The sequence below is a fragment of the Pseudonocardia sp. Ae717_Ps2 genome (assembly GCF_001932475.1).
Classification (GTDB): Bacteria; Actinomycetota; Actinomycetes; order Mycobacteriales; family Pseudonocardiaceae; genus Pseudonocardia.
Map to the genome: position 1 here is coordinate 1,797,349 of NZ_MCIS01000001.1, position 112,167 is coordinate 1,909,515.

The window sequence follows — 112,167 nt, forward strand, 5'->3', positions numbered from 1 at the left end:
GGACCGGATGCAGCGGGACCGGATGCGGCGTGGCCGGTTGTGGAGCGGCCGGATGCGGCGGGCCCGGGCTCGGAGCGGCCGGATGCGCCGGGCCCGAGGTGCGGGCCGAACTCGTCGAGGAACTCGGAGTAGGCCCGCTCCACGACGTCGAGGTCCCAGGCCTGGGCGACGATGTCGTCGGCGCGGCCGATGCCGCCGTAGTGCCCGACGAAGGAGTACCCGGACCCGGTGAGATCGAGTTCGTCGAGCACCGCCGCGACCCGGGCCTCCTTGCCGGGGTCGGGGCTGACCCACACCCCGGGGGCGGGGGAGCCCAGCCCGGCCCAGGCGAGCCGGGTGCGCAGCCGGTGCCGCAGGCGTCGCCGCGACTCCGGGACCGAGGCGAGCAGCACCAGCCAGCGACCGTCCCAGCCGGTCGTCGGGCGGCCGAATCCGTAGATGCGGGCGGCGCCGTCGGACAGCAGCTCCGACCCGGCGGGGGTGAGCGACCAGCGGACCCGGCGGCCGTCGCGGTCGGAGGTGAGCAGGCCCTCGCCCGCGGTGCGGGCCAGTGCCTGGCGGGCCGACTTGGCCTCCACGCCGAGCGCGCCCAGCACGTCGAGCAGGGCCCGGGTCCATACCGGCTCGCCGGCCGGGAGGACGAACTCGCCCAGCACGGTGAGCAGCAGAGATCGGGCGGAGGTCTGCCCGAGCTCGCGACGGCGCAGGGCCGACCCGTCGGGCCCCTCCGGCTCGTACACGGAGTCGGGCGTGGCCATGGTCGGGCCAGCGTAGAGGGTCGGCACTAGCGTGGCCGTTCGTGACCACCGCAGGCCCCGGGCGTGTCCCGGACCCGACCCTCCCCGGATCCGCGTCCGACACGGCGGCGCTGCTCGCCACCGACCGGGACCACGTCTGGCACCCCTACGCGCCGATGCCGGCCACCCGGGCGCCGATCGTCGTGGAGTCGGCGCAGGGAGTGCGGCTGACGCTGCCCGACGGCCGTGAGCTCGTCGACGGGATGTCGTCGTGGTGGTCGGCGATCCACGGCTACCGCCACCCGCGGCTCGACGCGGCGGTGCGCGACCAGCTCGGCCGGATGAGCCACGTGATGTTCGGCGGCCTGACCCACGGCCCGGCGGTCGACCTGGCCCGGCTGCTCGTGGACGTCGGACCGGAGGGGCTGGAGCACGTGTTCCTCGCCGACTCCGGCTCGGTGTCGGTCGAGGTCGCCATCAAGATGTGCCTGCAGTACTGGCGGTCCCGCGGCCGCCCCGGCAAGCACCGGCTGATGACCTGGCGGCGCGGTTACCACGGCGACACCTTCGGCGCGATGAGCGTCTGCGACCCCGACGGCGGCATGCACTCGCTCTGGTCCGACGTGCTCCCGCAGCGGGTGTTCGCCGACGCCCCGCCGGAGGACTTCTCCCACGACTACGTCGCCCACCTCGCCGAGCTCGTCGAGACCCACGCCGACGAGCTGGCCGCGGTCGTCGTCGAGCCGGTGGTGCAGGGTGCCGGGGGGATGCGCTTCCACGACCCCCGCTACCTGCACGTGCTGCGCGAGCTGTGCCACGCCCACGACGTGCTGCTCGTGTTCGACGAGATCGCCACCGGCTTCGGCCGCACCGGTGAGCTGTTCGCCGCCGACCACGCGTCCGTCGCCCCGGACGTCATGTGCGTCGGCAAGGCGCTCACCGGCGGCTACCTGACGATGGCGGCGACCCTGTGCACCACCCGGGTCGCCCGCGGCATCACCGACGGCGAGGCCGGCGTGCTCATGCACGGGCCGACGTTCATGGGCAACCCGCTCGCCGCCGCCGTCGCCCACGCCTCGGTGTCGCTGCTGCTCGAACGGGACTGGCGGCGCGAGGTGAGCGACATCGCCGCCGGGCTGCGCGCCGGGCTGGCCCCCGTCCGGTCGCTGCCGGGGGTGCGGGAGGTCCGGGTCCTGGGCGCGATCGGCGTCGTCGAGCTGGACGAGGAGGTCGACGTCGCGGCCGCGACCGCCGCCGCGGTGCTCGCCGGGGTCTGGCTGCGGCCCTTCCGGAACCTCGTCTACGCGATGCCGCCGTTCGTCAGCACCCGCGACGACATCGCGCTGATCACCGCCGGGATGCGGGCCGCAGCGCTTGCGGGGCAGCGGGATCCCCACGGCGACGGGCACCGCGACCAGCGCTGAGCGCCTGATCGGACCACCGATCCGGTGGATCTTTCCGTGTTCCACATCACGTTACACAGAGATGTACGGCGCTGACCGGGCGTTTCGTCGCAGACGTCCGAAACGATGAGAAGCGCTCTCATCAGGATCCGATTCCCTGGTCGGGGTGAAACGGTGTCGGCCGATCGCATTCGTCCGGTCGGCCGCACCCGCTCCGCCGGTCGCGCACCGCACGACCCGCCCCAGTCGACCGCACCGTTGCGGTCCGGCACCCCCCCACGGACCGATACGGAGGATCCGGTGTCCGCGCACAGTCACTCCAGCACCACCCGCCCCACTGGCAACACCAGCAACACCGAGCACGGCATGCAGGACCACGAGCACGCCCCGGCCGAGTCCGGCCGTGGCGAGCACTCGCCGCCCGGCGGCTCCTGGTTCGGGCGCACGTTCCCGCACGCCCGGGCGGACCTGTCCGCCTCGATCGTCGTGTTCCTCGTGGCGGTGCCCCTCTCGCTGGGCATCGCCGTCGCCTCCGGCGCCCCGATCCTGGCCGGCCTCATCGCCGCCGTCGTCGGTGCCGTCGTCGCCGGTCTGCTCGGCGGCTCGAAGCTCCAGGTCTCCGGCCCCGCCGCGGGTCTGACCGTGATCGTCGCCGAGCTGGTCAACACCTTCGGCTGGCAGGTCACCACCCTCATCACCGCGGGCGCCGGTGTCCTGCAGATCGTGTTCGGGCTGACCCGGCTGTCCCGGTTCGCCCAGGCCATCCCGCCGGCCGTCGTGCACGGCATGCTCGCGGGCATCGGCGCCACCATCGCCCTCGGCCAGCTGAACGTCGTGCTCGGTGGCCAGGCGCAGACCGGCGGTGTCAACTCGATCACCGCGCTGCCCGGCGCGATCGCGAACCTGTCCTGGCCCGCGCTGCTCCTCGGCGGCATCGTCATCGCGATCATGCTGACCTGGAACCGGCTGCCCGCGAAGCTGACCGTCGTCCCGGCCGCGCTGGTCGCGATCGTCACGGCCACCGTCGTCTCCCTCGCGTTCACCGACGTCGTCCGGGTGCAGCTGGGGGGCTCGCTCCTGGACGCGCTGTCGCTGCCCACGCTGCCGGAGTCGAACTGGGGCGGCGTGCTGTTCGGCATGCTGACGATCGCGCTGATCGCGAGCGTCGAGTCGTTGCTGTCCGCCGTCGCGGTGGAGCGCATGAAGCCCGGCACGAGCACCGACACCGACCGGGAGCTGCTCGGCCAGGGTGCAGCCAACACCGTGTCCGGCATGATCGGCGGCCTGCCCATCAGCGGTGTGATCGTCCGGTCCGCCGCGAACGTCAAGGCCGGTGCCGAGACCCGCGCGTCGGCGGTGCTGCACGGTGTCTGGATCGCGCTGTTCGCGATCGTGCTGATCGGCGTCATCGAGCTCATCCCGATGGCCGCACTGGCCGGTCTGCTGGTCATGATGGGTGTCGGGCTGATCAAGCCGTCCGAGATCCGCACCGCACGTCAGCACGGCGAGCTGGCCATCTACGCCGCCACCCTGCTCGGCGTCGTGTTCCTGAACCTGCTCGAGGGCGTCCTGATCGGGCTGGTCCTGGCCGGGCTGATGCTGCTCTGGCGTGCCGTCCGGTCCCGCCCGCACCTGGAGCAGGCCGACGACGGCAGCTGCGAGCTCGTCGTCGAGGGCTCGCTGAGCTTCCTGGCCGTGCCGCGGCTGTCCCGCGAGCTGAACGCCGTCCCGCGCGGCTGCGACGTCACCGTCCGGCTGGTCACCGACTACCTCGACCACGCCGCCTACGACCACCTGCTCGCCTGGAAGGCGCGGCACGAGGGCACCGGCGCCACCGTGACCGTGATCGAGCCCGAGCAGGCCCGTCGCGCCACCGCGCCTGGCGCCGGGTTCCTGACCTGGGGCGAGTGGCAGGGCATGCGGACCGAGGGGCACGCGTCGGGGACGCTGATGGCCGGCGTCGCCGCCTACCACGACAACACCTCCGAGGCGATCCGCCCGACCATGACCGGGCTCGCCGACGGGCAGTCCCCATCCGCGATGATGATCACCTGCGCGGACTCCCGGGTGCTGCCGCACGTCATCACCCACAGCGGCCCGGGTGACGTGTTCACCGTGCAGAACGTCGGCAACCTCGTCGTCGGTCCCGGCACCGCGGCCGCTGTCGAGTTCGCCACCGGCACCCTCGACGTCCCGATCGTCGCGGTCTGCGGCCACTCCGGCTGCGGCGCGATGCAGGGACTGCTCGCCGGCGGCGCGAGCGGGGACTCCGCGCTCGGCCAATGGCTGCGCGAGGCACGGCCGGTGCTGCGGGCCTACGAGACCGGCCACCCGGTCGCCGTCGCCGCCGCGGAGGACGGCTTCGGCGAGGCCGACCAGCTGGCGATGGTGAACGTCGCGATGCAGCTGGAGATGCTGCGGGCGCAGGACTCCGGCGCCGAGGTGCTGGGCCTGTTCTACGACATCCGCAGCGCCCGTGTGCTCGTCCTCGACGAGGCGGCGGGCCGGTTCGTCGAGCCCCGCGCCGACATCGGGACCGACGGCTCGGACCTCGACCGGATCGCCGCCGGACACGGGCACGGGGCCACCGCCGCGGCCCGCCGGCTGCTGAAGGTCTGAGACCGCGCACCCGGGAACAATCCGCACCCACGACGTCGTTGAGGACCGTATGGCCACCGTGGAACTGACCACCGACAACTTCGACGACGTCGTGGGCGCGCCCGGGACGACCGTGCTCATCGACTTCTGGGCGTCCTGGTGCGGGCCGTGCACCCAGTTCGCCCCCGTGTACGACGCCGCCTCCGAGAAGCACCAGGACGTGACCTTCGGCAAGGTCGACACCGAGGCCCAGCAGGCGCTGGCCGGGGCGTTCGGGATCTCCTCGATCCCGACCGTGATGGCCGTCCGCGACGGTGTGGTGCTCTACTCCGAGCCGGGCGCGCTGCCCGCCGAGGCCCTCGAGGACCTCATCGGCCAGGTGAAGGCGGTCGACATGGACGAGGTCCGTGCCGCCGTCGCCGAGCAGGAGAAGCAGCAGGGCGAGGCGCCGCAGGCCTGACCGGCGACGCCCGACCCCGGAGCCCCGCACACCTACCGGTGGGCGGGGCTCCGCTCTGCCTAGGGTGTGGACGTGACCGGCCACCTCCCGACGACGCCAGGATCCGGCCCGCTGGCCTGGCTCGACCAGCACGCCCGCGCCCGTACCGAGGCCGGTCTGCGCCGCAGGCTGTCCCCGCGACCGGCCGACCCCGCGAGCGGGCCGTGGCTCGACCTCGCCGGCAACGACTACCTCGGGCTGTCCACCGATCCGCGTGTCCTCGACGGGGCCGCGGCCGCCTTGCGCACCTGGGGCGCGGGCGCCACCGGATCGCGCCTGGTCACCGGCTCGACCGCGCTGCACGCCGAGCTGGAGACCGAGCTCGCCGCGTTCTGCGGGTTCGCCGACGCGCTGGTGTTCTCCTCGGGGTACACCGCCAACCTCGGCGTCGTCACCGCCCTCACCGGGCCCGGCTCCCTGATCGTCTCCGACGCCGCGGCACACGCCTCGCTGGTCGACGCGTGCCGGCTCTCCCGGGCCCGGGTGGTCGTCGTGCCGCACGGCGACGTCGACGCGGTCGACGCCGCGCTGGCGGCCCGCACCGAGACCCGCGCGCTCGTCGTCACCGACTCCGTCGGGTCCGCCGACGGCGACCTCGCCCCGCTCACGGCGCTGCACCGGGTCTGCCGGGCCCGCGGCGCGGTGCTGCTCGCAGACGAGGCGCACGCCCTCGGCGTGCGCGGTCCCGGCGGGCGCGGGCTGCTCGCCGAGACCGGGCTCGCCGGGGCCGACGACGTCGTCGCCACCGTCACGCTGTCCAAGGCGCTCGGCAGCCAGGGCGGCGCGGTCCTCGGCCCGGCCGCGGTCACCGCCCATCTGGTGGACTCCGCGCGCAGCTTCATCTTCGACACCGGTCTCGCCCCGGCCGCGGCCGGCGCGGCGCTCGCCGCGCTGCGGGTGCTCGCCGCCGAGCCCGGCCGGCCGGCCGAGGTGCTGCACGTCGCCGGGGTGCTGGCCGGGGCCTGCGACGCCCCGGTGCCGGTGTCCGCGGTCGTCCCGGTCGTGCTGGGCGAGCCCGGCCCCGCCGTCGAGGCCGCCGCGGCCTGTCTGCGCCGCGGGCTGCGGGTGGGGTGCTTCCGCCCGCCGTCGGTCCCGCCGGGCACCTCCCGGTTGCGCCTGACCGCCCGCGCCGGACTCACCGACGCCGAGCTGTCCTTCGCGGCCGGGGTACTCACCGAGGTGCTGGCCGCGGCGCGGACGGGGGTCCCGGCATGACCGGGCGCCACCTGGTCGTCACCGGGACCGGCACCGAGGTCGGCAAGACCGTCGCCACCGCCGCGCTGGCCGCGGTCGCGGTCGCGGCGGGGGAGCGGGTGGCGGTGCTCAAGCCCGCCCAGACCGGGGTCGGACCGGACGAGCCGGGGGACGCCGCCGTCGTCGCGCGGCTGGTGCCGCAGGCGCACACCGCCGAGCTCGCCCGCTATCCCGAGCCGCTCGCACCCGGGACCGCCGCACGGCGGGCCGGGCTCGCCCCGGTCACCCCCGTCGCGGCCGCCGACGCCGCCCGCGACCTGGCCCGCACCCACGACCTGGTGCTCGTCGAGGGCGCGGGCGGGCTGCTCGTGCACCTCGACGACGACGGCGGCACCGTCGCCGACGTCGCCCGCCTGCTCGACGCGCCGGTGGTCGTCGTCGCCGCGGCCGGGCTCGGCACGCTCAACCACACCGCGCTGACCGTCGAGGCAGTGCGGGCGCGTGACCTGGTCTGCGCCGGGGTCGTCGTCGGGGCCTGGCCGGACACGCCCGACCTCGCCGCCCGGTGCAACCTCGACGACCTGCCCGCGACCAGCGGGGTGCCGCTGCTCGGTGTGCTCCCGGCCGGGCTCGGCGGTGCCGCTCCCGAGTGGTTCCGCGACGTTGCGTGCCGCACATTCGGACCGCGCCCGGTCGGCCGCTGGCAGGATGCCTGATCATGACGACCGCCAGGACCGACGTTCTCACCGTCGCGCGCGACCAGGTCCTCGACCAGGGCCGCGGCCTCACCGTCAGCCAGGTGCGCGAGGTGCTCGACCTTCCCGACGACCGCCTCGACGACCTGCTGGAGCTGGCCCACGAGGTGCGGATGCGCTGGTGCGGGCCCGACGTCGAGGTCGAGGGGATCATCTCGCTCAAGACCGGCGGGTGCCCCGAGGACTGCCACTTCTGCTCGCAGTCGGGCCTGTTCGCCTCGCCGGTGCGCTCGGCCTGGCTGGACATCCCGATGCTCGTCGAGGCCGCCAAGCAGACCGCGAAGACCGGGGCCACCGAGTTCTGCATCGTCGCGGCCGTCCGTGGGCCCGACGAGCGGCTCATGTCCCAGGTCGCCGCCGGCATCGCGGCGATCCGGGACGAGGTCGACATCAACATCGCCTGCTCGCTGGGGATGCTCACGGCCGAGCAGGTCGACGAGCTCGCCGGCATGGGCGTGCACCGCTACAACCACAACCTGGAGACCGCCCGCAGCCACTTCCCCAACGTGGTCACCACCCACACCTGGGAGGAGCGCTGGGACACCCTGCGCATGGTCCGTGCGGCCGGCATGGAGGTGTGCTGCGGCGGGATCGTCGGGATGGGGGAGAGCCTGGACCAGCGCGCCGAGTTCGCCGGGCAGCTCGCCGAGCTGGAGCCCGACGAGGTGCCGCTGAACTTCCTCAACCCGCGCCCGGGCACCCCGTTCGGGGACCTGGAGCCGATGTCCGGGCCGGACGCGCTGCGCACCGTCGCCGCGTTCCGCCTGGCGCTGCCGCGCACGATCCTGCGCTTCGCCGGTGGCCGCGAGATCACCCTCGGCGACCTGGGCGCCCGCAAGGGCCTGCTCGGCGGGATCAACGCGGTGATCGTCGGGAACTACCTGACCACGCTGGGACGTCCGGCCGAGTCCGACATCGACCTGCTCGGCGAGCTGGAGATGCCGATCAAGGCCCTCAACGAGACGCTGTGACGGCGCCGGTGCAGGTCTCCACCCGGGAGGACGGGGGCCCGTACTGCGACCAGTGCGGGAACCCCGACGCGACGGCGGGCCACGACCGGTGCGCCGCGCGACGTGAGCTGGAGCCGCCGCGCTTCTGCCCGGACTGCGCGCGGCGGATGGTGGTCCAGGTCGACCCGGTGGGCTGGACCGCCCGGTGCAGCAGGCACGGCGAGCGGTCCAGCCGGTAGCGGGCCCGGTCCCGGTCAGGGCTTGATCAGGACCTTGAGGGCCTCGCGGTCGTTCATGGCGCGGTAGCCGTCGGGGACCTCGTCGAGGCCGACCGTGCGGTCGAAGACCTTGCCCGGCCGGACCGTGCCGTCCAGCACGTCGGGCAGCAGCTCCTCGATGTAGGCCCGCGCCGGTGCGACGCCGCCGTGCACGCCGACGTTGCGCATGAACGAGCCCACGCCCAGCGGGATGTCGGAGTACTGCGAGACGCCGACCCGGCCGACGAGCTTGCCGTCCTTGGTGACCTCGACGGCGGTGCGGACGGCCTCGACGTAGCCGACGCACTCCAACGCGGCGTCGACGCCGTCGCCGCCGGTGAGCTCGCGGACCTTCTCGATCGCCTCGTCGCCGCGCTCGGGGACGACGTCCGTGGCGCCGAACTCGCGGCCCAGGTCGGTCCGGGCGGTGTGCCGGCCGAGCAGGATGATGCGCTCGGCACCGAGCCGCTTCGCCGCGAGCACCGCGCAGAGCCCGACCGCTCCGTCGCCGACGACGGCCACGGTGTCCCCGCGCTGCACCCGCGCCGAGACGGCGGCGTGGTGGCCGGTGGGGAACACGTCGGACAGGGTCAGCATCGAGGCGAGCAGCGCGTCGTCCGGCTCGCCGGGCATCGGGACCAGGGTGCCGTCGGCGAACGGCACACGGACGGCCTCGCCCTGGCCGCCGTCGGTGCCGTCGGAGCCCCAGCCGCCGCCGTGCCGGCAGGAGGTCTGCAGGCCCGCGGCGCAGAAGTCACAGGTGTTGTCGGCCCACACGAACGGTGCGACGACGAGCTGGCCCTTCGTGCGGTTCCGGACGCCGGACCCGACCTCCTCGACCACACCGAGGAACTCGTGGCCGATGCGGTGGCCCTCGGTGGAGTCCTCCGCCGAGTTGTACGGCCACAGGTCGCTGCCGCAGATGCAGGAGCGCAGGACCCGCACGATCGCATCGGTGTCGTCACGGATGACCGGGTCCGGTATGTCGGACGAGATCCGGATGTCGTGCTTGCCGTGGATCAGAGTCGCCTTCATACCGATGGGTGCCCACATGCGGAACCGTTCATGCGCGCCCGGTCGCGGTGACGCGCCGCACATGCGGCAGGCTGGCCGGCATGGCGATCAACTGGGGCTCGGTCCTGCGCAAGGCCGCGGACGTGGCGGTGCAGTTCCTCAAGGACTCGCAGAAGGACGCGCAGAGGTCCGGTCGGACGGCACCGCGGGGTGCGCGGCCGGGCGGCGGTGCCCGGCCCGGTCCGCCGCCCACGGCCGGGCGGGTGCGGACCGCGCCGACCGGCGACCGTGCCCGGCAGATCGCCTACGCCCCCGAGCCCGACGGCGCCGCGGACCCCGGCGAGATCGTCTGGACCTGGGTGCCCTACGAGGAGGACGCGAGCCAGGGCAAGGACCGGCCGCTGCTCGTCGTCGGGCGCTCGGGTGGGGACCTGCTCGGGCTGATGCTGTCCAGCCAGGACAAGCGGGCCCACGACCCGGACTGGGTCGGGATCGGCTCCGGCGCCTGGGACCGCGAGGGGCGCGACTCCTACATCCGGCTGGACCGGGTGCTGGAGGTGGAGGAGCACGGGATCCGCCGGGAGGGCGCGGTGCTCGACCGGGCGCGGTTCGACCGGGTCGCCACCGAGCTGCGCTCGCGCTACGGCTGGCACTGAGAAACCTGCGCTGAGAAACCGGGGTGCGCCGCACCGGCGCGCCCGCTAGTCTCCTGCTCATCATGAGGCACTGACGACCCCACCGACCGCGGACGCGGCACACGCCCCCGCGGTCCTCCTCCGTCTCCACCGGAGCCGTCGTCATGTCATCGACCGAGCAGATCCGTGCCGTCACCGCCCGCGGGCTGGTCCGTTCCTACGCCACCCACGCCGGCCGCCCCCCGGTGCTCGACGGCGTCGACCTCGTCGCCGCACCGGGCACGCGGGTCGGCCTGATCGGGGAGAACGGCTCGGGCAAGTCCACGCTGCTGAGGCTGCTCGCCGGCGTCGACACCCCGGACGGTGGGACGCTCACGGTGCCCGCGGACCGGGTGTACCTGCCGCAGGAGCCGGACCTGGGCGACGGGGGGACCGTCGGCGACCTGCTGGACGCGGCGCTGCGCCCGCTGCACGACGCCGTCGCCGAGCTGGAGCGCCTGGCAGGCCGGCTCGCCGACGGCACCGGCGCCGCCGCCTACGACCGGGTGCTGGCCTGGGCGATCGCCCACGACGCGTGGGACGCCGACCGGCGCGCCGAGGTCACCGCGGGCACGCTCGGCGTCGCCGACCTGGAGCGGGACCGGCCGGTCGCGACCCTGTCCGGCGGCGAGCGCACCCGGCTCGCGATGGCCGCCGCGCTGGTCCGCCGCCCCGCGGTGCTGCTGCTCGACGAGCCCACCAACCACCTCGACGACGACGCCCTGGACCTGCTGGAACGCTCACTCGTGGAGCTGCCCGGCGTCGTCGTCGCGGCGAGCCACGACCGCACCTTCCTCGACCGGGTCTGCACCGAGCTGCTCGACCTCGACGCCGGTGAGCTCGGCACCGACGGGCACGGCGGACGCCGGTTCGGCGGCTCGTTCACCGAGTACCTCGATGCCGCCGCGGCGAGCCGCCGTCGCTGGGAGGAGCGCTTCGCCGCGGAGCAGGAGGAGATCGCCGCGCTGCGCGAGCGGAGCCGGGCCGGGCTCTCGACGATCGCCCCCGGCCGCGGCCCGCGCGACAACGACAAGTTCATCCACGCCTTCAAGGAGGCCGGCGTCGAACGCACCCGGGCCCGCCGGGTGCACGACGCCCAGCGCCGGCTGGAGACCGCCGAGCGCGAGGCGGTCCGCAAGCCGCCCCGGCCGCTGGAGTTCACCGGGCGCCTGACCGGCGAGGCCCCGGCCGACGGGCTCGCCGTGAGCATCCGGGACCTGCGGGTCGACGGCCGGCTGCGGCTCGACCTGCTCGACCTGCCGGTGGGGGAGAAGCTGCTGGTCACCGGCCCGAACGGGGCCGGGAAGTCGACCCTGCTGGCGGTCCTGCACTCCGACCTGGCCCCGAGCGCGGGCACCGTGGACGTGCGGGCGCGCCGGGTCGGGCTGCTGGCCCAGGACCCCGACGTCGGCCCGCCCGACCGCAGCGCCGCGGCCGCCTACGCCGACGCCGTCGGCGTCGAGCCGGCCGAGGCCGTCCCGCTGCGCGAGCTGGGGCTGCTGCACCCGCGCGAGCACGGCACCGCGGTCGGCGAGCTCAGCCTGGGCCAGCGACGGCGGCTGGCACTGGCCGTCGCCGTCGCCGACGCCCCGGACCTGCTGCTGCTCGACGAGCCGACCAACCACGTCTCGCTGCGGCTGGCCGGGGAACTGGAGGAGGCGCTCGGGACCGCGCCGGGGACCGTCGTCGTCACCTCGCACGACCGGTGGCTGCGCCGGCGCTGGGACGGGCCGCACCTCGCGATCGGCGGGTGAGCTCAGTTCGGGCTGTGCTCGTCGGTGAACGACCCGAGCGGCGCGGGCACCGCCCGCAGGTTCTCCAGCAGGCCGCGCTCGCGGGCGAGCAGCCGGCGGATCTCCCGCAGCCGCTGCACCGGGCTGGTCTGCTCCAGGAGGAGCTGGCGGTCATCGAGGGGGAGCAGACAGTCCCCGGCGAGCAGGTGCGCGAGCTCGGCAGTGGGGGTGTCGTCGGCGGGTTCGGACCAGTCACCGGTCCGCCACGCGGTGTCGCAGTACTCGCGGTGGGCCGCGCGGGCGGACCGCTCCAGCATCGCCACCAGCCGCGGGTCGGCGTCGTCGCCGGTGTCGTCGGGCAGGAACTCGACCTCGCCGCAGAGGTAGGAGTGCGAGGTCGCGTCGAGGTCGAGCAGCCGGAAGCGGCGGGCCCCGCGGGTGACGACGTCGTAGCGGCCGTCGGGCAGCCGGCGGGCGTCGATGAGCACCGCGGTGCAGCCGACGGGGTGCATGCCCGCGGCGCCGGAGCGGTCCGGTGAGTGGCCCTCGCGCACCGCGACGACGCCGAACTCGCGGTCGGGGACGGCCCCGGTGAGCAGGTCGACGGTGAGCTGGCGGTAGCGGGGCTCGAAGATGTGGAGGGGAAGCGCCGCACCCGGCATCAGCACCGTTCCCAACGGGAACAGCGGGAGCATGGCGGACACCGGCTCACGGTAGTACGCCGTCGCGGGCCCCGCCGGGTCGCGCGGGTGGGCGGAGCACGGCGAACGCGTCGGTGACCCGCAGGCCGCGGTCGGTGAACCGGAACACCGCGGCCGGGCGCCCACCCGCGCGCCCGGACGGCGCGACCTCGCCGGTGGGCTCCAGCAGGCCGCGACGGGTGAGGACGCGCTGCAGGTTCGTCGCCGACACCTCGTGTCCCAGCGCGGCGACGTAGTGCTCCCGCAGCGCCGAGATCGTGAACTCCGCGGGGGCGAGCGCGAACCCGAGGTTGGTGTAGGAGAGCTTGGCGCGCAGCCGGTCCCGCGCCGCCGCGACGATCCCGGCGTGGTCGAACGCGGTCGCGGGCAGGTCCTCGACCTCGTGCCACGCGGTGTCCTCGGGCAGCGCCGGGTCCGCGTCGGAGGGGACCAGGCCGAGGAACGCGGTGGCGATGCGGCGCCTGCCGGGCGAGCGGGCCGGGTCGGAGAACACCGAGAGCTGCTCGACGTGGGCGACCTCGCGGACGTCGACCTTCTCGGCGAGTTGCCGGCGCACGGAGGTCTCGACGTCCTCGTCGGGGCCCAGGGTGCCGCCGGGCAGCGCCCAGCGGCCGGCGTCCGGGTCCAGGGCGCGCTGCCAGAGGAGGGCATTGACCCGCCCCTCCCGGATCCTGAGCACGACGGCGAGGACCTCGTGCAGGACCGGTGGAGGTGTCACGGACCCCAGCCTAGGGCGGACCGGCAACCGCACCGGGACGTGACGGTGAGGTGTCCGTCAGGTGAGGTCCCGGTCACGACGGAGGTGCCGGTGGCGGACGAGCGGTGCTACTATCCGCTCAGTTTCCGCCCGCTAGGCGAAAACCCGATTCGGCCCGGGAGGGCGCAATGACCGGAACGCTGACGGCACCCGGCGACACGGGGATCGACCCCGGCTGGGCCGACGAGGTGCGTGCGCTGGCCCGCGAGCGGGACGCGGTCCTGCTGGCGCACAACTACCAGCTGCCCGAGATCCAGGACGTCGCCGACCACGTGGGGGACTCGCTCGCGCTGTCCCGGATCGCGGCCGAGTCCGACGCGTCGACGATCGTGTTCTGCGGCGTGCACTTCATGGCCGAGACCGCCAAGATCCTCAGCCCGGACAAGACCGTGCTGATCCCCGACGCGCGGGCCGGCTGCTCGCTGGCCGACTCGATCACCGCCGACCAGCTCCGGGAGTGGAAGGCCGAGCACCCGGGTGCGGTCGTCGTCTCCTACGTCAACACCACCGCCGCGGTGAAGGCCGAGACCGACATCTGCTGCACCTCCTCCAACGCCGTCGAGGTCGTCGACTCGATCCCGCGCGACCGCGAGGTGCTGTTCCTGCCCGACCAGTTCCTCGGTGCGCACGTGCGCCGCACCCTGCAGCGGGAGAACATGCACGTCTGGGCCGGGGAGTGCCACGTGCACGCCGGCATCAACGGCCGCCAGCTCACCGACCGGGCCGCCGCCCACCCCGGCGCCGACCTGTTCGTGCACCCCGAGTGCGGCTGCGCGACCTCGGCGCTCTACCTGGCGGGCACCGGCGCGGTGCCGGCCGAGCAGGTGAAGATCCTGTCCACCGGCGGGATGATCGACGCCGCCCGCGCGACCGGTGCGACGGAGGTGCTCGTCGCGACCGAGGTCGGGATGCTGCACCAGCTGCGCCTGGCCGCCCCGGAGATCGAGTTCCGCGCGGTGAACGAGCACGCGTCCTGCCCCTACATGAAGATGATCACCGCCGAGGCGCTGCTGCGGTCGGTCCGCGAGGGCACCGACGAGGTCCACGTCGACCCCGACCTCGCCGCGCGCGGCCGCGCCGCCGTGCAGCGGATGATCGAGATCGGCCAGCCGGGAGGTGGGGAGTGACCGCGCGGGGAGCCGGCTGGGAGGCCGGCGCCGACCTGGTCGTCGTCGGGTCCGGGGTGGCCGGGCTGACCGCCGCGCTCGACGCGGCCGCGGCCGGGCTGCGCGTCGTGGTGGTCACCAAGGACGGCATCGGTGAGGGCTCCACGCGCTGGGCACAGGGCGGGGTGGCCGTCGTGCTCGGCGACATCGCCGGGGACACGCCCGACTCCCACGTCGCCGACACCGTCGCCGCGGGCGGCGGGCTGAACGACGTCGCCGCGGTGGAGACGATCGTGCGCGCCGGACCGGACGCGGTGCGCAGGCTCCGCGCGCGCGGCGCCCTGTTCGACCTGAGCGGGGACCGCCCCGCGCGGACCCGGGAGGGCGGCCACTCGGCGTACCGGGTGGTGCACGCCGGGGGCGACGCGACCGGTGCGGAGATCGAGCGCGCGCTGGTCGCGGCGACCCGGTCGGCACAGCTCACCGTGCTCGACGGGCACGTCGCCGCCGACCTGCTGCGCGACGCCGGCCGGGTCACCGGCCTCACGGTGCTCGACGCCGACGGCCGCGCCGGGGTGCTGTCGGCGCCCGCGGTGCTGCTCGCGACCGGCGGCTACGGGCAGCTCTACGCCTCCACCACCAACCCGGCCACCTCCACCGGCGACGGCGTCGCGCTCGCCCTGCGCGCCGGTGCCGTCGCGGCGGACCTGGAGTTCGTGCAGTTCCACCCGACCGTGCTGTGGACCGGCCCCGGCAGCGGCGCCGCCGGGCGTCGCCCGCTGGTGACCGAGGCCGTCCGCGGCGAGGGCGCGGTGCTGCGCGACCGGGCCGGGACCGCGTTCATGGCCGGGGTGCACCCGCGGGCCGACCTCGCCCCGCGCGACGTCGTCGCCGCGGCGATCACCCGCCGGATGGCCGAGACCGGGAGCGAGTGCGCCTGGCTCGACGCCACCGCCCTCGACGGGTTCGCCGCGCGGTTCCCGACCGTCTACGCCTCCTGCCGGGCCGCCGGGATCGACCCGCTGACCGAGCCGATCCCGGTGACTCCGGCCGCGCACTACGCCTGCGGCGGCGTCGTCACCGACACGTCCGGCCGGACCGGTGTCCCGGGCCTCTACGCGGCGGGCGAGGTCGCCAGGACGGGGCTGCACGGGGCGAACCGGCTGGCGTCGAACTCGCTGCTGGAGGGGCTGGTCGTGGGGGAGCGGGTGGTCCGCGCGGTGCTCGCCGACGCGGGCCCGACCGGGGTGCCGGCCCCGGCCGGGACGGTCCCGGCGCTGCCGGTGGCCGACCGCACCGTGGTGCAGCGGGCGATGTCGGGCAGCGCCGGGATCGGCCGCGACGCCGCCGGGCTCGCCGGCGCGTCGGACGCGATCGAGGCCGTCACCACCACCGCGGTCCCGGTCGACCGCGCCGGCGTGGAGGACGCGGCACTGACCCTGATCGCCCAGGCCGTGCTGGTGGCGGCGGGCACCCGCCGGGAGACCCGCGGCTGCCACGTGCGCACGGACTTCCCCGACCGGGACGACACGCACCAGCGGTCGTCGCTGCGGATCCGGGTCGACGCGACCGGGCGGCCGGTGGTCGTGGCGGACGGCTCGCTGGTGGGTGCGGCATGACGGCACGCACCGGGACGGCGCGGGGCGGGGCGCGCGTCGCCGCCGGGGTCGGTGGGGTCAGCGACGTCGGGGTCCCGGACCCCGAGGACCTGCTGCGGGTGGTGCGCACCGCGCTGGGGGAGGACCTGCGGTACGGCCCGGACGCGACGACGGCGGCGACCGTGCCCGCCGACGCCGTGGCGACCGCGTCGGTCACCCCGCGGGTCGACGGCGTGCTCGCCGGGCTCCCGGCGGCCCGCGCCGTCCTCGACGAGGTGCTCGGCGCGGGCGGGTACACCGTCCTCGCCGAGGCGGCCGACGGTGACCGGCTCACCGCCGGGACCCCGGCACTGACGGTGCGGGCACCGGTCCGCGGACTGCTCACCGCAGAGCGCACCGCGCTGAACCTGCTCACGCACCTGTCCGGGATCGCGACGGCCACCCGCGCCTGGGTCGACGCCGTCGACGGGACCGGCGCCCGGATCCGGGACACCCGCAAGACGCTGCCCGGCCTGCGGCTGCTGGAGAAGTACGCCGTGCGGTGCGGCGGCGGGGTGAACCACCGGCTCGGGCTGGGCGACGCGGTGCTGATCAAGGACAACCACGTCGCGGCGGCCGGGTCGGTCTCCGCGGCGCTGGCCGCGGCCCGCGCGCTCGCCCCGGACCTGCCGTGCGAGGTGGAGGTCGACTCGCTCGACCAGCTCGACGAGGTGCTGGAGCTCGCCGCCGAGCTGGTGCTGCTGGACAACTTCACCGTCGCCGAGACGGCCGAGGCGGTCCGGCGGCGCGGGGACCGGGCCACGCTGCTGGAGTCCTCCGGCGGGCTGGCCCTGGCCGGCGCCCGGGACTACGCGGCCACCGGTGTGGACTTCCTCGCCGTCGGCGGGCTGACCCACTCGGTGACCGCGCTGGACCTCGGGCTCGACCTGGAGTGACCGACGCCGAGTGGCACACCGTGTACCCCGTGACGGGTGCCGCGGGTGCATGGTGTGCCACTCGGCGCTCGGCCGGCCGCACCGCGCCCGCCGAGCGCGGCGTGCTCCGATCTGCGCAGTGGCCCGATGTGCGCGGTGTCGCCGGCCCGTCAGGCGAGCAGTCGGGGCTGGGCGGGGGCCGGGAACCGGGTGGAGAACCGCGCGTCGCCGAGGAACTCCCGCAGCCGCTGCGCCGCGTCCCGCACCTGCGCCTGCGCCCGGGCCGTGACCGGCGCGAGCAGCAGGGTCGCGATCTCGCCGTCCGGGCGCTGCACCCAGGTCCCGACGATGCGACCGTCCACCCAGACCGCCGGTCCGCCGTTGCCGTTGCGGTCGAACAGCTCCGGCGCCACCTCGGCGGGCAGGTACCAGCCGCGGGCCTTCCACCCCATCGTCGACGGGTCGAGGCTCGGCAACAGCGCCACCGACGGCCCGGGATCGGGGACGGGGTCCAGGTCGTCGGGGAGCAGGAACCCGGTGTCCCCGCCGTCGAGGGTCACCTCGACCGCACCGACGTCGGCCAGCGCCGTGGTGGTGGTGGCGACGGTCCAGCCCGCCCACCACTTCAGGTCGTCGCGGCGGACCGGGCCGAACGCCCGCAGGTGGGCGCGGGCCAGCCCGGCCGCGGCCGCGCGACGGGCGTCGCCGTCGGGGTCGGGTGCGGGGCCGATCCCGCCGGGGACCCAGGCGTCGGCCGTGGCCCAGCGGTACTGGCCGTTGACCCACGTCCCGAGCGGTCGGGTCCGCAGCACCCGGCCCTCGAACCCGAGCACCAGCAGCACCCGGGTGTGGGCGGGCTGCGGGCCCCCGCCGGGCAGGACGAGCCGTTGCGCGGCGAGCCCGGGCAGGGCCTTCGCGACGTCGCGGGCGGCGGTCGGGCCCCGTTCGGCGAGCACCGCCAGGACCTGGTCGGCGGCGTCGGCGTACCACGCCTCGGGGTCGTCGTGGCCGGCTGCTGCGGCCTGACGCAGCAGGTCACGACGCTGGACGGCGGCGACGTCGACGGTGGCGGCGTGGTGGGCCAGCGCGGCGTGGCCGCGGCCGAACACCCACAGCGTGCGGCGCATCGCGTGGTGGCGCAGCAGGGTGCGGTCGGTGTGCAACGCGGCGTCGACCGGACCGAGTGACGGGGTCACCATCCGTGCGGCCGCCGACAGGTACACCGTCACCGGGTCGGTCGAGTGCAGCCCGACCAGGTCGTCGCTGATCGCGACGACATCGTCGGTGCGGGTGTGCGGGGCGAGCCGGTGGCGGGTCACCAGCCGGGCGCGGCGCTCGTCGTCGGTCACGTGCCGGGTCACGCGCGAAGGGTGCCACGCAGCGCCCTCCGTGGGCGACCTCACTCCGGCGGAGTGGCGGGGCCGTGTCCGGGGCGCTGCGCCACCTGCAATTCTTGCTCCGTGCTCGCCGCGGTCCGCCCGGGACGATCGGCTTCGGAGCCGCGCCCGTGGGGGACGCGCCGGGGCCGCCACCGTGTGCCCGCAGCGCCGCCGCCGCGCTGGTCCGCCGCGGTGCTGCCCGCGGCCGCCGCCCTGCTCGCGGCGGGTGCGTTCGCGCTGGTCCGCGGGGCGCTGATCGACGACGCCTACATCACCCTCGCCTACGTCCGCACGCTCGCGCTGCACGGGGAGTGGGGCGTGTCGCCCGGCCTGCCCGCGAACAGCGCCACCTCCCCGCTGAACGTGCTGCTCCAGGCGGCGGTGACGCTCGTCGTCCGCGACGCGGTGGTCGCCGCCGGGATCGTGCTGGCCGGGCTGATGGCGCTGCTCACCCACTGGAGCGCGGGGACCGCCGCGGCGCTCGGGCTGCCCGGCTGGACGGCCGCGCTCCCGGCGCCGCTGCTGCTGGCGAACCCGCTGCTGCTGTCCACCGTGGGGCTCGAGACGTACCTGGCGGTCGTCCTGCTCGCCGGGCTCGCGCACGCCGCGGTCACCGGCCGCGCGCGCACCGCGGGCGTGCTGTGCGCGCTGCTCGTACTCACCCGGCCGGACCTGGTCGTCGGCGCCGTGCTCGCGGTCGTCGCGGTTCCGGCGCTGCGCCGACGCCGGTGGGCGGTCGTGGCGGCGGCGTTCCTGGTCGCCGCGCCCTGGTACCTGTTCTCGTGGGTCGTGCTGGGCTCGTTCGTGCCGGACACGCTGCTGTGGAAGGTCGGCGACAGCTGGGGGCGTGACCACATCACCTTCGCGAACGGGCTGACGGTCTACGCCAGGGTGTTCCCGGTGGCGACCGTCCTCGCGCTGCTCCCGGCCGTCGCCGGGGTGGTGGGCGGCCTCGCCTGGGTGGCCGTGCGACGCCGGGGTCGGGCCGCGGTGACGATCCTCGGGCTGGGCGCGGCGGTGCACGCGGGGGCATTCGTCGTGATCGGGACGGCGCCCTACCACTGGTACTACGGCCCCGCGGTCGGCGCGCTGACGGTGCTGGCGGCGTGGTCGGTCGGTGCGCTGGTCCGACCGGTCCGGCGCGACGGGCCGGCCCCGCGCGCGGTCACGACCCTCTCGGCGGCGACGGCGACGCTGCTCACCGCCGTGCTGGCGGTGCTGGCGGTGGCGTCCGCCGCCTTCGACATCGGCCACGGGACGCCGTGGCGGCTCGCGCCGATCTCGACCAACCACGCCACGGCCGCCGAGTACGCGCGGGTCGCCTCCGGTCTGCACGGCACCGTGGTCAGCGCCGGCGAGCTGGGCGCACTCGCCTACTTCTGCGACCGGCGCTGCACGATCGACGACCCGCTGTCGGAACGGGCCCCGATGCTGACCCGGATCGCGGCCCGCCGCGCCGAGGCGGGCCCGGTCGCCTCGGCGCTCTACGACGTCAACTACCTGTTCCTGCGCCCCGCCCCGTACGAGCGCGGGACCACCCGGCTGGTGCACCGGGCCGGGCACCATCCGGACGGCGTCGACGTCGGGACGCCGTGGGCGGGCGCGGGGAACCTGCTCGTGGTCCCGGTGGGCTGAGGGGGCCTCGGAGCACCGCCGTACCCTGGGGACCATGCTCCGCCGCCTCGACCTGCGAGCCGAACCGCTGCCCCGTCCGGCCACCCTGCGCGCCGTGATGCCGCGCGCCGAGCTGGACATCGACGCCGCGCTGGAGCGCGCCCGCCCGCTGGTGGAGGACGTGCGCCATCGCGGTGCCGCCGCCGCACTGGACGCCACCGAGCGCTTCGACCGGGTCCGCCCGGAGACCGTGCGGGTGCCGACCGCGGCGATCACCGAGGCGCTGCGCGACCTCGACCCGGACGTGCGCGCGGCGCTGGAGACCTCGATCGAGCGGGCCCGGATCGTGCACGCCGAGCAGCGCAGGCCCGACGTCGTCACCCAGGTCGTCCCCGGCGGCACGGTCACCGAGCGGTTCGTCCCGGTCCGGCGGGTCGGGCTCTACGCCCCGGGCGGGCTGGCGGTCTACCCGTCGAGCGTGGTCATGAACGTGGTCCCGGCACAGGCCGCGGGTGTGGAGTCGCTGGTCGTCGCCTCCCCGGCGCAGGCCGAGTTCGGCGGGCGCCCGCACCCGACGATCCTCGCGGCGGCCGCGCTGCTGGGTGTCGACGAGGTGTGGGCCGTCGGCGGTGCACAGTGCGTGGCGCTGCTGGCCTACGGCGGCACCGACACCGACGGTGCCGAGCTGGAGCCGGTCGACATGGTCACCGGCCCGGGCAACGTCTACGTCACCGCGGCGAAGCGGATGCTGCGCGGGCTGGTCGGGATCGACGCCGAGGCCGGGACCACCGAGATCGCGATCCTGGCCGACGACACCGCCGACCCCGCGCACGTCGCGGCGGACCTCATCTCGCAGGCCGAGCACGACCCGAACGCCGCGTCGGTGCTGGTCACGACGTCCGAGGCGCTGGTGGAGGCGGTCGAGGCGCAGCTCGAGACCCGGGTCGGCGCGACCAAGCACAGCGAGCGCGTGCGCACCGCGCTGACCGGCCCGCAGTCCGGGGTCATCCTGGTGTCCTCGACCGACGACGGGGTCGCCGTCGTCGACGCCTACGCCGCCGAGCACCTGGAGATCCAGACCGCCGACTCCGCGGGCGACGCGGCGAAGGTCCGCAACGCCGGCGCGATCTTCGTCGGGGCTCACTCGCCGGTGTCGCTGGGTGACTACTGCGCCGGGTCGAACCACGTGCTGCCGACCGGAGGCTGCGCGCGGCACTCCGGCGGGCTGTCGACGTCGACGTTCCTGCGCGGCATCCACGTCGTCGACTACGGCCGCGACGCGCTGGCCGAGGTCGCCGACCGGGTCGTGACCCTGGCGAACGCCGAGGACCTGCCCGCGCACGGCGAGGCCGTCACCGCCCGGTTCGAGGCCCGCGCGTGACCGCGGGGGAGGGCGTGCGGCTGTCGGACCTGCCGCTGCGCGAGGACCTGCGCGGGAAGAGCCCGTACGGTGCGCCGCAGCTCGACGTCGCGGTGCGGCTCAACACCAACGAGAACCCGTACCCGCCGCCGCCGGAGCTGGTCGCCGACGTCGCGGCCTCCGTGACCGACGCCGCCCGCGAGCTGCACCGGTACCCCGACCGCGACCTCGTCGCGCTGCGGGGCGACCTCGCCGCCTATCTGTCCCGGCAGACCGGGGTCGAGCTGACCACGGCGAACCTGTGGGCCGCGAACGGGTCCAACGAGATCCTCCAGCAGATCCTGCAGACCTTCGGCGGGCCCGGCCGGACGGCGCTGGGCTTCGTGCCCAGCTACTCGATGCACCCGATCCTCGCCTCGGGCACGCAGACCGAGTTCGTCCCGGTCCCGCGCCGCGAGGACTTCACCCTCGACGTCGACGCAGCCGTCGCCGTCCTGGCGGAGAAGTCCCCGGACATCACGTTCGTGACCAGCCCGAACAACCCGACCGGGCAGTCGATCGCCCCGGCCGACCTGGCCCGGCTGGTCGACGCCGCGCCGGGGATGGTCGTCATCGACGAGGCCTACGCCGAGTTCGCCGAGGCCACCGGCCGGCCGAGCGCCACGACCCTGCTGGCCACGCACGGCCACAAGCTGGTGGTGTCGCGGACGATGAGCAAGGCGTTCGCGTTCGCCGGGGGACGGCTGGGCTACCTCGCCGCCGCGCCCGCGGTGATCGACGCACTCCAGCTCGTGCGGCTGCCGTACCACCTGTCCGTGCTGTCGCAGGCCGCCGCGCGGGCCGCGTTGCGCCACGCCGAGGCCACCCTCGGCTCGGTGGCGCTGCTCGCCGCCGAGCGGGACCGGATCTCCGGCGAACTGGCCGCCGCCGGCTACGACGTCGTGGCCTCCGACGCCAACTTCATCCTCTTCGGGCGCTTCGCCGACGCCGGCCGCGCCTGGAAGGGGTTCCTCGACCAGGGCGTGCTGATCCGCGACGTCGGCATCCCCGAGCGGCTGCGGGTCACCGTGGGCACTCCGGAGGAGAACGACGCGTTCCTCGCCGCCGCCACCGACCTCGCCACCCAGGAGCTGTTGTGAGCCGCATCGGACGCGTCGAGCGCGTCACCAAGGAGACCCGGATCGTCGTCGAGATCGACCTCGACGGCACCGGGCGCACCGACATCGCCACCAAGGTCCCGTTCTTCGACCACATGCTCGACGCGTTCGGCAAGCACGGCAGCTTCGACCTGTCCGTGCACGCCGAGGGCGACATCGAGATCGACTCCCACCACACCGTGGAGGACGTCGCGATCGTGCTGGGCCAGGCGATCCGGCAGGCGCTGGGGGACAAGAAGGGCATCCGCCGGTTCGGCGACGCCTGGATCCCGATGGACGAGGCCCTGGCCCAGGCCGTCGTCGACGTCTCCGGACGGCCCTACACCGTGTGCACCGGCGAGCCGGAGATGATGCGCGGCTTCGTCGTCGGCGGGCACTACCCGACCGTGCTGAACAAGCACGTGTTCGAGTCGCTGGCCTTCCATGGGCACCTCGCGCTGCACGTGCGGGTGCTCGACGGCCGCGACCCCCACCACATCACGGAGGCCGAGTTCAAGGCCGTCGCCCGTGCGCTGCGGGCCGCGACCGAGTCCGACCCGAGGGTGACCGGGGTGCCGTCCACCAAGGGCGCCCTCTAGGGAATGTTGAGCCCTCAACCTTCGTTGCAGAGGGCATGACGAAGATCGGGTTCCTGTCGTTCGGGCACCACGGGGAGGTCCCCGGGTCCCGGACGCCCACCGCGGCCGACGCGCTGCGCCAGACCGTGGAGCTGGCACGCGCCGCGGAGGACATCGGCATCGACGGCGCGTTCGTGCGCGTGCACCACTTCGAGCGCCAGCTGGCCGCGCCGTTCCCGCTGCTCGCGGCGATCGCGGCGACCACCAGCCGGATCGAGATGGGCACCGGCGTGATCGACATGCGCTACGAGAACCCGCTCTACATGGCCGAGGAGGCCGCCGCGACCGACCTGCTGTCCGGCGGGCGGCTGCAGCTCGGTGTGAGCCGGGGGTCGCCCGAGATCGCGCTGAACGGCGCCGAGGCCTTCGGCTACCGGCCCGCCGACGGGCAGACCCACGCCGACGCCGCCCGCGCCAAGGCCGAGGTGTTCCTCGCGGCGATCCGCGGCGCCGGGGTCGCGCCGGCGGACCCGGCCCGCACCCGCGGCCGGCACGTCGCGCTGCCGGTGCAGCCGCAGTCCCCGGGGCTGGCGGACCGGATCTGGTGGGGTGCGGGCACCCGCGCCACCGCCGAGTGGGCGGCGACCCAGGGCATGAACCTGCAGAGCTCGACCCTGCTCACCGAGGACACCGGCGAGTCGTTCGACCGGCTGCAGGCCGAGCAGATCCTGCGCTACCGCGAGGCCTGGTCCGCCGCGGGGCACGAGCGCACCCCGCTGGTGTCGATCTCGCGCAGCGTCATCCCGGTGACGACCGACCTCGACCGCCGCTACTTCGGCGAGCGCGGCGAGGACGACCAGGTAGGCATCCTCGACGGCGCCCGCTCCCGGTTCGGGCGCAGCTACGTCGGCGACCCGGACCGGATCGCCGCCGAGCTCGCCGAGGACGCCGCGGTCCGGGAGGCGGACTACGTGCTGTTCACCGTGCCCAACCAGCTCGGGGTGGAGTACAACGCGCACCTGCTCCGCTCGATCGCCGAGCGGGTCGCTCCGGCGATCGGCTGGGCGCCGGCCGGTCACCAGGTCGCGGCGGCGGTCCCCAGCAGCTGAGGTGGCCCGGGCAGCGGCGCGGGCCGGCCGTCGAACTCCAGCGGGAGCACGGGTTCGACGAGCCGGCCCATCGGCCCGTCGACGACGTGCATGCCGATGGTCGGCCCGCCGGGCCGGGGCAGGTCCGCGACCTGGGCCGCGGTGAACATCCCGAGCTCCCGGACCCAGGTGCAGACCCCGGCGAGGGTGACCCGCACCCGCCACGAGCCGCCCTCGACGGCGCGCCGGCGCAGCGCCGCGAGCACCCCGGCGGCTCCGAGCCAGGCCGCGAGGTAGTCGTTGAGCAGGTGCGTCGGCGGCAACGACGGCGGCCCGCCCGCACCCTCCTCGAGCGCGAACCCGGTCGCCGAGCAGGCCAGCTGGTCGAAGCCGCCACGCGCGGCCCACGGCCCGTCGGCACCCCAGCAGTGCAGGTCCAGCGCGACGATCCCCGGCCGGTGTCCCGCCAGGTCCTGCGGGCCGAAGCCCCGCGCGGCGGTACCCCGGTAGGCGTTGACGAACACGTCGGCCCCGCCGACCAGGTCGCGCAGCGTCGCCGCCTGCGCCGGGTCCCGCAGGTCCAGCCAGGCGTTGCGCTTCCCGCCGCCGGTCAGCGCTACCATCGCGAGCGGGTCGGGCAGGTCCGGGCGCGACACGTGCAGGACGTCCGCACCGAACGTGCCGAGCAGCTTCGCCGCGACCGGCCCCGCGATGACGTGGGTGTCGTCGAGGACCCGCAGCCGGTCCGGTACCGGCTCGGGCGGGGCGTCGCCGATCCGCTCCACCTCGACGACCGGGCGCCCGGCGAGGTGTCGGCCCGCCGGGTGCGCGGCCCACTGCTCCCCGGTCCGGACCGCCGCGGCCACCCCGCCGGCCGCGCACACGGCATCCTCCAGCTCGACGGACCGCCACCGGGCGGCCTCCTGCGCGATCCGATCGCGCAGGGGCGGGCAGTCCAGCACCCGGCACACCGCGTCGCGCTGGTGCGGGTAGGTGGTGATCAGGAAGATCCAGCCGTCGGCGGTCCGGCGGAACCCGTTGTTCGCCAGTGCCGTCGGGTCCTCGGCCACGGTCTGCACGTCGACGCCGCCGAGGGTGGTGAGGAACGGGGCGCGCAGCGTGTCGATCGTGTCGGCCGCGCGCACCGTGATCTCCCGGGGCGCGCCGCCGGAATCCTCGGCGAGCCCGGCGACCTGCAGCCCGAACGCCCCGACCGCCGCCGACATCGCGTCGGCGAGCCGGTGCACCGACGGCACGAGCGGGTCCGCTCCGGTGACCCGCAGCGTCGAGCGGACCGGGGGAGCGTCCGGCAGCAGGGTGGCCGCCGTGTCGGCGGCGGAGGGGAAGCGTGCGGCCGGGGTCGTCGTGGTCATGGCCCCAGCCTGCGACGGAACGGCCGCACTCTCCACAGGCTCCGTATATCCGTAGGATCGGACGGGTGTCGGGATCTGTCGCCTCCGCCCGCGCGGTCGGCCGGGCCGACCGCATCCTGGAGCTGGTCGCGACCGCCGGGACACCTCCGTCGGTGACCGCGGTCGCCCGGGAGCTCGACCTGCCGCTCAGCTCCACCGCGGACCTGCTGCGCGAGCTGCGGGCCACCGGCTGGCTACGGCTGCGGGGCCGCGGCCACGTCCTGGGCCGCCGGCCGTACGTGCTGGGGCTGCTCGCGGGGCTGGGTCCGCCGGCCTCGCTCACGCACTCCGAGCTCGACGCGCTCAGCCGCGTCGCCCGGGCCCCCGTGGCACTCGCGGTGCTGGTCGGCGGGCAGGTCCGCTACGTCGACCACGCCGGTCCCCGCGCCCCCGACCGGCTGCAACGGGTGACCGACGACCACCGGCCCCGACCGCCGCTGCGCACCGCCGCGGGACGGTTGTTGCTCGCCCTGGGCGATCCCGAGGAGTCCGCCCGAGCGCTGGCGGGGGTCGACGACCCGCCCGCGGTCGCGGCCTACCTCACCGAGCGCCCGGAGATCGTCCGTACCCGGCTGGCCCGCAGCGACGGGCTGGCGGACCCGGCGATCCGCGCCGTCGCCGTCCCGGTGGAGGAGGACGGGGAGACGGTTGCGGCGGCGGTGCTCACCGGCACCCGGCGGGGCCGCGCCGACCGCAGCGTCACCCTGGACCGGGCCGCCGCCCGGTTGGTCGCCGCCCTCGCGGACCGGGGGGCGCGGGAGTCGCACGCGGACCCGGGGGCGCGGGAGACCCACGCCGGCCCGTGGCCGGACCGACCGCGCTGAGCAGGTGCCGCGCTGAGCAGGTGCCGCGCTGAGCAGGTGCCGCGCTGAGCAGGTGCCGCGCTGAGCAGGTGACGGGACGGACCCCGGAACCGGCGACGCGCCACCGCCGGGCCCCGCCACGCCGAACCCCGCCGCGGCACCCGCGGAATCCCGCGACCCCCGAACCCCCGCGGCCCCCGCCCCCCCGCCTCATCCGGCGCAGCACGCGGCCTCCGCCGCACATGATCATCAGTACTTCAGCGCTGTCGCGCACTAGTGGGGCAGCGCTGAAGTACTGATGATCATGTGGTCGCGGCGCGCCCGGTGGTGCGCGGCGCGGGCCACCCGTGGGCGGGTGTCAGCCCGCCGACCGCAGCCAGGCCAGCACCGCCAGCACCCGGCGGTGGCCGGGGGCGTCCGCGGGCAGGTCGAGCTTGGTGAACACCGACCGGACGTGCTTGTGCACCGCGGCGTCGGACAGCACCAGCGCCGCGGCGACCTCGGCGTTGGAGCGGCCCTGCGCCATCAGGTCGAGAACCTCGCGCTCGCGCGGGGACAGCCGCGCGACCGGGTCGCGCCGACGGCGCACCAGCCGGGCCACCACCTCGGGATCCAGCACCGTCCCGCCCGCGCCGACCCGTTCGACGGCGGCGACGAACCCGGCCACGTCGGCCACCCGGTCCTTCAGCAGGTAACCGACACCGGTGCCGTCGCCGGTGTCGAGCAGCTCCTCCGCGGCGACCGGTGCGACCACCTGGGACAGCACCAGCACGGGCAGCCCGGGGTCGGCGCGACGCAGCTCCACCGCGGCGCGCAGCCCGCTGTCCGGGCCCGCGGGCATCCGGACGTCGGTCAGGACCAGGTCGGGCCGGTCGGCCCGGACCGCCGCCAGCAGGGCCGGTGCGTCGCCGACCGCGTCGACGACGGTGTGGGAGAACCGCGTCAGCACCCCGACGATCCCGTCGCGGACCAGCACGGAGTCCTCGGCGACGGTCACCCGCACGGCAGCTCCACCCGCAGGAGCGTCGGCCCGCCCGCCGGGCTGGACAGCCGCAGCCGGCCGCCGGCGAGGGCGACCCGCTCGGCGAGCCCGGACAGCCCGGTCCCGCCCGCCGGGTCGGCGCCGCCCCGGCCGTCGTCGCGGACCTCCAGGACGAGCTGGTCGGCGTGCCGGCCCCCGCCGATCGAGGCGGAGGTGGCGCCGCTGTGACGGGCGATGTTGGTCAGCGCCTCGGTGAGCACGAAGTACGCGGTCCCGGCGACGGCCGGCGGCAGCTCGGCCGGCAGGTGCAGGTCCACCTCGACCGGCACCGGGCAGCGCCGGGCCCGGTCCGCGACGGCCACGGCGAGCCCGTTGTCGGCCAGCGTCGCCGGGTCGAGGCCGCGCACCAGGTCACGCAGCTCGGTCAGTGCCAGCCCGAGCTCGTCGCGGGCGCTGTCGAGCCGTGCCGCGCAGGCCGAGCCGTCGACGGCGTCGAGACGGGCGAGGCCGAGGGTCACCCCGAGCGCGACGAGCCGTTGCTGGGCGCCGTCGTGCAGGTCCCGCTCGATCCGGGCCCGTTCGGTCGCGAACGCGCCCAGCAGCCGCCGGGTCGCGACGTCGGACAGGTCGGGGCCCAGCTCGGTGCCGCGCGGTCCGAGCACGGTGCGGGTCAGCGTCGCCCGCGCCCCGGCCCACGCGGTGACCGTCCAGGGGGTGGCGACGAGCAGCAGGACCCCGGGCGCGACCAGTGGCCAGGTGGACGGGTCGTCGGCGGCGGAGGTGAACAGCAGCACCGGCAGGACCAGGGAGAAGCCGAGGACTCCGGCGTCGAGCGCGGCGAGGCCGGTGGCGGCGAGCAGCGCGAATCCGATCTCCCGCCAGACCAGCGGGGTCCGCCACCGCTGCGCCGACCACCACCGGCCGGGCCGAGTGGACGGATCCGGCAGGGGCGCGGTGTCCACCAGCCGCAGCCGCCACCGTTCCAGCGCCGCGATCGGCCGCCCGCCCAGGCACACCGCCGTGACCAGCAGGAGCGCGGTCGCGGTCGCGACCCAGGGGCCGCCCAGCACGAGCCCGGAGGCCCAGATCCCGGCGACGGCGACGAGCCCGGCCCCGAGCATCGTCCCGGTCAGGAGGAAGGCCAGCGACCGCCACGGCCAGGCTGTCGCGAGGAACCGCAGCGGCTGCTGGTCCAGCGCCTGCCAGGCCGTCACGATCCGCACGTCCCGCAACCTAGCCCGCCGTGCGAGCCGGGCGCGGTAACGCAGGCACTACCCCGGAACTCCCGTCGAGGTGACCGCGTGGGGCCGGGCCCGGGCCGTCCACTGGGCCCATGCCGACCACGACCATCGAGCTCCACGACCTGCACCACGTCCACCGGCCCCGCGGTGCGCCCCCGGTCCGCGCGCTCGTCGGGGTGTCGCTCGCCCCGCGACCAGGGACGGTCACCGCGATCATGGGCCCCTCGGGGTCGGGGAAGTCGACCCTGCTGCACTGCGCCGCCGGGCTGCTCGTCCCCGCCTCCGGTCGCGTGCTGCTCGGCGGTGTCGATCTGACGGCGTTGTCCGAGCGGGGACGCACGCTGGCCCGCCGGGAGCGCACCGCCGTCGTGTTCCAGGCGTTCAACCTGGTCGCCGCGCTGACCGCGGCCCAGAACGTCGCACTGCCCGCGCGGCTCGCCGGCCGTCGGGTGGGTACCCGCGCGGTCGTCGCCGCCCTCGACGAGGTCGGCCTGGCCGACCGGGCCGGGCACCGTCCGGCCCAGTTGTCCGGCGGGCCGCAGCAGCGCGTCGCGATCGCGCGCGCCCTGCTCACCCGGCCCGCGGTGCTGTTCGCCGACGAGCCGACCGGCGCGCTCGACTCGGCCGCGTCCACCGGGGTCCTGGGACTGCTCCGCCACTGCGCCGTCGACCGGGGCGCGACGACGCTGATGGTCACCCACGACCCGGCTGCCGCGGCCTGGGCCGACGAGGTGGTGGTGCTGGGCGACGGGCGCCTCGTCGACCGCTTCCCGGTGCCCGGCCCGCCGGGGGACCGGCGGGCCGCCGCCGCCATCGCGCACCGCCTCACCGGACCCGCTGTCCCGGCCCCGGACGGCGTCCGATGATCGCCGTCGCGAGTGTGCGCGGCCGGTGGAGGGAGCTGCTCGCCGCGGTCCTCGCCGTCGCCGTCGGGGTCGGGTTGCTCGGGGCGGTGCTGCTCGCCGCGGCCGCGTCCCGCCCGGTGGTCCAGGAGCGCCTCGCGGCCACCTCGGCGCTGGTCGTCGCCCCGCCGGTCGTGACGTCGACGACCCCGCGCTCGCACGGGCGGATCCCGTGGAGCGGCCCGGTCGCCGACGCCCTCGCCGACCGCCTGGCCGCGTCGCGCGGCGCGACCGCGGTGCCCGACCGACCGTTCCCCGCGGTCGCCCTGCCCGGCGGACGACCGGTCGGTGACCCCGACGACCTGGAGGGCGGTCACGGCGTCGCCTCGCTCGTCCTCGGCGGGTACCGCGTCACGGCGGGGGAGCGTCCGCGGGGCCCTGGCGACGTGCTCGTCCCCCGCACGCTCGGGGTCGGTCCGGGCGACCGGCTCGCGGTGCAGTTCGCCGACACGGTCCGCACGATGCGCGTCTCCGGCACGACGGACGGTCCCGGCCTCTGGGTGGACGACACCGAGGCCGCCCGGCTCGCCCCGGGCGTGCGGACGATCGGCGTGCTCGGTGCGGTCCCGCCGGCGCCGCCGGACACGACCGTCCTGACCGGCGACGACCGCGCGGCCGTCGAGCCGGTCCAGGAGGCCCGCGTGCGCTGGCGCGGCGACCAGCTCCTCGCCGCTCTCGCGCTGCTCACCGCGGTCACGACCGTCGTCGTGGTCGGTGCCGCGCTGTCGACGGCCGTCGCGGGGCGCCGCCGCGAGCTGGGCCTGCTCCGCGCCGCCGGGGCGCTGCCCGGCCGGGTGCGCCGCCTCGTGCTCGCCGAGTCGGCACTGGTCGGGGTCCTCGGTGCGGCGGCGGGCACGGTCCTCGCGGTCGTCTCGGCCGCTCCGCTGCACACCGTCCTCGTCGCCACCGACGCCGCGCGGCCGGCACCGGTGCCCGCCGCCGCCGGGCCGCTCGCCGCTGCGGCCGCCGCCGGCGTGCTGCTCGCGGTCACCGGGGGCCTCGCCGCGGCGCGCCGGGCGGCCCGGGCCGCGCCGCTGGACGTCGTGCACGACACCGGTCCCGGACGCGGGTCGGCGCGGGGCCGCCTCCTCGGCGGGTCGCTCGCGCTCGCCGCCGGGGTGCTGCTCGCGGCCCGGACCGCGGCGGCGACCGGCGACGGCCGGGTCGGGCTCGCCCTCGCGACCGGTGCCGCGCTGGTGGGCGCGGCCGCGCTGCTCGCTCCGGTCCTGGTCGGGCTGCTCGCGCGGGTCGGCCCCGCTCGTCCGGGCGGCCGGGTCACCGCGATGCTGGTGCGCGCCGAGCTCGCGGCGAACCCGGCGCGGGCCGGCGCGGTCGTCGCACCGGTGGTCGTCGCGGTCGGGTTCGCGGTGCTGCTCGGTGGGCTCGTCGCGACCTCCGCCGACGCGTACCCGGCCCAGCGGACCGCACAGCTCGCCGGGCAGGTGACCGTGGAACGCGACGGCACGCCCGGCCTGCCCGACGACGTCGCCCGCACCCTCGCCGTCCCCGGCGCCCGGATCCCGCTGCCGACCGTGCTCGTCGTCCCCGGGGGTGCGGGACCGACCGCCGTCGACGCCGTCGGGACCGCCGACCCCGGCCTGGTCCGGCCGGGTGAGGTGGTCCTGTCCGTCCCGGCGGCCGACGCGCTCGGCCTCGCTCCGGGCGCGACCCTGGACGCCCGCTTCGCCGACGGCACCTTGGTGGGGCTGCGGGTCACCCGGGTCCTGCCGCCCGACGAGCGGCGCGGGGACGTCGTCATCGACCGGTCCCAGGTCCGCGCCCACGATCCGGCCGCGATGACCCGCACCGCGTTCCTGCCCGCCGGAGCGGTGCCCGGCCCGCTCCCGCTCGGGGTCGCGGTGCGCGACGCGGCTGCCTACGCCGCGCAGGAGTACGCGGTGGACGCCCGGTTGACCGACACCCTGGCCGCCCTGCTGGTCACGGTGTCCTCCGGCTACGGCGCGCTCGCGGTCGCCGCGGGGGCGCGGGCGGCGGCACGCACCCGGCGGACGGACCTGGCGGCGCTGGTCGCGGCCGGCGCGACCCGACGCCGGGTCGCCACGACCGTCGCCGCGGAGAACGGTGTGGCGGCGACCCTGGGCGCCGTCCTCGGGGTCGCGGTGTCGCTCCCGCCGCTGGCCGCCGTGGCGTCGGGGCTGTCCGCGGCGACGGGGACGGCGGTCGGTCCGGTGCTCGACACGGCCGTCACCTCGGCCGCGGCCGGTCTCTGCGTGCTGGTCGCCGTCGTCGCGGGTGGGGTGGGCGCCGCCACCACGAGGTGAGGGCACGTCCCGGTGCGGCTCGACCGGGGGCGCCGGGCGGCCGGCGGGCGGCAGAGCACGAGGTCAGCCGAGGAGCCGTCGCGCGTTGGCGGTGGTCAGCTCGCGCCAGCCGCGGCCGTCCGCGGCCGGGGGAGCGGTGTCGAGCGAGGCGACCTGGGCGCGCACGGCCGCGGCCGGTGTCCAGCACGAGTCGCTGCCGTAGACCAGCCGTTCCACCCCGACGGTGCGCTCCAGGGCCGGGACCTGGTGCGGGAACGGGGTCCCGGCGGTGTCGAACCAGAGGGACCGCAGCTGGTCGGGCACCGGGGCGCCCCCGCCGTCGCCGAACGCCGTGCGGAACAGCTCGATCCGGTCGGCGAGGGCGGGCAGCGCACCGCCGCAGTGCGTGGCGATCCACCGGACACCGGGGAACCGGGTGAGGGTTCCGGACAGCATGAGATCGGTGTAGGTCCGGGCGGTGTCGAACACGAACTCCAGCATCGGTCGGGGTCGACCGGCGGTCAGCTCCGCCGCGTGCGGCGGCGAGGTGGGGTGGACGAGCACCACCGCCCGACGCCGGTCCAGCTCCGCCCACAGCGGCGCGAACGCGGGATCCCCGAGATACCTGCCGTGGGCGTTGGTCTCGACGGTCACACCGTCGCTGCCGAGCTCGTCGAGGGCGTGGACGGCCTCGGCCAGCGCTCCGTCCACGTCGGGCAACGGCAACGAGGCGAGGTGCCCGAACCGGTCCGGGTGGTCGGCGCGCAGGGACGCGCTGGCCTCGTTCACCTCGCGGGACAGGCGTCGGGCGGCCCGGTCGTCCCCGAAGTGGGTCCCAGGAGAGGAGACGGACAGCAGGGACGTGGTGATCCCGCACTCGTCCATGAGCGCGAGGTGGCGAGCCGGGTCCCAGTCCGGCCATCCCGGCATGCCGTCGGGGCTGGTGTGCCCGGCCGACCGGGCGGCCTCGACGTAGGACGGGGTGAGGAAGTGGGAGTGCAGGTCGATCAGGGTCATCGGGTCCCTCCGGACGGAGCGGCTGCGGAACGGGCGGTGGGCGGCAGCCGCGCGGCGCGATCGCCCCGCGCCACCGGTCCCGGGCGGGACGGCGACTATCCTGGTCGTCGTGGCACGCATCGTCGTCCTCGACTACGGCTCCGGGAACCTGCGCTCCGCCGAGCGCGCCCTGCAACGCGTCGGCGCGGACGTCACCGTGACGTCCGACTTCGACGCGGCGACCGAGGCCGACGGTCTCGTCGTCCCCGGCGTGGGCGCCTTCGCGGCGTGCATGCGGGGCCTGCACTCCGTCCGCGGCCCGCAGATCATCGGGCGTCGCCTCGCCGGCGGCCGTCCGGTTCTGGGGATCTGCGTCGGCATGCAGGTTCTGTTCGAGCGCGGCGTCGAGTTCGACGAGGACACCGAGGGTTGCGGCGAGTGGCCCGGCACGGTCGAGCGGATCCAGGCCGACGTGCTGCCGCACATGGGCTGGAACACCGTCCGGACCCCGCAGGACAGCGCGCTGTTCGCCGGGCTCGACGCCGACGCCCGCTTCTACTTCGTGCACTCGTTCGGCGTGCGGCGCTGGACCCTGGAGCCCTCGCACGCGATCGCCGTGCCGAAGGTCACCTGGACCCACCACGGGGAGGACGTCGTCGCCGCGGTGGAGAACGGGCCGCTGTCGGCCACCCAGTTCCACCCGGAGAAGTCCGGCGACGCCGGCGCCACGGTCCTGGAGAACTGGCTGCGGTCGGTCACGGCCTGATACCCACCACGACGCCGCCGCCGTCGGGCCGGGCCTCCAGCTCGCCGACGCGGCCGTCGCGGCCGATGCAGGTGACCACGACGGTGGGACCGCTGCCGAGGTCGGCGACGACCAGGCGGATGGTCTCCGGTGCGGGCACACCCACGGCGCCGGGGGCCCGTGCGACCACCTCCGCGACCGGTCCCGGTGCGAGGTCGTCGAGGTCGACGGTGCGCTGTGCCGGGTCCCGGGCGAGCGGTCGGTCGGTCGTGACCACGCCCAACCCGTCGTCGGAGTTCCAGACGTAGGTGCGGGTGTGGGTGGGCCGGCCGGGGTCGGCCGTCTGCACGGTTCCCCCGTCCGCGCCGTACGCCGCGAGGCGGTCGACGACCGTGCTCCCGGTAGCGCGGCGGACGTCGTCGACGAGGCGGGTCAGTCCCGCTGCCGTGCTGATGTCGGTGGCCGGGGCGGCCGGCGCGGAGACGACGGGAGCCGGATCGCGGGCCGGCCCGAAGTCGATCTGCTCGACCTGGACCTGCAGCCAGACCCGTCCGACGACGACGATCACCACGACGGAGATCAGCCCGCTGATCCACGAGGGCGGTCCGTACTTCCGCCTCCGGTACTCGGCGATCTCGCGCCGGTCCGGTGCCCACGGCAGGAACGGCGGTTCGAAACGGGGCGCGGTCCGGTCGGCGCGCGTGCGGGCACGGAGGAGAGCCACGACGGGGAGTGTGGCCGTGCTCGCGCGCTGCCACGGGCGTTCCGCGGAACGCGCCTCGGCCCGGCCCGTACTCCCCGGAACGCATGCTGTCCCCCTCGGCCACTCCCGGGGGCCACGAGTGCCGCGGATACCCTGGCGCGGTGAGCTTCACGTTGCTTCCCGCGGTGGACGTCGTCGACGGGCAGGCCGTCCGGCTGGTGCAGGGCGAGGCCGGCACCGAGACCGGCTACGGCTCGCCCCTGGAGGCGGCCATGACCTGGCAGGCCGGCGGCGCCGAATGGGTCCATCTGGTGGACCTCGACGCCGCGTTCGGCCGTGGCTCGAACGCCGAGCTGCTGGCCGAGGTGGTCGGGAAGCTCGATCTGCGGGTCGAGCTGTCCGGCGGCATCCGCGACGACGAGTCCCTGGACCGCGCCCTGTCCACCGGCGCTGCCCGGCTCAACCTCGGCACCGCGGCGCTGGAGCAGCCCGAGTGGTGCCGGAAGGTCCTCGCCGAGCACGGCGAGAAGATCGCGATCGGCCTCGACGTCAAGGTGATCGACGGCAGGCGCCGGGTCGCCGGCCGCGGCTGGACCTCCGACGGCGGCGACCTCTGGGAGGTCCTCGCCCGCCTCGACGCCGACGGTGCCACCCGCTACATCGTCACCGACGTCTCCAAGGACGGCACCCTCCAGGGCCCGAACGTCGAGCTGCTCACCGAGGTCGCGCAGGCCACCACCGCCCCGGTGATCGCCTCGGGCGGGATCTCCGAGGTCGCCGACCTGACCCGGCTCGCCGAGGTCGCCGCGACCGGGGTGAACATCGAGGGCTCGATCATCGGCAAGGCGCTCTACGCCGGCCGGTTCACCCTGCCCGAGGCCCTGGCGGCCGTGAACGCGGTGAGGGCCTGATGGGCGTCGCGGTCCGTGTCATCCCGTGCCTGGACGTCGACGCCGGGCGGGTGGTGAAGGGCGTCAACTTCAAGGAGCTCCGCGACGCGGGCGACCCGGTCGAGATGGCCCGCGTGTACGACGCCGAGGGCGCCGACGAGCTGACCTTCCTCGACGTCACCGCGTCGTCGTCGGAGCGCGGAACCATGATCGACGTGGTGCGTCGCACCGCCGAGCAGGTGTTCATCCCGCTGACCGTCGGCGGTGGCATCCGCACCCCCGACGACGTCGACCGGATGCTCCGCGCGGGCGCGGACAAGGTCTCGGTGAACACCGCCGCGATCGCCCGGCCCACGCTGCTGCACGAGATGTCGCGGCGTTTCGGCAGCCAGTGCATCGTGCTGTCGGTCGACGCCCGCCGGGTCCCCGAGGGGGAGCAGCCACAGCCGTCGGGCTGGGAGGTCACCACGCACGGCGGGCGTCGCTCCGCCGGTATCGACGCCGTCGAGTGGGCGCAGCGCGGCCAGGAGCTCGGCGTCGGGGAGATCCTGCTCAACTCGATGGATGCCGACGGCACCCGCGCCGGGTTCGACCTGGAGATGCTGACCGCGGTCCGCAAGGTCGTCGACGTCCCGGTGATCGCCTCCGGCGGTGCCGGTGCGGTCGAGCACTTCGCGCCGGCCGTGCGCGCCGGGGCGGACGCCGTGCTCGCCGCCAGCGTGTTCCACTTCGGTCAGCTGCGGATCGGTGAGGTGAAGGACGCGCTGCGCGCGGAGGGGGTCGAGATCCGGTGAGCACCCGTCTCACGGCGGCCGAGTCCGCGCTGGACCCGGGGATCGCCGCCCGCCTCAAGCGCGACGCCGACGGGCTGGTCTGCGCCGTCGTCCAGTCCCGCGCCGGTGAGGTGCTGATGGTCGGCTGGATGGACGACGAGGCGCTGCACCGCACCCTGACCACCGGCCGGGGGACCTACTGGTCGCGCTCGCGCCAGGAGTACTGGGTCAAGGGCGACACCTCGGGGCACGTGCAGCACGTGCACGAGGTGCGGCTCGACTGCGACGGCGACGCGGTGCTGGTCGTCGTCGATCAGGAGGGGCCGGCCTGTCACACGGGAACCCGGACCTGCTTCGACACCGACGTCCTGCTCGCCAGGGACGGCGCATGAGCACCGACGTCCTGCTCGCCAGGGACGGCGCATGAGCACCGACGTCCTGCTCACCAAGGACGGCGGCGGGGTCTGACCGCTCACGGGTGCACCGGCGGCGTCGGTGGCGGCTGGGTGGGTGCCGAGGTGACCCACCGGATCCCGGCGGTGATCGCGTGCCCACCGGCCCGCACCACGGTCGCCTCGGCCACGGGCAGCCACGGCAGCCGCAGCGGCAGCCGCGTCCAGCGTGGCATCAGCCCCACCGACGCGGCGGCCAGCACCGAGTACGGCAGCCGTGCGGAGAGCGGCAGCGGCGGCTCCCACAACAGGAACCGCGCGGCGTCGCGGGCCTCCGGGGTCCCGGCCAGCTCGGGCCGGTAGGCGGCGAGCTGGGCGTGCAGCTCGGCAACGGACTCCGGCGGATCGGGCACCCCCAGCTCACGGGCGACGCGTGCGGTGTCGGCGACGTAGGCGTCGCGTCCGGCGGCGTCGAGCGGGGCGGCGCCGTAGCGGTCGTGCGCGGTGAGGAAGCTGTCGATCTCGGCGATGTGCACCCAGCGCAGCAGGTGCGGATCCGACGCCGAGTACGGGCGCCCGTCCGGCGCGGTCCCGCGGACGTGCACGTGGGCCCGCCTGATCCGCGCGATCACCCGCTCGGCCTCCTCGGCCGGCCCGAACGTCGTCGCGGCCAGGAAGTACGAGGTGCGCTGCAGCCGTCCCCACGGGTCGCCGCGGAACCCGGAGTGCCCGGCGACCCCCGCCATGGCCAGCGGGTGCAGCGACTGCAGCAGCAGCGCACGCAGTCCGCCGACGAACATCGACGAGTCGCCGTGCACGGTGCGGATCGCGGCGTCCTCGGCGAACCAGCGCGGGCCCTCGGCACCGAGGACGCGGGCGCGGCGGCCGGATCCCTCGTCGCCGGCGACCCGGCTGAACACCGCCGACCCGACCCGCGAGCGAAGCGCCTCGAGCCGGTCGGCGACGGCGCCGGGCAGCCGGGCGGACAGATCGACCATGACCCCAGTGTGCGGTCGTGCGGCCCCGGCCGCCCTGCTGGCGAGCTCGTGGCCGGGTTCGCCGCGGGCGACGGCGACCGTCTCGCCGGCGCCGGGCTCACCACCCGCGAGGGCGAGGTGCTGCGGCTGATGGCGCGTGGTCCGTCCGACGCCGAGATCGCCGCCGAGCTGGTGCTCGGGGTGGAGACGGTGACGACCCAGGTGGCGGGCGCGCTCGCGAAGACCGGGTCGCGGAACCGGACCCAGGCCGTCGTCGCCGCCTACTCCTCGGGGTTCGTCGACCCCAGGTTCCCGGTCAGGTAGCGCTGCACGGTCGGCCCGACCGCGGCGAAGATGTCCTCGGGGGGCGCCGAGGCCAGCGGCTCCAGGTGCACCACGTAGCGGATCATGGCGAGCCCGATCAGCTGGGCGGCGACGAGCGCGCCCCGCTCGTCGGGCCGGTCGGGGGAGTGGACGCGGGTGACCGGCACCAGGATCGCCTTGCCGATGAACTCGCGCAGCATCCGGGCCGCGGCCTCGTGTCCCGCGACGCTGCGCAGCACCGCCGCCATCGGGGAGCCGCCGTCGGCGTCCCACACGGTGAGGAAGGTGCGCACGATCCGCTCGCCGACGGTGTCGCCCGGACCGCTCACCAGGTGCTCGCGGACCTGCTCGGGCTCGAGCGGCAGGTCGAGCGCGGCGAGGAACAGCTTCTCCTTGCCGCCGAACCAGTGGTTGACCATCGCCGGGTCGACCCCGGCGCGCTCGGCGATCCGGCGGACCGTGGCGCCGTCGAAGCCGCGGTCGGCGAACTCGACGCGGGCGGCGGCCAGCAGCGCGGCGCGGGTGTCCGCACCGCCGGACCGGCGGCCACGACGCCGGGGCTGCGCCCCCGGGGCCGGGGGTGCGCTGGCGCTCGGTTCGGTCATGCGTCCCATCCTCACCCGCGCGAGGGCAGTCGTCACTGCTCGGGGACAATGAGTCGCATGACCCAGCGGACCCAGAACGCATCCGGTGGCGCGACGACGACGGGCGCCCCCGCCCCCGCGGTTCCCGCAGCCGCAGCCCTGGGCGCGGTGAGCCCCAGCCGCGAGGAGTTCCGGGAGCTGGCGCGTGCGCACCGGGTCATCCCGGTGACCCGGCGGCTGCTGGCCGACGACGAGACCCCGGTCGGGGTGTACCGCAAGCTGGCGGGTGGGCGGTCCGGCACGTTCCTGCTGGAGTCCGCGGAGAACGGCCGGTCCTGGTCGCGGTGGTCGTTCGTCGGGGCGCGCAGCGCCGCGGCGCTCACCGCCGTCGACGGCGAGCTGGTCTGGACCGGAGAGGTCCCCGACGGCCTGCCCACCACCGGTGACCCGCTCGAGGCGCTGCGCACCGTGGTCACCGAGCTGCACTCCGAGCCGCTGCCCGGGCTGCCGCCGCTGACCGGCGGCATGGTCGGCTACCTCGGCTACGACATCGTCCGCCGCGTCGAGCGCATCGCCGACCCGGACGACCCGGCCGTCGACGACCTGGCGCTGCCCGAGCTGGTCATGCTGCTGGCCACCGACCTGGCGGCGCTCGACCACCACGAGGGCACCGTCACCCTGATCGCGAACGCGATCAACTGGGACGCCACCGACGACCGCGTCGACCAGGCCTACGACGACGCGGTCGCCCGGCTGGACCGGATGACCGGCGAGCTCGCGGTCCCGTCGCCGAGCTCGGTCGCGGTGTACACCCCGACCCGCCCGGAGTTCCTCCGCCGGCGCACCCCCGAGCAGCACCACGCCGCGATCGAGGACGCCAAGGAGCAGATCCGCGCCGGTGAGGCCTTCCAGATCGTGCTGTCGCAGCGCTTCGAGATGGAGTGCGACGCCGACCCGCTCGAGGTCTACCGGATCCTGCGCACCACGAACCCGAGCCCGTACATGTACCTGCTGCGCCTCGACGACGCCGCGGGCGGGCCGCCGTTCTCGATCGTCGGGTCCAGCCCGGAGGCGCTGGTCAGCGTGCTCGACGGGCGCGCCACCACGCACCCCATCGCGGGCACCCGCTGGCGCGGCGCGACCGACGAGGAGGACCAGCTCCTGGAGAAGGAGCTGCGCGGCGACGAGAAGGAGCGCGCCGAGCACCTGATGCTCGTCGACCTCGGACGCAACGACCTGGGCCGGGTGTGCGAGCCCGGCACGGTCACCGTGCGGAACTTCTTCGAGATCGAGCGCTACAGCCACGTCATGCACCTGGTGTCGACGGTGTCCGGGCTGCTGCGGCGCGACCGCACCGCGTTCGACGCCGTCGTCGCCTGCTTCCCCGCCGGCACCCTGTCCGGGGCGCCGAAGGTGCGGGCCATGCAGGTCATCGACCGGCTGGAGCCGACCCGACGCGGCCAGTACGGCGGCATCGTCGGCTACCTCGACTTCGCGGGCAACGCCGACACCGCGATCGCCATCCGCACCGCGATGATCCGCAACGGGACCGCCTACGTGCAGGCCGGCGGCGGGATCGTGGCCGACTCCGACCCGGCCGCGGAGGACATGGAGTGCCTGAACAAGGCCCGGGCGGTGCTCTCGGCCGTCGCCGCGGCCGGGTCCCTGTCGGCCCCGCTGACACCCCCGCCCGTCCCGGGCAGCGCGTGACGGCGCCCGGCGACGACGGGGTCGCCGCGCCCGCACCGCACCGCACCGACCGGCGGGCACTCGGCCTGACCGTGCTCGGCCTGCTGCTCGGCGCCGGGGCCCTGTGGGGCGCCGGGTCCGCCGACTGGTTCGTGCTGGAGGTGCCCACCGCCACCCGCGGCACCGTCGAGCTCGGCGCCACCGGCGCGCAGCTGCAACCCGTGGTCACCGCGGTCGCCGCGCTGCTGGTCGCGGCGGTCGCCGCGCTGGTCGCGCTGTCGGGGATCGCCCGCCGGGTGCTCGGTGTGCTGGTCGGGCTCGCCGGGGTGGCTGCGGTGGTGCTCACCCTGCGGCTGGTCGCCGTGCCGCCGTCGGCGGTGGAGCTGGCCTCGGCCCGCTCCGGGCTGACCGCCCCGAACGCCCCCGCGGGCTCCGGCGCGGTCTCGGCGACGCCGTGGCCCTGGCTGGCGGTCGCCGGCGGGGTCGTCGCACTCGCCGCCGCGGTGCTGCTGGTGGTGCGGGAGCCGCGGCTGCCGCGGCTCGGTGCCCGCTACGCCGCACCGGGCACGCAGGCGGCCACGACACCGACCGACCCCGACCGGGCGGCCTGGGAACGGCTCGACGCCGGCGGCGACCCGACCGTCGGTCCGCGTGAGGGGGAGAACTAGCATGACCTCGACGTCCGGGCGACGCGCGAGCGGAGGAGGAGTCGGTCCTGTGAGCACTACGGGCACTGCCGGTACGACCGGACACCCGAACGGGACTCCGGGTCGCGTACCCAGCGTCCTCGAGGCCATCGTGGACGGGGTCCGGGAGGACCTCGCCGTGCGCGAGAGCGTCGTCGATTTCGCCGAGATCAAGCGGCGGGCCGCGGCCGCGCCGCCGCCGCGGGACGCGATGGCGGCCCTGCGCGAGCCGGGCGTCGGCGTCATCGCCGAGGTGAAGCGGGCCAGCCCGTCGAAGGGGTCGCTCGCCGACATCCCCGACCCGGCCGACCTCGCCGAGGCCTACTCCGCCAACGGTGCGCGGGTGATCAGCGTGCTCACCGAGCAGCGCCGCTTCGGCGGTTCCCTGGCCGACCTCGACGCCGTCCGCGCCCGGGTCGACACCCCGCTGCTGCGCAAGGACTTCGTCGTCACGCCGTACCAGGTGCACGAGGCCCGTGCGCACGGCGCGGACGTCGTGCTGCTGATCGTCGCCGCGCTGGAGCAGCCGGTGCTCGCCTCGCTGCTGGACCGCATCGAATCCCTCGGGATGACCCCGCTGGTGGAGGTGCACACCGAGGAGGAGTGCGACCGCGCCCTGGAGGCCGGCGCCACGCTGATCGGTGTCAACGCCCGCAACCTGCACACCCTCGAGGTGAACCGGTCGGTCTTCGGTGAGATCGCGCCCGGCCTGCCGTCGCACGTGCTCAAGGTCGCCGAGTCCGGCGTCCGCGGCCCCGGTGACCTGCTGACCTACGCGGGATGGGGCGCCGACGCGGTGCTGGTCGGCGAGGGCCTGGTGACCAGCGGGGACCCGGCGGCCGCGGTCCGCGGTCTGGTCGCGGCCGGGTTCCACCCGTCCTGCAGCCGGAACGGCGGCTGATCCGTGCTCGTCACGCTCGCCACCGCACTGCCCACCGCACTACCCGGCGCGCTCCCGGCGTCCATCCCCAGCCCGGACCGGGGTGTCTGGCATCTCGGCCCGATCCCGATCCGGGCGTACGCGCTGTGCATCATCGCCGGCATCGCGGTCGCCCTGTGGTGGGGCGAGCGCCGGCTGCAGGCGCGCGGCGGGCGGGCCGGGACGGTGCTCGACGTCGCGGTGTGGGCGGTGCCGTTCGGCCTGCTCGGCGGGCGGCTCTACCACGTCGCCACCGACTGGCGGACCTACTTCGGCCCCGGCGGCAACCCGTGGGGAGCGCTGGAGATCTGGAACGGCGGGCTCGGCATCTGGGGCGCCATCGCGCTCGGCGGGGTCGGGGCCTGGATCGGCTGCCGCCGGCACGGCGTCCCGCTGCCGCTGTTCGCCGACGCGGTCGCCCCCGGCATCATCGTCGCCCAGGCGATCGGGCGACTCGGGAACTGGTTCAACCAGGAGCTCTACGGTGGCCCGACCACCCTGCCCTGGGGGCTGGAGATCTACCGGCGGGTCGACCCCGCGACCGGGCTGGACGACCCGCTCGGCGGTGTGGCACTCGACCCGACGCCGATCGCGGTCGTGCACCCCACCTTCCTCTACGAGCTGCTGTGGAACCTCGTCGTCGCCGCGCTGATCGTGCTGGCCGACCGCCGGTTCCGGCTCGGCCACGGCAGGGTCTTCGGCCTGTACGTCGCGGGCTACACGCTCGGCCGGTTCTTCATCGAGCTCATGCGCACCGACCCGGCGACGCGGGTGTTCGGAGACGTCCGGATCAACGTCGTCGTCGCGTCGGTGGTGTTCATCGGGGCCGTGCTCTACGTCGCGTTCGCCCGTCGCGGCCGCGAGGAGTACGTCGCCCCCGAGCCGGCGGACACCGCCGGGCCCGGGCAGCAGGGCAGACCCCAGGAGCGCGAGGACGCGTGAGCGCGTTCGCGGGCTTCGGCGAGGGCGCCGTCGAGTTCTACGACGGCCTGCTCGCCGACAACTCCCGTGCGTACTGGACCGACCAGCGTGCGGTCTACGAGAACGACGTCCGCGGCCCGATGCTGGCGCTGCTCGCGGACCTCGAACCGGAGTTCGGGGCGGGGAAGGTGTTCCGCCCCTACCGCGACGTGCGCTTCGCCGCGGACAAGACCCCGTACAAGACCCACTGCGGCGGCTTCGCCGAGCCGTTCTACGTCGAGGTGTCCGCGGACGGGATGCTCGCGGCCGGCGGCTACTACCACCTGGCGCCCGACCAGCTGGCCCGCTACCGCGAGAGCGTCGACGACGAGCGCCGCGGCGAGGACCTGCGAGCCCGCCTCGACACCGCCCGCGCCGCCGGACTCACCGTCGACGGCGCGACCCTGAAGACCCGGCCGCGCGGCACCGCCCCGGACCACCCGCGGCTGGACCTGCTGCGGCACACGGGGCTCTACGTGGCGCGGCACTGGCCGCCGGACGACGTGCTGCACGGCCCGCGGGCCCGCGACCGGGTCCGCAGGGTGTGGCGGGCGACCCGCCCGGTCACCGAATGGCTCGACGACCACGTCGGCCCCAGCGAGCTCCCGCGGCGCTGACCCGGCGCCGCGGCCGTGGGGCCCGGCGCGCCCGGAGCAGCGGTGCAGGACCGTCGGAGGAAGGTACCGCTCCGCCTCAGAGCCGCGACGACGTCTCGCGGCCCGGTCGCCGGCGGGCCACCAGCACGGTCAGCCCCAGCCCGAGCGCCGCCCCGGCGACGTCGACGAGCGCGTCGAGGACGTCCCCGCTGCGCCCGATCGGCAGCAGCGCCTGCGCGACCTCCGAGGCCGCCGCGTAGGCGACCAGCCCGCCCAGCAGCGGCCACACCCGGATCCCCGCGGCCCGCCCGGTCCACGCCAGCAGCGCGAACAGCAGCAGGTGGACGAGCTTGTCGGTGCCCGGAGGTGCCGTCGGGACCCCGGATGCCGGGGTGAACAGGATGACCAGGCTCAACAGGACCGACAGGACGAACGGCTGGACGCGCACGCCCCCAGTCTGCTCCACCGCCGATCCTGCGGATGAACACCGTCGAACCGGACACCGACAGGCCGGGTTCCCGTCGTCCTGATCGTTCCAGACACCGCTACCCTGATAGCCGTGACACGTCGAACCAAGATCGTCTGCACCATCGGACCGGCCACGGCGACCCCGGACCGGATCCGTGACCTCGTGGAAGCGGGCATGGACGTGGCCCGGCTCAACTTCAGCCACGGGGACCGCGCCGACCACAAGCGCGTCTACGAGATGGTCCGCGACGCCGCCGACTCGACCGGGCGCGCCGTCGGCATCCTCGCCGACCTGCAGGGCCCGAAGATCCGGCTCGGCCGCTTCACCGACGGGCCCACCGAGTGGGCGACCGGCGAGGAGGTGCGGATCACGGTCGACGACGTGCCCGGCACCCACGACCGGGTCTCCACCACCTACAAGGGCCTCGCCCAGGACGCCCAGGTCGACGACCGGATGCTCGTCGACGACGGCAAGGTCGGACTGCGGGTCGTCGCCATCGACGGCAACGACGTGGTCTGCCGGGTCACCGAGGGCGGCCCCGTCTCGGACAACAAGGGCCTGTCGCTGCCCGGGATGAACATCTCGGTGCCCGCCCTGTCGGACAAGGACGTCGCGGACCTGGAGTTCGCGATGTCGCTGCGGGTCGACGTCGTCGCGCTGTCGTTCGTGCGCAGCCCCGCCGACATCGACCTCGTCCACAAGATCATGGACAACACCGGCGCCGGTCGGGTCCCGGTGATCGCGAAGCTAGAGAAGCCCGAGGCCGTCGACAACCTCGAGGCCGTCGTGCTCGCCTTCGACGGCATCATGGTCGCCCGCGGCGACCTGGGCGTCGAGCTCCCGCTGCAGAACGTGCCGCTGGTGCAGAAGCGCGCCGTGCAGATCGCGCGGGAGAACGCCAAGCCGGTCATCGTCGCCACCCAGATGCTGGACTCGATGATCACCAGCTCGCGCCCGACCCGCGCCGAGGCCTCCGACGTCGCGAACGCCGTCCTGGACGGCACCGACGCCGTGATGCTGTCCGGAGAGACCAGCGTCGGCCGCTACCCGATCAAGACCGTGCGGACGATGGCCGAGATCGTCGAGGCCGTCGAGGCGGGCCCGGCCGACGTGCCGCCGCTCAACCACGTGCCCCGCACCAAGCGCGGCGTGCTGTCCTACGCCGCCCGCGACATCGGCGAGCGGCTCTCCGCCCGCGCGCTGGTCGCGTTCTCCCAGTCCGGGGACACCGTGCGGCGCCTGGCCCGGCTGCACACCCGGCTCCCGCTGCTGGCGTTCACCCCGGAGCCCGCGGTCCGCAGCCAGCTCGCGATGACCTGGGGCGTCGAGACGTTCCTGGTCGACAGGGTCGACTCGACCGACGCGATGATCCGCCAGGTCGACCACGCGATCCTGTCCATCGGCCGGTTCAAGCCGGGTGACCTCGTGGTCGTCGTCGCCGGTTCGCCGCCCTCCACGGTCGGCTCGACCAACCTCATCCGGGTCCACCGGCTGGGCGAGGACGACCACGCCTGACCGGCGCCGGGCATACTCCCGGGCGTGAGTGCCGACCCCGTACACGCACCCGAGACCGTGCCCGAGACCGCAGCCGACGGTGAACCGCGCGGCCAGGCCGTCCTCGACGACCTGGTCGCGCTGCTCGACCTGGAGCGCCTGGAGGACAACCTCTTCCGCGGTGTGAGCCCACCGGTCTCGCTGCCGCGGGTGTTCGGCGGCCAGGTGGCCGGCCAGGCGCTCGTCGCGGCCGGGCGGACCGTGTCCGCCGACCGGCACGTGCACTCGCTGCACGCCTACTTCATCCGCCCCGGGGACCCGAGCATCCCGATCGTCTACGAGACCGAGCGGGTCCGCGACGGCCGGTCGTTCACCACCCGCCGGGTGCTCGCCATCCAGCGCGGCGAGCCGATCTTCTCGCTGTCGGCGTCGTTCCAGCTGCCGCAGAACGGCCTGGAGCACTCCCAGCCGATGCCCTCGGACGTCCCCGCCCCGGAGGCGGTCGACGACCTCGGCACGCGCGCGGCCCGCGGCGACGGCGGCTGGATGGCCGGCCTGCCCCGCCCGCTGGACATCCGGCTGATCGACGAGCCGTCCTGGTCGCAGGACCACACCGGCCCGTCCGACGACCCGATGCGGCTGTGGCTGCGCGCCGACGGCGAGCTGCCCGACGACCCGCTGCTGCACGTCTGCCTGCTCACCTACGCCAGCGACCTGACCCTGCTCGGCTCGGTCGTCGCCCGCCACGACGTACCCCGCACCGGGCTGCAGATGGCGAGCCTGGACCACGCGATGTGGTTCCATGCGCCGTTCCGCGCCGACGAGTGGCTGCTCTACTCGTGCTTCTCGCCGGCCGCCTCCGGTGGGCGCGGCCTGGCCAGCGGCCGCTTCTTCACCGCCGACGGCCGCCTGGTCGCCACCACCATGCAGGAGGGGCTCGTCCGGGTCCCCCGCGACCGGAAGGACCCCCGCCCGTGACCGTCGAGTCCGAGGTCTCACTGACCAGTGTCAACGGCGGGAGGCTCCCCGGTTTCCTGGCCCGCCCCGAGACCGACACGCCCGGCCCCGCCATCGTGATGATCTACGAGATCTTCGGGATGACCCCGGAGATGCGCCGGATCGCCCGCGAGCTGGCCCGCGAGGGCTACACCGTCCTGATCCCGGACCTGTTCGCCCGTGGCCGGGTGAAGCCGCTGTGCATCGCCTCGACGCTGGCGACGATGGCCACCGGCCGCGGTGCCGCGCTCGGCGACTGCGAGTCCGCCCGGCGCTGGCTGGCCGACCAGCCCACCGTCGACGCCGACCGGATCGGTGTCATGGGGTTCTGCATGGGCGGCGGGTTCGCGTTGCTGCTGTCCCAGACCGGTCTGTACCGGGTCGCGGTGCCGTTCTACGGCCGCGCGGGTGTCGCGGTGGAGCCGGTCTGTCCGGTCGTCGCCAGCTTCGGCGGGCGCGACCTGCAGTTCGCCGACGGGTACCCGCAGCGTCTGGAGGCCGACCTGGCGGAGCGGGGGATCCCGCACGACGTCGTCGTCTACCCCGAGGCCGGGCACTCGTTCATGACGCGCACGCCGGGTGCGAAGGGTGCGGTGGCACGCCGGACGCCGCTGCACGCGGAGTACCACGAACCCTCGGCGACGGACGCGACGGAGCGGGTGCGGGCCTTCCTGCACGACCACCTGTAGGCGGGGGAGGATGGGGACGTGAGCGAGCTTGCGAGCGAACCGTCGGGACCGCGCGGCGACCGACCGGATCGGGCCTGGGGCTTCCGCACCCGGGCGGTGCACGCGGGGACGGTGCCGGACGCCGCGACCGGTTCCCGGGCGGTCCCGATCCACCAGACGACCAGCTATGTCTTCCGCGACACCGACGACGCCGCGGCGCTGTTCGCGCTGCAGAAGTACGGGCTGATCTACTCCCGGATCGCCAACCCGACGGTGTCGGCGCTGGAGGAGCGCCTGGCCAGCCTGGACGGTGGCATCGGCGCGGTGTGCACGGCCAGCGGGCAGTCCGCCGAGTTCCTCACCTTCGCCGCCCTCGCCGGGGCGGGGGACCACGCCGTCGCCGCGGCCGGGCTCTACGGCGGCACCATCACCCAGCTCGACGTGACGCTGCGCCGCTTCGGCGTCGACACGACCTTCGTGCCGGGCACCGACCCGGCCGACTATGCCGCCGCGATCCGCGAGAACACCAAGTTCGTCTTCGCCGAGGTCGTGTCCAACCCGGGCGGCGAGGTCGCCGACATCGCCGGGCTCGCCGAGGTCGCGCACGCGGCCGGGCTCCCGCTGATCATCGACGCGACGCTGGCGACGCCGTACCTGTGCCGGCCGCTGGAGCACGGCGCGGACATCGTGATCCACTCGGTGACGAAGTTCCTCGGCGGGCACGGCACCACCCTCGGTGGCGTGGTGATCGAGTCCGGCCGCTTCGACTGGGGCAACGGCCGCTTCCCCGGGATGACCGAGCCGGTCCCGTCCTACGGCGGGCTCACCTGGTGGGGGAACTTCCAGGAGCTCGGATTCCTCACCAAGCTGCGTGCCGAGCAGCTGCGCGACGTCGGCGCCACGCTGTCGGCGCACTCGGCGTTCCTGCTGATGCAGGGCGTCGAGACGCTGCCGCAGCGGATGGAGGCGCACGTGGCGAACGCGCAGAAGGTCGCCGAGTGGCTCGAGGCCGACCCGCGGGTGGAGTACGTGACCTACCCCGGGCTGCCGTCGCACCGCCACCACGAGCGGGCTCGCCGGTATCTGCCCGCGGGGCCGGGCGCGGTGTTCGCGTTCGGGGTGCGCGGCGGCCGGGCCGCCGGGGCGCGGTTCATCGAGGCGGTGCAGCTGTGCAGCCACCTCGCCAACGTCGGCGACGCCCGCACCCTCGTCCTGCACCCCGGGTCCACCACCCACCAGCAGCTCACCACCGAGCAGCTGGAGCAGGCGGGCGTCCCCGAGGACATGATCCGGATCTCGGTCGGTCTGGAGGACCCGGACGACATCGTCTGGGACCTCGACCAGGCGCTGGCCGCCTCGCAGAAGGAGAGCTCGTGACCTGGGAGAACCCGCCCGCGTGGCGGCGCCAGCAGATCCTGCGCGACACCCGCACCGTCGCCGTCGTCGGGGCGAGCCCGAACCCGGCCCGGGCCAGCAACTTCGTCGCCACCTACCTGCTGGCCTCGACCGGCTTCGAGGTGTACTTCGTCAACCCGAACGCACCGGAGATCCTCGGGCGCCCGGTGTACCCCTCGCTCGCGGAGCTGCCGGTGGTGCCGGACCTGGTCGACGTCTTCCGCCGCCCCGAGGACCTCGGCGGGGTGCTCGACGAGGTCCTCGCCCTGGACCCGACGCCGTCGACGTTCTGGCTCCAGTTCGGCCTGTTCGACGAGGAGCTCGCCCGTCGCGCGGAGGCCGCGGGCCTGACCGTGGTGATGGACCGGTGCCTCAAGGTGGAGCACGCGCGCTTCGCCGGCGGCCTGCACCTGGCCGGCTTCGACACCGGTGTGATCACCTCGCGGCGCCGGGACTGATCCCGCCCGGGGGCACGACGGTCAGATCCGCTCGGAGGCCCGCTCGCCGTCGTCCTCGACGACCTCCTCGATCGCCTGCTCCCGCGCGGTCGGGGGGCCGGCCTCCTCCCGGGCCTGTGCCGCCGCGTCCTCGGCCTCGTCCCGGGAGGCGTACTGGGTGAGGAGCCCGCACCCGCAGTCGCAGCGCACCACCCACCGATCCGCGACGTCGGCCATCGGCAGCACCTGCGGGTCGTGATCGGCCACGAGGACCTCCTCCGTGGGGAGTGGATGATCGGCATCATGGCGAGACACAGCGCCCGGCGCCATTCGGGAGAGGGGGTCGCCGGACGACGGTCCGGGAGCGACGAGCTGCGGCCTCTCCCGCGCGCCGGCCGCCGCGCCGGGCGTCGCGTCCGCGTGGTCACGACCACCGGAACGCGACGCCCGACGCGGGGATCGCGGATGAGGCTCGGGACCGGGGTGGGCCGGCCGATCGCCGGCGCCGGTCTCACCAGCCGAGCAGACCGACCAGGACGGCGTGGATCAGCCAGAACGGGGCGAACGCCAGTGCCACGAGCCCGCCGGGGCCGACCCCGCGCCGGGCCGGGAACACCAGCGCGAGGGCGGCGAGCCCCCACGGCACGAGCAGCGCGAGCCCGCGCAGCGGCCACGACCCGACCCCGGTGACCAGGGCCAGCAGCAGCGCCACCGCCACCCAGCCGGCCGCCGCGGCCACACAGCGGGGGAGCACGGCGGCGACGCCCGGGAGCTGCGGGGACCGGTCGGCGACCGCGGCCCGCTCCGGCTCGGTTCCCGGCGGGTACGGCGGCGCCCCCGGCAGCGGGGCGTGCGGCGGGACCTCCACCGGGCCGGACGACACCGGGCCCACCCCGGAGAAGCCCGGGGCGCCCTGCCACGACGGCGTCGCCCCGGCCGCCCCGGGCACGTCCGGCCGCGCCGGCTCGTCCGGTCCGGGCTGGTCGGCGGGGTCGGTGCCGCTCATGTCGGGAGCCTAGACCGCCACCCGCTCGCGGGGCCGCGCCCCACGATGATCGCCGGGAGTGGAGTGCAGAGCGCAGCGGGGTGCCTCCGGCGCTCCACTCCCGGCGATCATGGTCCGGTGGGGTGGTGTGCGGGAGCCGGGGTGCGGCCGTAGGTCAGCCGGCGCAGCAGCACCTCGGCCGGGCCGCGGTGGCCTCGGCGCTCGGCGACCACGGCGACGACGACGGTCACCAGCCACACCCCGGCCCCGCACAGCGTCGCCGCCCACAGCGGCAGGCCCGCGCCGAGCCCGAGCGTCCAGGCCGGGAACAGGGCCACGAACGCCACCGACTGCGCCAGGTACCCGCTCAGCGAGCGCCGCCCCAGCGCGACCAGCGCGCGGGACATCCACCCGCCCGGCACGGGTCCTGTGTCGCCCGGGGACCGGTACACGGCCCCCGGACCGTCCGGTGCCGCTCCGGCGGACCGTGTCCGTCGCGCGACGACCAGCCCGGCCAGCGCCGCGTACCCGGCGCCCGCGGCGTAGCCGGTGACGGCGTGCAGCACCCCGACCACGAGCGCGACCGGCTCCGACGGCGTCCACGCCCCCGCGGCGACCAGCCCCAGCGGCAGGCCGCCCACGACCCCCGCCCCGATCCCCGCGACGGCGACCCGGCGCAGCGCGCGACGGTGCCGGGCCGGGTCGTCGAGCCAGCCGGCCCTGGCGACGAGGACCCCCGCGACCGCGGCCCCCGCCAGCCCGACCGCGCTGATCAGCAGGTTGCCGAACAGCCACTCGCCGAAGCGCTCCACCGCCGCGGACACCACGTCCGGTGCGACCAGCGACGGCGACGCCGACGCCGCGTCGGACCGGGTCAGCGCGACGGGGGCGTAGAGCACCGCCAGCAGCGTCGTCGCGGCCACCCCGGTGAGCACCAGCACCGCGGTCGACCCGCGGACCAGCACCGGCGCGAGAACCACGGCGATCAGCCCGTAGGCGGCGACGAAGTCCCCGTGCCACAGCAGCACCGCGTGCGCGGCGCCGACGGCGAACAGCGCCCCGCCCCGGCGCCGGACCAGGGCCAGCACCTGGTCGGGCCCGGCACCGGCGCGGGCCGCGCGGCGGGCGAGCCCGGCGATGCCGTAGCCGAACAGCAGCGCGAACAGCGGGTAGGCCCGGCCGTCGACCAGGGTCAGCTGCGCCGCGGCGAGCCAGGCGTCGACGCCGGTCGGGTCGAGCGGGTAGGTGCGGACCCCGATGCCCCGGTGGGTGACGAAGGTGTGCACGTTCGCCACGGCGATCAGCAGCAGCGCCGCGCCGCGGGCCAGGTCCGGCGCCGGTGCACGACCGGTCACCGGGACGTCTCGCATCGCCCGCACGCTACCGGCGGTGTGGTTCGTGCCACGCATGGCGGTGGGTGTGCTCCCCGTCGCGGTACGCAGGCGCGAACAGGGCTAGGGTCCGGGGCGTGTCTGCTACCCCCGTTACCGTTACCGTCACCGGAGCCGCTGGCCAGATCGGTTACGCGCTGCTCTTCCGGATCGCCTCCGGGCAGCTGCTGGGGCCCGACACCCCGGTCACGCTGAACCTGCTGGAGATCCCGCAGGCCGTGAAGGCCGCCGAGGGCACCGCGATGGAGCTCGACGACTGCGCCTTCCCGCTGCTGCGCGGCATCAACATCTTCGACGACGCGAACGCCGCGTTCTCCGGCACCAACGTCGCGCTGCTCGTCGGTGCCCGTCCCCGCAGCAAGGGCATGGAGCGCGGCGACCTGCTCGAGGCCAACGGCGGCATCTTCGGCCCGCAGGGCAAGGCGATCAACGCCGGTGCCGCGGACGACGTGCGCGTCCTGGTCGTCGGCAACCCGGCCAACACCAACGCCCTGATCGCCCAGGCCTCCGCCCCGGACGTCCCGGCCGACCGGTTCACCGCGATGACCCGCCTCGACCACAACCGTGCGCTGGCGCAACTGTCGAAGAAGCTTGGCGTGGGCCTGGACGAGATCAGCAAGCTCACGATCTGGGGCAACCACTCGGCGACCCAGTACCCCGACCTGTTCCACGCCGAGGTCGGCGGCAAGATCGCCGCCGAGCAGGTCGAGCGGGAGTGGCTGGAGAACGACTTCATCCCGACCGTCGCCAAGCGCGGTGCCGCGATCATCGAGGCGCGGGGCGCGTCCTCGGCCGCGTCGGCCGCGAACGCCGCCATCGACCACGTCTACGACTGGGTCAACGGCACCCCGGCCGGCGACTGGACCTCCGCCGCGATCCCGTCGGACGGCTCCTACGGCGTCCCCGAGGGCATCATCTCCTCGTTCCCGGTCACCTCCGAGAACGGCGCGTGGAAGATCGTCCAGGGCCTGGAGATCGACGAGTTCTCCCGCGGGAAGATCGACGCGAGCGTCGCGGAGCTGGTCGAGGAGCGCGACACCGTCGCCAAGCTCGGCCTCATCTGAGCCGACCGCACACCGACCGCGGCCCCGCACCCGTCACGGGTGCGGGGCCGCGGTGCGTCCGGAGCCGTCCCCGCCGGCCACCCGGCGCACCGGTGATCGCCGATCCGCGCGGTGATCCGCGCCGCGCGCGCGTCCGGACACGCGCGCCGAACGGATCACCGCGCGAGCAGCGGATCACTGCGCGAGCTGCGGATCACCGCGCGGGAGCGGGGGACCGCAGCGGGTCGGGTCAGCCCAGGCGGGCGCCGGTGTCGCCGTCGAACAGGTGGGTGCGGTCCGGGTCGGGGACCAGGCGCAGGCGGGTCCCGCGCTCCGGCGGGGTGCGGGCGTCGACCCGGGCCACCAGCGTCGTCCCTGCGCCGTCGTGTCCCGCGGCCTCGGTGAGGGTGCCGTAGACGTAGGCGTCGGCCCCCAGCTCCTCGACGACGTCGACGGTCACCTCCAGCCCGTCCCCGGCCCCGGCCGGGCGCAGGTCCTCCGGCCGGATGCCGACCGTGACCGTGTCCGACGACCCGCCGGGCACCGGGATCCGCACCCCGCCGAGGGACACCGACCCGTCGGTGCCGGTGGGCACCGTCACCAGGTTCATCGCCGGTGACCCCACGAACCCGGCGACGAAGGCGTTCACCGGGCGCTCGTACAGCTCGCGCGGGGCGGCGCACTGCTGCAGCACCCCGCCCGACAGCACCGCGACGCGGTCGCCCATCGTCATCGCCTCCACCTGGTCGTGGGTGACGTAGACGGTGGTGACACCCAGGCGCCGCTGCAGGGAGGCGATCTGGGTCCGGGTGGACACCCGCAGCTTCGCGTCCAGGTTGGACAGCGGCTCGTCCATGCAGAACACGGCGGGCTCGCGCACGATCGCGCGGCCCATCGCGACCCGCTGGCGCTGCCCGCCCGACAGGGCACGCGGCTTGCGGTCCAGCAGTCCCTCCAGGTCGAGGATCTTCGCCGCCTCGGCGACGCGGCGGGCGATCTCGTCGCGCGGCCGGCCTGCGTTGGTCAGCGCGAAGCCCATGTTCGCGGCGACCGTCATGTGCGGGTAGAGCGCGTAGTTCTGGAACACCATCGCGATGTCGCGGTCCTTGGGCCGGACGTCGGTGACGTCGCGGTCGCCGATCCGGATGGCGCCGGCGTCGACGTCCTCCAGACCCGCGAGCATCCGCAGCGACGTCGACTTCCCGCAGCCGGACGGCCCGACGAGCACGAGGAACTCGCCGTCGGCGATCTCCAGGTCCAGCCCGTCGACGGCGGGGGTGTCCGAGCCGGGGTAGATCCGCGTCGCCGAGTCGTAGGTGACCGTTGCCATGTCAGCGTCCCGCCGTCAGATGTTGGGCTTCACGTCGGTGTCGAAGATCCGGGTCAGCGTGCCCTTGAGGGTGGTGAGCTCGCTCTGCACGTCGGCCCGCTGGTTGAGGATGTTGGCACAGGTCCGCGCGATCTCCTGGTCGGCACCCGGGAAGAACGCGCGCGCCCGGTCCTGGGTGCGGGTCCGGTCGAGCTGGTCGATCGCGACCTTGCGCAGCGGCGTCTGGGCGAGCAGTGGCCCGGTGTTCGCCGAGGTGCGGATCGGCAGGTAGCCGGTGGCCTGGGAGAACAGCACCGTGTTCTCCGGGCTGGTCAGGAACTTCGCGAAGGCCGCCGCGGCGAGCTGACGCTCCGGCGGGATCGCGGCCGGGATGCCGATGCCCGCGCCACCCGTCGGGCACACCGGGCCGGGGACCGGGCCCGCGGGCAGGAACCCGGCGCCCACGTCGAACTGCGCGGCGTCGAGCACGGTGACCAGCGAACCGGTCGAGCCCACCGTCGCCGACACCGCCCCGGCACCCAGGTCGGTGGTGCCGTCGGTCGCGGCGACGCCCGCCCAGCCCGAGGTCACCGCGTTCTGCAGGGCCGAGATCGCCCGGACGGCCTCGGGGGAGTCGCAGGTGACGTCCCACTCGTTCGACCAGGCGCCGCCCTCGCCCCAGAGGTTGTTCTGGAACGACCAGCCGGCGTAGTCGGCCAGGGCGGGGAGCTGGTACGCCTTCTGCGCGCCGGTGCCCGCGGCCTGCAGCCTCGGCCCCCACTCGGCCATCTCGGCCCAGGTCGCGGGCGCCCGGTCGGGCAGGCCGGCCTTCTGCCAGTGCGCCTTGTTGTAGTAGAAGATTGGCGTCGAACGCGCCCAGGGCAGCGCCCAGAGCTTGCCGTCGTAGCGGTAGTCCTCGATCAGCTGCTGCCGGTAGTCGGCGGTGTCGATGCCCGTCGCGGCGATCAGCGGATCCATCGGCACGATGGAGCGCTGCATGTAGTAGCGGAACCACCAGACGTCGGAGAGCACGACGAGGTCGGGCAGCTGGGAGCCGCCGCCGGCCTGCGCGGTCTGGAAGCGCTGGGCGATCTCCTCGTAGGTCGCGCCCGCGGTCACGAGGTTGACCGTGGTCCCCGGGTTGGCCCGCTGGTAGGCGTCGATGATCTGGCGGGACACCTTCTCCGAGCTGCCCGGGTTGTTCGTCCACCAGGTGACGGTCGTCGCCGGCTGCACCCCGGAGTAGTCGACCTCCGGGGCGTCGGCGGGCCCGCCGCCGCTGGTGGAGGGGCCGCCGCAGGCGGCCAGGGCCGCGGCGGCGCCGGTGATGCCGGCGAACTTCAGGAATCCGCGACGGTCGAGGTGCATGGCAGCTGGCGTCCTTTCGGGGGGAGGGGAGGAGGCGCGGGGGACGGTCTCAGTCCTTGACCGCGCCCTGGGTAAGCCCGGCGATGATGTGGCGCTGGAGGGCGATGAAGACGATCAGGACCGGCACGATCACGGCGACCGACCCGGCCATGAGCTGGCCGTAGGCCGCGGCCCGGTTGTCCACGTTGGCCAGCAGGGTGAGCCCGACGGGCAGCGTCATCATCTCCGGCCTGGAGATGATGACCAGCGGCCAGAGGTAGTCGTTCCACTCGTAGACGATCGTGATCAGCGCGACGGTGGCGACGGTCGGCGCGGACACCGGCAGGACGACCCGGGTGAGCCGGCGCCAGTGCCCGGCCCCGTCGAGCTCGGCGGCCTCCAGCAGGCTCGGCGGCAGCGTGCGGAAGTGCTGGCGCAGCAGGAACGTGCCGAACGCCGTCCCGAGACCGGGCAGGATGATGCCCCAGTACGTGTCCGCGCCGCCGAGCGCGGTGATGAGCGTGTAGTTGGGCAGCAGCGCCACCTGCGGCGGCACCATCAGCGTCACCAGCAGCCCGGCGAAGATCCAGTTCTTGAACGGGAACCGGACGAACACCAGCCCGTAGGCGGTGAACACGGCCAGCGCCACCTTGAGCACGGTACCGACCACGGTGACCAGCACTGAGTTGAGGAACACCCGGCCGAACGGCAGGCGCTCGGCGACGGTGGCGTAGTTCTCCGTCGTCGGCGCCGACGGCAGCAGTGCCGGGGTCTGGGTGATGATCTCGGTCAGTGGCTTGAACGACGACAGCGTCATCCACAGCAGCGGGAACAGCACGACGAGTACGGCCACCAGCAGCGGGACGTAGGCGCTGGTCACGACGTCGAACAGGGCCCGCGGCGACAGCGCGCGCGACGACCGGTGCTCCGGAGCGGTGGTGGTCATGCGTAGTGCACCCGCCGTTCCATCCACCGCAGCTGGACCAGGGTGAAGACCACCAGCACCACGAACAGGACCGTCGACACCGCCGCCGAGTAGCCTGCCCGGTTGCTGGAGCCGAAGGCCTGCAGGTAGGCCTCGTAGATCAACGTCGTCGTCCCCTGCCCGAGCGGGGTCATGATCCGGATCAGGTCGAAGGCCTGCAACGAGTTCAGCGCGCTCGTCACGACCAGGAAGAACGTCACCGGCGACAGGAGCGGCAGCACCACCCGGAAGAACGTGCGGGCCGACGACGCGCCGTCCAGCGCGGCGGCCTCCAGCAGGTCCTTCGGGATCGACTGCAGGCCCGCCAGGTAGATCACCGCGGCGTAGCCCATGTTCTTCCAGACGTAGACGATGCAGATCATCGTCAGCGACATCGACGGGTCGTTGAAGAAGTCCGGTGCGGTGCCGCCGAAGGCTCGCACCACCGCCCCCAGCACCCCGATCGACGGGTCGAACACGAACAGCCACACCAGCCCGACGCCGACCCCGGACAGCACGTAGGGGGAGAACACCGCGGCCCGCGCGACACCGGTACCCGGCACCCGCCGGTTGAGCGCCAGTGCGATCAGCAGACCCAGCACCATCGAGCCGCCGACCGTGACGACGGTGAACACCAGCGTCGTCCCGACGATCCCCGCCGACGACGGCGAGGTCAGGAACGTGACGTAGTTCCCGAGCCCCACGAACGTCGCCGACGGCGACCCGAGGGTCCAGTTCAGCAGCGAGTACCGGACGTTCTCGATCACCGGCCGGTAGGCGAAGGCGACGATCAGCGCCGCGTTGGGCAGCACCAGCGCGAGGAACACCCAGAAGTCGTGCCGGTCCCGGGCGGTGAAGCGGCGCCGTCGCCGCGGCGGGGGGCGCGAGGTCGCACCCGGCGCCGTCGGCGTCGAGGCGGACCGGGTGGGGGTGGACGTCACGTGACCTCACGTCTGTCGCAGGGGCGGCGCGCGGCCGCATCGTCGCGACCTCGCAGACCCTCGCAGTCTCGTGTGGCCCGGCCGCGTCACGTGTCCGGCGAACAGGTGAACGGCGGCACTCGGACGGGTGACGCGCAGGGTCCCCGCTACTCCGCCACGCGGCAGATGGCGAACGCCTCCGCCGGGACGGTGAACGAGGAGCCGTCGCTGGTCGTCGGCTCGGACGCCAGCAGGATGCGGGTGATCTCCGATCCGAGCGACAGCGTCACCGGCTCCGGGCCGAGGTTGACCACGACCCGCATCCGCCCGCGGGCGACGACGAGGGTGCGCGCCTGCTCGTGGACGTCCACACCGATCCGGTCCAGCCACGGGTCCGACAGTTCCGGCCAGGCGCGGCGCAGGGCGATGAGCTCACGGTGCATGCGCAGCAGGGTCGCGTGCGGCTCCTGCTCGGGCTCGGACCAGTCCAGCCGGGAGTCGGCGAAGGTCGACTCGGCGTTGGGGTCGGGCACCTCGGCGGCGTCGTCCCAGCCGTGGTCGGCGAACTCGGCGCGCCGGCCGTCGCGGACGGCCTTCTGCAGGTCCGGGTCGCCGAAGCGGGAGAAGAACTGCCACGGCGTGCGTGCGCCCCACTCCTCACCCATGAACAGCATCGGGGTGAATCCGGAGGTGAACAGCAGCGCCGCACCGCAGGCCAGCAGGCCGGGCGAGAGCGTGTGGGTGAGCCGGTCACCGGTGGCGCGGTTGCCGATCTGGTCGTGGTTCTGCAGGTAGGTGACCAGCCGCGAGCCGGGGATCCGCGCGGTGTCGATCGGGGCGCCGTGGCTGCGCTGCCGGAACGACGACCAGGTCCCCTCGTGCAGGAAGCCGCGGGTGAGCACGTGCGCCAGCCCGTCGAGACCGGCCTCGGCGAAGTCGCCGTAGTAGCCCTGGCCCTCGCCGGTGAGCACCGAGTGCAGGCAGTGGTGGACGTCGTCGGCCCACTGCGCGTCCAGGCCGTACCCGCCGCCCTCCCGCGCAGTGATCATCCGCGGGTCGTTGAGGTCGGACTCGGCGATCAGCGACAGCGGGCGCCCGACGTGCGCCTCCAGCGCGGTCACCTCGACGGCGAGCTGCTCCAGGATGTGCTGGGCCCGGGTGTCGCGCAGCGCGTGCACGGCGTCGATCCGCAGCCCGTCGACGTGGAAGTCGCGCAGCCACATCAGGGCGTTGTCGATCATGTAGCGGCGGACCTCGTCGGAGCCCGCGGCGTCGAGGTTCAGCGACGGACCCCAGATGTTGGAACCGGCGAAGTAGGGGCCGAACCGGTCCAGGTAGGCCCCGGACGGGCCGAGGTGGTTGTAGACGACGTCGAGGACGACACCCAGGCCGCGGGCGTGGCAGGCGTCGACGAAGCGCTTGAACGCGTCCGGGCCGCCGTAGTTCTCGGTGACGGCGTACCAGCCGACGCCGTCGTAGCCCCAGTTGACCGGCCCGTCGACGGCGTTGACCGGCAGCACCTCGACCAGGTCGACCCCGAGCGAGACCAGGTGGTCGAGCCGGCCGATCGCGGCGTCGAACGTGCCCGGCCCGGTGAACGTGCCGATGTGGCACTCGTAGAGCACCGACCCGGCCAGCGCGCGGCCGGTCCAGGTCTCGTCGGTCCACCAGAACGCCTCGTGGTCGTAGACGCGGGAGCGCTCGTGCACCCCCTTCGGCTGCCAGCGGGAACGGGGGTCGGGCAGCGGCGTCGCGTCGTCGTCGAGCAGGAACGCGTAGTCGGTCCCGTGCCCGTGGTCGGGCGCCTCGGTGCGCCACCAGCCCCCCGGGGAGGGATCGAGCGCGATGCGCTGGTCACCCACCAGCACGCTGACGCGGTTCCTGTCGGGGGCCCACACGGCGAACTCCGTCACGGGCGCCGATCCTTCCGCACCCGGTGGGGTCGGCGCGCGCCCGGCGGGGGGTGGGCCGGGTCACGCGCCGCTAGGCTGCCCCGATGAGCGACCCCGACGCCGGCGACGACCTCGACTCCGACGCGCAGCTGCAGCCGGAGGACACCCTGGAGTACGGCGGCGTGACCGACGTGCTCGACGAGGGCTACTCGCCGCCCGAGCGCCCGTGGAACGACCGCGACGACGAGACCCTCGACGAGCGCCTGGCCGACGAGGAGCCCGACACCTGGACGGCCGAGCTGGACGCGACCGCCGACGCGGAGGACCGCGACGACGCCCGCGCCGCCGGGGTCGTCGGCGACCCGGACTCCCGGGACGACTTCTCCGACGTCGACGACGCCACCGGCGACCTGCTCGGGGACGCCCCGGGTGCCGACGGCGAGCTGCTCGCCGACGACGAGGTGGGCGACCGCCGCGCCGGGCGCCTCACGATCGACGACGCGAGCTTCGACGGCAGCGACGGTGGGGAGAAGGACCTGGTGGCCGGCGACGCCGGCATCGACGGTGCCGGCGCCTCGGCCGAGGAGGCCGCGGTGCACGTCGTCGACGAGCCCTGACCCGCCGGACCCGTACGCGTCGCGCCCCGGCCGCCTGCGGGCGACCGGGGCGCGACGGGTGACGGATCAGGCGGGGCGGACCAGCAGCGCGACGGGGTAGCGGGCGAGCAGGTCGGCCAGCGCGGGCGCGGGCCCGTCCACCGGACGGTTCGCGATCATGTCGTGCCAGTCGTCGAAGCCGCCGGGAAGTGGCAGCCGGGTGTCGTCCCAGCCGCCCCGGCGGGCCAGCCCCTCGGGCAGCCGGGTCGCCACGGCGACGAGCGCGCCCCCGCCCCGCGAGAACGCGACGGCGTGCTCCGCCGCCGGGCCCTGGGCGTCGACCCGGCCGTAGCCGCTGAACAGCTCGGGCCGGAACCGCCGCAGCCGCGCCGTCGCCGAGGTGACCAGCAGCTTGGCCGCGCCGGTCGGGTCGACCGGCGGCTGCTCGCCCGCGTCGAGGCGCTCCAGGATCGCCCGCCGGGCGTCCCAGTCGACCGGGCGCCGGTTGTCCGGGTCGACCAGCGAGTACTCGAACAGCTCGGTGCCCTGGTAGACGTCCGGCACGCCGGGCCCGGCCATCTGGAGCAGCTTCTGGGCCAGCGAGTTCGACCGGCCCGGGTCGGCGATCTCCCCGACGAACGCCTCGATCTCGGCGACGAGCTCGGCGTCGGCGAGGACCTGCTCCGGCCAGGCCGCGATCGCCTCGTCGACCTCGGGCACGGCGTCGATGTGCGAGGTCACCAGCTTGGCCTCCTTGGACGCCTTGCCCAGGTAGCCGGCGAGCCGGTCGGCCGGGATCGGCCACGCCCCGACCAGCGACTGCCAGGCCAGCAGCTCCAGCGAGCGGTCGGGCAGCGGGTGGCGCACCGACCACTCGCGGACCTTCGCCGCCCAGTCCGCGGGTCGCTCGGCCAGGACGGCGAGCCGGGCCCGGACGTCCTCGGAGCGCTTCGTGTCGTGGGTGGACAGCGAGGTCATCGTGCGCGACCGGCCGGCCTCGCGGCGGGCCAGCCCGACGTGGAACTCCTCGGGGGTCACCCCGAACCGGGCCGGGTCGCCGCCGACCTCGTTCAGCGCGACGAGCCGGTTGTACCGGTAGAACGCGGTGTCCTCGACGCCCTTGGCGGTGACCATGCCCGAGGTCTGCTGCAACCGGGTCGCGTACTCCGAGCCGGGCTCGCGGACCAGCCCGCTGTGCAACGCGGTGAGCACCGCGCCCAGGTCCGGTCGCCGTGTGCGGGCCACGGCGACGGCGGTGTCGGCGGCCGCGCGGCCCTCGGTGATCCGCGGCGTCAGGTACGAGCGGTAGACCGGGAACCCGCACAGCAGCTCGGCGACCGCGTCGTGCAGGTCCTCCGCGGTGACCTCGGCCAGGTCGAGCCCGGTCGCCGCCGAGTCCGCACCGGGGCCGGCCCGGAAGGCGTTGGCGATCCGGCGGACCTCGGCGACCAGGATCTCGCGGGCGACGAGGTGGCGGCCGTCGTCCTCGACGGCGTGCGCGGAGCGCTTCTCCCCGGTGTGTTCGGCGGCGAACTGGGTGAGCAGCCCGGCACCGTCGGGGTCGACGAGCACCCCGCAGACCTCGCGCAGCGCCTCGTAGCCGGTGGTGCCGTCGACCGGCCAGGAGATCGGCAGCTCCTCGTCGAGGCCCAGGATCTTCTCCACCAGCAGCCACTTGCCGGGGCCGAGCTCGGCGCGCAGCCGCCGCGCGTAGGCACCCGGGTCGGACAGGCCGTCCGGGTGGTCCACCCGCAGCCCGACGACGGTGTCGTCGGAGCGCACGAGGTCGAGCACGGTGCGGTGGGTGTCGGCGAAGACCTCCGGGTCCTCGACCCGGACCGCGGCGAGGTCGCTGACGTCGAAGAACCGCCGGTAGGTCAGCTCGGCGGCGCCGCGTCGCCAGGACACGAGCCGGTAGTGCTGGCGCGCGTGCACCTCCTTGGCGGTGCCCTCGCCGGTGCCGGGGGCGATCGGGAAGCGGTGCTCGTGGTAGCGCAGCTCCCCGTCGAGGACCGACAGCTGCGACAGCGCGGTGTCCTCGTCGGCGTCCAGCACCGGGAGCAGCAGCGCGCCGGCGCCCCAGTCGATGTCGAAGTGCCGGGCCCAGCGCGAGGCCTGGCCGTGCGTGAGCACGTCCCACCACCACGGGTTCTCGGCGGGCTTCGCGACGCCGACGTGGTTGGGCACGATGTCGATCAGCATCGTCAGGCCGTGCTCGCGCAGCGTCGCGAGCAGCGACCGCAGCCCCTGCTCGCCGCCGCGCTCACCCGACACCCGGGTCGGGTCGGTCACGTCGTAGCCGTGGGTGGACCCGGCCGTGGACTCCAGCAGGGGTGAGGCGTAGAGCGCCCCGACCCCCAGCCGGTCCAGGTAGCCGGTCAGCGCGGCGGCGTCGGCGAAGGTCTGCTCCGCCGAGAGCTGCAGCCGGTAGGTCGATCCCGGAAGGCGGGTCACGCCTCAGCCCTTCGATCGCAGGACGAGCAGGGAACGGGCGGGCAGGGTCAGCACCGAGCCCGCGGACACCGGGTCGAGGTCGGTCCCCGTGACGCCGGCGGCGTTCGGCGGGTGCACCTCGCCCGAGTGGGTGTCGACGACGATCTCCCACGCCTGCCCGAACTCGGTGGGCGGGAGCGTGGTGTCGATGTCCTCCCAGAAGGAGTTGAAGCACAGCAGGAACGAGTCGTCGACGATCCGCTGGCCGCGCTGGTCGACGTCGGCGATCTGGCTGCCGTTGAGGAACACGACCACCGAGCGGCCCAGGTCGTTGTCCCAGTCCTCCTCGGTCATCTCCCGCCCGGCGGGGGTGAACCAGCCGATGTCGGCGACGTCCTCGCTGGTGGAGGACCGGCCGATCGGGCGGCCGGCGAAGAACCGGCGCCGGCGGAACACCGGGTGGGCGTGCCGCAGCGCGGCGACGCCCGCGGTGAAGGTGGTCAGGTCGTCGTGCTTGCCCGCGAGCTCCCAGTCCTGCCAGGCGATCTCGTTGTCCTGGCAGTAGACGTTGTTGTTGCCGCCCTGGGTGCGTCCGGCCTCGTCGCCGTGCAGCAGCATCGGGGTGCCCTGGGACAGCAGCAGCGTCGCCAGGAAGTTGCGCTGCTGGCGGGCCCGCAGCTCGACGATGGTCTCGTCGTCGGTGGGACCCTCGACGCCGCAGTTCCAGGACCGGTTGTGGCTCTCGCCGTCGTTGCCGCCCTCGCCGTTGGCCTCGTTGTGCTTCTCGTTGTACGAGACGAGGTCGGCCAGGGTGAACCCGTCGTGCGCGGTCACGAAGTTGATCGAGGCGAACGGGCGGCGGCCGTCGGCCTGGTAGAGGTCCGAGCTGCCGGTGATCCGCGACGCGAACTCGCCCAGGGTGCCCGCCTCACCGCGCCAGAAGTCGCGCACTGTGTCGCGGTACTTGCCGTTCCACTCGGTCCACAGCGGCGGGAAGTTGCCGACCTGGTAGCCGCCGGGGCCGACGTCCCACGGCTCGGCGATCAGCTTGACCTGCGAGATCACCGGGTCCTGCTGGACGAGGTCGAAGAAGGTCGACAGCCGGTCGACGTCGTAGAACTCGCGGGCCAGGGTGGAGGCCAGGTCGAAGCGGAAGCCGTCGACGTGCATCTCGGTCACCCAGTACCGCAGCGAGTCCATGATCAGCTGCAGGGTGTGCGGGTTGCGGACGTTGAGGGAGTTCCCGGTGCCCGTGTAGTCCATGTAGTAGCGGGGGTCGTCGTCGACCAGCCGGTAGTAGGCGTGGTTGTCGATGCCGCGCATGGACAGCGTCGGGCCCATGTCCGAGCCCTCGGCGGTGTGGTTGTAGACCACGTCGAGGATGACCTCGATGCCGGCGTCGTGCAGGTCGCGCACCATCGCCTTGAACTCCGCGACCTGGGTGCCGGACCGGATCGAGCCCGACGAGTACGCGTGGTGCGGGGCCAGGAAGCCGATGGTGTTGTAGCCCCAGTAGTTCGACAGGCCCTTCTCGGTGAGGTGGTGGTCCTGCACGAACTCGTGCACCGGCATGAGCTCGACGGCGGTGATCCCGAGCCGCTTGTAGTGCTCGATCATCGCCGGGTGCGCCACGCCGGAGTAGGTGCCGCGCAGCTCCTCCTCGACGTCCGGGTGCTGGATCGTCAGTCCCTTGACGTGCGCCTCGTAGACGACGGTCTCGTTGTAGGGGATCTTCGGCGGGCGGTCCGAGCCCCAGTCGAAGTACGGGTTGACGACGACCGACTTCGGCACGTGCGGCGCGGAGTCGGTGTCGTTGCGCGAGTCCGGGTCGCCGAAGTTGTAGCCGAACACGGCCTCGTCCCAGTCGACCGGGCCGTCGAGGGCCTTGGCGTAGGGGTCGATGACCAGCTTGTTCGGGTTGCACCGCAGACCCTGGGCCGGGTCGTAGGGACCGTGCACGCGGTAGCCGTAGCGCTGGCCGGGCTCGATGCCGGGCAGGTAGCCGTGCCAGACGAAGCCGTCGACCTCGGTCAGCGGGACCCGGGTCTCGGCGAGTCCGCCGGGCGCGCCCGGGTCGGGGGAGAACAGGCACAGCTCCACGGCGTCGGCGACCTCGGAGAACAGTGCGAAGTTGGTGCCGGTGCCGTCGTAGCTGGCACCCAGCGGATAGGCGTGCCCGGGCCAGGCCTGCATGGTCTGTGTCCTCTCGTCGCGTACCCCCGGCCGCAGGCCGCTGGCACGCTCACACTGTGTAGGGCGGGCTCCGTTGCCGCATGGTGGACGGGGCCGCCGGCGGCCCACGCCACATCACCGTCACGTCCGCAGCTGCTGCGGACGGGGGCGGTCGATCGTCCCAGGGGCGGTCAGGAGTCGGCGAGCCGGGCGGGGAAGCCGCCGGTGGCGACAGGGCTCCACCGGGTCGGGGTGATGCGGATCAAAGCCTTCCCCTGGTCGGCCATGGCCCGGCGGTACTCGTCCCAGTCCGGGTGCTCGCCGGAGACGGCGCGGAAGTAGTCGGCCAGCGGCTCGAGCGCGTCGGGCAGCGTGATGAGCTCGGCGTCGCCCTCGACCTGCACCCAGGCGCCGTCGAACTCCTCGCTCAGCACGACGACCGCGGCCCTGCCGGCCCTCGCGACGTTGGCCGACTTGGCGCGCTCGGGATAGGTGGAGATCACGATGCGCCCCTCGTCGTCGACGCCGCCGGTGACCGGGGAGGCCTGCACGCCGCCGTCGGAACGGGTGGTCATCAGCACCATGTGGTGCCGGGGACGGACGAACTCGAGCAGCTCGTCCCGGTCGACGCGGTCACTGCGGGCGATGGTGCGGGGCATGCCCGGAATCCTAGGGCGGCCGGGGGCCCCGCGCCCGCCGTTCCTCACCCCGCGCCGCGGGCCACTAGGGTCCGGATCCGTGGCCACCGTCTTCACGAAGATCATCAGCGGCGAGATCCCGGGCCGGTTCGTCTGGGCCGACGAGCAGTGCGTGGGGTTCCTGTCGATCAACCCGCTCGGCCCGGGGCACACCCTCGTCGTGCCGCGCGCCGAGATCGACCAGTGGGTCGACGCCGACGCCGGCCTCGTCGCCCACCTCACCGGGGTGGCACGGACCGTCGGACTCGCGGTGCGGGAGATCTGGTCGCCGCCCCGGGTGGGTCTGCTGGTCGCCGGGTTCGAGGTGCCCCACCTGCACGTCCACGTGTTCCCGGCCTGGGACATGCGGGCCTTCGACTTCGCGAACGCGGCCGCCACCGTCGACGGCGCCGAGCAGGACGGGCACGCCGAGGCCCTGCGCGCGGCGCTGCGGGCCGCCGGACACGACGCGCACGTCCCGGGCTGAGCGGGTGCACCTGCTGCTCGTCCGGCACGCGCTGCCCGAGGCCGTCGAGCACGACGACGGCACGCACGCCGACCCGGGCCTCGCGCCGCAGGGCCTGGAGCAGGCCGCCCGGCTGGTCGACGCGCTGGCCGGCACCCCGGTCGACGCGCTGTACACCAGCACGATGCTCCGGGCGGTCCAGACCGCGGAGCCGCTCGCGCGCGAGCGCGGCCTCACCCCGCACACCCGGTCCGACCTGCGCGAGTACGACGCAGAACGCTCGCTCTACGTCCCGGTCGCCCGGATGGCGCAGGCCGACCCGGCGGCATGGGCGCGGATGCGGGCCGGGCACCTGCCCGACCACGTCGACGGCGCCGCGTTCCGGGCCCGGGTGCGTGCCGGGATCGAGGACGTCGTCGCGGCACACCCGGGCCGGGCGACGGTGGTCGTCGTCGCCCACGCGGGCGTGGTCAACGCCTACCTCGCCGAGGTGCTGGGCATCGGACGGGACCTGCCGTTCCCCCTGGACTACGTCGGCCTCTCACGGGTGGTGTGCGCACGCGACGGGATGCGCAAGGTCGCGACGGTGAATGAGACCGCCCACGTCGCGGACCTGCTCTGACCTCCACCGCCGACCGTTGCGCAACGGTCGTCGACCGCTTGCCGTCGACCGTTTGCCGTGGACGGAGGCGCACGTGATGGACGTGTGCCCCCGCTCGTACGCCGTTCGCCGCCGTCGTTACGCCGCCCGGCTTCGGACGGGTGATCCAGGACGCCGAGCGGGCGGGCTGTACCTACGCTCGGCTGCGTCTCCGCCCGACGACGATGCCGAGGTCGTGGGGCCCCGTCCAGGGCGGGTGCCGGATCCCGGCACGGGCCACCTACGGACTCCGAAGGGACCGCACGCCGATGGCCGAGCGCGGAGGCTCCGGGACGCGGGACGACGAACGTCGCGTCCCCACTCCCGCCGGTCCTCCCGTCGCGCGTGGCGCCTTCTCGGTCCGCGACGTCCGCGACGTCCGCGCGGACGTCCGCGCGCTGCGCCTGCTCGCCCTCGGCGCCGTCCGGATGCCCCGTCCGGATGCGCCGCCCGGCGGGTCCGGGGGCGGTCGCATGCCCCCGGCAGGTGTGGTTCCCGGTGGTCACCGGCCTCGGTCGCGCACGACGTCACCGGCGCCGCACGGTCCCGACGGCACGATCGCCCCAGTTCGTTCGGGCAGGCACCGGTGACCGCGATCCGGGGTGAGGACGCCGAACGGCCCCGCTGGCCCTCGCGCGGGCTGCCGGCCCGGGTACTCGCCGTGCTGGTGCTGGTGGAGCTCACCGCGGTGGTGCTCGTCGTGACCGACGTGGCGCGGCTGCCGTGGGACCGCGCCACCGGCATGCTGGCGCTGGGCGCCCTCGGTCTCGCCGCACTCGGCGCGCTGCACACCGAGATGGCGTCCGGCATCGACCGGGTGCGCCGGCGCGGAGCGCAGGTCACCTACTTCGACCTGTCGACGGTCTGGACCTTCGCGGCCGCGCTGCTGCTGCCGCCGGGGGTGGCGGGCCTGGTGGTCGTCGCGGTCTACGGCCACCTGTGGTGGCGGGTCTGGCGCCCGGCCGGGGCGAAGCTGTATCGGCACGTCTACACCACCGCGACCGTCGTGCTCGCCGCGATGGCCGCCTCGGTCCTCGTCTCGTCCGACTCGCTCACCGCGGCGGCGGGGCTCGGCGGTGCGAGCCAGGTGGTCGGCTACCTGTCGCTGCTGCTGGCCATGGCGGTCTACGGGCTGGTCAACCAGGTCCTCGTCGCGACCGCGCTGGCCCTGACCTCGCCGGATCGTCCCGACTGGCGACGCCTGATGGGGGACTGGGACGACCACGTGCTCGAGGGCGCGACGCTCTGCCTGGCGGTGCTGGCCGCGCTCGCGGTGCAGCGCCATGTGCTCCTTGCGCTGCTGGTCCTCCCGCCGCTGTTGGTGCTGCACCGGGCGGTGCTGATCCGGCAGCTGGAGGAGCGGGCGAACACCGACGCCAAGACCAACCTGCTCACCGCGGTCGCGTGGCGGGGCCGGGCGCACCGGGCGCTCACCCGGGCCCGGCGCCAGCGCGGTGCCGTCGCGGTGCTGATCCTCGACCTGGACCACTTCAAGGCCGTCAACGACGGCTACGGCCACCTCGCCGGCGACGAAGTGCTCACCGCTGTCGCCGCGACGCTGAAGGCCCAGGTCCGCGAGGTCGACCCGGTCGGGCGCTTCGGTGGGGAGGAGTTCGTCGTCCTCCTCGCCGGGCTGCCGGTGGGGCCGGAGGGGTGCGCGCTCGCCCACGGCGCGGCCGAGCGCATCCGGCGGACCATCCGGTCGCTGACGGTGCACGTCGACGGCCCGGGCGGCGGCATCACCATCCGCGACCTGTCGGTGTCGGTCGGGGTCGCGGTGACCGGCGGCGACGGCGAGTCCCTCGACGACCTGCTGCAGGTCGCCGACCACGCCCTCTACGCCGCCAAACGTGCCGGACGCGACCAGGTCCGGATCGGGCGCGACGGGAGCGTCCCCGGCTACTGAGCCCCGGCCACTGAGCGCCGGCGGCAGGGCCCCGGTGCCGCGGCGGCGGCAGGACGGGACGGGTCAGGCGTGCTCGGGCTCGGCCGGGAAGGTGTGCCGCCCGATCCGCACGGCGTCGCGCCCGGCGCGTTTGGCGGCGTAGAGGGCGGAGTCCGCGACCTCGAGCAGCCCGGTCAGGGCGTGGCCGTCGTCGGGGAACAGCGCCCCGCCGATCGAGACGGTGATCCCGGTCCGGGACGGAGGGCCGTCGGTCCCGGGGGCGTCCGGGGGCGGTGCGGGCAGCCGCTGGGCGGGGACCCCGTCCACCGGTGCCACCGGGTCGGACTCACCCGCGATCCGCCTGCGCAGGCGCTCGGCGATCTGCCGGACCTCCTCGCGCCCGTCGTGCCCGGACAGCCGGGGGAGCAGCACGACGAACTCCTCCCCGCCGAACCGGCCGACGAGGTCGTGGTCGCGCAGCTCCTCGCGCAGTACCCGGGCGGTGGCGGCGAGGACCTGGTCGCCGTAGAGGTGGCCGTGGGTGTCGTTGATCTCCTTGAAGTGGTCCAGATCGAGGATCAGCAGCGCCGCCGGCCGCCGTTCGCGTTCGGCGATGGCCAGCTCGTGGGTGCCGCGCAGGTGCCAGGCCGCGTGGTTGAGCAGCCCGGTCTTGGAGTCGGTGTCGGCGCGTTCGCGCAGCTTGCGGACCAGGATCGTGCGGTGCAGCGCGAGGATCGGCGGCACCGCGAGCAGCGCGACGAACGGGCCGCTCGCGGCCAGCGCCCCCGCCGTCAGCGCCCCCAGGCAGAGGGTCGCCAGCTCCAGGGTGAGCTCGTCGCCGCCGAACAGGATCCGCACCACCCGGGTGTCCGGGCTGGCCACCGCGACCACACCGAGCACCAGGCAGGTGTTGACGACGGTGTAGGTCAGCAGCGCGAGCAGCAGCGCGACGACGTCGGGCAGGCTGCCGTAGAGCTCACCGGGCCGGGTCGCGGCGAGCACCCCGGCCGCGGCGTGCACGGAGAGGATCACCGTCGCGGTGCTGTAGACCTCGCGGTAGACCGGCCTGCGGTCCGGGGGCGGCACCGGCCGCAGCACCCGGACGTAGAGGTGGGTGTAGACGACCACCACCACCACGAACGCGCCCAGGACCGGTGGCAGCAGCAGGGCCGAGGCGACCGTCCAGACCGAGGTCAGGTTCACGTGATGGGTCTCGGCGGTGTAGCGCCGGACGCGCTCGATGCCGGCCACGACCTCGGTGTGCAGGCTCCCGGCCACGGTCAGGGTGACGAGCAGCACCAGCGTCGGGCGGTCGAGCCGGGGCGGGTGCAGCAGCCCGGCGAGGACCAGGCAGACCGCCAGCAGCTCCACGGCGAGGACCGGGCCGAGCAGCCGACCCGGGATGGACCAGATCGGCCAGCGGGTGACCTGGTGCAACCGGACCGGTTCCGGGGCCATGCGTCCCTCCCTCGGCCGGCGTCGTACCACCCGATCCTGCCCGTCCGCTGCGGCGAACGGGATGCCGCCGCGCCGTGATCCTAGCCGCACCCGTCGCGTTCCGTGATCGATACGACGTCGTGATCGAGTCGTAGCTGCTCGGACGAGTGTCCTCGTCACGCTGGGTGTCACCGGCAGGGCCGGGTCGGTGATGGTCGACGTCGCAATGGTGCTCCCTGGTTTGTTCGTCGGCCGACCGCGGTCCACTCTTTCCGGCGACGGCGTCGAGAAATGGATGAGAGACCATGTCGGTGTGTCCGGCAATTGCTGTCCGTGACGGTGTGGCAGCACCACTACGTGCGGGATGTCGATCAGGAAAGGAGATCATCGTGCGCAACTGGGGTTGGTGAGGGCATCCGCCGCAATGGCCGCGGCCATTGTGTCGACCAACGGTGGTTCGAGTGTGAAAGGAGATCGACAATGCGTAACTGGGGTTGGTGAGAACAGCGCACGTACCGCGTCGCAGCACGGGACGCGGTGGGCACCGTCCGGGTGACGACGCCCACCGCGCCCGGCAGCGCCATCGAGTCCCCTCGGCCACCTGTCCGTAGAGTGGGACCCCGAGTCGATGCCGGTCCTCCCTGCGGTCTCTCCGCCGTGGAGGACTCCCGAACGGGGCCGGCGGCGAGGAGGCAGTACGTGACGACGAACCGGGGACTCTCGGCGATCCGACGCCCGGCCGATCTGCGAGGGCTCGGGCCCGAGGAGCTGGCCTCGCTCGCGGCCGAGATCCGGGGGTTCCTCATCAAGGCGGTGTCCCGCACCGGCGGTCACCTGGGGCCCAACCTAGGCGTGGTGGAGCTGAGCATCGCCCTGCACCGGGTCTTCGAGTCCCCGCAGGACACCCTGATCTGGGACACGGGCCACCAGGCGTACGTGCACAAGCTGCTGACCGGCCGTCAGGAGGGCTGGGACCGGCTGAAGAAGACCGGCGGGTTGTCGGGCTACCCGAGCCGCGCCGAGTCCGAGCACGACCACGTGGAGTCCAGCCACGCGTCGTCGTCGCTGTCCTGGGCCGACGGGATCGCCCGCGCGCACGCGCTGACCGGGGTCGACCGGCACGTCGTCGCGGTGATCGGCGACGGTGCGCTGACCGGCGGCATGGCCTGGGAGGCGCTCAACAACATCGCGGCCGGTGCGGACCGCAACGTCGTGATCGTCGTGAACGACAACGGCCGCTCCTACTCGCCGACCATCGGCGGGCTGGCGGACCGGCTCGCGTCGCTGCGGCTGCAGCCCGGCTACGAGCGCGTGCTCGAGGCCGGCAAGCGCACCGTCCGCGGCACCCCCGTCGTCGGGCCCGCGCTCTACGCGGGCCTGCACGCGTTCAAGGCCGGGGTGAAGGACGCCCTGTCCCCGCAGGAGCTGTTCTCCGACCTGGGGCTCAAGTACTTCGGCCCGGTCGACGGCCACGACATCGGCCAGCTCGAGTCCGCGCTGCGCCGGGCGAAGCGCTTCGGCGGGCCGGTCATCGTGCACACGGTCACCCGCAAGGGCAACGGCTACCCGCCCGCGGAGAACGACGAGGCCGAGCAGATGCACAGCCCGGCCGCGTTCGACCCGGAGACCGGTCTGCCCACCGGCACCCCGGTGACCGGCTGGACCGACGTGTTCGCCGAGGAGATGGTGGCGCTCGGGACACGGCGCACCGACGTCGTCGCGATCACCGCGGCGATGCTCGGCCCGACCGGTCTCGCCCCGTTCGCGGCCGCCCACCCGGACCGCATCGTCGACGTCGGGATCGCCGAGCAGCACGCGCTGACCACCGCCGCCGGGCTGGCGCGGGCCGGGCGGCACCCCGTCGTCGCGCTGTACTCGACGTTCCTCAACCGGGGCTTCGACCAGCTGCTGATGGACGTGGGCCTGCACCGCGAGCGCGTCACGCTGGTGCTGGACCGCTCCGGGGTCACCGGCAGCGACGGCCCGTCGCACAACGGGATGTGGGACCTGTCGCTGCTGGGCATCGTGCCCGGCATGCGGGTCGCCGCCCCGCGCGACGAGACGACCCTGCGCGAGGAGTTCCGGGAGGCCGTCGCGGTCACCGACGGCCCGACCGCGCTGCGCTACCCCAAGGGCTCGGTCATCGGCTCGGTCCCCGCGCTGCGCCGGCTCGACGGCGGGGCCGGGGTCGACGTGCTGCACGAGCCGTCCGACGGGCGCTCCCAGGTGCTGCTGGTCTGCGTCGGGCCGTTCGCCGAGTCCGGCGTCGCCGTCGCCCGGCGGCTCGCCGACCAGGGCGTCGACGTCACCGTCGTCGACCCGCGGTGGGTCCTGCCGGTCCCGCGTGAGCTGCTCACCCTGGCCGCCGACCACCAGCTCGTGGTCACCGTCTCCGACTGCGGCACGCACGGCGGGTTCGGGTCCGCGCTGTCGGACGCGTTGCGCGCCGCCGAGGTCGACGTGCGTCAGCGCGACCTCGCGCTGCCCCAGGAGTACCTGGAGCACGGCAGCCGCGACGACGTGCTCGCCACCTGCGGGCTGACCGAGCAGGACATGGCCCGCCGGATCACCGAGTGGGCGGCCGCGGCGGTTCCCTCGACCCCCGAGGGGGCCGTTCCCGGGCGGGAGCGCACCCGCTGATGCGCGTTATCGTCGTCGAGGACGAGCCGGCGATGGCCGACGCCGTCGTGCGCGGCCTTCGCCGGGACGGGATGGCCGTCGACGTCGCCTACGACGGCGACGAGGGTTCGGAGAAGCTGTCGGTGACCCGCTACGACGTCGCCGTCCTCGACCGGGACCTGCCCGGCCGCAGCGGCGACGACCTGTGCGACGAGCTCGTCGCCGCGGGCGGCCTGACCCGGGTGCTGATGCTGACCGCGTCGGGCACCCCGGCCGACAAGGTCGAGGGCCTGTCCCGCGGCGCCGACGACTACCTGGCCAAGCCGTTCGACTTCCCCGAGCTGGTCGCCCGGGTCCGGGCGCTCGGCCGTCGGGCGACCCCGGCGGTGCCGCCCACGCTGCGGGCCGGTGACGTCGTGCTGGACCCGGCCCGGCGCACCGTGCTGCGCTCCGGGCGCCCGGTCGAGCTGACCCGCAAAGAGTTCGGCGTGCTGGAGGTCCTGCTCGCCGCCGGTGGTGCCGTGGTGTCGTCGGAGGAGCTGCTCGAACGCGTTTGGGACGAGAACGCCGACCCGTTCACGACCACGGTGCGGGTCACCGTCATGACCCTGCGCAAGAAGCTCGGCGCGCCGGGTCTCATCGACACCGTCGTCGGTGCCGGGTACCGGGTGCCCGCCGACGGGACCCCCACGGCGTGACGCGGTGGGCGCCCTCCGGCCGCGGCTGACGCTGCTCGCGACGGCGCTCGTCGCCGCCGTCGCCGCGCTGCTGCTCCTGCTCGGCTGGATGCTGGTGGGCGCGGTCATCGCGGGCACCCCGGCGCTGCCCGGGACGGTGTTCGTGGGCGGGGTCGCGGTGCCCGCCGAGACGGCCCGCGACGCGGTCGCCGCCTCGGCGCGCGCCGAGGTGCTGCGGGCCGGGCTGATCGCGTTCCCCCTGGTCGTGGCGGCCGGTGCGGTCGCGTCCTGGGTGCTGGTCGGGCGGGTGCTGCACCCGCTGCGCCGGGTCGTCGAGACCACGTCACGGCTCTCGGCGAGCTCGCTCGACGAGCGGGTGGCACTCGCCGGGGCCCGCGGCGAGGTCGCCGAGCTGGCCGCCGCCGTCGACGCGATGCTCGACCGGCTGCAGGCCGCGTTCGACGCCCAGTCCCGGTTCGTCGCCAACGCCGGGCACGAGCTGCGCACCCCGCTGGCGGTGCTCCGCACCGAGATCGACGTGACGCTCCAGGACCCCGACGCCGACGCCGCGGAGCTGCGCCGGATGGCCGGGGTGGTCCGTGAGGCGGGCCGTCGCTGCGACGAGTTGGTCAGCGGGCTGCTGCTGCTCGCCCGTACCGAGGCCGGGGGAGCGTTGCAGGACTCGGACCGGGTGCCGGTGGACCTGGCCGCGCTCGTCGCCGCGGAGCTCGCGGCGGTGACCGGGGATGTCGCCGTCCGCGGACTGGTGGTGCGGACCGACCCGCGACCCGCGACGACCCGGGGCAACGAGCCGTTGCTGCGCCGGATGGTGGCGAACCTGCTGGAGAACGCGGTGCGGCACAACCGCGACGGCGGCTGGATCGAGGTCGGCTGCGGCACCCGAACGCCCGGGTCGGAGGTCGTGCTGCGGGTCGCGTCGTCGGGACCGGAGCTGGCCCCGGACAAGGTGGCCGAGCTGTTCGAGCCGTTCCGGCGGGGCCCGGTGGCCCGTACCGCCCACACCCGCGGATCCGGCCTGGGGCTGTCGATCGTGCGGTCGGTCGCGACCGCGCACGGCGGCACCGTGCACGCCGAGGCGGTCCCCGGCGGGGGACTGGCGGTGCACGTCGCGCTGCCCGACGACACGACGGTCCCCGTGCCCTCGGGCGGCGCCCCGGCGCTGGCCCGCTGACCGGCGAGCGGGCCCGGTCCGGGCTCAGCCGGCGCGGGTGGCCAGGGCCGGTTCGAGCACCGGGGTCAGGAGCTCGACCTGCCACGGGCGGGCACCGCCGGCGCGCAGGGCGGCCGGGAGGTCGCCGTCGGTGGGCGGGGTCCAGCAGACCCGGCGCAGCAGGTCGGGCTGCAGGAGGTTCTCCACCGGCACGTCGTGCTGCTCGGAGACCGTGCCCAGTGCCGCGCGGGCGGCGGCGAGCCGGGCGGCGGCGTCGGGGTCCCGGTCGGCCCAGCGCGACACCGGCGGGGGGCCGTCGGTGGTCGCGGCGCCACGCGGCAGCTCGGACTCGGGCAGCTCGGCGGCCCGGCGCAGCGCGTCGAACCAGTACCGGGCCAGCCTGCGCTGGGAGCGTCCGCGGAACACCGGCAGCTCGGCCAGTGCCTGCGGGGAGTCGGGGTTGCGCACCGCGGCGTCGACGATCGCGGCGTCGGGCAGGACCCGGCCGGGGGCGATGTCGCGCTCGGCCGCGAGCGCGTCGCGGGCCAGCCACAGCTCCCGGACCGCGGCGAGCGGCCGGGGGCGGCGGACCTTGTGGATGCCGGAGGTGCGCCGCCAGGGCTCCGCGCGCGGCGCGGGCGGCGGTGCGGTGCGGACCGCCGCGAACTCCTGGCGGGCCCACTCCAGCTTGCCCTGCTCGTCGAGCATCCGGGTCAGGACGTCCCGCAGGTCGATGAGGACCTCGACGTCCAGCGCGGCGTAGACCAGCCAGTCCTCGGGCAGCGGGCGACGCGACCAGTCGGCGGCGCCGTGCCCCTTCTCCAGGCCGAGGCCCAGCAGGTTCTCCACCATCGGGCCGAGCCCGACCCGGGGGAGCCCGGCGAGCCGGCCCGCGAGCTCGGTGTCGAACAGCGACGCCGGGCGCAGCTCCAGCTCGGCCAGGCACGGGAGGTCCTGCGAGGCCGCGTGGAGCACCCACTCCGGCCCGTCGAGGGCCTCGGCGAGCGGCCCCAGCTCGCCGCGCAGCGGGATCGGGTCCACCAGCGCGGACCCGGCCCCGGCACGCCGCAGCTGCACCAGGTAGGCGCGCTGGGAGTACCGGAAGCCGGAGGCACGCTCCGCGTCGACGGCGACCGGACCGCTGCCCCCGGCGATCGCCGCCGCCACGCGGGCGAGGTCGTCGGGGGTCTCGGTGACCGGGGGGAGGCCGTCGGCGGGACGGAGCAGCGGTACCGGATCGGGTGAACCGTCCGGAGTCGCCGAGACCGGCGGCCGGGTCGTGTCCGTACCGCCGGCGGCGCCGGTCCCGGGATTCAGCGAATGACCCCCGCGCGCATGGCGAGCGCGACCATCTGGGCGCGGTCGCCGGTGCCGAGCTTGCGGCCGATCCGGGAGAGGTGGCTCTTCACCGTGAGGGCGGAGAGGTTCAGGGCCTCACCGATCTCCTTGTTGGACTGGCCGTCCGCGACGAGCTGCAGCACCTCGACCTCGCGGGCCGAGAGCTCCCGCGGGGTGTTGTCGGTGCCCGGCACGCGGGACCCGGTGGCCAGCAGCGGGGCGACCGTCGGGTCGGCGTAGACGCCGCCGTCGAGCACCCGCTTGACACCGTCGGTCACGACCGACGGCGACGCCGACTTGAGCAGGTACGCCTGCGCGCCGGCCTGGAACGCCGAGCGGACCGCGTACGGGTCGTCGGAGGAGGCGAGCACGACCAGCCGGTTCCAGCCGAGCGAGCGGAGCTCGCTGACCAGGTCCAGCCCGCTGCCGTCCGGCAGCGTCAGATCGAGGATCGCGAGGTCGCAGGGGCCCGCCGCGTGGGCGCGTGCCCGCGCCTCGGTCACCGAGGCGGCCTCGTGCACGGTGCCCGCTCCCATGGAGCGCAGCCGCCCGGCGATCGCCTCCCGGAGCAGCGGGCGGTCGTCCACGACGAGAACCGTGAACAGCTCCTCCCGCGGCTGCGGGACGATCCCAGGTGAGAGCACTGCTCCACCGATCGGAGCGCCACCTGGGGTGGTGTTGCCGGAGCTCTGCGCCGGCACTTGCTGGCCAAGTACAGCCACGTCGTCAACCTTCCTGGAGTCGGTCGTACGCCCCCGACCAACACCGGAACCCGAGGGACGGAGAGTGGAGCTCGGCCGCCCGGGCGGGTGCCATGGCAGAGATGGTATCCCTCCATGCGGCCTAACGTCTGGTGTGCATTCGTCTTTCCGGCTCGGAAAGTTACATGCGTGTGGGCGCGGTCCCACCCCTCCGGGTGAAAGATGTCCGACACATGCCGCTGACCTGCGACGTTCAGCCGGGCGATCGGCTCAACGGCACTGCGCCGACCGGCGGCAGGCCCGCGGCGGTCGACACGAGGGACGCGAACGCGACGGCGTGTCGGAACAGATCGCCGTCGCTCTCCGTGGGGGACCAGGAGGCGCGCAGCTCGACGTCGTCCTCCCGCGGGGGCGCGTCGCCGGGGCCGCCACCGTCCGCGCTGAGCCCGCCGAAGCGGACCGACGAGGTCTGGGTGACGGTCCCGCCGAGGGCGGTGAAGCCCGCCCCGGCGTGGTCGAGCGCGTCGGTCAGCCAGGACCATCCGATGCGCGGCAGCATGTCGTCGCCGAGCTGGCCGGGCTCCAGCCGGGCCTGCACGAAGCAGACCAGCCGGAAGGTGCCCTCCCAGCGTTCCTGACCCTCGGGGTCGTGGAGCAGGATCAGCCGGCCGGAGGTGTCCGGCTCGTCGAGGTCGTCGGTCCCGTCGCCGCGGTGCCCGATGTCGGCCTCGACGCTGGTCGCCCAGCTGTACGGCGCGAGCCGGGGCGGGGCCTCGAGCGGCCGCACCACGAGCTCGGGGCGCGGTCGGACCGACGCGAGCGAGCGGACCGCGCTGCGGAACGCTGCTGGTGGTGGTGAGTTCGGGTCCGGCACGGCGTCGGACTCTAGGGTGCGATACCGGTCGTACCTGGCAGGCGCGCCGGGGCGCCCGAGTACCGGCCCCGTCCGCGTGGGATCATCCGGGGGTCATGACTGCAGGCATCGTCTCCGCGCCCCCCGCCCGCCGCGACCTCGCGGGCGCTCCGTTCCTCGATGCAGTGCGCGGCGCGACGCCGTCGCGGCTGCCGGTCTGGTTCATGCGTCAGGCGGGTCGCTCGCTGCCGGAGTACCGGGCCCTGCGCCGGGACAACGAGATGCTCGAGGCGTGCCTCACCCCGGATCTGACCTGCGAGATCACCCTGCAGCCGGTCCGCCGTCACGACATGGACGCGGCCATCCTGTTCTCCGACATCGTGGTGCCGCTGCACCTGGCGGGCATCGGGATCGACATCGTTCCGGGCACCGGCCCCGTCGTGGACTCGCCGGTCCGCACCGCCGCCGACGTCGCGGCCCTGCCCGAGCTGGCGCCGGAGCAGGTGACGCGCGTCACCGAGGCGATCGGTCTGCTGCTGCCCGAGCTGGGCCGGGTCCCGCTGATCGGGTTCGCGGGCGCCCCGTTCACCCTCGCCTCCTACCTCATCGAGGGCGGCCCGAGCCGCAACCACGAGCGGACCAAGTCCCTCATGCGCTCCGCCCCCGAGGTCTGGCACTCCCTGCTCGGCAAGCTCGCCGTGCTCACCGGCACGTTCCTGCAGCAGCAGGTCGCCGCCGGGGTGGACGCGGTCCAGCTCTTCGACTCCTGGGCGGGCGCGCTCTCCGAGCGCGACTACCGCGAGTTCGTGCTGCCGCACTCCGCCGCCGTGCTCGGTGCGCTCGCCGGGGCCGGGGTGCCGCGGATCCACTTCGGGGTCGGCACCGCGGAGCTCCTGGGCGCGATGACCGAGGCCGGCGCCGACGTGATCGGCGTCGACTGGCGGACCCCGCTCGACGTCGCGGCTCGCCGTGCCGGGGGAGCGGTGCCCGTGCAGGGCAACCTCGACCCGGCCGTGCTGTTCGCCGGCCAGGACGCCGTCGACGCCGAGGTCGTGCGGATCGCGGCCGAGGGCGCCCGCACCCGCGGGCACGTGTTCAACCTCGGCCACGGTGTGCTGCCGGCGACCGACCCGGACGTGATCACCCGGACCGTCGAGACGGTGCACGCCCAGCCCGTGTCCGGGCCGACGGGCGAGCGTCCGGCGCGATGACCCGCGTCGCCGTCGTCGGCGGCGGTGTCTCCGGGCTGGCGTGCGCGCACCGGCTGCGGACGCTGCTCGGCCCGTCGGCCGAGATCGTCGTGCTGGAGCAGCGTGACCGGCTCGGCGGGGTGCTCCGCACCGTGGACCTCGCGGGCGCGCCGTTCGACGTCGGCGCCGAGGCCTTCCTCGCCCGCCGCCCCGAGGTCCCCGCACTGCTCGCCGAGATCGGGCTGGCGGGCGCGCTCACCCACCCCACCGCGGCGACGGCGACGATCCGCGCCGGGGGCCGCACCGTCGGCCTGCCCCGCGGCACCCTGATGGGCGTACCCGGCCGGGACGCCGACCTCGGGGGAGTGCTGTCCGACGCCGGACGGGCCGCGGTCGCCGCCGAGCCGTCCACGCCGCTGGAGTGGGAGCCCGGCATCGACGTCGCGCTCGGGGCGCTGCTGCGCCGTCGGTTCGGCCCGGAGGTCGTCGACCGGATCGCCGACCCGCTGCTGGGCGGTGTCTACGCCGGCCGGGTCGACCGGCTCGGCCTGCGCGCCACGGTCCCGGCGCTCGCCGCCGCGCTCGACGCGGGGGCCGGCTCGCTCACCGAGGCGGCCAGTACCGGGATGGCCGCGTCCGGCCAGCGCAGCGGCACCCTCGCCGCCGGGACGCCGGCCGCTGGGGGCTCCGGGGCCGACCCCGCCGCGGTGCCACAGCCGGTGGCCGCCGGACCGGTCTTCGGTGCCGTGCGCGGGGGCTACCGCGAGATGACCGCCGCACTCGTCGCCGCGTCGGCGGCCCGGGTGCGGACCGGTGTCACCGTGCGGGAGCTGCAGCGCCGCCCCGGCGGCTGGCGGCTGGCTCTCGGCCCGGTCCCGCAGCCCGAGGCACTCGACGTCGACGCCGTCGTCCTCGCCGTCCCCGCGCCCGCCGCCCGCCGGCTGCTGGAGCCGGTCGTACCGGCCGCGGCCGCGGCGGCCGGGCGGATCGAGCTGGCCTCCTCCGCGGTCGTCGCGCTCGCCTACCGGGCGGCCGACGTCGCCGGACTGCCCGGCACCTCCGGCTGTCTGGTCGCCGCGGACGAGCCGCTGTCGGTCAAGGGCGTCACCCACGCGTCGACGAAGTGGGCCCACCTCGGTGCGGACGGTCTGGTCCGGATCCGGGCCTCGATCGGCCGGTTCGGGGAGGAGGCGAGCCTGCAGGTCGACGACGCCGAGCTCGTCGACCGCGTCCGCGCCGACCTGGCCGTCCTCGACGGCGTCGACGCCGTCCCGGTCGCGTCGTTCGTGCAGCGCTGGGGCGGCGGTCTGCCGCAGTACGGGGTCGGCCACGGCGCGGTCGTCGACGCGCTGGAGTCGGCCGTCGCCGCCGTCGGGGGCCTGGAGGTCGCCGGGTCGATGCTGCACGGGGTCGGTGTCCCCGCCTGTGTGGCGACCGCGCGGTCCGCCGCCGAGCGGGTCGCCGCGGCCCTGCCCCCCGCACCGACCGGTCGCTGAGGGCACCCTCACCGGCCGCGTACCATGCCCGACATGGCCCGCGTGGACGTCAAAGCGATCAACGACACCATCCGCTACACCATGTGGTCGGTCTTCCGGGTCGAGCCCGGCCGCCTCGGCGACGACCGTGCCCCCGCCGCCCGCGAGGCCACCGAGTACCTCGACGCGCTCGCGAACAAGGACGTCGCCGTCCGCGGCGTGTACGACCTCGCCGGTGTGCGGCACGACGCCGACTACATGATCTGGTGGCACGCCTCGGAGATCGAGTCGCTGCAGGCCGCCTACTCCGACCTGCGCCGCACCACCGCGCTCGGCCGGGCCAGCGTGCCGGTCTGGAGCCAGACCGCGCTGCACCGCCCGGCGGAGTTCAACAAGAGCCACGTCCCGGCGTTCATGGCCGGCGAGGACCCGAAGCGCTACGTCTGCGTCTACCCGTTCGTCCGGTCCTACGAGTGGTACCTGCTGCCCGACGCCGAGCGCCGGAAGATGCTGGCCGACCACGGCATGGAGGCCCGCGACTACCCGGACGTGCGCGCCAACACCGTCCCGGCCTTCGCCCTCGGCGACTACGAGTGGATCCTCGCCTTCGAGGCCGACGAGCTGTACCGCATCGTCGACCTCATGCGGCACCTGCGCGGCACCGAGGCCCGCCGCCACGTGCGCGAGGAGATCCCGTTCTACACCGGCCCGCGGGTCGAGGTCGGCGACCTCGTCGCGTCCCTGCCGTGAGCCGGGTGCGGGGCCGTCGCGCGACGGCCCCGCACCGGTGTCAGCCCTCGGTGGGCTCCAGGGTCAGCGACACGGAATTGATGCAGTAGCGCAGGTCGGTCGGGGTGCCGTAGCCCTCGCCCTCGAACACGTGGCCGAGGTGGCCGTGGCAGTTCGCGCACAGCACCTCGGTGCGCGTCATGCCCAGGCTGGAGTCGACCCGCTCGATGACGGCGTCGCCCGCGAGCGGGGTGAAGAACGACGGCCACCCGCAGTGCGACGCGAACTTCGAGTCGCTGCGGAACAGCTCCGCCCCGCAGGCCCGGCAGCGGTAGACGCCGGTGGTGGTCGTGTCGGTGTACTCACCGGTGAACGGGCGCTCGGTCCCGGCCTTGCGGAGCACCTGGTACTCGGCCGGGCTCAGCTGGGCCCGCCACTCCTCGTCGGACTTCTGCACCTTCGGGGCCGGGAGCTCGGACCCGGAGGCGGTGGTGTTGCGGCTGAACAGACCCATGCATCCACGGTAACCCGTTGATCGGTCGTGCGCCGCCGGTCGTCGGACCCGGGTAGCTCGTCAGACCCAGGTGGCGACCACGAACCCGGCCGCGTTCGCGATGACCCACGCCGCGACGAGCAGCAGCAGCACCGTCACCGCGACCGCGGCGGCCCGCCGGGGGCCCCGCAGCCGGTTCGCCGACTCCGCGAAGTCCCCGACACCGCGGATGTAGCCCTCCACCGAGCACGACGGCAGCCGCTGCATGCGGTCCAGGTGCGCGGCGAACTCCCGCGCCTCCGGGTCCTCCGGGTCGAGGCCCAGCAGGTCGTCGTCGAACCGGGGGGACCGGTCGGAACTCATGGGCACACGATAGTCACCGGGGGTAGGTTCGCCGGGTGGCGAGCCGTGAGGTCGTGATGCTGCAGGTCGACGGGCCGGACGGGCCGCGTGAGGTCCGCCTGACCAGCCCGGACAAGGTGGTGTTCGGCGAGCTCGGGATCACCAAGCGCGAGGTGGTCGAGTACTACGTCGCGGTGGGGGAGCCGATGGCGTCCGCGCTGCGCGACCGCCCCACCAACCTGAAGCGGTTCAACTCCGGAGTGGACGGCGAGCCGTTCTTCGTCAAACGCGTCCCGAAGGGCGCCCCGGACTGGGTGCGGACCTGCACGGTGACCTTCCCCAGCGGCCGCACCGCCGAGTCGGTGTCGATCACCGAGCCGGCGACGATCGCCTGGGCGGCCAACCTCAACACCCTCGACTTCCACCCGTGGCCGGTCCGCTGCGCCGACACCGACCACCCCGACGAGCTGCGCATCGACCTCGACCCGCAGCCGGGCACCGACTTCGGCGACGCCGTCGTCGTCGCGCAGACGCTGCGCGAGGTCCTCACCGAGGCCGGACTGACCGGGTGGGCCAAGACCTCCGGTGGGCGGGGCGTGCACGTCGCCTGCCCGATCCGGCCCGAGTGGGACTTCGTGCAGGTCCGGCACGCCGTCATCGCGATCGCCCGGCGCGTCTGTCGGGGGATCCCGGAGCTGGCCACGGTGGACTGGTGGAAGGAGGAACGCGGCGAGCGGGTGTTCCTCGACTACAACCAGGCGGCCCGTGACCGCACCATCGCCTCGGCCTGGTCGGTGCGCGGCCTGCCCGCCGCGACCGTCTCCATGCCGGTCACCTGGGACGACCTCGGCGAGGTCGACCCCGCGGCGTTCACCCTGCGCACCGTGCCCGGTCTGCTGGAACGCCACGGGGACCCGCACGCCGGGATGGCCGACGAGCGGGGGAGCTGCGCGAGGGCGCTGGAGTGGTACGCCGAGGACGAGGCCGAGCGCGGCCTGGGGGACTTGCCCTACCCGCCGGAGTACCCGAAGATGCCCGGCGAGCCGCTGCGGGTGCAGCCCAGCCGGGCACGCAAGCAGTAGCCCACCGCGGCCACGCCGACGACCGTCCAGATCACCGGGGCCGGGTCGGCGCACCGGCCCGGGGGCCGGGCGCGGTGGCAGAATCCCCTGCCATGTACGCGGTCCTGGACGACGGTCCCTACGCGGGCGAGCAGGTGCGCATCGACCCCGACGCCACCGGCCGTCCGCCGCGGACGATCGAGCTGTCCGACCCCGGCGGGGGCCCCAGGGGCTACGTGCTGATCGGACCGCTCGCCGACGCCGACCGCTGGCTCTACCGGAGCGCCCGCGACGACGTCGACGAGTGATCACCCGTCGCGTTCGCGGGCGCGCTTGCGGCGCTTCCCCTCGTGCATGGCCGCGACCCGCGGCACCGGGATCGCCCGGCCCTCGGTGAGCAGCACCTCCGGCAGGGACGCGGGTGCGGGCCGCAGCTCCGACCAGGTCGGGCGCCCGTCGAGCAGACCGGCCACGGTGCCCACCGTGAAGTCGGCGGGCGAGGCCCCGTCCAGCTCGTCCCAGGTGAGGGGGAACGACACGGGCAGGCCGGGGCGGGCCCGCGGGCTGTAGGGCGCGGCGAGGGTGGCCCCGCCCGCCCGGGTCGGGTCGAGGAAGACCCGCCCGCCGCGGTCGTCCCGGATGAACGCGGTCGTCGCGACGTCGGGGGCCAGCGCCGCGGCGCGGGCGCACACCGCGCGGGTCGCGGCGAACGCGTCGTCGATCGGGAGCTGCTCGGACAGCGGGACCACCAGGTGCAGGCCGGTCGCACCGCTGGTCTTGACCGCGGCGGCGAGGCCCAGCTCGGCCAGCGCCGCCCGGACCGGGTGCGCGGCCGCGACGACGCGGTCGAACCCCGCGCCGTCGGGCGGGTCGAGGTCGATCACGAGCTCGCCGGTGGTCGTCGCGCCGTGCGGCACGAGGGTCGGGTGGAACTCGACGGCGCGCTGGTTGCCGAACCACAGCAGCGTGCGGCGGTCGTGGCAGAGCGGGTAGTGCACGGTGCGCTGCGACGACTCCGCCCACACGTCGACGGTCGGGATCCAGTCCGGAGCCCCGCGCGGGAGGTTCTTCTGCATGAAAGGCGCCTGGCCGGGGCGGGCCCGCACCACCGACAGGGGCCGGTCGGCCAGCGCGGGCAGCAGCAGGTCGGCGACGGCGTCGAGGTGGTCGAGCAGGGCCCGCTTGGTGACGCCGGCGCCGTCGAAGGCCTCGGCGTCGAGGCTGGTGAGCTCCACCCCGTCGCGGACCTCGTCGACCTGCCGGCGCGCCACGGCTCAGCTCCCGATGAACCCGCGCTCGGCCAGCCAGGCCCGCGCGACGTCACGGGGGCTCTGCCCGCCTGCGGAGACCCGGCCGTTGAGCTGCTGCACGGTCTGCTGGTCCAGGGCCGCGGTGATCGGGGCGAACAGGTCGGCGACCTGCGGGGCCCGGTCGAACACGTCGGCCCGGAAGACCGGGACCGCGCTGTAGGTGATGTGGTAGCCGCGGTCGTCGGTGAGCACCTTCAGGCCCAGCGCCGGGATGCGGCCGTCGGTGGCGGCGACCTCGCCGAACAGGCAGACGCCGTCGGCCGTCGACTGGAAGATGACGCCCTGGTCGAGGGTCTTGCGCCGCTCGCCGGGCAGCTCGAAACCGTAGGCGCGCTGGAGCCCGGCGAGGCCGTCGGCGCGGGAGGCGTACTCGGTCTCGACGCAGACGTCGCCGGGCTGGCCGGAGCGGACGTAGGCGGCCATGTCGCTGATCGTGTTCAGGTTCAGCCGGGCGGCCGTCGCCCCGTCGACGACGAAGGAGTACGTGTTGTCGAACCGGGCACGGTCCAGCCACACCACGCCGTTCTGCACACGGTCGCGCCGGCGCAGCTCGGCGAGGACCTGGTCGTCGGGCAGGGTGCGGGTCTCGCGCAGGTACGACGCCCATGCCGTGCCGGTGTACTCCCAATAGGTGGAGATGTCCCCGGACAGCAGCGCCTGCCGGGTGGCGTCGGACCCGCCGATGTTGCACCGGTCGGTCACCGAGGCCCCGGCGGACTCCAGCGCCGCGATCGAGATCTGGCACAGGATCTGCTGCTCGTCGAAGTTCTTCGACCCCACGACGTAGGTCCGCCCGGACAGGTCGACGCCGGGGGCGAGCGACCCGGCCGACGCCCGTGGCCCGCCGCCGGCCAGGCCGGTGCAACCGCCCACCAGCAGCGCGACGGCGAGCAGGGCCGGGACCAGCGTCCGCAGCCTGCGGCTGAGGAAGGGGCTCACGGGATCGTCCTGGTTCGCCGGGAGGGCATGGTCCGGTCAGCCGATCACGAACCGTCCCCCGGCGCAACGTTCACGCGCGCACGGTGATCGACCCGCGACACCGCGACACCGGGACACCGGGACACCGCGACCCCGGGACACCGCGACCCCGCACCCGGTGGATCCGGGGCGGGGTCGCGGCGGGCGTACCGGGGGACACCTCAGCCGATGAAGCCCTTCTGGGTCAGCCACTCACGCGCGACGTCGCGTTCGTTCTGGCCGAAGGAGGACACCTTGCCGTTCAGGTCCAGGATGGTGTTGTAGTCCAGGGCCTGGGCGATCGGCGCCAGCACCTGCCGGACGGCGGGGTTGGCGTTGTAGACGTCGGCCCGGATGGTCGGTGCCGCGTTGTAGGTGACGTGGTAGCGCTTGTCGTCGTCGAGGACCTTGAGCTTCAGGCCGGGGATGCGGCCGTCGGTGGTGAAGACCTCGCCGAACAGGCACTTGTTGTCCGCGGTGGCCTGGTAGATCACGCCGGTGGCGAGCACCTGCGGGTTCTGGGCGGTGAAGCCGTAGGTCTTCTCCAGGCCGCGCAGGCCGTCGTCACGGGAGTTGTACTCGGTCTCGACGCACATCGAACCCGCCGGTGCCCGGCCCGACTTGATGTAGTCGGCCATCTGCGACAGCGTCGTGATGCCGAGCTCCTGGGACTTCGCCTCGGTCATGGCGAAGGCGTAGGTGTTGTTGAAGTTGGCCTTGTCCAGCCACTGGATCTTGTTCTGCTCCAGGTCGCGCTGGGCGACGAGGTTGTAGAGCTCGTTGTCGTCGGTGATCCGGCGGGTCTCTTTGAAGAAGGACGCCCAGGCGGTACCGGTGTACTCCCAGTAGATGTTGATGTCCCCGGCCAGCAGCGCCTGGCGGGTGACGTCGGTGCCACCGGTGTTGCAGCGGTCGGTGACGTTGCCGCCGGCCGACTCGAGCGCGGCGACCGTGATCTGGCAGAGCACCAGCTGCTCGTCGAAGTTCTTGCCGCCGACGACGTAGTTCTGTCCGCTCAGGTCGCCGGCCTGGGCCAGCGAGCCGCCGGAGGCCGACGGGCCGCTGCCGCTCAGGCCGCCACAGCCCGCCAGGGCGAGCGCCGCCGCGGCGGCCATCGCCGTCAGGGCGAGACGCCGGGATCGTCCGAACTTCACGTGTCCTCCAGGGAATGCGGTACTGCGGGGATTCGGGGGCGAGCGGGGGCCCGCGTCAGCCGGCGTTGCGGCGGACGGCGTACTCGGCGAGACCGGCGAGCCAGTCCACGATCAGGGCCAGCGCGGCGACGATGGTCGCGGCGACGAGGGTTCCGGTGGGGCGGCCGAGCTCCAGCATCCCCTTGATCGGCTCGCCGAGACCGCCGGCGCCGACGTAGGTCGCCAGGGCCGCGGTGCCGACGTTCAGCACGAGCGCGACGCGGACGCCGGCGACCATGACCGGTGTCGCCAGCGGCAGCTCGACCCGCAGCAGCGTCTGCCGCGCCGACATCCCGATGCCGCGGGACGCCTCGATCAGCGCCTTGTCGACCTGCTGGAGCCCGACGACGGTGTTGGTGAGCACCGGCAGCAGCGCGGCCAGTGCCAGCGCGACGACGGCGGTGGGCAGGCCCAGCCCGAGCGGGGAGAACGCGAGCAGGACGATCACGCCGAACGCGGGCAGGGCCTGCATGAACCCGGTGAACGCCAGGATCGGGCGCTGGATCCGGTGGGCGGACGGGCGGCTGATCGCGATGCCGGCCGGGATCGCCACGATGATCACGACGAGGGTGGACAGCCCGGTCAGCACCAGGTGCTCCCCGAGCCGCTCCCCGAGCGAGCTCGCGTTGATCACCGAGGCCTCGACGTCGTCGAGGCCCTGGGAGGCGGCGTAGAGCAGCACCAGCACCACACCGACGACGGCGATGAGCGGGTTGACGATGAGCGACCGGTCCAGCCGCCGGGTCCGGCGGACGACCGGCTCGGCCGAGGACGACCCGGACGGCGCGCCGGCGCCGGTCTCCTCGGCGGCGGGGGCGCTCACGAACCGGCCTTCGTCGTGAGGCCCTCGACCAGGTCGCGCCACCACAGCGCGCCCTGCAGCTTCTGCTGCTCGTCGACCACCCCGACCAGCTCGGTCTGGGAGTCGAGCATGACGTCGACGGCGTCGTAGACGGTCCCGGTGCGCGGTACCGTCACCAGCTTGGGCAGGTCGGCGGTGCCCGGCAGGTAGGCCCAGCGCACCGGGCGGCCCTGCGCGTCGGCCTCGTAGGTGGGGGAGCCGTTGCTGGCGGCGGTGCCGTCGAGGTCGACCGGCTGCAGCTCCAGGCGGGACAGCTCCAGCAGCGACAGCCGCCGGACCGCGGCACCGGCGCCGACGAACTCGGCGACGAACTCGTTGGCCGGGTGCGTCAGGATCATGTCGGGGGTGTCGTACTGCTGCAGCGTGCCGCCAGGCCCGAACACCGCGATCCGGTCGCCGAGCTTGACCGCCTCGGTGAGGTCGTGGGTGACGAAGCAGATGGTCTTGGCGATCTGCTGCAGCTCCAGGAACTCGTCCTGGATGCGCTCGCGGGTGATCGGGTCGATGGCGCCGAACGGCTCGTCCATCAGCATCACCGAGGGGTCCGCGGCGAGTCCGCGGGCGACGCCGACACGCTGCTGCTGGCCGCCGGAGAGCTGGCGGGGGTAGCGGTCGCGGTAGTCCTTGGGCTCCAACCCGACCAGGTGCAGGAGCTCGTCGACCCGGGCGGCGATCCGGTTGCGGTCCCACCCGAGGATCTTCGGGACGACGGCGATGTTGTCACCGATCGTGAAGTGCGGGAACAGGCCGACCTGCTGGATGACGTAGCCGATGCGGCGGCGCAGCTCGTCGGCGTTGACGTCGGTGACGTCGTCGCCGTCGAGCAGGATGCGACCGGTGGTGGGCTCGATGAGCCGGTTCATCATCTTGAGCGTGGTCGTCTTGCCGCAGCCGGACGGCCCGATGAACATCGAGATGCTGCCCTCGGGCACCTGCAGGTCGAGTTCCTGCACGGCCGGGGTGGTGGACTTCGGATAGGTCTTGCTGATGCCTTCGAGAGCGATCATCGGCTTGCCGGAATCAGACACGGATCCCCCTCGGGGTGGTGAAGCGCTGCACGATCCAGAAGACGACCTCGTAGACCGCAGCCACGACGAGGCAGCCGAGCGTGGCCGCCAGAACCTGGTTGAACGAGTTGACCGATCCCAGCCGTTGCAGGCCTAGGAAGAGCGAGGAGCCGAAGCCAGGGCCGTTGATGGCGCCGGCGACGACCGCGATACCGATGATGATCAGGACCGCGACCCGGATGCCGGACAGGATCACCGGCCAGGCCAGCGGCAGCTGGATGGTGACCATCCGGCGGACCGAGCCCATCCCCATCCCGCGGGCGGACTCGAGGACGGCGTCGTCCACCGAGGAGAGCCCGGCGACGACGTTGCGCAGCACCGGGTAGATCGCGTAGATCGTCAGGGCCGTCAGCGACGGCGTGACGCCGAGCCCCAGGATCGGCTGCAGCAGGCCGAACAGTGCCAGGGACGGGATCGTCAGCGCGGCGGAGAACACGATCAGCAGCGCCTCGCGGGAGCCCGCGCGGATCGGGCGGCTCCACGACTCGGGCGTCAGACGATTGGTGTGCAGCAGGGTGCCCGCCACCAACGAGATCACGACCGCGATTCCGACCGAGATCGCGACCAGCAGGAAATGCTGCTGGCCGTAGAACACCAACTGGTTCAGCTGGGTGCCGACATAGGTGAAGAAATCCACCGTGCTCCTTCCGCCCGGGGGCCGTGTCCGCCGCTCGGGGCAGGGACACGGTCCTTCCGCACCACTCGTCGTCGGGTCCGTTCGGCGTTACACCCACCCGAACGACGTGACCGGGAGTTCGCGTGCGCCCACCGGTGCGGTGGGCATGACCTGCGGCCTCCCGCTCGCCCGACGGAGCCTAGCCGCAGAACGGTGGGGGCGGTAAGTCGAGCGGACCGTTCCGGGACGATGGCGTCGGCATTCCGGAAACGTTTCGTGCCACCGTCGTCGCAGGTGGGGATGGGCGACAACGCTGTTCCCGCAACCGCACCGGAAAGCGGCGGATACGCAATCGTGACCTTCTGCGCCGGTTTCGTCGCGGTCCGGCTCCACCCAGCGTGAGCCGCCCGGAGCACGCGGTTACGGCGGGCAGACCACGGGCTGGGAGGGCGCCCGGCCGGTCAGCAGCGCCCGGTCCACGAGGCCGGTGACACACGGGGTGCGCGGATACGCCCCGGTCCCGCTGCCCTGCCAGCGCACCAGCCGCCCCGTCGCGAGCTGTTGGGCGGTCCGCTCGGCGCCGCTCTGCGGCGAACGCGGGTCCTGCGCGGTCCCGATCACGAGGACCGGGGGCGGGGGAGCGCCCTGCGGCGCCGCCGGGGTGACCGGCCCGCCCGAGGGCCACGGCCCGCACGCCACCAGGTCCTGCGCCGCCGCGACGCCGAACAGCGGGAAGCGCTGCGCCCACTGCCCGGCCAGGTCGGCGGCCTCACCGGGGGTGACCCGCACCCGGCTGTCGTTGCAGCGGGTGGCCAGGGCGGCGTCGTAGCGGCCCTGCGGGCCTCCCAGCGGGGCCAGGATGCGGACCAGACCCGCCGGGTCGCCGTCCCCGGCCGCGACCAGCGCGGACTGCAGCTCCGGCCAGCGGGCGGGCTGGGACAGGACCGAGCGGACCGCGCGCAGCGTCGCGCCCGCGGTGACGGCGTCGCCGTCGCCGGCCGGCAGGGCGGTGCGGGACAGGCGGAACACCAGCTCGTCGACGTAGCCGCGCGGGTCGGGGCCCAGCGGGCAGGCCGGCGAGGCGGTGCAGGCCACGGCGAAGGCGTCGAAGGCCTTCTCCGCGGCCGCGGTCGTGCTCTCGGTCCGGGCGGGCTCGTCGAGGGTGGGGTCACCGGGGCCGTCGAGCACGACCCGCCCGACGGAGCCCGGGTGCGCGCCGATCCAGGCGGCCGCGGCGTCGGCGCCGTCGCCGACGGCGAGCAGGTCCAGCCGGGCCGCGCCCAGCACGGACCGCAGCGACTCCAGGTCGTCGGCGCCGCTCGCGGCGCGGTAGCTGGTCAGCGTCCCCGACAGCAGCAGGTTGCAGTCCTGCACCACCTCGCGGGCGCGTTCCAGCAGTGCCGTCATGGCGGCCTCGTCGCGGCGGTCCGGTCCGGCGTCGAGCAGGGTGGCGCGCGCGTCGACCGGGGCGCAGTCGAGCAGGTCCTCCCCGGTGCCGCGGCGGTCCATGCCGATCACCTGGTAGCGGTCGAGCACCGTGGCGGGCAGCCGGGCGGCGAGGCTCACCGCGGCCCGGGCGGACCCGTCGGTGCCGGTGTCGCCGAGCACGACCAGCGCCGGCCGCCCGTCCGGTGCGCCGGGCGTGGTGACCCGGGTCAGACCGAGCCGGGCCGGGCCCAGCTCGGGCCGGTCCCGGTCGGCGGGCACGGTGAGCCGGGCGCAGCCGACCGTCAGGGGGCGCCCGGCGGGCAGCGGGGTGCCGGCCGTGGTCAGTTCCGCGGCCGTGTCGGCGGTGCAGTCGGTGAACCCGGTGGTGCGGACCGGGTCGGAGTCCGGCAGCAGGTCGGGGTCGGCGGGCGGGCCCGCGGCCGACGTCGGAGGAGCGGCGGGCAGTTGTTCGCCGCGTACCGCCACCGGTGGCCGCTGCGACGGCCCGACCGCACACCCGGCGAGCAGCACCGCGGCGAGCAGGACCCCGAGCACACTCCACCGCCGCACGAGCACCGATCATGCCCGCACCGGGGTGTGGCCGCGGTGAGCGGTCTCCTACCGCGCCGTCCAGCCGCCGTCCTGGGACAGCGAGGTCCCGGTGATCGACGCCGACGCCGGTCCCCACAGCAGCGCGGCCAGCTCCGCGGTCTCGGCGGGCTCGATCAGCCGCTTCACCGCCACCGGGGTGAGCATGATCTTCGTGACGACCTCGTCCTCGGAGATCCCGTGTGTGCGGGCCTGGTCGGCGATCTGGGCCTCGACCAGCGGGGTGCGCACGTAGGCGGGGTTGATGCAGTTGCTGGTCACGCCGTGCTCGGCGCCCTCCAGCGCGGTGACCTTCGACAGGCCCTCGAGGCCGTGCTTGGCCGAGACGTAGGCGGACTTGTACGGCGAGGCCCGCAGGCCGTGCGCGGAGGAGATGTTCACGACCCGGCCCCAGCCACGGGCGTACATGTGCGGCAGCGACCGGCGGATCAGCCGGAACGGCGACTCCAGCATCAGGCGCAGGATGTTCGAGAACATCTCCCGGTCGAACTCCTCCAGCCGCGAGACGTGCTGGCGGCCGGCGTTGTTGACCAGGATGTCGACGTCGGTGGGCAGCTGCTCCACGGCGTCGAGGTCGGACAGGTCGCACCCCAGCGGCGTGACCAGGTCGCTCTCGGCGGCCAGCGGGGCCACCCGGTCCTCGGCGAGGTCCACCGCGTACACCCGCGCCCCGTCGGCGACGAGCCGGCGCGCCACCGCGGCCCCGATCCCGCTGCCCGCCCCGGTGACGAGGGCCGTCCTGCCGTCCAGCACTGCACTCATGCCGACGACCGTACGGACGCCGGCCGGCCCGGCTCCTGTGAGCCGGGTCACGCACCCGGCCGGTGGGTCAGGAGACCCGTGGGCGGTCGTCGCGACGGGCCGCGTCCAGCTCCAGCCGCACCGCGACGGGCAGGTCCGCCATCCCCAGCGCGTCGCGGATCGCGGGCAGGATCTCGGCGTCGAGGCGGCGGCAGATCTCGGCGACCTCCCCGTCGGCGACGTCCTCGTCGACCCACACGGTGGCGCGCACCGCGGGCGCGGCGGCACTGCCGACCATCCGGGCGCGGGCCCGGGTCACCCCGGGCAGTGTGGCAGCGCCGTCGGCGACGGCGTCGGCCGCGGCGGAGGCGCCGATCCGGATCTCGGTGTCCGGTCCGCCGTCCAGGACCAGCTCCGGGCGGGGTTCCGGACGCAGCGACCGGGCGGTCCACCAGAGCCCGAGCAGCACCAGCACGAGCCCGGCCAGCACCGCGACCACCCGGGCGGCGGTGCCGTTGGCCAGCAGGAACTGCTCGACCACCGGGTCCAGCAGCGGGCGCTGCGGGCGGCCCCGCCCGAAGACCCCGGTCACCAGGAGCACGGTGAGCACGCCGACGGCGAGCAGCAGCCCGCCGAGGAGGACGAGGCCGGTGCGGGCACCGCCCGCGGAGCGGTACTGGGCGCGCCGCGCGGTCCGCGCCGCGCGGCGCGGGTTCGCGAGGGCGGGTGCCGGCGCCCCTCCTGCCGGGATCCCGGTCGAGCTCGCGTCGTCGGTCATCACTGCACTCCCTTCGAGCCCGGCTGGTCCGGGGTCGCGCGCACGGTCAGGCGCGGCCGCCGGGCCAGGGGAAGCGCGTCGAGGACGCCGGAGGCGGCGTCGCGGGCCGCCTCGCGCAGCACGTCGAGGTCCCCGCGGCCGCGGGCGTTCACCACGACCGAGCGGGCCGACGCGGTCACCGAGGCCGCGGTCACCGGGTCCGCGGCCCGGACCCGGGTGCCGACCAGGCGGGCCAGCACCCGCGGCGCGGTGGCGACGGTGAGCCCGGGCGACGGCGCGTCGAGTGCGACGTCGTGGCGCCGGGCGAGCAACCCGACGAGCAGCAGCACGGCCCCGACGACGATCACCCCCACCGCGACCCAGAGCACCGGCTGCGCGGTCCACAGGGTGTTCTGGACGGTGGTGCGCCAGTCCCGCCAGGGCACGAGCAGCCCGGGGCCGGAGACCCGGCCGACCCAGGCCGCCACCACCTCGACGACGACGAGCGCGCCGATCGCGGCCACCACCAGGCTCAGCAGCGGCGCGAGAACGCGGAGCAGGACACGCACAGGGTCCGGCCTCCCTCTTCCGACTCGGTCACGGGTCCGACGGTTCTACTGCACGTCTACTGCACGCGGGGGGAGGCCGGGCGTGGCCCGGCGTCCCCCGATCGGAGGGCCTCGACCTCGACGGTCAGGCCGCGCAGCCGGTGCCCTGTGGTGCGACGCAGGTCGGCGTCGATCCGCTCCCGGACCTCGGCGACGGCGGCCCGCACCGACCCGGGGTGGGCCAGGGTGAGCCGCAGCCGGACGTCGACCTCCCCGGCGTCGCCGGTCGTGTCGCCGCTGGCGCCCCCGACCGTGCCCCGCGCCGGACCGGGCCGCCGGGTCACCCGGGCGGTCGGTCCGGACTCGCCGACGTCGAGCCCGGCGACCCGCCGGGCGCGGTGCCGGGTGGCCGGTGCGGTGTCCGCGGCGTACTCGACGATCTTGCGCAGCACCGCCGGATCGATCTCCAGGACGCCGCGCTCGGCGGGGTCGGGGAGGGTGCTCACCGGTCGCGGCCCCGGCCGAGGCCGGACAGGTCCAGCTCGCCGTCGAGGACCCGGCCGACCACCAGGCCGATGATGCCGAGCACCAGGGTGATGACGAAGGCCAGGAAGCCGCCGGTGGCACCGGCGACGCCCAGCAGGAGGCCCGCGAGCAGGCCGGTCTGGGTGGCGTTCATGAGATGTCCTCTCCGGGACGGGTGGGTCGGGGTGAGTGCCGGCCGGGCCGGTCGACCCGGGGGTGCGTGCGACGTCGGACGGTGCGGATCAGGGCCACCAGGACCCGGGTCGGCAGCGGCAGGTCGCGCACGATCTCGATCGGTGCGTCGTAGCGGGGGTCGTCGTAGTCGGGGTCGCCGAGGCCGGGGGTCGGGCCGCCGCGCGGGTCGGCCGCCAGGGCGCGGAAGCGGGCCAGCCCGGCGCGGAAGACCTCCGGGTCACCCCCGCGGTCGGGGTGGTGGGTACGGACGAACGAGCGGTAGGCCGACCGCTGCTCGGGGGTCAGGCCCCCGTGCGCGCCGGGGTCCGGCTCGACCATCCCGTTCCCACCTCCACCTCAGGTGACCTCCACGTCGGTCACCGTCACGTCGACCGGGACCCCGTCGACCAAGGGAGCGACCGATGCCCGCAGCGCCGCGACGGTAGCCGGGATCGGCCGGTCCAGGCGCAGCACCACCCCGATCTCGACCGGATCGTCGGCACGGTCGATCCCGACGCCGACCAGCCGTCGTCCGGGCAGCCAGGTCGCGATGGTGCCGAACGCGCCGCCGTCGAGCCGCACCACCGACGGGTGCGCGGCGACCGTCTCGGCGACCAGCTCGGCCAGGACGGCCGGGCTCCGTTCCGGCACCGTCACTCCACGACGCGGCCGGTCGGGGCGGGAGTCGCCGGGGCCTCGTCCCGGCTGTCGTCCTCGCCGGCCAGGTGGATGTCGTTCACCGAGATGGTGACCTCGATGACCTCCAGCCCGGTCATCCGCTCGACGGCGCCGATGACGTTGCGGCGCACCGCCGAGGCCAGGTCGGCGATGGCGACGCCGTACTCGACGACGACGTCCAGGTCGATCGCGGCCTGCTTCTCGCCGACCTCGACCGCCACGCCCGCGACGGTCGAGGCGCCGCTGGTGCCGCCGCCGGGGATGCGCTCGCGCAGCGCACCGAAGGCACGCGACGCGCCCGACCCCATCGCGTACACCCCGGAGACCTCGCGGGCGGCGATGCCGGCGATCTTCTGCACGACGGACGGGGCGATGGTGGTGCGGCCCTGACCGGTGCCCTCGGCGAGGCGTCCCGTGGGTGTCGCGGCCGGTGTCGAGGTGGAGGTGGTGGTCGGGGTGCCGGAGGTCATCGGTGCTCCTCTCACGGGCCGGACCCGGGTTGGGGGCCCGCCGCGGTGCGTGTGATGTCCCCCGTGGGATGCCCGTCCCCGGACCTTCCTCACGGTGGTTCACCCGTTCGGCGCAGCCGGGACGGCGGCGGTGGCGCGGACGTAGTGCAGGAGCAGGGTCCCGTCGGCCGCCGCCTCGTGGCCGGCCAGGCGCAGCGCACGCGGTGCGGGGAGGGGGTCCGGCCCGGTCGCGATCCGCCTCTCGGGGCCCCCGACCAGCACCGGGACCAGGGTGAGGCGCAGCTCGTCGACGACGTCGGCCCCGACCAGCGCGCCGAGCAGGGTCGGCCCGCCCTCGCACAGCACGGAGGTGTGGCCGCGGCGGGCGAGGGCGGTGAGCAGCGTGGTGGGGGAGAGGTCGTCGAGCAGGACGACGTCGGCGCCCGCGGCGGCGAGCGCGGCCCGCCGGTCGGCAGGGGCGGCGGCCGTGGTGAGTACGACCGGTGCGGTGACGGTGTCGGTGAACAGCCGTGCGCCGGGGTCCAGCCCGGCCGACCCGGTCACGACGACGACCGGCGGTGGCGGCCCTGGCCGGCGCCCGTTCGGCCCGGGACGGCGCGGCCGGACCCCGCGGTAGTCCTCGTCCCGTGCGGTGCCCGCCCCGACGAGCACGCAGTCGGCGGACCGGCGCAGGGCGCGGAACAGGTCCCGGTCGGCGGGGGTGGACAAGCCGCCGGAGCCGGCCCCGCCCGCGCTCACGGCACCGTCGGCGGAGCTGACCATGACCGCGGTGACCCGCGGCCGGACGGGCGGGGGACCGGACGCGGAGGGCTCGGTGGACACCCGCCGAGCATCCCGCCGTGCGGGCGACGTGACGCACGGGGGTGTTCTGTCGTAGGGCAGCCTCACTTATGGTGAGCGGAGCCGCACCGGATGGGTGGGGCATCCGGTCGAGCAGGGGGCCACGAGCAAGGTGAACGCGATCCGGGTCCGACCACCGTCGGTGCAGCAGCCGGCCCCCCCACGGCGGTCGTTGCGCCGCCGGCGGCTGATCGGCCTCGCGGCGCTGGCCGCGGCGCTGCTGCTGGCGGTGCTGGCCAGCATCGCGATCGGGACCAAGGTCATCCCGGTGAACGAGGTGTTCTCCGCGCTGGTCGCCCCGACCGGCAGCGAGAACGACGTGGTCATCCGGTCCCTGCGGATCCCGCGCACCCTGCTCGGGCTGCTGGTCGGGATCGCGCTCGGCCTGGCCGGCGCGCTCGTGCAGGGCTTCACCCGCAACCCGCTCGGCGACCCGGGCCTGCTGGGCGTCAACGCGGGGGCGGCGTTCTTCGTCGTCATCGGCATCTACGTCTTCGGCGTCAGCACGCTGTTCGGCTACGTCTGGTTCGCCTTCGCCGGCGCGCTGGTCGCCAGCGTCGTGGTGTTCGTGATCGGCACCCGGGCACCCGGCGGCGCCACCCCGGTCTCGCTGGCGCTGGCCGGGGCGGCGGTGAGCTTCCTGCTGCAGGCGGGCACGTCCTCGGTGGTGCTGCTCGACGAGACCAGCCTCGACGCCTACCGGTTCTGGGTGGTCGGCTCGCTCGCCGGGCGCGACGCCGCGGTCGGCGGCCAGGTGGTGTGGTTCATCCTCGTGGGCACGGTGCTCGCGCTGGCCAGCGCGCCCGCGCTCAACGCGCTCTCCCTCGGCGACGACGTCGCCACCTCGCTGGGGCACTCGGTCCGCCGGACCCGGGTCGTCGGCGTCGTCGCGATCACGCTGCTCGCCGGTGCGGCCACCGCGGCCTGCGGGCCGATCGCGTTCCTCGGGCTGATCGTGCCGCACGTCGTGCGGGTGTTCACCGGGCCCGACCACCGGTGGCTGCTGCCCGCCGCCGGTCTCGCGGGGGCGGTGGTGCTGCTGCTCGCCGACGTCGTCGGACGGGTGGTGGCCCGCCCCGGCGAGCTGCAGGTCGGCATCGTGATCGCGTTGATCGGCGGGCCGTTCTTCATCGCGCTGGTGCGCCGACGCAAGCTGGGGGCCGTGTGAGCACGCTGACCGACCCGGACACCGGGCCCCGGCCCTCGACGGTGGTCGTCCCCGGCCGCCGCGCCGTCCGCGCGGGCCGCTTCTCCGGCGTGCTGCGCGTGCGCACCGCGGTGGTGCTGCTCGTCTGCGCCGTCGCGCTGGTGCTGGCCGCCGCGGTCAACATGGGCCGCGGCGACTACCCGATCGCGATCACCGACGTGCTGGCGACGCTGTTCGGCGGCGGTGACGCGGGCCAGCAGCTCGTCGTGCTGGAGCTGCGGCTGCCGCGCACCCTGGTCGGCGCCCTGGTCGGCGGCGCGCTCGCCGTGTCCGGGGCCATCCTGCAGGCGGTCGCCCGCAACCCGCTGGCGAGCCCGGACATCATCGGCGTCCAGTGGGGCGCCAGCGCCGCGGCGGTGTTCGTCATCGTGCTCGGCGGTGGCGCGGCCGGGGTCGGCGGCGCGTTCGCCTCGCTCGGCATCCCGCTCGCCGCCCTGAGCGGCGGGCTCGTGGCCTCGGTCGCGGTGTACGTGCTGGCCTGGCGCAAGGGCATCCAGGGCTTCCGGCTGGTGCTGATCGGCATCGGCATCCAGGCCGTGCTCGTCGCGGCGGTGCAGTGGCTGCTGACCGTCGCGCAGATCTACCAGGCCGCGCAGGCCCAGGTCTGGCTGAACGGCAGCCTGAACGCGCGCAGCTGGAACGAGGTCGTCCCGCTGTCGATCGCGATGCTGGTGCTCGTGCCCGCGGCGCTGGTCCTGGTGCACCTGCTGGGCGCGCTGCGCTTCGACGACGACACCGCCCGCGGCCTCGGCGTGCGGGTGAACGGTGCCCGCACCGCGCTGCTGCTCGTCTCCGTCGGCCTCGCCTCGGTCGCGACCGCGGCCGCGGGCCCGATCGCCTTCATCGCACTGGTCACCCCGCAGATCGCGCGCCGGCTCTGCCGGGTCGGGACCCCGCCGATCGGGGTCTCGCTCGTGCTGGGCGCCGCGCTGACCGTGCTGTCCGACCTGATCGCCCGCACCGCACTGGGGTCCGTCGAGCTCCCGGTCGGCATCGTGACCGCGGTGCTCGGCGCCCCGTTCCTGCTGTACCTGCTCGCCCGCACCCGCCAGGAGGCCCGTCGATGAGCACCGTCGAGGACATCAGTGTCGCGGAGGCCACCGCCTCCTCGACGACCACCGCGGGCGAACCCGTCCGCCCCGGCGAGGTCCGGCTGTCGGCCGAGCAGGTCACGCTCGGCTACGGCGACCGCACCATCGTCGACGGGCTGGACCTGGAGGTGCTGCCCGGCGCGGTCACCACCGTGATCGGCCCCAACGGCTGCGGCAAGTCCACCGTGCTGCGCGCGCTGGGCAGGCTGCTGCCCGCCAGGGCCGGCCAGGTGCTGCTCGACGGCAAGCGGATCGACCGCACCCCGACCAAGGAGGTCGCGCGGGTGCTGGGGATCCTGCCGCAGTCGCCGCTGGCGCCCGAGGGGCTCACCGTCGGCGACCTCGTCGCCCGCGGTCGGCACCCGCACCAGGCCTGGTACCGGCAGTGGTCCTCGGACGACGAGCGCGCCGTCGCCGAGGCGCTGACCTGGACGGGCCTGTCCGACCTCGCCGAGCGCCCGGTCGACGAGCTGTCCGGCGGCCAGCGCCAGCGGGCCTGGATCTCGATGGCCCTGGCCCAGGAGACCGACCTGCTGCTGCTCGACGAGCCGACCACCTTCCTCGACCTGGCCCACCAGGTGGACGTGCTGGAGCTGGTGCGGCGGCTGCAGTCCGAGGCCGGTCGCACCGTGGTCATGGTGCTGCACGACCTGAACCTGGCCGCCCGCTACGCCGACCGGCTCGTCGCGATGAAGGACGGCCGGATCGTCGCGGCGGGGCCGCCGGCCGAGGTCGTCACCGAGGAGCTGCTCGCCGACGTGTTCGGGCTGCGGGCCCGGGTGCTGCCCGACCCGGTCACCGGCACCCCGTTGGTCGTGCCGGACGCGGGCCCGTCGCTGCGCGCCCCGGAGCCGATCGCCGAGGCATGATCTCCGGCGTGACCCCCGGCGACGACCGACCACCCTTCCTCGCGACCCGCGCGGTGCACGCGGGCAACGACGTCGACGCCGGGACCGGCGCGATCCGCCGCCCGATCGTCGCGGCCAACTCCTACGCCCTGCCCGAGGACCCCTCGGAGCTGGACTGGTCGGGCACCGCGACCCGGCTCTACACCCGCAACGGCGGGGCGAACCAGGGCTGGCTGGAGGACAAGCTCGTCGCCCTGGAGGACCCGGCCGGGGTGTCGCCGGGCGGGTGCGCCGCGGTCGCACTGGCCTCGGGCGTCGCGGCGCTGCACGCGGTGTTCTTCACGTTCCTGCGGAGCGGCGACCACGTCGTCAGCTCCGACGTGACCTACGTCGCCACCCACCGGCTGCTCACCGAGCTGCTGCCGGACCGGTGGGGGATCACCGCCACCCTGGTCGACTCCTCCGACCCGGAGGCGGTGCGCGCCGCGATCCGCCCGCGGACCCGGCTGGTGCACGTCGAGACCCCGGCCAACCCGACCACCCGGATCACCGACGTCGACGCCGTCGCCGCGATCGCGCACGAGGCGGGCGCCCTGCTCAGCGTCGACGCCACCTTCGCGACGCCGGTGCTGCAACGCCCGCTGGAGCGGGGCGCGGACCTCGTCGTGCACTCGCTGACCAAGTACGTCAACGGCCACGGCGACGCGATGGGCGGTGCCGTGCTCGGTCGCCGTGAGCTCGTCGAGCGGATCCGGGCCGACGCGATGGTCGACGCCGGGGGAGTCATCAGCCCGTTCAACGCCTGGCTGATCGCCCGGGGCGCGGTGACCCTGCCGATGCGGATGCGCGCGCACTGCGCCGGCGCGCAGCAGGTCGCGGAGTACCTGGAGTCCCGCCCGGAGGTCGCCTACGTGGCCTACCCGGGTCTGGCGTCGCACCCGCAGCACGCGCTCGCGACCCGGACCCTCGACGGCGGGTACGGCGGCATGCTGGCCTTCGCCCTGGACGGGCCGCCGGAGCTGCAGAACCGGTTCGTCGCGGGCCTGCGCGTCATCACCTCGGCGGTGTCGCTGGGCCACGACGAGTCGCTGATCGTGCACGTCGGGGCCGGTGGCGACGGCCGGGCGGCGCACTTCCCGCCGGAGTTCCGCCGCCTCGGGCACCTGCGCCTGTCGGTGGGGCTGGAGGACCCGCGCGATCTCGTCGCCGACATCGCGCGGGCCCTGGACGCCGTGGCGGGCGGCCTCAGCCGATGAGCGACCGGCCGACGACCTCCTTCATGATCTCGTTCGTGCCGCCGTAGATCGCCTGCACGCGGGAGTCGACGAACGCGCGGGCGATCGGGTACTCGAGCATGTAGCCGTAGCCGCCGTGCAGCTGCACGCAGCGGTCGACGACCCGGTTCTGCAGGTCCGAGCACCACCACTTGGCCTTGGCCGCGTCGGGTACCGACAGCTCGCCCTCGCCGTTGTGCTCGGTGATGCAGCGGTCCACGAAGACCCGGGCGATGGACACCTCGGTGTCCATCTCGGCGAGCTCGAAGCGGGTGTTCTGGAAGTTCGCCACCGGGCGGCCGAAGGCCTTGCGCTCCTTGGTGTACTCCAGCGTCATCTTCACGGCGGCTTCGGCGCCCGCCACCGAGGCGACGGCGATCGAGAGCCGCTCCTGGGCGAGGTTCTGCATGAGGTAGATGAAGCCCTGCCCGACCTCGCCGAGCCGGTTCGCGTCGGGCACCCGGACGTCGGTGAAGCTCAGCTCCGCGGTGTCCTGGGCCTTCATGCCGACCTTCTTCAGGCGGCGGCCGCGTTCGAAGCCCTCCATCCCGCGCTCCACGACGAACAGGGTGAAGCCGAGGTGCTTGGCGTCGGGGTCGGTCTTGGCGACGACGATCACCAGGTCGGCCAGGATGCCGTTGGTGATGAAGGTCTTGGAGCCGTTGAGGATCCAGTCGTCGCCGTCGCGACGGGCGTTGGTCGCGATGCCCTGGAGGTCCGAGCCGGTCCCGGGCTCGGTCATGGCGATCGCGGTGATCAGCTCGCCGGAGCAGAAGCCGGGCAGCCAGCGCTTCTTCTGCTCGTCGGTGCACAGCCGCAGCAGGTAGGGCTGCACGACGTCGTTGTGCAGCGGGAAGCCGATGCCGCTCGCACCGGCCGCGACGATCTCCTCGGCCAGGATCGCGTTGTAGCGGAAGTCGTCGACCCCGCCCCCGCCGTACTCCTCGGGGACGGCGGTGCCCAGCAGGCCGGCCGCGCCCGCCGCGGTCCATACCGCTCGGTCGACCTGGCCGTCCTCCTCCCACTGCTCGTGGTGAGGGGTGACCTCCTTCGCGATGAAGGTCCGGCACAGGTCACGGAACGCGTGGTGCTCGTCGTCGAAGATCTCGCGCTGCATGGTCGGCAGTCTCACATACCGACGGGTAACTCCGGTCGTCCTCGCGGGCCGTCGATGACCCACGCGTGCCGATAGGGTGCGCCCGTGGATCTCGTGGACGCCGTCGCCAACGTGTGGGACCGGGCCGTGGTCGGCCACCTCGCCGACCTGCGCCGGATGCCGCGGGACGCGGTGGTGGGCTCCCCGCAGGGGATCCTGTTCCGGTACCGCCCGTTGTCCGGCGTGGATCCCTCCGAGGGCGCGCCGGTGCTGCTCGTGCCGCCGCTGGGTGCCCCGGACTTCGCCTACGACCTGCGCCGCGGCTGCTCGCTGGTGGAGCACCTGCTGCAGCAGGGCCGGACCGTCTACCTGATCGACTACGGGCCCAAGTCGTTCTCCGACCGCACCCTGGGCATCGAGAGCTGGGTCGACGAGCTGCTGCCCGACACGGTCCGCCGGGTCGCCGAGGAGACCGGCGACGAGGTGCACCTCGTCGCCTGGTCGCTCGGCGGGATCTTCGCGCTGCTCACCGTCGCCGCCGCGGTGCAGGCACGCGACCCGCTGCCGGTGCGCTCGGTCGCCGCGATCGGCACCCCGGTCGACATCTCCCGGGTGCCGCTGGTGGCGCCGTTCCGGCCGCTCGCGCAGATCAGCGGTGGCCGGCTGGTCTCGTCGATCTACCGGGCCGTCGGCAGCTTCCCGGCGCCGATGGTGAGCTGGGCGTTCCAGCTGACCGCGGTGGACCGGCTCGTCACCAAGCCGCTCGCGATCGCGTCGCGGATCGACGACCGGGACTGCCTGGCCCAGATCGAGGCCGTCGACCACCTGATGAGCAACATGCACGGCTACCCGGGGCGGGTGTTCGGGCAGCTGTTCCACCTGTTGCTCCGCAGCAACGATCTCGCGAGCGGCGGACTGCGCCTGGGCGGGCGCGACGTGGAGCTGGCCGACGTCGGTGTGCCGGTGCTCGTCGTCGCCGGGCGGGACGACGTCATCGCCCCGCTGCGCGCGGTGCGTGCCGGCGTGCCGCTGCTGACCGGCAGCCCCGAGGTCCGGTTCTCGACCTCGCCGGGTGGGCACCTGGGCGTGCTGACCGGGCGCCGGGCCCGGGACACGACTTGGCCGGAGCTCGACCGGGCCCTGGCCGACTGGGACGCCGCCGCGGACACTCCCGACGACGAGGCAGGCCCCGCGGTCGGCGCCTGACCGAGCGCGCCGGCCCTGCCGCCTCCCGGCCCGAGCGCTGATCCCCAGTCCGCGCGCTGATCCGTCCGGCGCGCGCGTCCGGACGCGCGCGCCGGACGGATCAGCGCGCGCCGACGAGCAGAGGGATTGACCGGTGAGGCGGCTAAGTGATTTAGTCACTTTATGACCGCAGGGGAGACGTTGTCGGAGCGCCTGGCCGACGACATCATGGACATCATCCGGACCGGGAACCTCGGCCCGGGGGACCAGCTCGCGTCCTCCCGCGACCTGGCGCGACGGTTCGAGGTCACCACCCCGACGGTCCGCGAGGCGCTGCGACGCCTGGAGGCCACCGGTGCGGTGGAGTTCCGGCACGGCTCGGGCACCTACGTCGGCGACGGGGTCGGGCGGCGGCTGCTCGCGAACCCGCACCGCCCGTCGCGGACCTCCGACGGCGTGCACGAGCTGATCCGCGCCCGGCTCGTCCTGGAACCGTCGATCGCGGCCGCCGCGGCCCGGGAGCGTGACACCGCCGGGCTGGCGATGCTCGCCGAGAGCGTCACCAACGCCCTGCACCCGCCGGTCCGCGACCACCGCCCGGCCGTGCACTTCCACGTCGCACTGGCCGCGACCAGCGGCAACGCCCTGCTCCGCGAGACGGTGGAGGCGCTGCTGCACATCCGCGCCCGCGACCAGGTCGAGATCCGGCACCGCTACGACGACCGCGAGCGCGACCACGCCGAGCACGTCGCGCTGCTCGACGCCGTCCGCGGGGGCGACCCGGACCTGGCCGAGCGGCTCTGCCGCGAGCACCTCACCTCGATCGCCGAGGCGGTGGGCGCGTGAGCACGCGACGCCTGGGGGAGATGACGACGGTCGAGGCCGCGGCCGCCGTCGTCGACAGCCCGGTCGTGCTGCTGCCGGCGGGAGCCTTCGAACAGCACGGGCCGGGGCTGCCGCTCGCGACGGACCTGATCCGCGCCGAGGCGGTCTGCGACCGGGTCGCCGCGGCACTGGGCGGCACCGCGGTGGTCGGGCCGTCGTTGCCGGTCGGGGTGTCGCCGCACCACCTGGCCTTCGCCGGGACGGTCAGCCTGACCACCACGACGTTCGCCACGCTCGTGCGCGAGTACGTCGAGGGCCTGTACCGGCACGGCTGGCGCAAGATCTGCGTGGTCACGGGGCACGGCGGGAACGACGCCACTCTCGCGACGGTCGCGCAGGACCTCCTCGCCGCACGCCCGGACCTGCAGTTCGCGTGGAGCCCGCTCACCCCGCTGGCCGCCGACGTCGTCGCCGCGGCCGGGCCGCCCGAGGTCAGCGGGCACAGCGGGCAGGCCGAGACGGCGCAGATGCTCGCCGTGGCACCGCATCTGGTGCACACCGACCGGCTCGCGGCCGGGACCACCCGGCTCACCGAGCTCGATGCCTTCGGCGCACTGGCCCGGCGGCGCGGTGGTCCGACGCTCACCGCGCCCTACGACCGCCTGTCGGAGAACGGGGTCCTCGGCGAACCCCGCCGGGCCGACCCGGAGCACGGCGAGGCGATCGTCGCCGCGATCGTCGACCGGATCACCGACTTCGTCACGGCGTGGCTCAGGGCCTGACGTCCTCCGACCCGTACGGATCCACAGCACTCCCGCGGTGGCGCCACCGGTGCCCCCGTCGCACGACCTGCCCCGTGACCGGGCGGGACCAGCACCGGCCGTCGACGACGCCGTCCGAAGGGAACCCCATGTCCGCACCGAGATCGTCAGCACCGAGGCCGACGGCAGCGCCACGACCCGCGACGACGCCGTCCGTCCCGGAACGCCCGTCGGACGTGACCCGACGTCCCGGCAGAGCCCGCCTGCGTGCCGTGGCGACGGCCTGCCTCGTCGCGGCCGCCCTCACCACCGGCGCCGCCGTCGCCCCGACCGCCTCCGGCGCGCCCGCCTCGGGCGGGACGCCCGGCCCCGAGGCGACGGCCGGACCCGCCGGCACCGGCACGGCCCCCGGGCTGCCCGGCCCCGAGGCAACGGGACCCGCCGGCGCGACGCCCGGGCGGCCCGGCCCCGGCGCGGCCCCAGGACCGGTCGGAGCTCCGACCCCCGGCTGCGGCACCACACCGCCGCAGGCAGCGGGCACGACCGCGGTCCGCACCATCGACAGCGGCGGCCGGGAACGCAGCGTGCGGGTCCACCTGCCCGACGGCTACCGCCCCGACCGGCCCACCCCGGTGGTCCTGGTCTTCCACGGCCGCGGCAACGACGGCGCCACCACCGAGAACTTCTCCGGCCTGTCCGGGCTGCCGGCCGTCGTCGCCTATCCCGACGGGGTCCCCGGGGGAGAGGGCAAGCGCTCCTGGCAGGGCGCGCCGTACTCGGCGCCGGGCGTCGACGACGTCGCCTTCACCGGGGACCTCCTCGACGACCTGGAGTCCACCCTCTGCGTCGACCCCGGCCGGGTCTTCGCCACCGGCAAGTCCAACGGCGGCGGTTTCACCGAGATCCTGGCCTGCCGGATGTCCGACCGGATCGCCGCGATCGCCCCGGTCGCGGGCGCCTACTACCGCGACGGCGAGCCGCCGTGCCGGCCCGGCCGCCCGGTCCCCGCGCTGTTCGTGCACGGCACCGGGGACGCCACGATCCCCTACACCGGCGACGCCGACCGCGGCCTGCCCGCGATCCCGGCGAAGGTCGCCGAGTGGGTCGCCCGCGACGGCTGCCGGGCCCGCCCGCAGATCCGCCGGATCGAGCCCGACGTCACCATCTCGACCTGGCGGGGCTGCCGCGACGGAGCCCGGGTGGCGCACGTCGCCGTCGACGGCGGCGGGCACACCTGGCCCGGCGCGACCGCCTACTCCGGCGGCGGCGTCACGACACAGACCGTGCGCGCCACCGCGCTGATCGGGGACTTCTTCGGGCTCGGGGGTCCGCGGTGAGCGCGCCCGCCGGCACGTCGGACCGGGAGCTGCCCCGGCTGGTGCGGGCGATGACCGTCGTCGAACGCGTCGGGAACGCGCTGCCGCACCCGTTCTGGCTGTTCTGGGTGCTGTCGGCGATCCTCGCCGTGATCAGCGCGGGACTGGCGGCGGCGGGCGTCGCGGTGGTGGCACCCGACGGCGAGCCGGTCGCGGTGCGGAACCTGCTCTCCGGCGACGGCCTCGCCATGGCCGTCTCGTCGATGATCGACAACTTCGCGCAGTTCCCACCGATGGCCACCATCGTCACGGTGATCATGGGCGTCGCCGTCGCCGAGCGCAGCGGGCTGCTCGCCGCGGCCATGCGGGCCGGGGTCGCCCGGGTGCCGGCGTCGCTGGTGGTGTTCGCGGTCGCGTTCGCCGGGACCGTCGCGCACGTCGCGTCGGCCGCGGCGTACGTGATCCTTGTGCCGCTGGGCGGGCTCGCGTTCCGCGCGGTGGGCCGCTCGCCGATCCTCGGGATCGTCGTCGCCTACACCGCCATCGCCTCGGGCTACGACGCCAGCCCGGTCCCCACCCCGAACGACGCGATCTTCGCCGGCATCACCACCGCCGCGGCCCGGATCGTGGACCCGGAGGTCGTGGTGACCCCGGTCGGCAACTGGTTCTTCAACATCGTCTCCTCGGTCGTGCTCGCGCTGGTGATCACGGCGGTGACCCGGCTGGTCCTGGCCGAGCGCCCGGACCTGGACCCCGACCCGGACGCCCCCGACGACGACGTCGCCGGCCTGAGCCTGTCGGCGGCCGAACGGTCCGGCCTGCGCCGCGCCGGCTGGGTGCTGCTGGCCTTCGCAGTGCTGCTCGTCGCGGTCATGGCCCCGGAGTGGTCGCCGCTGCGCGGGGAGAACGGGTCGATCGTCGAGTCCCCGCTGGTGGAGGGGATCGGCGCGGTCATCGCGCTGCTGTTCGGCCTGCTCGGCACGGTCTTCGGGCGCGCGGTCGGCACGATCACCACCGCCGCGGACGTCCCGAAGCTGATGGCCGACGGGATCCGGCAGATGGCCCCGGTGCTGGCGCTGTTCTTCGCGATCGCCCAGTTCCTGGCCTACTTCGACTGGACCCATGTCGGGGACGTGCTCGCCGTCGTCGCCGCGGACGCGCTGCGCACCACCGGCGTCCCGATCCCGGTCGTGTTCCTGATGGTGCTGGCCGTGCTCACCGTGGTGAACGTGATGGTGACCAGCGGGACGGCGATGTGGTCGATCGCGGCGCCGGTGATCGTGCCGATGCTGATGCTGGTCGACGTGCCGCCCGAGACCACCCAGGCGCTGTTCCGGATCGCCGACTCCGGCTCGACGGCGATCACCCCGATGAGCCCGTACTTCATCATGGCGCTGGGGTTCCTGCAGCGGTACCGCAAGGACGCGGGCATCGGGACGCTCGCGTCGTACACGCTCCCGCTCGCGATCGCGATGACGGTCGTCTGGACCCTGCTGTTCTTCGCCTGGTGGGCACTGGGGATCCCGCTGGGACCGGGGGCTCCCGTGCGGTAGCGGGGTGCGGGCGGGCCCCGGCGGCGTGGAGGACACTGCGCAGGTGCGCTACCTCGACGGCCTCGCTTCCGGACCACGACGCTGGTCGGTGATGGGGCTGGGCACCTGGCAGTTCGGCACGAGCGAGTGGGGCTACGGCGACACGCTGGAGGCCGGGCGGATCGTCGCCCGTGCCCGCGAGCTGGGTGTCACCGTGTTCGACACCGCGGAGCTCTACGGCCCGCTGCGCAGCGAACGGATCCTGGGCGACGCGCTGCGTGCCTGCGGCGGCCCCGGGTGGCGCGACGAGGTCGTGATCGCGACGAAGTTCTTCCCGGTCCTGCCCCTGGGGCCGGTGCTGCGCCGGCGCGCGGTCGCCTCCGCCGCCCGGCTCGGGGTGACCGAGCTCGACCTCTACCAGGTGCACAAGCCGCACCCGCTGATCGGCGACGCGTCGGCGATGCGCGGCATGGCCGAGCTGCAGCGGACCGGCCTGGTGCGCGACGCCGGTGTCTCCTCGTACTCGCTGGAGCGCTGGCTGGCCGCGGAGGAGGCGCTGGGCGGACCGGTGCTGTCCAACCAGGTCGAGTTCAGCCTGCTGCGCCGCCTGCCCGCCGGGGCCCTCGTCCCGCACGCCGCTGCGCACGGACGCATCGTGATGGCCTACAGCCCGCTCGCCCAGGGACTGCTCACCGGCCGCTACGACGCCGACCACCGGCCCACCAACGCGGTGCGCCGCAGCAAGCCGGAGTGGCTGCCGGAGAACCTGGCCGCGCTGGCCCCGCTCACCGACACCCTGCGCGACGTCGCGTCCGCGCACGACGCGACGCCGTCCCAGGTCGCGCTGGCGTGGGTGGTGCACCACCCGAACACCGTCGCCATCCCCGGTGCGTCGAGCGTGGCGCAGCTGGAGTCCAACGTGGCTGCGGCGGACATCGTGCTGACCTCGGACGAGTACGCCGGTCTCACCGCGGCCGCGCAGCGGGTCCGGCTGCGCACCGGACCCGCCACGCTGCCCGCCGTCGCGCGGGAGCTGTTCTCCCGGCGGTGAGGGCGCCTACTTCACGTGCTCGCGCAGGAACTGCGTCGCGCGGGTCCAGGCGATCTCCGCCTGCTCGGCGTCGTAGGTCCCCATGTGGTTCTCGTCGTTGAAGAAGGCGTGCCCGGCCGGGTACTGCAGGAACTCCGGGCGGGTGCCGGACTCGGACTCGATGCGGTCGGCGAGCGAGCTCACCGCGTCCGGCGTCGCCATGGTGTCCTCGGCCCCGAAGTGGCCCTGCACGGCCGCGGTCAGGTTCGCGAACGACGGGTAGTCCTCCTTCAGGACGCCGTAGAACGGCACCGCGGCCGCGACCTTGTCGCCCTGCTGCGCGGCGAGGACCAGCACGAAGCCGCCGCCCATGCAGAAGCCGACGGCGCCGACGGCCGAGGAGGTCACGTCGTCGCGCCCGAGCAGGTACTCCACGGCTCCGGCCAGGTCGGTGGCCGCCTGCTGGACCGGCAGCTCGGCCATGAGCTTGCCGGCCTCGTCGGAGTCGTGGGTGGTGCGTCCGCCGTAGAGGTCGGGCGCCAGCGCGACGAAGCCCTCGGCGGCGAACCGGTTCGTGACGTCCACGATGTGGTCGGTGAGGCCCCACCACTCCTGGATGACGATCAGGCCGGGCCCGGACCCCGAGTCGGGGCGGGCCAGGTAGCCGTGCGCGGTGCCGCCGCCGGAGGGGAAGGTGACGTTCTGCGCGGGGTTCTCGTTGGTGTGTGCCACGCGGGCGATGACATCACGACGGTGCCGGTGCCGCCCGCCGGGAAGATCGTCGCGCCCCTGTGACGGAGGACCCTCCGTTAATCTTGAGCGTCGCAAACGATATGGGTCTATCGTCACCGCCATGCTCGCCGGGACCGCCACCCGCACCGCGCACGACGCCGCGGTGGAGAACCTGCGCCGGGCGCGCGCCGGAGCCGGCGCCGTCCAGCTGGGGAAACCGTCGTCGAACCTGTTCCGGTTCGGTGACCGCGACACCGGGGCCGCCGCGCGCCGACTCGACACCTCCGCGCTGAACGGTGTGCTCGGTGTGGACCCGGAGCGCTGTACCGCAGAGGTCCAGGGGATGGCGACCTACGAGACCATCGTGGACGCCACCCTCGCCCACGGGTTGATGCCGCTGGTCGTCCCGCAGCTCAAGACCATCACCCTCGGGGGAGCGGTCACCGGTCTCGGTGTCGAGTCGACGTCGTTCCACGCCGGGCTGCCGCACGAGTCGGTGCTGGAGATGGACGTGCTCACCCCGGCCGGGGAGCTGCTGCACGTCACCCCCGACGGCGAGCACGCCGACCTGTTCGCGGCGTTCCCCAACTCCTACGGCACGCTCGGCTACGCCCTGCGGCTGGTCGTCGAGCTGGCCCCGGTGAAGCCCTTCGTGAAGCTCACCCCCCACCGCTACCCGACCGCGTCCGCCGCGTCGGCGGCGATCGAGCGGTTCGTCGCCGCGGGGGAGATCGACTTCCTCGACGGGGTCGTGTTCGGACCCGACGAGCAGTACCTGACCACCGGTGAGTTCGTCGACGCACCGATGCCGGGCGCCCGGATCTCCGACTACACCGGCCAGGAGGTGTTCTACCGGTCGCTCCAGCGCCGCCCGGTCGACCACCTCACCGTGCACGACTACCTGTGGCGCTGGGACACCGACTGGTTCTGGTGCTCGCGGGCGTTCGGCGTGCAGCACCCAGTGGTGCGCCGGTTCTGGCCGCGCCGCTGGCGCCGGTCGGACGTCTACCGCCGGCTCGTCGCCCTCGACCAGCGCTACGGCGCGTCCAACCGGGTCCGCGAGGCCCTCGGCGGGACGGCCGAGGAGATGGTCGTGCAGGACGTCGAGATCCCCGTCGAGCGGCTCCCGGAGTTCCTGGAGTTCTTCCACCGCGAGATCCCGGTGCTGCCGGTGTGGCTGTGCCCGCTGCAGCTGCGGGGCGAACGGACCTGGCCGCTCTACCCGATGGAGCCGGGCCGGCTCTACGTCAACGTCGGGTTCTGGTCGTCGGTGCCGGAGAAACCGGGTGACCGGTGGGCACACAACCGGCTGATCGAAGAGTGTGTCGCCGACCTGGGCGGGCACAAGTCGCTGTACTCGACCGTGCACTACGGCGAGGACGAGTTCTGGGCCCACTACAACGGTGCGGCCTACCGCGCGGTGAAGCAGCGGTACGACCCGGACGGTCGGGCACCCGACCTGTTCCGGAAGGTCACCGGCCGCTGAGGGGCACCGCGAGGATCGACACGGGAGGGGATCGGCGATGACAGGAGTGCTGGAACAGCGGACCGCGTCGCTCGAGCCGGTGGCGGGGATCCTGTCCCGCGTCCTGGGCTCGACGCGTGAGCTGCGGGTGGAGGCGTTCGACGGGTCGCGGACGGGACCCGACGACGCCCCGGTCACGTTGCGGGTGAACTCGCCCCGGGCACTTGCCCGGCTGGTGAGCGCACCCGGCTCGCTCGGGCTGGCCCGGGCCTACGTCACCGAGGAGATCGACGTCGACGGGGACCTCTACACCGCGCTGCGCGCGATGTCGGAGGTGACGCTGCACTCGATCCCGCGCCGGGAGCAGCTGTGGCTCGCGCGGCGGCTGCTGCCCTACTGGCGCGAGCACCGGATGCCGCCGCCCGACCTGGAGGCCCGCCCCAAGGGGCTGCTGCACTCCAAGCGGCGTGACTCGCAGGCCATCTCGCACCACTACGACGTGTCCAACCGGTTCTACGAGTTCGTGCTCGGACCGTCGATGACCTACACCTGTGCCGCCTACCCCGACGCCGACGCGTCGCTGGAGACCGCGCAGGCCGCCAAGTACGAGCTGGTCGCGACCAAGCTGGACCTGAAGCCGGGGATGCGTCTGCTCGACGTCGGCTGCGGCTGGGGCGGCATGGTCCGCCACGCCGCCCGCGAGCACGGCGTCCGCGCGCTCGGGGTGACCCTGTCGAAGGAGCAGGCAGCCTGGGCGCAGGAGGCGATCGCCCGCGAGGGGCTGTCCGACCTGGCCGAGGTCCGGCACCTCGACTACCGCGACGTCCCCGACGGCGTGTACGACGCGGTGTCCTCCATCGGCCTCACCGAGCACATCGGCAAGTCCAACCTGGACTCCTACTTCGCGTCGATGTACGCCAAGCTGCGGCCGGGCGGGCGGATGCTGAACCACTGCATCACCCAGCCGTACCGGCCCGACCACCGCCACACCGACCCGTTCATCCACCGCTACGTGTTCCCCGACGGGGAGCTGGAGCCGGTCGCGGTGCTGGTGGACGCGATGAACGAGGCGGGGTTCGAGATCCGGCACGAGGAGAACCTGCGCGAGCACTACGCCATGACGCTGCGCGACTGGGGCACGAACCTGGAGCGCAACTGGACCGACGCCGTGGCCGAGGTCGGCGTCGGCCGGGCCCGGGTGTGGCGGCTCTACATGGCCGCGTGCCGGCTGGGCTTCGAGCTGAACAACATCCAGCTCCACCAGGTGCTGGGTGTCAAGCTCGAAGACGGCGGTCGGTCCGGGTTCCCGCTGCGCGGGGAGCACGGGGCGTACTGAGACCGGGGATCAGCGGAGACGGCGCGCGGCCGCGACGGCCTGCGCGCCGTATCCGCCCCCGAACAGCACCGCGTGCACCAGCAGCGGGAACAGCTGGTGCAGGTCGACCCGCTCGCGCCACCCGTCGGCGAGCGGGGCGGCCTCGTCGTAGGCGGCGAGGACGACGTCGAGGTGCGGCAGCCCGAACAGGTCCAGCATCGCGAGATCGGACTCCCGGTGCCCGCCGTGCGCGGCCGGGTCGATCAGCCACGCGGCGCCTTCCCCGTCCCCGTCGTCGCGGGGACCCCAGAGCACGTTGCCCGACCACAGGTCGCCGTGCAGCCGGGCCGGCGGCTCCGCCGGACCGGCCAGGGCGCCGATCCGTCCGCACACCGCCTCGACGACGGCGGCCCCGGCCGGGTCGAGGGAGCCGCGGTCCCGGGCGGCCCGCAGGTAGGGCAGCACCCGGTCGGCGGCGAACCAGTCGCCCCAGGGGCCGTCGTGGGGACGGTTCGTCATCCGCGTGCGACCGATCCACGCCAGCTCCGGTCCGCCCGGCGGCGGGACACCGAACGCGTCGGCCCCGGCGTCGTGCAGCGTCGCCAGCTCCCGGCCGAACCGCTCGGCGGCGGCCGGCGTCGCCCGGCCCGGGGTGATGAGCCCGGTGACCAGGAGCGCGTCGTCGGCGCCGAACACGTGCGGGACCGGTGGCCCGCCCGGCACCGCGATCCAGCGCAGCCCCGCGGCCTCGGCCCTGGCCGCACCCGGGTCGGCCGAGGAGTCCTTCACCACGACGACGGTGCCGTCGTCCAGGGTCGCGCGCGGCGGGTGGCCGGCCGGGCCCTCGCGCACCGACCGGCCGGTCAGCCGGGCGACGCGGTCGGTCATGCGTTCCGGGTGACGTACTCGACCAGGCCGGGCATCGCCGCCTCGATCATGGCGTGGACCTCGGCGAACCCGTCCGGGCCGCCGTAGTAGGGGTCGGGCACCTCGGCGCCCGCGGGCGCCGCCGGGTCGAACGAGCGCAGCAGGCGGACCCGCTTGGGATCGGGCACCGACTGCTCGAGGGTCCGCAGGTGCCCCATGTCCAGCGCCACCAGCAGGTCCGCGGACAGGATCTCCGAGTCGACCTGGCGGGCGCTGTGGGTGGTGTCGTAGCCGTGCTCGGCGAGCACCTCGGCGGCGCGGTCGTCCATCGGCTGCCCGATGTGCCAGTGACCGGTCCCGGCGCTGGTCACCCGCACCCGGTCGGCCAGCCCGGCGGCCTCGACCTCGGCGGCGAGGATCTTCTCGGCGATCGGGGACCGACAGATGTTGCCGGTACAGACGAAGACGACGTTCACTGCGACGTTCCTCCGGGGAGCGGGGGTGCCGACGTCGACCCTGACGCCTCGGGCGGGGTGGCGTGGACCATTGTCCACAGGGCATCGGTGCGCGCCGTAGGGTGGCCCGATGCCGTTCGATCACCATGCGGCCGGGACGGATCACGCGGGCGGCCACGACCTGCGGCACCACGGCGACGCCGAGGCCGCCGACGGGCTCGTCGACTTCGCCGTCAACGTGATCGGCGACGGCCCCCCGCGCTGGCTGCGGGACCGGCTCGCCGCGACCCTGGACGGGCTCGGCCGCTACCCGCGCGCCGACCACGACGCCCGCGCCCGCGCCGCCGTCGCGGCGCGCCACGGCCGCGACGCGAGCGAGGTGCTGGTGCTCGCGGGCAGCGCGGAGGGCTTCGCGCTGCTCCCGATGCTGCGCCCCCGGCTCGCCGCCGTCGTGCACCCGGGGTTCACCGAGCCGGAGGCCGCGCTGCGCAGCGGCGGGGTGGAGGTGGTGCGGGTGCTGACCGACGCCGCGACCGGACACGCGCTCGACCCGGCCGCGGTGCCGGCGGAGGCCGACCTCGTCGTCGTCGGGAACCCGACGAACCCCACCGGGGTGCTGCACCCGGCCGACTCGCTGCGCGCGCTCGCCCGCCCGGGACGGATCCTGCTCGTCGACGAGGCGTTCGCCGACGCCGTCCCCGGCGAGCCGGAGACCCTCGCCGGCGACGCGGGCGTGCCCGGCCTGCTGGTGTTCCGCTCGCTGACCAAGACCTGGGCACTGGCCGGGCTGCGCGCCGGCTACGCGCTCGGCGCCCCCGACCTGCTGGCCCGGCTCGCCGCACCCCGCCCACCGTGGCCGGTCTCCACACCCGCCCTGGAGGCGGTCATCGCCTGCTGCGAGCCCGACGCGGTCTCCGCGGCGGACCGGAAGGCCCGCGAGCTGGCCGCGCACCGCGTCTCGATGGCCACGGCGCTGTCGGGCGTCGACGGCGTCGCCGTGTCGGCGGGACCCGCCCCGTACCTGCTGCTCCACCTGCCCGACGGCACTGGCGAGGAGGTACGGCGGATGCTGCGCGAGGCCGGGATCGCGGTGCGCCGCGGCGACACCTTCCCCGGTCTCGGGCCCGACCACCTGCGCGTCGCGGTCCGCCCGCCGGAGACGGCCCGCCGCCTCGTCGACTCCCTCGACGAGGCACTGCGCCGGCTGGCGGTGTCGGCATGAGCACCCTGCGCGACGTGATCGCCGCC

At 74.8% G+C, this 112,167-nt stretch carries 112 protein-coding genes (2 of these 112 cut by a window edge); 62 read left to right on the forward strand and 50 right to left on the reverse strand.

What is annotated here, in order from left to right; all coding sequences use genetic code 11:
• Window positions 1-758, reverse strand: the 5' portion of a protein-coding gene (locus Ae717Ps2_RS38915; RefSeq protein WP_233147497.1) for a PaaX family transcriptional regulator C-terminal domain-containing protein. Its footprint begins 277 nt before the window's first position; only the first 758 of its 1,035 coding nucleotides appear in the window; it begins with the start codon at window positions 756-758; its stop codon lies beyond the left edge, outside the window.
• A 110-nt stretch (window positions 759-868) separates the two neighbouring features.
• Here Ae717Ps2_RS38915 and Ae717Ps2_RS08615 point away from each other — a divergent pair, with 110 nt between their 5' ends.
• The 7 genes from Ae717Ps2_RS08615 to Ae717Ps2_RS08645 all read left to right on the forward strand — a co-directional run bounded on the left by Ae717Ps2_RS08615 (window position 869) and on the right by Ae717Ps2_RS08645 (window position 8,375).
• Window positions 869-2,161, forward strand: coding sequence for an adenosylmethionine--8-amino-7-oxononanoate transaminase (locus tag Ae717Ps2_RS08615; protein ID WP_075334209.1), 1,293 nt, complete (start codon window positions 869-871; stop codon window positions 2,159-2,161).
• A 279-nt stretch (window positions 2,162-2,440) separates the two neighbouring features.
• Window positions 2,441-4,759: a bifunctional SulP family inorganic anion transporter/carbonic anhydrase gene (locus Ae717Ps2_RS08620; protein WP_075333206.1), complete on the forward strand. Its 2,319-nt coding sequence runs from the start codon at window positions 2,441-2,443 to the stop codon at window positions 4,757-4,759.
• Between the two features lie 49 nt (window positions 4,760-4,808).
• Window positions 4,809-5,198, forward strand: a complete 390-nt coding sequence (locus Ae717Ps2_RS08625) for a co-chaperone YbbN (protein ID WP_020623876.1) — start codon at window positions 4,809-4,811, stop codon at window positions 5,196-5,198.
• Window positions 5,199-5,270: 72 nt separating this feature from the next.
• Entirely contained in the window at window positions 5,271-6,452 is a 1,182-nt protein-coding gene (locus Ae717Ps2_RS08630; RefSeq protein ID WP_075334210.1) for an 8-amino-7-oxononanoate synthase, read from the forward strand.
• Window positions 6,449-7,147 carry a dethiobiotin synthase gene (bioD, locus tag Ae717Ps2_RS08635; RefSeq protein WP_075305641.1) on the forward strand — a complete coding sequence of 233 codons (699 nt, stop codon included), beginning with the start codon at window positions 6,449-6,451 and terminating at the stop codon, window positions 7,145-7,147. Before Ae717Ps2_RS08630 ends, bioD begins: the two co-directional genes overlap by 4 nt.
• A gap of 2 nt (window positions 7,148-7,149) precedes the next feature.
• The gene (gene bioB, locus Ae717Ps2_RS08640) at window positions 7,150-8,157 is read left to right on the forward strand and encodes a biotin synthase BioB (protein ID WP_020623921.1); all 1,008 of its coding nucleotides are present in this window, start codon (window positions 7,150-7,152) and stop codon (window positions 8,155-8,157) included.
• Window positions 8,154-8,375, forward strand: a complete 222-nt coding sequence (locus Ae717Ps2_RS08645; protein WP_020623920.1) for a hypothetical protein — start codon at window positions 8,154-8,156, stop codon at window positions 8,373-8,375. The genes bioB and Ae717Ps2_RS08645 overlap by 4 nt, the downstream gene beginning before the upstream one ends.
• A 15-nt stretch (window positions 8,376-8,390) precedes the next feature.
• Here Ae717Ps2_RS08645 and Ae717Ps2_RS08650 read toward each other — a convergent pair whose 3' ends face one another.
• Window positions 8,391-9,428: a zinc-dependent alcohol dehydrogenase family protein gene (locus Ae717Ps2_RS08650; RefSeq protein WP_075305642.1), complete on the reverse strand. Its 1,038-nt coding sequence runs from the start codon at window positions 9,426-9,428 to the stop codon at window positions 8,391-8,393.
• An 80-nt stretch (window positions 9,429-9,508) separates the two neighbouring features.
• On the opposite strand from Ae717Ps2_RS08650, the gene Ae717Ps2_RS08655 reads away from it, so the two are divergent.
• The gene (locus tag Ae717Ps2_RS08655) at window positions 9,509-10,063 is read left to right on the forward strand and encodes a type II toxin-antitoxin system PemK/MazF family toxin (RefSeq protein WP_075305643.1); all 555 of its coding nucleotides are present in this window, start codon (window positions 9,509-9,511) and stop codon (window positions 10,061-10,063) included.
• Window positions 10,064-10,206: 143 nt separating this feature from the next.
• On the forward strand, window positions 10,207-11,835 hold the full coding sequence (locus Ae717Ps2_RS08660) for an ABC-F family ATP-binding cassette domain-containing protein (RefSeq protein ID WP_083702303.1): 1,629 nt from the start codon (window positions 10,207-10,209) through the stop codon (window positions 11,833-11,835).
• Between the two features lie 2 nt (window positions 11,836-11,837).
• On the opposite strand, the gene Ae717Ps2_RS08665 is transcribed toward Ae717Ps2_RS08660, so the two are convergent.
• Both Ae717Ps2_RS08665 and Ae717Ps2_RS08670 read right to left on the reverse strand, forming a co-directional pair.
• Entirely contained in the window at window positions 11,838-12,509 is a 672-nt protein-coding gene (locus Ae717Ps2_RS08665; RefSeq protein ID WP_060714735.1) for an LON peptidase substrate-binding domain-containing protein, read from the reverse strand.
• A gap of 13 nt (window positions 12,510-12,522) precedes the next feature.
• Entirely contained in the window at window positions 12,523-13,233 is a 711-nt protein-coding gene (locus tag Ae717Ps2_RS08670; protein WP_020621720.1) for an NUDIX domain-containing protein, read from the reverse strand.
• Between the two features lie 167 nt (window positions 13,234-13,400).
• Between Ae717Ps2_RS08670 and nadA the strand changes: the two genes are divergently transcribed.
• From nadA to nadC, 3 genes are read left to right on the forward strand one after another with little or no spacing between them, the layout of a single operon-like run.
• Window positions 13,401-14,399 carry a quinolinate synthase NadA gene (gene nadA, locus Ae717Ps2_RS08675; protein ID WP_075333207.1) on the forward strand — a complete coding sequence of 333 codons (999 nt, stop codon included), beginning with the start codon at window positions 13,401-13,403 and terminating at the stop codon, window positions 14,397-14,399.
• Entirely contained in the window at window positions 14,396-15,997 is a 1,602-nt protein-coding gene (locus tag Ae717Ps2_RS08680) for an L-aspartate oxidase (protein WP_075305646.1), read from the forward strand. Before nadA ends, Ae717Ps2_RS08680 begins: the two co-directional genes overlap by 4 nt.
• Window positions 15,994-16,911, forward strand: coding sequence for a carboxylating nicotinate-nucleotide diphosphorylase (nadC, locus tag Ae717Ps2_RS08685; RefSeq protein WP_083696084.1), 918 nt, complete (start codon window positions 15,994-15,996; stop codon window positions 16,909-16,911). The genes Ae717Ps2_RS08680 and nadC overlap by 4 nt, the downstream gene beginning before the upstream one ends.
• Window positions 16,912-17,060: 149 nt before the next feature.
• On the opposite strand, the gene Ae717Ps2_RS08690 is transcribed toward nadC, so the two are convergent.
• The gene (locus Ae717Ps2_RS08690) at window positions 17,061-18,251 is read right to left on the reverse strand and encodes a winged helix DNA-binding domain-containing protein (protein WP_075305647.1); all 1,191 of its coding nucleotides are present in this window, start codon (window positions 18,249-18,251) and stop codon (window positions 17,061-17,063) included.
• 174 nt (window positions 18,252-18,425) lie between these two features.
• Between Ae717Ps2_RS08690 and Ae717Ps2_RS08695 the strand changes: the two genes are divergently transcribed.
• Genes Ae717Ps2_RS08695 through Ae717Ps2_RS08715 form a run of 5 tightly spaced genes read left to right on the forward strand, consistent with a single transcriptional unit; the run spans window position 18,426 to window position 24,066 of the window.
• Entirely contained in the window at window positions 18,426-19,904 is a 1,479-nt protein-coding gene (locus Ae717Ps2_RS08695; protein WP_075333208.1) for a hypothetical protein, read from the forward strand.
• A 34-nt stretch (window positions 19,905-19,938) separates the two neighbouring features.
• Window positions 19,939-21,264, forward strand: coding sequence for a histidinol dehydrogenase (gene hisD / locus Ae717Ps2_RS08700; RefSeq protein ID WP_020622778.1), 1,326 nt, complete (start codon window positions 19,939-19,941; stop codon window positions 21,262-21,264).
• The gene (locus tag Ae717Ps2_RS08705; protein ID WP_075305649.1) at window positions 21,261-22,382 is read left to right on the forward strand and encodes a histidinol-phosphate transaminase; all 1,122 of its coding nucleotides are present in this window, start codon (window positions 21,261-21,263) and stop codon (window positions 22,380-22,382) included. Before hisD ends, Ae717Ps2_RS08705 begins: the two co-directional genes overlap by 4 nt.
• Window positions 22,379-22,978 carry an imidazoleglycerol-phosphate dehydratase HisB gene (hisB, locus tag Ae717Ps2_RS08710; RefSeq protein ID WP_020622780.1) on the forward strand — a complete coding sequence of 200 codons (600 nt, stop codon included), beginning with the start codon at window positions 22,379-22,381 and terminating at the stop codon, window positions 22,976-22,978. The genes Ae717Ps2_RS08705 and hisB overlap by 4 nt, the downstream gene beginning before the upstream one ends.
• Before the next feature lie 35 nt (window positions 22,979-23,013).
• Window positions 23,014-24,066: an LLM class flavin-dependent oxidoreductase gene (locus Ae717Ps2_RS08715; protein ID WP_075305650.1), complete on the forward strand. Its 1,053-nt coding sequence runs from the start codon at window positions 23,014-23,016 to the stop codon at window positions 24,064-24,066.
• Here Ae717Ps2_RS08715 and Ae717Ps2_RS08720 read toward each other — a convergent pair.
• The gene (locus Ae717Ps2_RS08720; RefSeq protein WP_075305651.1) at window positions 24,033-25,418 is read right to left on the reverse strand and encodes a CoA transferase; all 1,386 of its coding nucleotides are present in this window, start codon (window positions 25,416-25,418) and stop codon (window positions 24,033-24,035) included. The genes Ae717Ps2_RS08715 and Ae717Ps2_RS08720 overlap by 34 nt on opposite strands.
• A gap of 65 nt (window positions 25,419-25,483) precedes the next feature.
• Here Ae717Ps2_RS08720 and Ae717Ps2_RS08725 point away from each other — a divergent pair, with 65 nt between their 5' ends.
• Entirely contained in the window at window positions 25,484-26,281 is a 798-nt protein-coding gene (locus tag Ae717Ps2_RS08725; RefSeq protein ID WP_075333209.1) for a helix-turn-helix domain-containing protein, read from the forward strand.
• Window positions 26,282-26,618: 337 nt separating this feature from the next.
• Here Ae717Ps2_RS08725 and Ae717Ps2_RS08730 read toward each other — a convergent pair whose 3' ends face one another.
• Window positions 26,619-27,263, reverse strand: coding sequence for a response regulator transcription factor (locus tag Ae717Ps2_RS08730; protein WP_075305654.1), 645 nt, complete (start codon window positions 27,261-27,263; stop codon window positions 26,619-26,621).
• Complete coding sequence (locus tag Ae717Ps2_RS08735) at window positions 27,254-28,465, reverse strand: histidine kinase (protein WP_075305655.1); 1,212 nt, start codon at window positions 28,463-28,465, stop codon at window positions 27,254-27,256. Before Ae717Ps2_RS08735 ends, Ae717Ps2_RS08730 begins: the two co-directional genes overlap by 10 nt.
• A 110-nt stretch (window positions 28,466-28,575) precedes the next feature.
• On the opposite strand from Ae717Ps2_RS08735, the gene Ae717Ps2_RS08740 reads away from it, so the two are divergent.
• Entirely contained in the window at window positions 28,576-29,349 is a 774-nt protein-coding gene (locus Ae717Ps2_RS08740; RefSeq protein WP_083696079.1) for an ABC transporter ATP-binding protein, read from the forward strand.
• On the forward strand, window positions 29,346-31,667 hold the full coding sequence (locus Ae717Ps2_RS08745) for an ABC transporter permease (RefSeq protein ID WP_075333210.1): 2,322 nt from the start codon (window positions 29,346-29,348) through the stop codon (window positions 31,665-31,667). Before Ae717Ps2_RS08740 ends, Ae717Ps2_RS08745 begins: the two co-directional genes overlap by 4 nt.
• 63 nt (window positions 31,668-31,730) lie before the next feature.
• Here the strand turns inward: Ae717Ps2_RS08745 and Ae717Ps2_RS08750 are convergent, their stop codons facing one another.
• Window positions 31,731-32,663 carry an amidohydrolase family protein gene (locus tag Ae717Ps2_RS08750; protein WP_075333211.1) on the reverse strand — a complete coding sequence of 311 codons (933 nt, stop codon included), beginning with the start codon at window positions 32,661-32,663 and terminating at the stop codon, window positions 31,731-31,733.
• Window positions 32,664-32,772: 109 nt separating this feature from the next.
• On the opposite strand from Ae717Ps2_RS08750, the gene hisH reads away from it, so the two are divergent.
• The gene (hisH, locus tag Ae717Ps2_RS08755; protein WP_075333212.1) at window positions 32,773-33,408 is read left to right on the forward strand and encodes an imidazole glycerol phosphate synthase subunit HisH; all 636 of its coding nucleotides are present in this window, start codon (window positions 32,773-32,775) and stop codon (window positions 33,406-33,408) included.
• Here hisH and Ae717Ps2_RS08760 read toward each other — a convergent pair.
• Complete coding sequence (locus Ae717Ps2_RS08760; RefSeq protein WP_075305659.1) at window positions 33,398-34,111, reverse strand: hypothetical protein; 714 nt, start codon at window positions 34,109-34,111, stop codon at window positions 33,398-33,400. The two genes, hisH and Ae717Ps2_RS08760, sit on opposite strands and share 11 nt — an antisense overlap.
• A 140-nt stretch (window positions 34,112-34,251) precedes the next feature.
• Between Ae717Ps2_RS08760 and priA the strand changes: the two genes are divergently transcribed.
• Genes priA through hisI form a run of 3 tightly spaced genes read left to right on the forward strand, consistent with a single transcriptional unit; the run spans window position 34,252 to window position 36,145 of the window.
• Window positions 34,252-35,001 carry a bifunctional 1-(5-phosphoribosyl)-5-((5-phosphoribosylamino)methylideneamino)imidazole-4-carboxamide isomerase/phosphoribosylanthranilate isomerase PriA gene (priA, locus tag Ae717Ps2_RS08765; protein WP_075305660.1) on the forward strand — a complete coding sequence of 250 codons (750 nt, stop codon included), beginning with the start codon at window positions 34,252-34,254 and terminating at the stop codon, window positions 34,999-35,001.
• Window positions 35,001-35,774: an imidazole glycerol phosphate synthase subunit HisF gene (gene hisF, locus Ae717Ps2_RS08770; RefSeq protein ID WP_020622477.1), complete on the forward strand. Its 774-nt coding sequence runs from the start codon at window positions 35,001-35,003 to the stop codon at window positions 35,772-35,774. The genes priA and hisF overlap by 1 nt, the downstream gene beginning before the upstream one ends.
• The gene (gene hisI / locus Ae717Ps2_RS08775) at window positions 35,771-36,145 is read left to right on the forward strand and encodes a phosphoribosyl-AMP cyclohydrolase (protein ID WP_075305661.1); all 375 of its coding nucleotides are present in this window, start codon (window positions 35,771-35,773) and stop codon (window positions 36,143-36,145) included. The genes hisF and hisI overlap by 4 nt, the downstream gene beginning before the upstream one ends.
• An 80-nt stretch (window positions 36,146-36,225) precedes the next feature.
• Here the strand turns inward: hisI and Ae717Ps2_RS08780 are convergent, their stop codons facing one another.
• Window positions 36,226-37,143 carry an oxygenase MpaB family protein gene (locus tag Ae717Ps2_RS08780; RefSeq protein WP_020622475.1) on the reverse strand — a complete coding sequence of 306 codons (918 nt, stop codon included), beginning with the start codon at window positions 37,141-37,143 and terminating at the stop codon, window positions 36,226-36,228.
• A 48-nt stretch (window positions 37,144-37,191) separates the two neighbouring features.
• Between Ae717Ps2_RS08780 and Ae717Ps2_RS08785 the strand changes: the two genes are divergently transcribed.
• Window positions 37,192-37,446, forward strand: coding sequence for a response regulator transcription factor (locus Ae717Ps2_RS08785; RefSeq protein ID WP_369804830.1), 255 nt, complete (start codon window positions 37,192-37,194; stop codon window positions 37,444-37,446).
• On the opposite strand, the gene Ae717Ps2_RS08790 is transcribed toward Ae717Ps2_RS08785, so the two are convergent.
• Window positions 37,404-38,051 (reverse strand): TetR family transcriptional regulator, encoded by a 648-nt coding sequence (locus Ae717Ps2_RS08790; RefSeq protein WP_075305663.1) that lies wholly within the window; start codon window positions 38,049-38,051, stop codon window positions 37,404-37,406. The two genes, Ae717Ps2_RS08785 and Ae717Ps2_RS08790, sit on opposite strands and share 43 nt — an antisense overlap.
• Before the next feature lie 57 nt (window positions 38,052-38,108).
• Here Ae717Ps2_RS08790 and Ae717Ps2_RS08795 point away from each other — a divergent pair, with 57 nt between their 5' ends.
• From Ae717Ps2_RS08795 to Ae717Ps2_RS08815, 5 genes are read left to right on the forward strand one after another with little or no spacing between them, the layout of a single operon-like run.
• Window positions 38,109-39,740, forward strand: coding sequence for an anthranilate synthase component I (locus Ae717Ps2_RS08795; RefSeq protein WP_233147498.1), 1,632 nt, complete (start codon window positions 38,109-38,111; stop codon window positions 39,738-39,740).
• Entirely contained in the window at window positions 39,737-40,387 is a 651-nt protein-coding gene (locus Ae717Ps2_RS08800) for a Trp biosynthesis-associated membrane protein (protein ID WP_020627499.1), read from the forward strand. Before Ae717Ps2_RS08795 ends, Ae717Ps2_RS08800 begins: the two co-directional genes overlap by 4 nt.
• A gap of 49 nt (window positions 40,388-40,436) precedes the next feature.
• Window positions 40,437-41,306, forward strand: coding sequence for an indole-3-glycerol phosphate synthase TrpC (gene trpC / locus Ae717Ps2_RS08805; RefSeq protein WP_283160278.1), 870 nt, complete (start codon window positions 40,437-40,439; stop codon window positions 41,304-41,306).
• A 3-nt stretch (window positions 41,307-41,309) separates the two neighbouring features.
• Window positions 41,310-42,266 (forward strand): prolipoprotein diacylglyceryl transferase, encoded by a 957-nt coding sequence (gene lgt / locus Ae717Ps2_RS08810; protein ID WP_337819498.1) that lies wholly within the window; start codon window positions 41,310-41,312, stop codon window positions 42,264-42,266.
• Window positions 42,263-42,901, forward strand: a complete 639-nt coding sequence (locus tag Ae717Ps2_RS08815; RefSeq protein WP_075305664.1) for a DUF2461 domain-containing protein — start codon at window positions 42,263-42,265, stop codon at window positions 42,899-42,901. Before lgt ends, Ae717Ps2_RS08815 begins: the two co-directional genes overlap by 4 nt.
• A 76-nt stretch (window positions 42,902-42,977) precedes the next feature.
• Here the strand turns inward: Ae717Ps2_RS08815 and Ae717Ps2_RS08820 are convergent, their stop codons facing one another.
• Window positions 42,978-43,346, reverse strand: coding sequence for a VanZ family protein (locus Ae717Ps2_RS08820; protein WP_051050429.1), 369 nt, complete (start codon window positions 43,344-43,346; stop codon window positions 42,978-42,980).
• A 93-nt stretch (window positions 43,347-43,439) separates the two neighbouring features.
• Between Ae717Ps2_RS08820 and pyk the strand changes: the two genes are divergently transcribed.
• The 5 genes from pyk to Ae717Ps2_RS08845 are packed head-to-tail and all read left to right on the forward strand — an operon-like array spanning window position 43,440 to window position 48,360.
• Window positions 43,440-44,864 carry a pyruvate kinase gene (pyk, locus tag Ae717Ps2_RS08825; RefSeq protein WP_020627504.1) on the forward strand — a complete coding sequence of 475 codons (1,425 nt, stop codon included), beginning with the start codon at window positions 43,440-43,442 and terminating at the stop codon, window positions 44,862-44,864.
• Window positions 44,865-44,888: 24 nt separating this feature from the next.
• The gene (locus tag Ae717Ps2_RS08830; RefSeq protein WP_020627505.1) at window positions 44,889-45,821 is read left to right on the forward strand and encodes an acyl-CoA thioesterase II; all 933 of its coding nucleotides are present in this window, start codon (window positions 44,889-44,891) and stop codon (window positions 45,819-45,821) included.
• Complete coding sequence (locus Ae717Ps2_RS08835) at window positions 45,818-46,528, forward strand: dienelactone hydrolase family protein (RefSeq protein ID WP_020627506.1); 711 nt, start codon at window positions 45,818-45,820, stop codon at window positions 46,526-46,528. The genes Ae717Ps2_RS08830 and Ae717Ps2_RS08835 overlap by 4 nt, the downstream gene beginning before the upstream one ends.
• Before the next feature lie 18 nt (window positions 46,529-46,546).
• Entirely contained in the window at window positions 46,547-47,884 is a 1,338-nt protein-coding gene (locus tag Ae717Ps2_RS08840; RefSeq protein ID WP_075305665.1) for an O-acetylhomoserine aminocarboxypropyltransferase/cysteine synthase family protein, read from the forward strand.
• Window positions 47,881-48,360, forward strand: coding sequence for a CoA-binding protein (locus Ae717Ps2_RS08845; RefSeq protein WP_020627508.1), 480 nt, complete (start codon window positions 47,881-47,883; stop codon window positions 48,358-48,360). The genes Ae717Ps2_RS08840 and Ae717Ps2_RS08845 overlap by 4 nt, the downstream gene beginning before the upstream one ends.
• 21 nt (window positions 48,361-48,381) lie before the next feature.
• Here the strand turns inward: Ae717Ps2_RS08845 and Ae717Ps2_RS08850 are convergent, their stop codons facing one another.
• The 3 genes from Ae717Ps2_RS08850 to Ae717Ps2_RS08860 all read right to left on the reverse strand — a co-directional run bounded on the left by Ae717Ps2_RS08850 (window position 48,382) and on the right by Ae717Ps2_RS08860 (window position 50,694).
• Window positions 48,382-48,606, reverse strand: coding sequence for a hypothetical protein (locus Ae717Ps2_RS08850; protein ID WP_075305666.1), 225 nt, complete (start codon window positions 48,604-48,606; stop codon window positions 48,382-48,384).
• A 244-nt stretch (window positions 48,607-48,850) separates the two neighbouring features.
• Window positions 48,851-49,345, reverse strand: a complete 495-nt coding sequence (locus Ae717Ps2_RS08855; RefSeq protein ID WP_075305667.1) for a hypothetical protein — start codon at window positions 49,343-49,345, stop codon at window positions 48,851-48,853.
• A gap of 107 nt (window positions 49,346-49,452) precedes the next feature.
• The gene (locus Ae717Ps2_RS08860; RefSeq protein ID WP_075311591.1) at window positions 49,453-50,694 is read right to left on the reverse strand and encodes a DUF418 domain-containing protein; all 1,242 of its coding nucleotides are present in this window, start codon (window positions 50,692-50,694) and stop codon (window positions 49,453-49,455) included.
• 98 nt (window positions 50,695-50,792) lie between these two features.
• Here Ae717Ps2_RS08860 and Ae717Ps2_RS08865 point away from each other — a divergent pair, with 98 nt between their 5' ends.
• Complete coding sequence (locus tag Ae717Ps2_RS08865; protein ID WP_075333213.1) at window positions 50,793-51,779, forward strand: malate dehydrogenase; 987 nt, start codon at window positions 50,793-50,795, stop codon at window positions 51,777-51,779.
• A 229-nt stretch (window positions 51,780-52,008) separates the two neighbouring features.
• Here the strand turns inward: Ae717Ps2_RS08865 and Ae717Ps2_RS08870 are convergent, their stop codons facing one another.
• From Ae717Ps2_RS08870 to treZ, 5 genes are all read right to left on the reverse strand, one after another.
• Window positions 52,009-53,088, reverse strand: a complete 1,080-nt coding sequence (locus tag Ae717Ps2_RS08870; protein ID WP_020624014.1) for an ABC transporter ATP-binding protein — start codon at window positions 53,086-53,088, stop codon at window positions 52,009-52,011.
• A gap of 15 nt (window positions 53,089-53,103) precedes the next feature.
• Entirely contained in the window at window positions 53,104-54,435 is a 1,332-nt protein-coding gene (locus Ae717Ps2_RS08875) for an ABC transporter substrate-binding protein (protein WP_075305669.1), read from the reverse strand.
• Between the two features lie 49 nt (window positions 54,436-54,484).
• Window positions 54,485-55,360: a carbohydrate ABC transporter permease gene (locus Ae717Ps2_RS08880; RefSeq protein ID WP_075333214.1), complete on the reverse strand. Its 876-nt coding sequence runs from the start codon at window positions 55,358-55,360 to the stop codon at window positions 54,485-54,487.
• Window positions 55,357-56,319 carry a carbohydrate ABC transporter permease gene (locus tag Ae717Ps2_RS08885; protein ID WP_075305671.1) on the reverse strand — a complete coding sequence of 321 codons (963 nt, stop codon included), beginning with the start codon at window positions 56,317-56,319 and terminating at the stop codon, window positions 55,357-55,359. Before Ae717Ps2_RS08885 ends, Ae717Ps2_RS08880 begins: the two co-directional genes overlap by 4 nt.
• A 146-nt stretch (window positions 56,320-56,465) precedes the next feature.
• Window positions 56,466-58,211 carry a malto-oligosyltrehalose trehalohydrolase gene (gene treZ / locus Ae717Ps2_RS08890; protein ID WP_075333215.1) on the reverse strand — a complete coding sequence of 582 codons (1,746 nt, stop codon included), beginning with the start codon at window positions 58,209-58,211 and terminating at the stop codon, window positions 56,466-56,468.
• A gap of 83 nt (window positions 58,212-58,294) precedes the next feature.
• Between treZ and Ae717Ps2_RS08895 the strand changes: the two genes are divergently transcribed.
• Window positions 58,295-58,807, forward strand: coding sequence for a DUF5709 domain-containing protein (locus tag Ae717Ps2_RS08895; RefSeq protein ID WP_075333216.1), 513 nt, complete (start codon window positions 58,295-58,297; stop codon window positions 58,805-58,807).
• Window positions 58,808-58,873: 66 nt separating this feature from the next.
• On the opposite strand, the gene treY is transcribed toward Ae717Ps2_RS08895, so the two are convergent.
• From treY to Ae717Ps2_RS08910, 3 genes are all read right to left on the reverse strand, one after another.
• Window positions 58,874-61,240 (reverse strand): malto-oligosyltrehalose synthase, encoded by a 2,367-nt coding sequence (gene treY / locus Ae717Ps2_RS08900; protein ID WP_075305674.1) that lies wholly within the window; start codon window positions 61,238-61,240, stop codon window positions 58,874-58,876.
• 3 nt (window positions 61,241-61,243) lie between these two features.
• A complete protein-coding gene (gene glgX / locus Ae717Ps2_RS08905) occupies window positions 61,244-63,412 on the reverse strand; it encodes a glycogen debranching protein GlgX (protein ID WP_020624021.1) in 2,169 nt (722 codons plus the stop codon).
• Between the two features lie 170 nt (window positions 63,413-63,582).
• Window positions 63,583-64,050, reverse strand: coding sequence for a PPOX class F420-dependent oxidoreductase (locus Ae717Ps2_RS08910; RefSeq protein ID WP_075305676.1), 468 nt, complete (start codon window positions 64,048-64,050; stop codon window positions 63,583-63,585).
• A gap of 79 nt (window positions 64,051-64,129) precedes the next feature.
• Here Ae717Ps2_RS08910 and Ae717Ps2_RS08915 point away from each other — a divergent pair, with 79 nt between their 5' ends.
• The 3 genes from Ae717Ps2_RS08915 to Ae717Ps2_RS08925 all read left to right on the forward strand — a co-directional run bounded on the left by Ae717Ps2_RS08915 (window position 64,130) and on the right by Ae717Ps2_RS08925 (window position 67,080).
• Entirely contained in the window at window positions 64,130-64,555 is a 426-nt protein-coding gene (locus tag Ae717Ps2_RS08915) for an HIT family protein (protein ID WP_075305677.1), read from the forward strand.
• 4 nt (window positions 64,556-64,559) lie between these two features.
• On the forward strand, window positions 64,560-65,156 hold the full coding sequence (locus Ae717Ps2_RS08920; protein ID WP_020624024.1) for a histidine phosphatase family protein: 597 nt from the start codon (window positions 64,560-64,562) through the stop codon (window positions 65,154-65,156).
• Between the two features lie 604 nt (window positions 65,157-65,760).
• A complete protein-coding gene (locus Ae717Ps2_RS08925) occupies window positions 65,761-67,080 on the forward strand; it encodes a GGDEF domain-containing protein (RefSeq protein ID WP_083702305.1) in 1,320 nt (439 codons plus the stop codon).
• A gap of 63 nt (window positions 67,081-67,143) precedes the next feature.
• On the opposite strand, the gene Ae717Ps2_RS08930 is transcribed toward Ae717Ps2_RS08925, so the two are convergent.
• The gene (locus tag Ae717Ps2_RS08930; protein WP_075333217.1) at window positions 67,144-68,517 is read right to left on the reverse strand and encodes a diguanylate cyclase; all 1,374 of its coding nucleotides are present in this window, start codon (window positions 68,515-68,517) and stop codon (window positions 67,144-67,146) included.
• Window positions 68,518-69,195: 678 nt separating this feature from the next.
• Between Ae717Ps2_RS08930 and dxs the strand changes: the two genes are divergently transcribed.
• From dxs to Ae717Ps2_RS08945, 3 genes are read left to right on the forward strand one after another with little or no spacing between them, the layout of a single operon-like run.
• On the forward strand, window positions 69,196-71,136 hold the full coding sequence (gene dxs / locus Ae717Ps2_RS08935) for a 1-deoxy-D-xylulose-5-phosphate synthase (protein WP_020624028.1): 1,941 nt from the start codon (window positions 69,196-69,198) through the stop codon (window positions 71,134-71,136).
• Complete coding sequence (locus Ae717Ps2_RS08940) at window positions 71,136-71,813, forward strand: response regulator transcription factor (protein ID WP_043278510.1); 678 nt, start codon at window positions 71,136-71,138, stop codon at window positions 71,811-71,813. Before dxs ends, Ae717Ps2_RS08940 begins: the two co-directional genes overlap by 1 nt.
• Window positions 71,814-71,817: 4 nt before the next feature.
• On the forward strand, window positions 71,818-72,984 hold the full coding sequence (locus Ae717Ps2_RS08945; protein WP_233147499.1) for a cell wall metabolism sensor histidine kinase WalK: 1,167 nt from the start codon (window positions 71,818-71,820) through the stop codon (window positions 72,982-72,984).
• Between the two features lie 24 nt (window positions 72,985-73,008).
• Here the strand turns inward: Ae717Ps2_RS08945 and Ae717Ps2_RS08950 are convergent, their stop codons facing one another.
• The 3 genes from Ae717Ps2_RS08950 to Ae717Ps2_RS08960 all read right to left on the reverse strand — a co-directional run bounded on the left by Ae717Ps2_RS08950 (window position 73,009) and on the right by Ae717Ps2_RS08960 (window position 75,876).
• Window positions 73,009-74,190, reverse strand: a complete 1,182-nt coding sequence (locus Ae717Ps2_RS08950; RefSeq protein WP_233147744.1) for a ribonuclease D — start codon at window positions 74,188-74,190, stop codon at window positions 73,009-73,011.
• Between the two features lie 86 nt (window positions 74,191-74,276).
• Window positions 74,277-74,837, reverse strand: coding sequence for a response regulator transcription factor (locus tag Ae717Ps2_RS08955; RefSeq protein WP_029239699.1), 561 nt, complete (start codon window positions 74,835-74,837; stop codon window positions 74,277-74,279).
• 418 nt (window positions 74,838-75,255) lie between these two features.
• Window positions 75,256-75,876: a DUF3000 domain-containing protein gene (locus tag Ae717Ps2_RS08960; RefSeq protein ID WP_075333220.1), complete on the reverse strand. Its 621-nt coding sequence runs from the start codon at window positions 75,874-75,876 to the stop codon at window positions 75,256-75,258.
• Between the two features lie 95 nt (window positions 75,877-75,971).
• On the opposite strand from Ae717Ps2_RS08960, the gene hemE reads away from it, so the two are divergent.
• The 3 genes from hemE to hemQ are packed head-to-tail and all read left to right on the forward strand — an operon-like array spanning window position 75,972 to window position 79,270.
• Complete coding sequence (hemE, locus tag Ae717Ps2_RS08965; protein WP_075305682.1) at window positions 75,972-77,066, forward strand: uroporphyrinogen decarboxylase; 1,095 nt, start codon at window positions 75,972-75,974, stop codon at window positions 77,064-77,066.
• Window positions 77,063-78,541: a protoporphyrinogen oxidase gene (gene hemG, locus Ae717Ps2_RS08970; RefSeq protein WP_075333221.1), complete on the forward strand. Its 1,479-nt coding sequence runs from the start codon at window positions 77,063-77,065 to the stop codon at window positions 78,539-78,541. The genes hemE and hemG overlap by 4 nt, the downstream gene beginning before the upstream one ends.
• Before the next feature lie 33 nt (window positions 78,542-78,574).
• Complete coding sequence (gene hemQ / locus Ae717Ps2_RS08975) at window positions 78,575-79,270, forward strand: hydrogen peroxide-dependent heme synthase (protein ID WP_043280124.1); 696 nt, start codon at window positions 78,575-78,577, stop codon at window positions 79,268-79,270.
• 40 nt (window positions 79,271-79,310) lie between these two features.
• Here hemQ and msrB read toward each other — a convergent pair whose 3' ends face one another.
• Both msrB and Ae717Ps2_RS08985 read right to left on the reverse strand, forming a co-directional pair.
• Window positions 79,311-79,763, reverse strand: a complete 453-nt coding sequence (gene msrB / locus Ae717Ps2_RS08980) for a peptide-methionine (R)-S-oxide reductase MsrB (RefSeq protein ID WP_020625557.1) — start codon at window positions 79,761-79,763, stop codon at window positions 79,311-79,313.
• A gap of 60 nt (window positions 79,764-79,823) precedes the next feature.
• A complete protein-coding gene (locus Ae717Ps2_RS08985; RefSeq protein ID WP_075305684.1) occupies window positions 79,824-80,105 on the reverse strand; it encodes a hypothetical protein in 282 nt (93 codons plus the stop codon).
• 35 nt (window positions 80,106-80,140) lie between these two features.
• Between Ae717Ps2_RS08985 and ligD the strand changes: the two genes are divergently transcribed.
• A complete protein-coding gene (gene ligD / locus Ae717Ps2_RS08990; RefSeq protein WP_369804831.1) occupies window positions 80,141-81,166 on the forward strand; it encodes a non-homologous end-joining DNA ligase in 1,026 nt (341 codons plus the stop codon).
• A 92-nt stretch (window positions 81,167-81,258) separates the two neighbouring features.
• Entirely contained in the window at window positions 81,259-81,453 is a 195-nt protein-coding gene (locus Ae717Ps2_RS08995; RefSeq protein ID WP_075305685.1) for a hypothetical protein, read from the forward strand.
• Here Ae717Ps2_RS08995 and Ae717Ps2_RS09000 read toward each other — a convergent pair whose 3' ends face one another.
• The 16 genes from Ae717Ps2_RS09000 to Ae717Ps2_RS09070 form a co-directional block, all read right to left on the reverse strand.
• Window positions 81,454-82,416: a DNA polymerase domain-containing protein gene (locus Ae717Ps2_RS09000; protein WP_075305686.1), complete on the reverse strand. Its 963-nt coding sequence runs from the start codon at window positions 82,414-82,416 to the stop codon at window positions 81,454-81,456. It abuts the gene before it with no gap.
• 3 nt (window positions 82,417-82,419) lie between these two features.
• The gene (locus tag Ae717Ps2_RS09005) at window positions 82,420-83,394 is read right to left on the reverse strand and encodes a glycine betaine ABC transporter substrate-binding protein (RefSeq protein WP_075333222.1); all 975 of its coding nucleotides are present in this window, start codon (window positions 83,392-83,394) and stop codon (window positions 82,420-82,422) included.
• Window positions 83,395-83,594: 200 nt separating this feature from the next.
• A complete protein-coding gene (locus tag Ae717Ps2_RS09010) occupies window positions 83,595-84,566 on the reverse strand; it encodes a glycine betaine ABC transporter substrate-binding protein (protein WP_226359235.1) in 972 nt (323 codons plus the stop codon).
• A gap of 55 nt (window positions 84,567-84,621) precedes the next feature.
• Window positions 84,622-85,428 carry an ABC transporter permease gene (locus Ae717Ps2_RS09015; RefSeq protein WP_020622351.1) on the reverse strand — a complete coding sequence of 269 codons (807 nt, stop codon included), beginning with the start codon at window positions 85,426-85,428 and terminating at the stop codon, window positions 84,622-84,624.
• Window positions 85,425-86,474, reverse strand: coding sequence for an ABC transporter ATP-binding protein (locus Ae717Ps2_RS09020; protein ID WP_075305689.1), 1,050 nt, complete (start codon window positions 86,472-86,474; stop codon window positions 85,425-85,427). The genes Ae717Ps2_RS09015 and Ae717Ps2_RS09020 overlap by 4 nt, the downstream gene beginning before the upstream one ends.
• A gap of 13 nt (window positions 86,475-86,487) precedes the next feature.
• Window positions 86,488-87,171 carry an ABC transporter permease gene (locus Ae717Ps2_RS09025; protein WP_060712497.1) on the reverse strand — a complete coding sequence of 228 codons (684 nt, stop codon included), beginning with the start codon at window positions 87,169-87,171 and terminating at the stop codon, window positions 86,488-86,490.
• Between the two features lie 399 nt (window positions 87,172-87,570).
• A complete protein-coding gene (locus Ae717Ps2_RS09030; RefSeq protein WP_075311605.1) occupies window positions 87,571-89,148 on the reverse strand; it encodes an alpha/beta hydrolase in 1,578 nt (525 codons plus the stop codon).
• Between the two features lie 48 nt (window positions 89,149-89,196).
• Entirely contained in the window at window positions 89,197-89,949 is a 753-nt protein-coding gene (locus tag Ae717Ps2_RS09035; RefSeq protein ID WP_043278159.1) for a 3-hydroxybutyrate dehydrogenase, read from the reverse strand.
• A 67-nt stretch (window positions 89,950-90,016) separates the two neighbouring features.
• Complete coding sequence (locus Ae717Ps2_RS09040; RefSeq protein WP_083696069.1) at window positions 90,017-90,706, reverse strand: hypothetical protein; 690 nt, start codon at window positions 90,704-90,706, stop codon at window positions 90,017-90,019.
• Window positions 90,706-91,254: a DUF6286 domain-containing protein gene (locus Ae717Ps2_RS09045; RefSeq protein ID WP_075305690.1), complete on the reverse strand. Its 549-nt coding sequence runs from the start codon at window positions 91,252-91,254 to the stop codon at window positions 90,706-90,708. Before Ae717Ps2_RS09045 ends, Ae717Ps2_RS09040 begins: the two co-directional genes overlap by 1 nt.
• A 56-nt stretch (window positions 91,255-91,310) precedes the next feature.
• Window positions 91,311-91,739, reverse strand: a complete 429-nt coding sequence (locus Ae717Ps2_RS09050) for a hypothetical protein (protein WP_075305691.1) — start codon at window positions 91,737-91,739, stop codon at window positions 91,311-91,313.
• On the reverse strand, window positions 91,736-91,912 hold the full coding sequence (locus tag Ae717Ps2_RS36045) for a hypothetical protein (RefSeq protein ID WP_020622970.1): 177 nt from the start codon (window positions 91,910-91,912) through the stop codon (window positions 91,736-91,738). The genes Ae717Ps2_RS09050 and Ae717Ps2_RS36045 overlap by 4 nt, the downstream gene beginning before the upstream one ends.
• Window positions 91,909-92,271: a hypothetical protein gene (locus Ae717Ps2_RS09055; RefSeq protein WP_075305692.1), complete on the reverse strand. Its 363-nt coding sequence runs from the start codon at window positions 92,269-92,271 to the stop codon at window positions 91,909-91,911. Before Ae717Ps2_RS09055 ends, Ae717Ps2_RS36045 begins: the two co-directional genes overlap by 4 nt.
• A gap of 18 nt (window positions 92,272-92,289) precedes the next feature.
• Window positions 92,290-92,583, reverse strand: coding sequence for a hypothetical protein (locus tag Ae717Ps2_RS09060; protein ID WP_233147500.1), 294 nt, complete (start codon window positions 92,581-92,583; stop codon window positions 92,290-92,292).
• Between the two features lie 2 nt (window positions 92,584-92,585).
• Window positions 92,586-93,080, reverse strand: coding sequence for an Asp23/Gls24 family envelope stress response protein (locus Ae717Ps2_RS09065; protein ID WP_075333223.1), 495 nt, complete (start codon window positions 93,078-93,080; stop codon window positions 92,586-92,588).
• A 99-nt stretch (window positions 93,081-93,179) separates the two neighbouring features.
• A complete protein-coding gene (locus tag Ae717Ps2_RS09070) occupies window positions 93,180-93,902 on the reverse strand; it encodes a dihydrofolate reductase family protein (RefSeq protein WP_233147501.1) in 723 nt (240 codons plus the stop codon).
• Between the two features lie 130 nt (window positions 93,903-94,032).
• Between Ae717Ps2_RS09070 and Ae717Ps2_RS09075 the strand changes: the two genes are divergently transcribed.
• From Ae717Ps2_RS09075 to Ae717Ps2_RS09090, 4 genes are read left to right on the forward strand one after another with little or no spacing between them, the layout of a single operon-like run.
• Window positions 94,033-95,088 (forward strand): iron chelate uptake ABC transporter family permease subunit, encoded by a 1,056-nt coding sequence (locus tag Ae717Ps2_RS09075; protein WP_075311613.1) that lies wholly within the window; start codon window positions 94,033-94,035, stop codon window positions 95,086-95,088.
• On the forward strand, window positions 95,085-96,194 hold the full coding sequence (locus Ae717Ps2_RS09080) for an iron chelate uptake ABC transporter family permease subunit (RefSeq protein ID WP_233147502.1): 1,110 nt from the start codon (window positions 95,085-95,087) through the stop codon (window positions 96,192-96,194). The genes Ae717Ps2_RS09075 and Ae717Ps2_RS09080 overlap by 4 nt, the downstream gene beginning before the upstream one ends.
• Window positions 96,191-97,087, forward strand: coding sequence for an ABC transporter ATP-binding protein (locus tag Ae717Ps2_RS09085; RefSeq protein ID WP_020622977.1), 897 nt, complete (start codon window positions 96,191-96,193; stop codon window positions 97,085-97,087). Before Ae717Ps2_RS09080 ends, Ae717Ps2_RS09085 begins: the two co-directional genes overlap by 4 nt.
• Window positions 97,088-97,095: 8 nt before the next feature.
• On the forward strand, window positions 97,096-98,322 hold the full coding sequence (locus Ae717Ps2_RS09090; RefSeq protein WP_233147503.1) for a PLP-dependent aspartate aminotransferase family protein: 1,227 nt from the start codon (window positions 97,096-97,098) through the stop codon (window positions 98,320-98,322).
• On the opposite strand, the gene Ae717Ps2_RS09095 is transcribed toward Ae717Ps2_RS09090, so the two are convergent.
• Window positions 98,312-99,457: an acyl-CoA dehydrogenase family protein gene (locus Ae717Ps2_RS09095; protein WP_075333224.1), complete on the reverse strand. Its 1,146-nt coding sequence runs from the start codon at window positions 99,455-99,457 to the stop codon at window positions 98,312-98,314. The genes Ae717Ps2_RS09090 and Ae717Ps2_RS09095 overlap by 11 nt on opposite strands.
• Window positions 99,458-99,541: 84 nt before the next feature.
• On the opposite strand from Ae717Ps2_RS09095, the gene Ae717Ps2_RS09100 reads away from it, so the two are divergent.
• The 6 genes from Ae717Ps2_RS09100 to Ae717Ps2_RS09125 all read left to right on the forward strand — a co-directional run bounded on the left by Ae717Ps2_RS09100 (window position 99,542) and on the right by Ae717Ps2_RS09125 (window position 106,106).
• A complete protein-coding gene (locus Ae717Ps2_RS09100) occupies window positions 99,542-100,642 on the forward strand; it encodes an alpha/beta fold hydrolase (protein ID WP_075333225.1) in 1,101 nt (366 codons plus the stop codon).
• A 162-nt stretch (window positions 100,643-100,804) separates the two neighbouring features.
• Window positions 100,805-101,467, forward strand: a complete 663-nt coding sequence (locus tag Ae717Ps2_RS09105; RefSeq protein ID WP_075305698.1) for a FadR/GntR family transcriptional regulator — start codon at window positions 100,805-100,807, stop codon at window positions 101,465-101,467.
• Window positions 101,464-102,228 (forward strand): creatininase family protein, encoded by a 765-nt coding sequence (locus tag Ae717Ps2_RS09110; RefSeq protein ID WP_043277253.1) that lies wholly within the window; start codon window positions 101,464-101,466, stop codon window positions 102,226-102,228. The genes Ae717Ps2_RS09105 and Ae717Ps2_RS09110 overlap by 4 nt, the downstream gene beginning before the upstream one ends.
• A 251-nt stretch (window positions 102,229-102,479) precedes the next feature.
• A complete protein-coding gene (locus Ae717Ps2_RS09115) occupies window positions 102,480-103,544 on the forward strand; it encodes a PHB depolymerase family esterase (protein WP_075305699.1) in 1,065 nt (354 codons plus the stop codon).
• Between the two features lie 50 nt (window positions 103,545-103,594).
• On the forward strand, window positions 103,595-105,076 hold the full coding sequence (locus tag Ae717Ps2_RS09120; RefSeq protein WP_083702557.1) for an AbgT family transporter: 1,482 nt from the start codon (window positions 103,595-103,597) through the stop codon (window positions 105,074-105,076).
• 4 nt (window positions 105,077-105,080) lie between these two features.
• The gene (locus Ae717Ps2_RS09125; protein ID WP_233147504.1) at window positions 105,081-106,106 is read left to right on the forward strand and encodes an aldo/keto reductase; all 1,026 of its coding nucleotides are present in this window, start codon (window positions 105,081-105,083) and stop codon (window positions 106,104-106,106) included.
• Between the two features lie 6 nt (window positions 106,107-106,112).
• On the opposite strand, the gene Ae717Ps2_RS09130 is transcribed toward Ae717Ps2_RS09125, so the two are convergent.
• The gene (locus Ae717Ps2_RS09130; RefSeq protein WP_020622584.1) at window positions 106,113-106,817 is read right to left on the reverse strand and encodes a dienelactone hydrolase family protein; all 705 of its coding nucleotides are present in this window, start codon (window positions 106,815-106,817) and stop codon (window positions 106,113-106,115) included.
• 121 nt (window positions 106,818-106,938) lie between these two features.
• Here Ae717Ps2_RS09130 and Ae717Ps2_RS09135 point away from each other — a divergent pair, with 121 nt between their 5' ends.
• On the forward strand, window positions 106,939-108,303 hold the full coding sequence (locus Ae717Ps2_RS09135) for an FAD-binding oxidoreductase (protein ID WP_075333227.1): 1,365 nt from the start codon (window positions 106,939-106,941) through the stop codon (window positions 108,301-108,303).
• A gap of 37 nt (window positions 108,304-108,340) precedes the next feature.
• Window positions 108,341-109,618, forward strand: a complete 1,278-nt coding sequence (locus Ae717Ps2_RS09140; RefSeq protein ID WP_075305703.1) for a cyclopropane-fatty-acyl-phospholipid synthase family protein — start codon at window positions 108,341-108,343, stop codon at window positions 109,616-109,618.
• A 9-nt stretch (window positions 109,619-109,627) separates the two neighbouring features.
• On the opposite strand, the gene Ae717Ps2_RS09145 is transcribed toward Ae717Ps2_RS09140, so the two are convergent.
• A complete protein-coding gene (locus Ae717Ps2_RS09145; protein ID WP_075333228.1) occupies window positions 109,628-110,485 on the reverse strand; it encodes a fructosamine kinase family protein in 858 nt (285 codons plus the stop codon).
• Window positions 110,482-110,940, reverse strand: a complete 459-nt coding sequence (locus Ae717Ps2_RS09150) for a low molecular weight protein-tyrosine-phosphatase (RefSeq protein WP_020622580.1) — start codon at window positions 110,938-110,940, stop codon at window positions 110,482-110,484. Before Ae717Ps2_RS09150 ends, Ae717Ps2_RS09145 begins: the two co-directional genes overlap by 4 nt.
• Window positions 110,941-111,049: 109 nt before the next feature.
• On the opposite strand from Ae717Ps2_RS09150, the gene cobC reads away from it, so the two are divergent.
• Together cobC and Ae717Ps2_RS09160 are read left to right on the forward strand one after the other, a co-directional pair.
• Window positions 111,050-112,141: an Rv2231c family pyridoxal phosphate-dependent protein CobC gene (gene cobC, locus Ae717Ps2_RS09155; protein WP_075305705.1), complete on the forward strand. Its 1,092-nt coding sequence runs from the start codon at window positions 111,050-111,052 to the stop codon at window positions 112,139-112,141.
• Window positions 112,138-112,167, forward strand: partial view of a Nif3-like dinuclear metal center hexameric protein gene (locus tag Ae717Ps2_RS09160; protein WP_075333229.1) — the beginning only. Its footprint extends 1,158 nt past the window's final position; 30 of the gene's 1,188 nt are visible here — the first part of the coding sequence; the start codon lies at window positions 112,138-112,140; its stop codon lies beyond the right edge, outside the window. Before cobC ends, Ae717Ps2_RS09160 begins: the two co-directional genes overlap by 4 nt.

Bases quoted from the DNA above. Each gene is read 5' to 3' on its own strand.
- Ae717Ps2_RS08625 (WP_020623876.1), top strand. From the start codon at position 4,809: ATGGCCACCGTGGAACTGACCACCGACAACTTCGACGACGTCGTGGGC.
- bioD (WP_075305641.1), top strand. From the start codon at position 6,449: ATGACCGGGCGCCACCTGGTCGTCACCGGGACCGGCACCGAGGTCGGC.
- bioB (WP_020623921.1), top strand. From the start codon at position 7,150: ATGACGACCGCCAGGACCGACGTTCTCACCGTCGCGCGCGACCAGGTC.
- Ae717Ps2_RS08650 (WP_075305642.1), bottom strand. From the start codon at position 9,428: ATGAAGGCGACTCTGATCCACGGCAAGCACGACATCCGGATCTCGTCC.
- Ae717Ps2_RS08655 (WP_075305643.1), top strand. From the start codon at position 9,509: ATGGCGATCAACTGGGGCTCGGTCCTGCGCAAGGCCGCGGACGTGGCG.
- Ae717Ps2_RS08660 (WP_083702303.1), top strand. From the start codon at position 10,207: ATGTCATCGACCGAGCAGATCCGTGCCGTCACCGCCCGCGGGCTGGTC.
- Ae717Ps2_RS08665 (WP_060714735.1), bottom strand. From the start codon at position 12,509: ATGCTCCCGCTGTTCCCGTTGGGAACGGTGCTGATGCCGGGTGCGGCG.
- nadA (WP_075333207.1), top strand. From the start codon at position 13,401: ATGACCGGAACGCTGACGGCACCCGGCGACACGGGGATCGACCCCGGC.
- nadC (WP_083696084.1), top strand. From the start codon at position 15,994: ATGACGGCACGCACCGGGACGGCGCGGGGCGGGGCGCGCGTCGCCGCC.
- hisD (WP_020622778.1), top strand. From the start codon at position 19,939: ATGCTCCGCCGCCTCGACCTGCGAGCCGAACCGCTGCCCCGTCCGGCC.
- Ae717Ps2_RS08715 (WP_075305650.1), top strand. From the start codon at position 23,014: ATGACGAAGATCGGGTTCCTGTCGTTCGGGCACCACGGGGAGGTCCCC.
- Ae717Ps2_RS08720 (WP_075305651.1), bottom strand. From the start codon at position 25,418: ATGACCACGACGACCCCGGCCGCACGCTTCCCCTCCGCCGCCGACACG.
- Ae717Ps2_RS08740 (WP_083696079.1), top strand. From the start codon at position 28,576: ATGCCGACCACGACCATCGAGCTCCACGACCTGCACCACGTCCACCGG.
- Ae717Ps2_RS08745 (WP_075333210.1), top strand. From the start codon at position 29,346: ATGATCGCCGTCGCGAGTGTGCGCGGCCGGTGGAGGGAGCTGCTCGCC.
- Ae717Ps2_RS08750 (WP_075333211.1), bottom strand. From the start codon at position 32,663: ATGACCCTGATCGACCTGCACTCCCACTTCCTCACCCCGTCCTACGTC.
- hisF (WP_020622477.1), top strand. From the start codon at position 35,001: ATGGGCGTCGCGGTCCGTGTCATCCCGTGCCTGGACGTCGACGCCGGG.
- Ae717Ps2_RS08780 (WP_020622475.1), bottom strand. From the start codon at position 37,143: ATGGTCGATCTGTCCGCCCGGCTGCCCGGCGCCGTCGCCGACCGGCTC.
- Ae717Ps2_RS08790 (WP_075305663.1), bottom strand. From the start codon at position 38,051: ATGACCGAACCGAGCGCCAGCGCACCCCCGGCCCCGGGGGCGCAGCCC.
- Ae717Ps2_RS08795 (WP_233147498.1), top strand. From the start codon at position 38,109: ATGACCCAGCGGACCCAGAACGCATCCGGTGGCGCGACGACGACGGGC.
- Ae717Ps2_RS08855 (WP_075305667.1), bottom strand. From the start codon at position 49,345: ATGAGCGGCACCGACCCCGCCGACCAGCCCGGACCGGACGAGCCGGCG.
- Ae717Ps2_RS08860 (WP_075311591.1), bottom strand. From the start codon at position 50,694: ATGCGAGACGTCCCGGTGACCGGTCGTGCACCGGCGCCGGACCTGGCC.
- Ae717Ps2_RS08870 (WP_020624014.1), bottom strand. From the start codon at position 53,088: ATGGCAACGGTCACCTACGACTCGGCGACGCGGATCTACCCCGGCTCG.
- Ae717Ps2_RS08875 (WP_075305669.1), bottom strand. From the start codon at position 54,435: ATGCACCTCGACCGTCGCGGATTCCTGAAGTTCGCCGGCATCACCGGC.
- Ae717Ps2_RS08880 (WP_075333214.1), bottom strand. From the start codon at position 55,360: ATGACCACCACCGCTCCGGAGCACCGGTCGTCGCGCGCGCTGTCGCCG.
- Ae717Ps2_RS08895 (WP_075333216.1), top strand. From the start codon at position 58,295: ATGAGCGACCCCGACGCCGGCGACGACCTCGACTCCGACGCGCAGCTG.
- glgX (WP_020624021.1), bottom strand. From the start codon at position 63,412: ATGCAGGCCTGGCCCGGGCACGCCTATCCGCTGGGTGCCAGCTACGAC.
- Ae717Ps2_RS08910 (WP_075305676.1), bottom strand. From the start codon at position 64,050: ATGCCCCGCACCATCGCCCGCAGTGACCGCGTCGACCGGGACGAGCTG.
- Ae717Ps2_RS08930 (WP_075333217.1), bottom strand. From the start codon at position 68,517: ATGGCCCCGGAACCGGTCCGGTTGCACCAGGTCACCCGCTGGCCGATC.
- Ae717Ps2_RS08940 (WP_043278510.1), top strand. From the start codon at position 71,136: ATGCGCGTTATCGTCGTCGAGGACGAGCCGGCGATGGCCGACGCCGTC.
- Ae717Ps2_RS08955 (WP_029239699.1), bottom strand. From the start codon at position 74,837: ATGGGAGCGGGCACCGTGCACGAGGCCGCCTCGGTGACCGAGGCGCGG.
- hemE (WP_075305682.1), top strand. From the start codon at position 75,972: ATGACTGCAGGCATCGTCTCCGCGCCCCCCGCCCGCCGCGACCTCGCG.
- hemG (WP_075333221.1), top strand. From the start codon at position 77,063: ATGACCCGCGTCGCCGTCGTCGGCGGCGGTGTCTCCGGGCTGGCGTGC.
- hemQ (WP_043280124.1), top strand. From the start codon at position 78,575: ATGGCCCGCGTGGACGTCAAAGCGATCAACGACACCATCCGCTACACC.
- msrB (WP_020625557.1), bottom strand. From the start codon at position 79,763: ATGGGTCTGTTCAGCCGCAACACCACCGCCTCCGGGTCCGAGCTCCCG.
- Ae717Ps2_RS08985 (WP_075305684.1), bottom strand. From the start codon at position 80,105: ATGAGTTCCGACCGGTCCCCCCGGTTCGACGACGACCTGCTGGGCCTC.
- Ae717Ps2_RS08995 (WP_075305685.1), top strand. From the start codon at position 81,259: ATGTACGCGGTCCTGGACGACGGTCCCTACGCGGGCGAGCAGGTGCGC.
- Ae717Ps2_RS09020 (WP_075305689.1), bottom strand. From the start codon at position 86,474: ATGATCGCTCTCGAAGGCATCAGCAAGACCTATCCGAAGTCCACCACC.
- Ae717Ps2_RS09035 (WP_043278159.1), bottom strand. From the start codon at position 89,949: ATGAGTGCAGTGCTGGACGGCAGGACGGCCCTCGTCACCGGGGCGGGC.
- Ae717Ps2_RS09040 (WP_083696069.1), bottom strand. From the start codon at position 90,706: ATGACCGACGACGCGAGCTCGACCGGGATCCCGGCAGGAGGGGCGCCG.
- Ae717Ps2_RS36045 (WP_020622970.1), bottom strand. From the start codon at position 91,912: ATGAACGCCACCCAGACCGGCCTGCTCGCGGGCCTCCTGCTGGGCGTC.
- Ae717Ps2_RS09055 (WP_075305692.1), bottom strand. From the start codon at position 92,271: ATGGTCGAGCCGGACCCCGGCGCGCACGGGGGCCTGACCCCCGAGCAG.
- Ae717Ps2_RS09065 (WP_075333223.1), bottom strand. From the start codon at position 93,080: ATGACCTCCGGCACCCCGACCACCACCTCCACCTCGACACCGGCCGCG.
- Ae717Ps2_RS09085 (WP_020622977.1), top strand. From the start codon at position 96,191: ATGAGCACCGTCGAGGACATCAGTGTCGCGGAGGCCACCGCCTCCTCG.
- Ae717Ps2_RS09095 (WP_075333224.1), bottom strand. From the start codon at position 99,457: ATGCAGCGCGAGATCTTCGACGACGAGCACCACGCGTTCCGTGACCTG.
- Ae717Ps2_RS09105 (WP_075305698.1), top strand. From the start codon at position 100,805: ATGACCGCAGGGGAGACGTTGTCGGAGCGCCTGGCCGACGACATCATG.
- Ae717Ps2_RS09120 (WP_083702557.1), top strand. From the start codon at position 103,595: ATGACCGTCGTCGAACGCGTCGGGAACGCGCTGCCGCACCCGTTCTGG.
- Ae717Ps2_RS09135 (WP_075333227.1), top strand. From the start codon at position 106,939: ATGCTCGCCGGGACCGCCACCCGCACCGCGCACGACGCCGCGGTGGAG.
- Ae717Ps2_RS09140 (WP_075305703.1), top strand. From the start codon at position 108,341: ATGACAGGAGTGCTGGAACAGCGGACCGCGTCGCTCGAGCCGGTGGCG.
- Ae717Ps2_RS09145 (WP_075333228.1), bottom strand. From the start codon at position 110,485: ATGACCGACCGCGTCGCCCGGCTGACCGGCCGGTCGGTGCGCGAGGGC.
- cobC (WP_075305705.1), top strand. From the start codon at position 111,050: ATGCCGTTCGATCACCATGCGGCCGGGACGGATCACGCGGGCGGCCAC.